Raw genomic sequence first — 115,343 nt, 5'->3', positions numbered from 1 at the left:
CCCCAATTTGTGTTATTTAAAAAAGGAGAACCTACTATTTTTGTCTTGGTAAAGGCGAGTAATAATATTCAAAATCCGAATGAATATGATACCATTTGGATGGAGACTTTTAAAAATCACGCTAAAAAACAAAATGCCAAAGTTTGGTTTGCCGGCGTAGGAATTGCCAACGCAGAAAGTGTTGAAAGTCCTATTTTTAAAGACCAACCTTATTATGAGGCTTTTGATGATTTTATTAAGATTTTGGAGTAGGTTAGTTTAACTATATTGATATCGAACGTTTTAATGTTTTATATCAGAAGTTAGCTGATTTTTTTGAGAAAGTCAAATTTGCTTATACATAAAAAACCACCTCAAAAGAGATGGTTTTTATATTGTTATTGTGTTTATAGTGAGAAAAGTCTATTTATGGATTTGTAGACCATAAAGAAGCTCCTTTAAGCATGGCTCTTCTTGGTAATTTTAATCCAGCTACAATTAACTCAGCAAAATCTTCTGGTTGTAAAACAGAATCTTCAGAATCTTTGTTTGCAATACCTAATTCTACAGACATATCAGATGCAATTGTACTTGGTGTTAACGTACAAACTCTAATGTTGTTTTTACGTACTTCTTTCATTAAAGATTCCGACATACCAATAACCGCAAATTTAGAAGCAGAATAGGCAGATGTAGTTGCATTTCCGTTTAATCCTGCAGTAGAAGCAACATTAAAAATATCACCCTCATTTTTATCAATTAAATAAGGTAAAACCTCTTTTGTTACATGATACATACCCATAACATTGGTTTGTATAATTTGGGTCCATTTGCTAACCTCCATGTCGTTTAAAGAACCAAAAGCTGCTATTCCGGCATTGTTTACTAGAATATCAACCGTACCTAAAGAGTTTACAATGTTCTTGATTCCTGTTTTAACTTCTTCGTAAACACCAACATCAAAAACTTCGTAAATCGCTTTAATGCCAAATACTTCTAGTTCTGCAACTGTTTCTTTTAAAACGGCTTCAGTTCTACCAGTTATAGCTACGTCAATTCCTTCTTTTGCAAAGGCTATTGCGGTTGCTTTTCCTAAACCTCTTCCGCCACCTGTAATAATTGCTTTTTTGTTTTTTAAATTTTCCATTTTTAAATTTTTAAAGTATGACTATTTTCTAAACAAAAAACCATCTGAATTTCAGATGGTTTTAAATTTTTATTCAATAAAGATTATTTATTAGCATCTTGCTCTAACAAATCAAAGAATTGATCTAATTTAGGCATGATGATAATTTTTGTTCTTCTGTTTATTGCTTTATTAGCAGCAGTATTATTGTCTACTAAAGGAACATATTGACTTCTACCAGCTGCAATTAATCTTCCTGGTTTAACTCCGAATTTATATTGTAAAATTCTTGTTATAGAAGTTGCTCTTAAAGCAGATAAATCCCAGTTGTCTTGAATAACAGTTCTCTTAATTGGTGTAGAATCTGTATGACCTTCAATCATAACTTCCATTTCTGGTTGGTCTTTAATTACTTTAGATATTTTTTCTAAAACAGTGTATGCTTTGTCAGTTACATTATAACTACCGCTTTTAAATAATAATTTGTCTGAAATAGAGATAAATACTACAGTCTTTTCTACATTAACCTGTATGTCTTCATCTTGAATTCCGTCAGTTAAGTTTTTAGTTAAGTGGTATTTAATTGCAAGGTTTAATGAATCCTTTTGAGTCATTGCTGCTCTAATACCGTTTATGAATTTATCTTTTTCACTTAACTGTGTAATAACGTTTTTAATATTATCTGAAGAAGATTGTGTTAAAACCGTTAAGTTTTCAACTTGCTTTAAAGCACCTTTTTTATCCTCTTTTAAAGAGTTAATTTGCTCTGTAAGTGTTGCTACATCTTTTTCGCTTTCAATTAAACACTTCTGTAAAGTTGCTTTTACATCTACTAATTCTGTTGTAGTTTGATCATGTTCGTCCTGTAAAGTAACAAACTTCTTTTTAGAAACACAAGAACTAACTATAACTGCAGTCAATAATAAGATTGATATTTTTTTCATTGGTAATAATATTTAATTAAGTCAACAAATTTAACGAATTGTTGTTACAAAAAATACTATAAATGATATTTTATGAAAACTTTATGCTCTATTTTTGTAAAATATTTTAAATTTTATGATTCTAAAAAATAAAGTTATAGTTACTATCGTTTTACTAGTGTTTCTTTCTTGTTCTAAAGAAAAAATAAAAGACTATACCTTAACAGGGCGCGTATTTGGTACCACTTATAAGATTGTTTATTTAGATGGTGCTAAGGACTATCAAACCTCTTTAGATAGTCTGTTTTTTTTAATGAACAAATCCTTATCAACCTATATTCCTAGTTCAGATATTTCTAGAATTAATAAAGGAGATTCTACTGTTATTGTTGATGATTTATTTTTAGAGGTTTTTAAAAAATCGAAAAGAATTTATACAGAAACCAATGGTTATTTTGACCCAACTGTGGGGAATTTAGTAAATGCTTGGGGTTTTGGACCAAAGAATGAAAGGGTCAATTTAAACGAAGATCAAGTAACGCAACAAATGCAGTATGTTGGTTTAGATAAAGTAACTTTTGTTGATGGTAAAATTAGAAAACAAGATCCTAAAATTTATTTAGATTTTAACTCTATCGCTAAAGGGTTCGGAATTGACGTGGTGGCTCGTTTTTTAGATAGTAAAAATATCTCGAATTACTTAATTGAAATTGGAGGAGAAATTAGAGCTAAAGGGATAAAAAAAGAAAAGCATCCTTGGGTTATAAAATTAGTAAATCCTATAAAAAAGGACAGTACTAAAGGATATCGAAAAATAAATTTGTCTAATAAATCGATGGCTACCTCTGGTAATTATAGGAAATTTAGAATTACAAAAGACGGACACAAATACGTACATACAGTAAATCCTAAAACGGGGTATGCCGTAGAAAGTAATTTACTAAGTGCTTCTGTTATAGCTGATTTAGACTGTGCTGATACAGATGCATATGCAACTGCTTTTATGGCAATGGGACTAGAGAAAGCGAAAGAGTTTTTAGATACTCATAAAAATATTGATGCTATTCTATTATTTAATAACGAGAACGGAGATTTAGAAGAATACACAACAAATGCCTTTAAGTAGTTCACTATTTACGCTGTGTTTTTGTTATCTTGCATTGTAGATAAATAAAGATAAATAATAGGTATTACTATGATGAAATTACTTCTAACACTTTTATGCATAATTTCTTTTACATTTACAAATGCTCAGTCTAACACAGACATTGCTAATGTGTATTTAAAGAGAGCAAAAGAAGCGGTAGAAAACAATGTGAATTACAAAGAAGCATTAGTGCATTTTGAAAAAGCATTGAAGTATCTTGATTCAATTTCAGACAAAAATTTAGCAACTTTAGCTTCCTCGATTTATTTTGAAAATTATCAATTTCAAACTACTGATATAGAAAAAATAGCATTTCTAAAAAACTCGGAAATTTATAGTAGACGATACTTTGTTTTAGAACAAGATAATACTACCGAAGGGTATACAAAAAATTTAGAAAGTCTTATTTTAATTCAGGAAACTATAGAAGCTTTAGAAACTAAGTTAAAGAGGGAGGAAGAAGAGCGTATTAAAAAAGAGAAAGCATCTAAGAAAATAGATTCGCTAAAAAGTATTTGGAATCAAAAATCTGAATCTCTGTTTATAAAGGTAGATAGTATTTACAATTTTAATGCAAACAATTTAGCTCTTTTTAAAAAGGATGGAAGTTTTGGAATTATAGATGATAGAGGTATAATTATATTAGCAGCCACCGATTATAAAGACGCCATATCTTCTGAAGGTTTTATTTTATTAAAAAATAAAAAAGAGCAACCCAATAAAATTTATTGCTTTAACACAAATAACAAAAAGGGATTTATTTTACCAAGTGTTAATAGATTTAATTCTTTAGCTACACATTATGGACAGGTAATGTTACCAAGAGGAAATGGACGATTGGTAACATATCCAGATAATTCTTTTGAGCCATTGGTTTATGACTTAAATGTTAAAAAACAGGTTAGAATTACCAATAAATCAGAATTATTGAAATCTCTAAAAAAGGAAGATCTAATTGATAGATATAATAAAGATGGTGAGGTTAAAATAAATAAAGAATGGTATCTATTTGAAGGACATTTAGGTGGAGGAATGTATTCATTATATTTTGAGGATAGTTACAAAGTACACTCTTTTTTAAGTGCTACGACTAAAAAAATATTAAGTGCAGATGCTGGATTTGAATATATAGGAGCTTATTATAAGGGTAGATTTCAAGCAATTAAGAAAGGGGAGGTTATTTGGATTAATGAAGAAGGAGCAAAGGTAAGTGAAGTTAAAGATGAGTCTAAAAAATATTTAGGAGACTCTAAAGTAGTTAAATTAGCGTCGGGGACATATCAAATTGTAAAAAATAATGTAATTGTATTGGGTGATCAAGAATTAGAAAAATTAAGTGTGTTTTTAGGAAAACATAAAAAGAACTAATCCTTATAACAGACAGGAAGAATTTCATGTTTCATTAAACAAAATCGTTCTAGTTTCTCTGGACCGATTTTTTTTGTATAATCTACTTCATCCACCTTAAAGCCGATAGAACGTAGTTTATCGAAATAATCTCTACCGTACACTCTTACGTGATCATATTGTCCAAAAATCTCTGCACGCTTTTTTTTGTCTGTAATTGTATCGTCTTCAAACGTCTTTTCTCTAGATAAATCTTGCGGAATTTGAAAAACACCAAATCCGCCTTTTTTAAGCACTCTAAACAGCTCTTGCATCGCTTTAGTATCGTCTGTAATATGTTCTAACACATGATTACAGAAAATAACATCAAAAGAGTTGTCATCAAAAGGCAAGTCGCAGATATCGGCTTTTACATCTGCAATTGGAGATTCTAAATCTGAAGTAATATAGTCTAAGTTTTTTTGTTTTCTAAAAATGTCTAAAAAACATTGTTCTGGAGCAATGTGTAAAGTTTTAAGTTTTTCTGTTGATGTAAAAAAAGGAGTTTCATCTCTTAAAAATAACCACATTAAACGATGTCTTTCCAAAGATAGGGTAGAAGGAGAAAGTGCATTTTCTCGTTGTTTGCCATATCCGTAAGGTAAAAATTTTCTAAAACTCTTGCCGTCTATTGGATCTGTAAATGTATCGCCCTTTAAAGAAAAAGCAATAATTGGTCTTACTAGATAACTAGCTTTTATTAACCAAGGTCTTGGGATGGTATTTAGAATGGATTTAAAAATAGACACGAATTACACGGATTACACAAAATGAGAGTTATAAAATTACTCTTTTGTAGGTTAAACTATCTTCACCAAAATTAACTAATAAGCCTAGTTTTATTTTTGATGCAGCTAAATAATTTAGAGTTTGTTTTATATGGCTGTTTGTTAAACATTCAATTGCTTTAATTTCAAGTATTATTTTATTATCGATAACAAAATCAGCAAAATAATAATGAGACAATTTTTCTCCTTTATATAATATTTGAAATTTTACTTCCCTTTCATATAAAATTCCACGTCTTTTAAATTCAATTTCTAAAGCATCACCATAAATAATTTCACTAAAACCTTTTCCTAACTCTTTATGAACTTCCATGCAGGAACCAATAATGTTATATGATTCCTGTTTATGTAGAAGTTCTGATTTCAATTTTTTTAGTGAAATTATAAAGTTTATTTTTTAGTGACAATTAGTGAAATTAGTGTCCTTTTTACTGTCTGAATGCATCCTCCTCATCGGTAACAATCCCCAATGCATCATGTACATATTTAAAAGTAGAAAGTAATTCTGGTTTACCGTTTACAATAGCAACATCATGCTCAAAATGGGCAGAAGGTTTGTTGTCTAAAGTAGTAATTGTCCAACCGTCAGAATGTTGTTTAATTTTGTGAGTTCCTAAGTTTGTCATTGGTTCTATGGCAACTACCATACCTTCTACAAACTTTTTACCACGACCTCTTTTTCCGTAGTTTGGCATTTCTGGATCTTCGTGCATATCTCTTCCTAATCCATGACCAACCAATTCTCTTACAACACCATAACCATGGTCTTCAGAAAATTTCTGAATAGCATAACCAACATCACCAACTCTATTTCCAGCTTTAAATTCTTTGATACCAACGTATAAACTAGCTCTAGTTACATCTAGTAATTTTCTAGTTGCTGGTTCAATCTCTCCAACAGCAAAAGTGTAGGCGTGATCTCCGTGAAAACCATTTTTATATGCACCACAATCTATAGAAATAATATCGCCTTCTACTAATGGGTTTTTATTTGGAATACCGTGTACAACTTGGTTATTTGGACTCATACAAAGTGAGTTTGGGAAATCGTATAACCCTAAGAAACCAGGTACAGCACCTTCAGATCTAATAAAATCTTCGGCAAGTTTATCTAAATACAAAGTAGAAACTCCTGGTTTTACTTCTTTAGCAAGCATACCTAACGTTTTAGAAACGATTAGGGCGCTTTCTCTCATCAACTCTATCTCTTCTCTTGTTTTTATCTTAATCATGTTAAAAAAATTGAATGGCAAAGTTACTATAATTTAGGTAGAATGAAGTAAGGTTTGTCTATTTGAAAAAAGAGAAAAACCCTTTTTTCTTTTTTTTAGGTGGCTCGTAATTAAAAATAGCTTTGTGTATTTCTGTCCAACCTAAAAAGCCACCTACATTTCTGTCGTCTATAAATAAATCTGCATGTATTTTACGACTGTGTTTTTTACCGAATTCCTCTTCAGGAAAATTTTTGTTTACTGCATAAAATTCAATGTTGTTTTCTTTGCAGAAAGCAACTGCTTCATCTAGTCTTTTTCCGTGTCTATAAGTCCACAGAATTAATCGATGCCCTTGAGATTGTAATCTTTTTAAGGTATCGAAAGCAAAAATTATTTCTTCACCTATTTTTGGATAGGCATCTTCTACAATGGTACCATCAAAATCTACGGCAATAATTAGCGGGTTATTAGGTATCATTAATTGTCGTAAGAATGTTTATAAGCCTCTCCAGAAACAATTTTTAGCATGTCTTTCTCTAAGGATTCACGGGCATATTCTACATATCGACCAATTTCTTTTCCATCTCTATAAAAGATAAAAGTTGGTACTCTTTTTATGTCAAAGCCTTCTTGTAAATTATCAGGAGTTTTTTTACTGACGTCAACAGTAATAAGCTCAAAATTATTTAAGTTAAAATCAGTTTGTTCTAAAATTTTGTATAAATGTGGAGTTTCTCTTTTGCTATCTCCACACCAAGTACCCATAAAACCTTTAATTGTAATACCTTTTAACTCCTTTTTAAGAGCGGTAATTGTTGCTGGGTCTGGAGTATAACTCTCTAATTTCTGATTAAACCAAGAACTATAGGGGATTTGTTGAAAAGAGGCTTTGTTAGCCACTCCAATCAAATCCCCGCTTTGATTTTTTTCTGCAGTTACTTTTTGAGTTTCAGTTACTTTTTGTTGGCCAATGCAAGATGCAAATACCATAATACAAGCCAATAAAAAGACTTTTTTCATAAGTTGAGTTGTTTTAATTATAATAAAGAATGTTGTGTCATTTCTTTTGGTTGTTCTAGATTCATTAAATCTAAAATTGTAGGAGCAATATCACCTAAAACACCACTGTTTATCGATTTAATTTCTTTATCAATTAGAATAAAAGGAACAGGGTTTGTAGTGTGTGCTGTATGAGGAGATCCATCAGGATTCATCATTGTTTCACAGTTACCATGATCTGCAATTAATAAAATAGAATATCCATTATCTAAACCAGTTTCTATAACTTCTTTAGCACAAATATCTACAGCCTCACAAGCTTTAATAGCAGCATCCATCATTCCTGTATGACCAACCATATCTCCATTTGCAAAGTTTAAGCAAACAAAATCAGCTTCACCTTTCTTTAAATCTTCACACAAAGCATCTTTTAACTCGTATGCAGACATTTCTGGTTTTAAATCGTAAGTAGCCACTTTTGGCGAGTTTCTTAAAATTCTAGATTCCCCTTCAAACGGAGTTTCTTGTCCACCAGAAAAGAAAAATGTAACGTGCGGATACTTTTCTGTCTCTGCAATTCTAATTTGTTTTTTACCCGCTTTAGATAAAACTTCTCCTAAAGTATTTTTAATGTTATCAGTATTATAGATCACGTTAATTCCTTTAAAACTTGCATCATATAAAGTGATGGTTGTAAAATAAAGGTCTAATTTTTTCATTCCAAATTCAGGGAAATCATTTTGAGACAACGCATTTGTCAATTCTCTACCTCTATCTGTTCTGTAGTTAAAGAAAAGTACAACATCACCTTCTTTAATTTGAGCCTTTGGAGAACCATCTTCATTAGTTACAATGATTGGTTTGTGAAATTCATCGGTAATACCAGCTTCGTAATTCGTTTTTATAGTATCAATAATATCAGTTGTTTTTGTACCAACTCCATTAACAACACCATCATACGCTTCCTTTACACGTTCCCAACGGTTATCTCTATCCATAGCATAATAACGACCTGTTACGGTTGCTACTTCACCAGTACTTTTATCCATGTGTTCTTGAACCTCATTTAAGAAATAAGGAGCAGATTTTGGATCACAATCTCTACCGTCTGTAAATGCGTGTAAATACACATTATCTACATTGTTTTCTTTAGCAACATCTAATAATCCTTTTAAGTGATTAATGTGTGCATGAATTCCTCCATTAGAAACTAGTCCTAATAAATGAACGTCTTTGTTATTCTCTTTTGCGTATTTAAAAGTATCTAATAATACTTTTTCTTGCCCTAAAGTATTTTCTTTAACAGCTTTATTAATACGAGCTAGATTCTGATATACAATTCTACCAGCACCTAAATTCATGTGTCCAACTTCAGAATTTCCCATTTGTCCTTCTGGCAAACCAACATGTTCTCCGTCTGTCCTTAATTGAGCATTAGGGTATTTGTCGTATAAACCGTTTATAAAAGGAGTTTTTGCATTGTAAATAGCAGATACCTTAGGGTCTTGTGTAATTCCCCAACCATCTAAAATCATTAGTATAACTTTCTTGTCCATTGTCTTAAAATTGAACAGTAAAATTAAGAAATATTTTACCGTTTATATTGATTTTATCAAATTTTTACGAAACCGATAACGTAAAGTAACATTGTAAAAAGGACTGTATAAATGAAGCTAGATTTATTTAATGATTGATTCGTTTTTTTTCTTATCAAAATAAAGATGATTTGTTAAAACCTTGTTAATAGAAGGTTTTTTTGAAACAATTTAAATAATTATAAGTCTATATAAAAAGAACAAACACTTATAAAATTAACTTAAAACCTATAGTCATGAAAAAAATAATATTACCATTATTACTTTGTCTTTTTGCATTTGGATCTATAAATGCAACGACTCCAGAAACCTTGAGTCTTAAGAAAGTAGTAACGATTAAACCGCATTATAATGTTAGTGCTTTTTTAAAGCTGATACGAATGGGGAATTATGAAGCCGTAAAAGCTTTAATAGAAAGAGGAGAAAATATAAACAAAAAATCAAATGGTTTAACACCATTAATGTATGCTGCAAGGTATAATAAAGCTGAAATTGTAAAACTTTTAATTGATAATGGCGCTAAATTAAGAGTAAAATCTACCAGAGGAAATATGACTGCCTTAGATATGGCAAAAAGATCTAAAGCTTTTGATGCCGTTAAAGTTATAAAAGAATCACTTTAGTATTATTATTTGAATTAATTAATCTAAAGCAAACAGACTATCTTTTAAGGTAGTCTGTTTTTTTTGTTATAAAGAATATCCTATATAATTTAAAGCGATTAAAATAACAATAATTAATAGCATTAGGATAGCTACTTTTCTTTTAAAAGCAATTTCATTTTCTTTGATAATTTCTTCTTTGATTTTTTTTAATTGAGATGGGCTTGCTTTTTTATCAAAATGAAGTTCACTCTTTTCGCTTTTTTTATGGCTTTTGATTTTATCAAAAGTAGAAATATGAGATCGTTTATTAGTACTTAGACTTGCAATCATGTGTGCTATAAAACCTCCTCCTGCCATAATTAATAATTTAGTATTTAATTATAAGTAGTAAAAAAGTGTAAAATGTTACACTTAAAAGATTCTTACTTTGCGATTAGTGTGTGTAAAAATGATTTTAACATGTTTTAAATAAATAATCATTATTTTAAAGCGTATTATTGTAAGAATAATTCAATACTTTTTTAATGAGCCTCCATTTCGAATTAAACGAAGTCACTAAAAAATTACCCAAGCATCTACACAAGTTTGTGGTACAACAGCCGTATGAAGAATATACAGCGCAAAACCAAGCTGTTTGGCGTTATGTAATGAGAATGAATGTAGATTACTTAAGTAAAGTAGCGCATAAATCTTATATGACAGGTTTAGAGAAAACGGGTATTTCTGTAGAAAACATTCCTTATATGGAAGGTATGAATAGGATTTTAAAAGAAATTGGTTGGGCTGCGGTTTCGGTTGATGGTTTTATTCCGCCCAATGCATTTATGGAATTTCAGGCTTATAATGTCTTGGTGATTGCATCCGATATGCGAACCATAAATCATATCGAATATACACCAGCACCAGACATCATTCATGAAGCAGCAGGTCATGCGCCTATTATTTCGAATCCTGAATATGCAGAATATTTACGAAGGTTTGGGGAGATTGGTAGTAAAGCAATTTCATCTGCTAAAGATTATGAAATGTATGAAGCAATCAGGCTTTTATCCATCTTAAAAGAAAATCCAAATTCAACAGAAAGTGAAATAGATAATGCAGAACAAAAAGTAGCTTATCTACAAAATAACATGGGCGAATTGTCTGAAATGGCACAAATTAGAAATTTACATTGGTGGACAGTAGAATACGGGTTGATTGGTACTTTAGATAATCCTAAAATATACGGAGCAGGTTTACTTTCCTCTATTGGAGAGAGTGCTTGGTGTATGCAAGATGAAGTGAAAAAAGTTGCGTATTCTATTGATGCAGCAACTATAAATTTTGATATTACAAAACCGCAACCGCAATTATTTGTAACTCCAGATTTTGCTTATTTAAGCTTGGTGTTAGATGAATTTGCCAATACAATGGCGATAAGAACTGGCGGATTGAAAAGTATTCAGAAATTAATAAATTCTGATAATTTAGGAACCATAGAATTGACAACGGGAATTCAAATTTCTGGTGTTTTTACCAAAGTTATTCAGTTTAAAAATAATAAAGTAGCTTATTTTCAAACTACAGGTGCTACGGCGTTGTCTAATAGAGATAAAGAATTAATTGGGCATGGAATTACTAGTCATGCTAGTGGTTTTGGAAGTCCGGTTGGTAAATTAAAAGGAATTAATTTACCAATAGAAGACATGAGCCCGAGAGATTTAAAAGCGTACGGAATTTACGAAGGTGAATTTATGACTTTAGAATTTGAGAGTGGCGTTATTGTAAAAGGAAAAGCAATTACCGGAACTAGGGATTTAAGAGGCAAAATTTTAATTATTTCTTTTGATGATTGCACGGTTACTTATAAGGAGGAAGTTTTGTTTCAACCAGAATGGGGAATTTATGATATGGCAGTTGGTAAAGAGGTAGTTTCTGGCTATGCAGGTCCTGCAGATGTAGATTCTTTTTTAGGTTTAGGAAAAGTATCTGAAACTAAAACACATAAAATTAAATACTCAGAAAGTGAACAAGAATTGTATGCCTTGTATGATGAAGTTAGAGTTCTAAGAGAAGAAGAGTCTTCAACTAATAAAAAAATAACAGAAATATTTAATCAGTTAAATAGCAAATTTCAAGGAGATTGGTTGTTGCTTTTAGAATTATATGAATTAGCTTTGCAAAGTAATTTTTCTATTAAGAAGACCATTTTAGAGAGATTAGAAGTTTTAAAATGTAACAAAAGCTACACAAAGCTAATTGAAAATGGATTAATTTTGTGTCAAGTTTAATATTAAAATAAAAACAACATGGGTCTATTTGACATGTTTAAAAGAAAAGATATGAGTGCAGAAATTAAAGAATACTTAGAAAAAGGAGCTGTAATTTTAGATGTAAGAACACAAGAAGAGTGGGATGAAGGACATACAGAAGGAGCAGAACACATAGTTTTAACGGTTATTCCTTTAGAAGTTGAAAAAATTAAAGCTTGGAACAAACCTGTAATTGCTGTTTGTAGAAGTGGAGCAAGAAGCGGACAAGCAACTCAGTTTTTAGAAAAACATGGAGTAGATGTTATCAATGGAGGTCCTTGGCAAAACGTAGATCAACACGTTTCTTAAAAATAAACGTTTGTAAAACCTGTTTTTAATGAAGGGTTTTATTCATAGGATAAAAAAGATAGAATTTTAACTTCGTGTTAGAATTCTATTTTTTTTTGTTTAAAATTAAAAAGTTTATTTCTTAAAACCTTTTTGTTTGTGTCTTTGTAATCTGTTGTATTTTTTTATAGAATGTGTCGCTTTTCTAAAGAAAGCAAAGATTCCACCTAGCATTGCCCCTACAAAAGCTCCCATAGTTAATGGATCAAAATTATGACCAGTAATAAGGTATTTGGTATAGAAAATAATGATTCCTATAAAAATAGAAACAATAAATACTTTTATTTTAGATTTTGATATATGGGCGTAAATACCACAAATAAATCCTGTTATTATTGAGGTTGCCGTAATTTTTGTTAAAATGAGTTTTGATACATTAATTTCATCTGAAACAAAAATGGATGTTATGAACATGCCTAGTAACAGTCCTGAAATTATACCAATTAATATTTTCTTACTCATTTTTGGAGGTTAAAAGTTATAAGAAGGGAATTTACATAAAATTTTTAAGTAAATTAATTTTATTTTTTTGTGCTTTAAAAATTGATAAAAGGAAACTGAACTTTTAATTTGTCTTTTTTTACTTCTAAATTTTTTAAAAATTGCTGATGTTGTGCTGAGTTTTCGTTGAAAGGCCTATGAGAAAGTCCCTTTTGAATTACATCCACTTCTTTCATTGTTAAAGTAGTCTCTTCAGAAAACCAAGTGGCAACAAATTTTTCCCAAATATAATTAATGGCAGTTTTATTGGGATGCACCATATCTTCTGCATAAAAACGATAATCCCTTAATTCATCCATCATAATTTCATAACTAGGGAAATAATGTGTCTTTTCTCTATGGTTTACAACATTATGAACCGCAGCAATTAAATGAGATTTGCTTTGCGTGTTTTCTATAAAGCCATCTTTTAAATGACGAACCGGAGAAACCGTAAAAAGTATGTGTATGTCTTTATTGATAGATTTTAAAAGCACAATTATGGCTTCTAAGCTTTCTGAAATCTTATCTACAGTAAGTAATTCTTTTATGAATTTTTTCTGCGGAATTTTATGGCAATTGGCAACAATTTTATCGTCTTCTATAAATCGATACACCCAAGAAGTTCCTAAAGTAATAATAAGGTGAGAAGCTTCTTTTAAGTTTTTATTTGTTGATGAAATTGCTGAATTTAGATTATTTAAAAGCTCATTTTTATCAGCAGCACTTAGGTAAGAATGCGCATCAAAACAATGCCAACGTTCATTTTGGAAGATTAAATCTGTTGCTGTATATTCTTTTTCATTTATAGCATTTGTAATTAAATTTTCAATTGCTTTTGGGTGAAAAAGAATTCCGAATGGATTTTGGTTAGATTGAAACTTAAAATAATTGAGCTTATCTCCAATGTTTTCTGAAAAACAAGATCCTAATAATAGCACCTTAGAATTGTAATTTATTGGGTTTCTAGTTTCTTGCTCTAAAGGAATTTGAGTTTGGAGTTTCATCTTGCAAAGGTGTGGATTTTTTTGTTTCTCGAAAAAGCTTATATATTGTTGTGTCTTCTCGCACAAAAGCGCAAAAGTTTTATGAGTTGTTTGGTGTTTTTTTTCTCTCGCAGAGACGCTAAGACGCAAAGTTTTTTTACAAGTTGTGTGTTCTTAGTTGTATGTTTAATTTATATGATAAACATAATAATACACCACCTTTGTATCTCTGTGCCTTTGCGAGAAACTTTTTATACCAAATAATCTACTGCTTTCTCTAAAGCTTTCGGAATTCCTCCTGGGTTTTTACCACCTGCAGTTGCAAAGAAATTTTGTCCACCACCACCACCGTGTATTAGTTTTCCTAATTCTCTTACTACTTTTCCAGCATCGTAACCACGTTCATTTGCCAATTCTTTTGAAATATAACAAGTTAACATCGCTTTGTCTTTTGCAGCAGAAGAAGCAAATAATAAGAATAAATTCTGATGTTCTTTTCCTAAAGAAAAAGCTAAGTTTTTAATTCCGTTTTGGTCTAAATCTACTTTTGTAGCTAAAAACTGAACGCCATTAATTTCTTGTAATTGGTTTTTTAATTCACCAGATAAATTCTGAGCTTTATCTTTTAATAATTGTTCTATTTGTTTCTGTAAAGAAGTATTTTCATCTTGTAACTTCTGTACTGCTTTTACAGGTTCTTTTGTGTTGTTTAATAAATCTTTAATTTCGAATAAAGCCTTATTGTTTTCAGAATAAAAATCTTTTACAGCGTCATTTGTAATCGCTTCTATCCTTCTAATTCCAGAAGCTACAGCTCCTTCAGATTTAATTTTGAAATGCCAAATATCACTGGTGTTTTTTACGTGTGTTCCACCGCAAAGTTCTATAGATTTTCCAAATTTTATAGCTCTTACAGTATCACCGTATTTTTCACCAAATAAAGCCATTGCACCATCTGCAATTGCTTTTTCCATTGTAATATTTCTGCTTTCTTCTAATGGAAGTTTACCTGCAATTCTTCTGTTTACAAAGTTTTCTACCTCACGTAATTCATCCACAGTTAATTTAGAAAAGTGAGAAAAATCGAAACGTAAATATTTAGAATGCACAGCAGAACCTTTTTGCTCTACATGTGTTCCTAAAACTTCTCTTAACGCTTGGTGCAATAAATGCGTAGCTGTATGGTTACACTCTGTTTTAGAACGTTGTTTTTGATCTACAACCGCTTTAAAATTTTCGTTAATATTTTTTGGAAGATTCTTAGTGAAGTGAATAATAACATTATTCTCTTTTTTAGTGTCTAAAATATAAACAACATCTCCTTGTGTGGTTTCTAAATACCCTTTGTCTCCAACTTGTCCACCACCTTCTGGGTAAAAAGGAGTTAAATTGAAAACCAATTGAAACATTTCACCATCTTTTTTAGAGGTTACTTTTCTGTATCGTGTAATTTTTACGTTTGCTTCTAAAGCATCGTAACCAATAAACTCTTCTATAGGGTCATCAACTAAAACAGTCCAGTCTTCGGTAGACATTTCACTTGCAGCTCTAGATCTGTTTTTTTGTTTTTGTAGTTCTTCTTCAAATCCTTTTTCATCTAATGTCAATCCTTTTTCAGAAAGAATTAAAGAAGTTAAATCGATAGGAAAACCGTAAGTGTCATATAATTCAAAAGCTTTATCACCAGAAACTTCCTTACCAGAAGTACTTTCTATAATTCTGTCTAATAATAATAAGCCTTGATCTAATGTTCTTAAAAAAGAAGTTTCTTCTTCCTTAATCACATTTTCTATTAATTGTTTTTGTGCTTTTAATTCAGGGAAAGCTTCTCCCATTTTATTGCTTAAAACATCTACTAATCTATAGATAAAAGGCTGTTTTTTGTCTAAGAATGTAAAACCGTAACGAACAGCACGTCTTAAAATTCTTCTAATAACGTAGCCAGCACCTGTATTACTTGGTAATTGCCCATCTGCAATAGAGAAAGCAACGGCTCTTACGTGGTCTGAAATAACTCTAATAGCAATATCTTGCTCTAGGTTTTTGCCATATTTTACATCAGTAATTGTTTCAATTTCTCTAATAATTGGTGTAAAAACATCTGTATCGTAATTAGATTTTACGTCTTGCATTACCATACACAAACGTTCAAATCCCATACCAGTATCAATATGTTTGTTTGGTAAATCAACTAAAGTTCCGTTTGCTTTTCTGTTGAACTGCATAAAAACTAAGTTCCATATTTCTACTACTTGTGGATGATCTTCATTAATTAAAGTTCGTCCATCTACTTTTGCTTTTTCTTCCGCAGAGCGGATATCAACATGAATTTCAGAACACGGTCCGCAAGGTCCTTGCTCACCCATTTCCCAGAAATTATCTTTTTTGTTACCTTTTAAGATTCTATCTTCAGCAATAAATTGTTTCCAGATATCAAAAGCTTCGGTATCCATTTTTAAATTATCTGCATCATCAGAACCTTCAAAAACAGTAACATATAAAATGTCTTTATCAATTTTATAAACTTCAGTTAATAACTCCCAAGCCCAAGCAATTGCTTCTTTTTTAAAGTAATCGCCAAAAGACCAGTTCCCTAACATTTCAAATAATGTATGATGATAGGTATCGTATCCTACTTCCTCTAAATCGTTGTGTTTACCAGAAACACGTAAACATTTTTGAGAATCTGACATCCTGCTGTTTTTTGGCACTCCATTACCTAAAAAATACTCTTTAAAAGGTGCCATTCCAGAATTTACAAACATTAATGTAGGGTCGTCCTTAGTTACCATTGGTGCAGAAGGAACAATTAAGTGTGCTTTTTCTTTGAAAAAATTTAAAAAAGTAGCGCGGATATCTTGTGATTTCATAAAAAAGAAGTTTCCAACAAGTTGGATTATGTTAAATTAGTTTAAAAAATACTGCGAATAAAAAGCAGTTGTAAAACATTTTGTAAATTTGTGAGTTATTAAAAATGAAACTCAATATAAAAGCACAAAAATAGTCTATTTAGCAATATGGCAAAAGTAAAATATTATTACGATGCGGACACACTTTCTTACAGGAAAATTGCTGTAAAAAAGGGTGAATATTATAAGAAAACTGTTATTGGAGTTTTAGCTTTAGTATTATCTGCATTTATTGGTTTTATTGTGTTTAGCCAGTTTATAATGTCTCCAAGAGAGCGAGCTCAAAAAAGAGAACTAGAAAATTTAAAGTTACATTACGAGTTGCTTTCTAAAAAAATGCAAGAAAGTTCGTCTATTTTGGCGCAATTACAAGAAAGAGATAACAATATTTATAGAACTTATTTTGAAGCAAATCCTATATCAGATGAGCAAAGAAAAGCTGGTTTTGGAGGGGTAAATAGATACAAATATTTAGATGGTTTCGATAATTCTACGATGATTGCAAAAGTAACTAAAGACATAGATATACTTTCTAAACAATTGGTTGTGCAGTCTAAATCTTTAGATGAAATTGTAAATTTGGCAAAAGAAAAGGAGAAAATGTTAGCTTCAATTCCTGCTATTTTGCCCGTAAAACTTGCAGATTTAACAAGAATGGCTTCAGGCTATAAATGGAGATATCATCCAATATTAAAAATTAGAAAATTCCATAAAGGAATGGATTTTACAGCCCCTGTAGGAACGCCTATTTTTGCTTCTGGTAATGGAGATGTAATAAGAGCACAAAGAAGTGCCACTTTTGGAAACGTGGTTTATATAGATCATGGATATGGATATAAAACTATTTATGCCCATATGAGTAAAATAAAAGCGAAAAAAGGTGACAAGGTAAAACGTGGGGACTTAATTGGATATGTTGGTAATACTGGTAGATCGGTATCGGCACATTTACATTATGAAGTTCATAAAAACGATGTAGCTGTAAATCCTATTAATTTTTATTATGGAGATTTAACTCCAGAAGAGTTTGCAGCAATGCAAAAAGCTGCAGAAGAAGAAGGGCAGTCTTACGATTAATTTTTTGTTTCAATTTAGGAACAAGATTATTGATATAAGAGATAAGTCAAAAAAAGAATATTAAAAATTACTATTCTAAAAATACTTTTTTAATCTTCAAATACTTAATACTGAAAAAGATGCACGTAGATTTACCCGAGAAAAGATATTATAAAATAGGTGAAGTTGCCAAAGCGTTTGACGTAAATACTTCATTAGTTCGTTTTTGGGAAAAAGAGTTTGATATTATTAAGCCTAAAAAAAATGCTAAAGGAAATCGTTTATTTACACAAGAAGATATTAAAAACTTTAAGTTAATATTTAACCTTGTAAAAGAGCGAGGTTTTACCTTAGATGGAGCTAAACAGAAACTTAAGAAAAATCCAGAAGGAATAGTTCACAACCTTGAAATTATTACTAGATTAGAAGGGGTGAAAGCAGAATTGATTAAAATTAAAAATCAATTGTAACATTTCTTTAGTTTAGATGTCTAACTTAATAGGATAGAAGCTAATATTCTTTTACAACCCGAAGAATATTAAGTAGTTTTGTAGTACAAAAATCAATCAATCAAAAAATTAAAAATTAGAAATTATGAAAAAATGGTTAATACCAGTAATAGTAATCCTTGTTGTTGTTTTCGGAGTATACAATTGGGGTAAAAACTTTAATAATGAAGCTGTTGTTTTACAAGAAGATGCAAAAACAACTTGGTCTAATGTAGAGAGCTCTTACCAACGTAGAAATGATTTAATTGGTAATCTTATTAAAACAGTACAAGGAGCAGCAGATTTTGAAAGAACTACTTTAACAGAAGTGATTGAAGCAAGAGCAAAAGCTACCTCTGTAAATATAAATGCAGGAGATTTAACAGCAGATAATATGGCGCAATTTCAACAAGCGCAATCTGGCTTAACAGGTGCGTTATCAAAATTATTAGTTTCAGTAGAGCGTTATCCAGAATTAAAAGCGAATCAAAACTTTTTAGAATTACAAAGTCAATTAGAAGGTACAGAGAACAGAATTAATGTTGCTAGAGATCGTTTTAATGAAGGTGTAAATAATTATAACAAACACATCAAAGTATTTCCAAATTCTGTGTTAGCAGGAATGTTTAATTTTGATGAAATGGATCGTTATAAAGCAGATGCAGGATCTGAAAATGCACCAGATGTAAACTTTGATTTTAATAATAAAAAAGAATAATATGTCTAAAGTAGAAGCGTTTCTGTCTCCAGAAGAAGAACAAGAAATTATTTCTGCTATAAGAGTTGCAGAGAAAGAAACTTCTGGCGAAATACGAGTGCATATTGAGGCTACCACAGAGAAGAATCATGATGAACGAGCGTTAGAAGTTTTTCATTTGCTAAAAATGAACAACACTAAAGATGATAATGCAGTGTTGATCTACGTTGCTGTAAAAGACAAGAAATTTGTTATTTATGGTGATAAAGGAATTAACAAAGTAGTACCAAAAGATTTTTGGGATACGACTAAAGATGTAATGCAAAATCATTTTAAACAAGGTGCTTTTAAACAAGGAATTGTAGACGGAATTTTAAAGGCAGGAAAAGAATTGCAATCACACTTTCCTTGGCAAATTGATGATGTAGATGAACTTTCTAATGAGATTTCTAAAGGATGATATACAGTAAACAGTATTCAGTAAGTAGTATTCAGTTAGCAGTATTTTTTAGAAAAATTACTTTTTTTATTGCGTTTTTATTCACGTTAAGTGTTTTTTCTCAAGGGTATCAAATCCCAGAAATTCCAGAGTTTCAAACCAGTGTATATGATTATACTAGTTTATTAACTGAGAGTCAAAAAACAAGTTTAGAAAGTAAATTGGTTCGTTATTCAGATACCACTTCTACTCAAATTGTAGTAGCTATTATTCCATCCACCGAAGGTGAAAATATTAATTATTTAGCAGCTAATTGGGGAGAGAAATGGGGAATAGGTGATGCAAAAAAAGACAATGGTGTTTTAATGTTGTTGGCATTAAACGACAGAAGAATTGCTATTCAAGCTGGTAAAGGTACAGAGCATCTTTTAACCGATTTTCAGGCAAAGAGAATTATTGAAAGAGTTATTATTCCCGAGTTTAAAAGAGGAGATTATTATAGCGGTTTAGACAAAGGGTCTGATTATATTTTTAGAACCTTAAACGGAGAGTTTAAAGGAAGTAGGCAAAAAGATGCAGAAGGTTTTGATCCTGGGATTATTATTTTTATCATTATAGTATTCATCATTTTTATTTTAATTTCTAGAGGAAATAAAAATAATGGTAGTGGTGGTAGAGGTTTTAGAAGCGGATCTATTGCAGGCGCTATTTTAGAAACTATTATTTTAAGTAACGCCGGTAGAGGTAGCGGAAGTTTTGGCGGTGGTTTTGGAAGTTCATCTGGAGGCGGAAGCTTCGGTGGAGGAGGCTTTGGAGGCGGTTTCGGCGGAGGTAGTTTTGGTGGAGGTGGCGCTTCTGGTGGCTGGTAAATTCCATTTTAATCTTTCTTGTCGGAAGAAAACCTAATAAAAAACAAATAACAAACCCTTCAGAATAAAAAAACTGAAGGGTTTTAATATTAAAATAAATTGAATTGTTGATGAAAGTAATAACTGTAATTTTTAGTTTTTTGTCTTTAGTTAGTTGTCAAAATTTTGGTAGTTTAAAACTTATATCAGAATTATCAAAAGACTTAGAAGAGGTTTCTGGAGCAGAAGTAGTTGCCAATTCAGATTTAATTTGGATGCTAAACGATAGTGGAAATAAACCTAAAATTTACGGTGTTTCTGCTACCGGAAATATTGTTGAAGAGCTTACCATAAAAGAAAAAAACCACGATTGGGAAGACCTTGCATCCGACGAAGAAGGAAACCTTTATATTGGTGATTTTGGAAATAATGATAGTGAAAGAGAAAACCTTGTTATTTTAAAAGTAAAACATGGTGATTTAACAAGTTCTAAAAAAATAAAAGTAGAAAAAATTAAGTTTTCTTATCCGGAACAAAAGAAGTTTCCACCTAAAAAGAAAAAACTGTTTTTTGATGCAGAATCTTTTTTCTATTATAATAATTCATTTTATGTGTTTACTAAAAGTAGGGTAGAAGAAAAGTATGGTAAAACCTCTTTATACAAGGTTCCTGCTAAAGAAGGGAAACATGAAGCAGTATTTATTTCTGAATTTAATAATTGTAACGACAAGGAATGTTGGATTACTTCTGCAGATATTTCTGACGATGGTAGCAAAGTAGCATTGTTGTCACCTGCTGCTGTTTTAATTTTTACGGATTATAAAAACGATGATTTTTTATCAGGAAAATTAACCAAAATTCCATTAAATTCTTATTCTCAAAAAGAAGGAATTACTTTTAAAGACAATAATACTTTATATATTACCGATGAAAAAGCCGATGGTGTTGGCGGTAATTTTTATGAGTTGAAGTTTTAGTTTGTTGCCCCATTAAAACTAATTTATTCCCATGAAAAAGAGCTAGGTTATTATAAATTATCTCCAGTTGTCTTTTATTGAATAGCAAACTTATAAATTAACAACCCCCAACCTAACACTAAACATAGTCCTCCTAACGGTGTAATTGGTCCTAAAAATTTTAGTTTTTTATTATTGGCAGAAGAAATTACTAAACCATAAATAGAAAATGAAAATAAAATGATTCCGATAATAAATGAATAAACAATGTAATTGTCAATGGTAATTTTGTGGTTTAACTGAAAACCTAAAACAAGTAATACAATGGCATGATACATTTGGTATTTAACACCCGTTTCAAAACTTTGTAATTGGTCTGTGTTTAGTTTTTTCTTTAAAAGGTGCGCACCAAAAGCACCAAAAATTACGGCTGACATTCCAAAAAATGCTCCAGAAATTAATGCTATTTTATCCATAATTATTAAAAATTGAATCCTAAATTAACAGTTGCTCTTACTCCATCATCTCCATTAAATACAGCCACATTTGCAACTAACATATTTGCTGCGTTAAAGAAAATACCTCCTCCAGCAGAAGTGTTAAATTTAGTATTGTTAAAGGTGGTGTTTTGTTGTCCCCAAACAGTTCCGTAATCAAAACCTCCATAAATACCAATGTTTAGAGGCACAATACTTGTTTTAACTTTACTTAAAAGTAAACGAAGATCTGTAGATTGATACACTGAATTTTTTCCTGTAAAACGTTCGTTTCTATAGGCTCTTAAACCATCATTACCACCAATACTTGCTGCTTGATATAACTCATAAGAATCTCCAAAATTATAATGTCCTTTTACTTTGGTTGCAAGCACTAGTTTTCCGCTAGAAATCAATTTATAATCAAAAGAAATAGCAGGAATTAAATATCCAAAATTGTTACTGTTTTTAAGGTTAGAAGTATATCCTACTTTTAAGGATGTTTTCATTCCCATTGTTGGAAAAGCAGTATTATCTGCATTTTCAAACTGATAACCAGCTTCTGTATTTATAAATTGTTGATTGTTAAAAATGGCATTATTTGATGAGAAAGTATCACTTATAAACCTGTTAGGTGTTTGTTCTACTTTAAAGTTTTGAAAATTTACACCTACTTTTATTGTTCCATCTAAATCTCCTTTCCACTGTATAAAAGTACCAGCACTCAATTCTTTTATTTTAAGCCTGTTGTATTCTTCGTATTTAATTTCATGAGGAGCATTTAGGTTTTTAGAGTTATTCCCTAAACCAAAATAATTCATAGCAAAATTAGGACTTGTAAAACGTGCTTTTACGCCTAGATTCCAATTTTTTATAACGTTTGCAAACTCGCTAGAATAATCAAATTCAAAACCACTAGTTGCAAAATAGTAGGCAGCATTTAAGGTATGTTGAGAAGTAAATGGGTTTCTCTCAAAGCCAAAAGAAGTATATACATTAGAAACACCCAATTTTACACCGTCGTCTGCATTAAAACCAATGGTTGGAGATATAATAAACTGATTGTTTTTAAGCTTCGTGTAATCGTACACGTTCGTTTCGTAATTATCTGTTAACTTTTTACTGCCTTTGTTTGTTATAAAAGTGTTTTTCTTAGATTTAAAATCATAAATTTTTACTTTTTTACCATTTAAAATATTATAAACATCGTTGTTTTGACCGCCAATAATTCTAACTTTTATTAAGTTTTTAGCTTCGCCTTTTATTACAAAAGTGTCATCATCATCTAAACCATAAATCCAGATTTCTTTGGTGTCAGATTTCTTGTAAGTTCGTTCATGAAAAATGGTTCCTTTTTCGCCTTTTATAATTCGGTATCCAGTTATTTTTGTACCTCCATTAGGGACTCTTTCAATATCAAACCAATCATCTTTATGAGTACCTTTTATAACCTGAAATTTATTTAGATGTTGAAAATATGCATCAGAAATTTTTTGTAAATTCTTTCTTCTGACTTGTAATTTAGTTTTTATTTCTAAAACAGTATGGTCTCTTACTTCGTTAGGGAAATTAGTAAAAGCATCTTCTATAACTGCATCTGTAAGGTTGGTGGTTATTAACTTTACTTGTGCATCCCAATCGTTTTTAGTTGCTGTTGTAATTAATGCCATGTCTAAAGGATACGGAGATAAATTAAACCATTTTGGGCTGCCAATATCTTCTTTATACGATTGCATTGCACGCAATGCAGGTATTAATTTTGTGGTAATATTTAATAAAAAACCGTCACCAAAGACAGCAAAAGCTTGGTCTCTATCTCTAGGAACCGGTCTGTAAATTGTCTGTTCACCTTCTTTAAAAATAGCCCATCTCCATTGGTCTTGGTGTCTGTCCCAATCTCCAATTAACATGTCGAATAAACGTGCTTTTATGTATGCTTTTTCGTCTAAAATATGATGTTCATTTTTACTTAATTTCTTTAATAAATCATCTGTACTAATTATTTCATCTGCAAACCCAAAACTTTCTTTGTCTCCGTGGCCAGAAGCAGCTCTTTCTTCAATCATGTATAATTCACCACCAAATTCATCATTAAAATTCCCTAAACTATTTTGTTTAGGAATGTAATATAAAACAGGATTTGTATGATAAACACCAACTGCATCAGCTAATTTACCAATAGTAAAAGGTGCATATGGATGAGAACCTGTAAAAACATCATTTAACAAGCCTTCTGTAGCAGTGTTGTTAAATTGGCCTTCTATATATTGGTCTTTAAAAGCAACTGCCTGTAAATACTGAACAGCATTTTTACGTAAGGCACGCATTACATATTCTCTACCTTCTGAGTCTTCAAGTCTTAATGATTTAGATTGATGTCCGCCACCTTTTCTAACAGGCTTTAATCCGCCAAAAAGAGTGTCTAAATCTACCGTAGGTGCATTTATTTCTGTACCAAAATATTTTCTATAACGTTCTCCCCATAAAAAACGATAAATACCACTTTTTTCAACTTCCTCTTTGGTGTAAATAGATGCTTTTTTTGCTGTTATATTAGTATTAGTAAACGGAGCAAAGTTGGTGTTTTCATTGGCAGGTAAAACTTCTGTGGCGTATACAATTTTATCATCTTTTACGGTATAAAAAGCAACGTTAGACGAACCATCTTCATAAATATCTAACTTGGCAAAACCTTGCGCTCCATAAGTAAATTTTGCATTTCCTGTTAATTTGGTCGCCATTGTTTTAGAACCAGAACCACTTATTATTTGAGGTAAATTATCTTCTACAATATATTGTAGGTTATGGTCGTGACCAGAAACAAAAATCGTTTTATCATTTTCTTGAGAGAGTGTGATAATACGCTTTCTTAGTTCGTTATATTTTTTATTCTGAATATCGGTATTTGAAAGTCCAGAGGTTTCTCTAATTAAATTTTTAAGAGAACCTAAAACAGGTAGTGGACTCATGTGGCTTTTAAAAGAATATTGTCCGCCATGAGAACCGTTTGTAAACATTGGGTGGTGTAAAGCCACAATCGTTGTTTTTCCCCTTGCTTTTTTGATGAGTCCTTCAAATTCATCAAAGAATTTTTCTCTTGTTTTAATTTCACATTCATCATTTATTGTGGGCTGATTGTCCCAGTTTGTTACATACCAATGTGTATCAACAATAATTAAAACAATGTCTTCAGAAATTTTAACTTTTTCTAACGGACAACCATTATTCGGTAAAAAAGCTGATTTTCCTAATGCTTTTTCAACTAGTTTTTCTTCTCTTTTTAAGCCATCTAGACCATGATACCAATCGTGATTTCCTGGAATAAATATAGATTTTCCTTTAAATTGTTTCGCAACATTTGTTTGCGCTTCAATTCTTCTTTTTGCCAAAGGATATTTTTTAGAATCTTTATCAGGTATACCCGTTTCATAGACATTATCACCTAAAAAAAGTAAAGTAGATTCTTCTGATGCACTTTTAATGTGCTTTTTTAAATATTTTAAAGCAGGTGAATCTTCTTCTAATGTTGAGTTTCCTGCGTCTCCAATTAAATAAAAAGTATGTTCAATTTTAGAACTATCCTTTTTAATCACGCTAGGTTGGTTGTCTGCAATTTGTTTTTTTATGGTTGCGCAGGCAGAAATGCATAAAAAAAGTAAAAAGAATATGGAATATCTAAGTAGTTTCATAAGTGCTAAAATAACTATTTTAAAATTGAGTTTTTATATCGTTGCAAATCTTCTCTGGTATCTATGTCTAAGAAGTTTGTTGGTATTGTAGAACAAATAATTTCGTTTTTCTTTTTGTTGATGAATTCGTTTGCGCCTTTGTCTCCTTTTATAAGAAATATATCAGAAAAATATTTTTTAGGAAAAATTGCAGGAACACCTAATTTTTCACCATAGTTAGATGCTATAATTTTATCTTTATGTTGTTCAAATAAATGAAGCATATCTTCAATATAAGCAACATCAATAGCTGGTTGATCTGCTAATAAGATAAAAATGCCTTCAAAATTGAAATTATTTTGTTTAAAGTACTGAATGCCAGAAACGATGCTAGAGCTTAATCCATCTTCGAAATTAGTATTTTCAATAAATTGAACGTTTCTAGTGCTTACTTCTGATTTAATTTTATCAGCATTTGCGCCTAAAATACAAAATATAGTGGAAGCATAAATATGTTGTATTTTCTCTAAAGTATGTTCTAAAAGTGTTTTATTATTTACTTTTTCTAACTGTTTTATGCTATTCATTCTAGATGATTTGCCTGCAGCCAAAACTAAAACAGCAATGTTTTTCATAAATTTATGTGTTAATTTTCCCTGTTAATTTTCTTAAAGAAAAAGGCTCTTTTTTTCTAATTACAGATAGAATTTCCGCGACAATAGAAACGGCAATTTCTTCTGGGGTTTCTGCACCAATATGTAAACCTGCAGGTGTATAAATAGTTTCTAAAAATTCATCAGAAATATCTGGTACAAATTCAAAAAGCTCGTTAAACAATCGTTCCCTTCTGTTTGGAGCGCCTAAAATACCAATATATTTTGGTGTATATTCAGACAGCTTTATAACATATTTTAAATCTTGTACGTAACTATGATTCATAATTACAATAGCCGTATTTTCTTCAATATTTGTAAATTGAATAGTTTCTGTAGAATCACCATTTACCGAATTTGCTCCCGGAAAATCTTTTAATTCTTTAGAATCCTTAATACAGGTTATCACATCAATTTCCCAACCTAATGTTGCGGCTACTTTACAAAGTTTAACAGCATCGTGTTCGCCTCCAATTATAATCAACCTAAAACTAGGTTGTACTATTTGAGAGAAGATTATAACGTCTTTTTTATACTGATGATTAAATCCTTCAGAAAACGTAAATTGTTTTTTATTATGAAAAGTAATTACAGAACCAAAATTTCCAAAAGCTTCATTTTCATTGGTAAAGTAACTTGCAATATGTATGGTTTCTCTAACTGAATTTGCTTTCGAAAAATGAGTGAGAAATACATCCGTAATAAAAAAAGGTTCTATTAAAACATATAAAATACCTTCGCAGCCTAACTTATACCTACCATCGTATGTAATTACTTTTGGTTTGTTATCAGAAAAAACACTTTTAGATCTGTGTTTAATTTCCTTTTCTACACAACCACCACTCACGGCTCCAACAGAACTTAAATCTTCAGAAATTAACATGCGTACACCTGGTTTTCTATAAGAAGAACCTTCTAAATGTACTACGGTTGCCAATACATTTTTCAACCCTTTTTGTTGGTTGATGACCGCCTGATTTATAATTTCTTTAAGTTCGTGATTCATTAATAAATACTATAATTTAGGTTTAAATATAAAACTTTTGTTACTTCTTTTTTAAGTATACTAAAAATAGGGAACATTTTTGTCTTTGTAAAAAACAAGATCAACTTAAAAAGAATAACCAATAGCAAAGTTAAATACAGGTTCGTCTGCTCTAAAATCCCAACGTTTTCCTTCTTCTAAGGAAGGGTCATGAAAAGGCGCTGCCAAATCAAAACGGATTACAAACCCCTGTACATCTACTCGCAAACCAAAACCTGCTCCCATACCTAATTCATTTATAAAGTTTGACGTAAACTTATCTCTAACATTACCATCCGTATCATTAAAATCTGAATTTGAAACGGTATTCCAAACATTACCTGCATCTGCAAACACCGCTCCTTTTAAAATAGAGTAAATAGGAAAACGATATTCTAAATTTGCTTCTAAACGAACATTTCCTGTTTTATCAAAGAAAGAGCTTGTACTTTCTGAAGTTTCATCATTATAAGTTCCAGGTCCTAAAGATCTAATATTAAAAGCTCTTACACTATAAGGTCCACCTGCATAATATTGTTTTACAAATGGTATTACATCAGAATTTCCGTAAGCATAGCCATATCCAGCAAAGAATCGTGTGGCAATTGTTTGCTCTTTTTTAGAACCAAAATTATAATGATACCTTAAATCAATATCTGCTTTTGCATATTGTGCGTATTCCAAGCCTAAAAAAGTATTTGTTTCAGCTGTTTTTTTATCAAATAGACTAATAGAATTACCAGCAACATCTAGTGTAGTCTGTAAGAAAAATTGATGTTTTTTTGATGCGTTTAACATTTCATTATAAATAAATGAAAAAGTAAGTCCGCTTATAAATTGCTGATCAAAACTACTTTGTAAAAATGAATTATTATCTAAAATTTCTTGAAATTCGTCTGTAGTATTCGATAAGCGTGTATAATTTATAGAAATAGGATTAAATTCATACGTAATATATTTATTTGCATTCCATGTGTACCCAAAAATACCAGTACCAGATAAAAGTGTATACAGTTGACTTCTATTTAAATAGGTTGCGCTTAGACTGGTTTTAGTTTTGGGAGTAGAGTAGTCAAAATAATCTTTATTAATATTAAATGGAGTAATAACTCTCGGGAAAATAAGTTCACTTTTTAGGCCTAATTCTAAACTACTTAAACCAGAAGTACCACTAGTAATTTGTGTTTCGTACCCAATATTTGTACTAATGTTTAATGTTTCACCTCCTTTAAATAAGTTTCTATTGCTATAGGTTAAAGACAATTCTGGCCCCGCAAAATTATTAGATTTTGTAACGGCTTGCAGTTCTGCACGTATGGCGCGTTTTGTTAATGGTGATAAAAAAATATTGGCCTCTAAACTACCAATTGTGTCTGTTATAGAGTCTTTTAATTCTTTATATTGAATGTTTACAAACTTATAGACACCAATAGAAGAAAGTCTTCTAGCAGTATTTTTAGAGGTTGATGGGTTAAAACGTTCTCCTTCTTTTAAAGTGATAAATTCATCTAAATATTTTGGTTTAAAATAAACAGAGTCTTGGTGATAGTTTTTCCCCTGGAAACGTATGCTTTTTACAGCTGTAGAATCATTTAAATTATAATTAGGAAAAACATTGATGTTAGTGATTTGATACGGAACAGTAGATTTTTTTGGAACTTTTGCTTTCAACTTTAAAAACAAATCGAATTTTTTACTATTGCTTTTATATTGATTGGTATCTGCTTCAAAGAGTAAAAAATCTGGATTAAAATTATAATATCCGTTATTTTTTAATTCTGTATCTAAACGCAGCCTTTCTAACTTTAAACTCCCTAAATCGAAACGTTTATTTTTCTGAAATGGAGATTTTGTGGTCAATCTTTTTATCTCGTTATAAATTGGCGAAACCATACTATCTATTTTGTAGGTAGCCATTTTATAAGGAGCAGGAACTTTTAAATTATAGACAATAGCTGCTTCTTTTTTCTTTTCTTTAAAATTAGGAGCAATGGTGCTATAGAAAAACCCATAATTTTCTAGTTTGTTTCGTAAAAGGTTTTCATTTTCTAAAACGTTTATGTCTGATTGATAGACTGGTTTTTGTCCGATTTTTTTATACAACCACCTACTTAAAAAACCAGGGTTTTCTTGCTGATTTTTATAGTAATAATACAGCCCTAGATGCATTCCTAGTAGCCTTGTATTGGGTTTTGGACTTAATACAGTAACCAAATCGTCTTGTAGTTCTTTTACTTTTTCTAAGGTAGAATCGGCTTTAATAACAATGCTAGCGCCCGTATACAAACGCTTGCCTTCTGGAATGTGTTTTTTTATACCACAACCGTAAATAAAAACGAATAGTACTATTAAAAAGAGCTGTTTTGTATAGGGTGTTTTCAAAATTTATTTACTTTTTATTTTCTGAATTTTTAGTCTTATTTGTTGTTTTTAGATCATCCGTTTCCTTTGTGGTTTCACTATCTTTATTAGCACTCAAAATAGAATCCCAAAGTTGATGAAACTCATTAAACTCTTTGGTGAAAATTAATGCAATTCCACTTACAATGGTTTGTCCGTCTATCACATTTTCAAATTCACTTTTTCTAAAACCTCTAACACGGTATCTGCCATCTTCTGTAATTTTATATTCTAAACTCACATTACCAATTAAAGGCGATTTTTCTTCCGTAGAACTGCTACCTTGTATGTCTACTTCGCTACCAACTCTTACGGTTAAACGATCGTTAAATAATTTCTTCTGAGCAGCAACATCCAATTGTGTTCTATCGGTTGGTGCGTCTCCTTGGTAATCTGTAAAACTATTTAAACCAAAATCTAATTCAATACCAGAACCTCCAAGAATTTTATCAGAAAAAGAATTTAATTGTCCAGAAACAGCATCATTTAAATTGTTTTTAGCAATTGTTGCAAAACCACCAGAACTACCATCGCTACCAGCATCTGGATAAAACCTATTTAAAACTAATAAAGAAAAAACTTGCCTGTTTAATTCGTCTTCTTGTTGGTTTACTTGTTGCACACGTTCATACACCTGACCGCTAATGGCGCCTTGTTGGTCTTCTGGCATGTCTAAATTAAAAGATATTTTTGGCTGTAACAATTCTCCATCAATATTTAAATACACATTAAATGGCAATACTTGTTTGTATTTATTTTTGGTTGCTGAATCTTCTCCTGAAATTTGAGAAGCCATTAAGGTAGAGGCAGAGGTTTTTAAGGTGTAACTTGTACGGATGTCTAATTTAGCATCTAACGGGTCTCCTGCCCAAGAAATTCTACTTCCAGGAACTAAAACAAATTTTCTATCTACAACATTGTATAAGTTAAGTTCGTAATGTCCGCTAGCAACTTCATAAGCACCTGTTAAAGTTAAACGACCATTAGGATCCATTAATAAAACAAAATCACCATCACCAGAAATCTTAAAATTGTCGCCAGTTTCTTTATCTATGATAACTTTTACGGCAGCTTCTTTATCAATTTTTAAGAGCGCTTTTAAATCAAAGCCTGTAATTATAGCAATTTGTTCTTCATTTTGAGTTAAAATTGCATCCGGATTTTCTCTATTAACAAAAGCAACAACTCCTTCTCTTTCTTCTATATTTGCATAACTAGAAGGTAACACATAGGTAACATCTGTGTCTGAACCCACCACTAATTTTGCATTTAATTTAGGAACCTGTAAATTTCCAGTTAGTTTTGCATCTACATTAAAAGAGACTTTTCCGTAAAGCGATTCATTGTCTTCTTTTGTAGCGTTTAGCACTCTAAATTTATTGGCTTTAATGTCTAAATTAAAGGTAGGATTTATAAAACTCTTGGTTTTAACGGTTCCTGAAACAACTAAAGCATTTTTTTCGCCATCTAAAATGGTGAAGTTAGAGAGAGATAAACCGCTGTTATCTACACTTAAAGTTTCGTTCTGTAAGTTAAATTTTGCGTTTAGTTTGGTCACTTTAAAAGCTGCATTTGTAAAATCTAAGTTCCCTTTATATTTTGGATCTGATGTTGTGCCTGTTACTTTAAAATTTCCTGAGAGACTACCAGAAGTTTCTTTAATTTCCCCCAAAGACAGTGTGTTTAAAGCTTGCATTTTAAAGTTGTTAATGAGTAAATCTAAATTTAAGTTAGCATCATTATTATCTACAAAATAATCTCCTTTTAAATCTAAGTCTATGGCCCCTTCTTTTAAGCTAGCATTAAAATCATATTTACCATTTTCTAAAGATTTGGCATCTAAACTTAAGGTACCAAAAGCTGTTTTTAATACTTGTAATTCATTAATACTTAAATTTGCAATAATACCTGTATCACCAAAAGGTTGCTCTAAAATAAAATCACCATTTAAAGTTCCTGCTGCAATCTCTTTTTCTGGACTTAAATAATTAAAAACTTCATTTATTTCAAAATTTTTATAATTTAAGCCGATGTGATCTCCTGCTATACGGGATATTTTATCTGTAATTTCTATAGATTGATTGTTTTTACTGATTTTAAAATCAGAGAATGTGAGTTTATTATTTTCAAATACAACGGCATTTGTTTTCGGAATTTTCCATTTATTACTATTCAATAACAAACTATCTTGATCTATGGTAAACTTTAATTTATCGCTGTTTCCAGTAATTTTTGAGTTTACATTCATTAATTTCTCTCCGTCATAGAAACCTAAAAAATTAAGGGACAATTCGTTGTTTTGTTGAATTCCTGTAATAACAGTTTTTGGTACATTTAAAGGTCCTGCTTTAATTTCTTTAAAACCTAAATTAAAATTGAAATCTTCATTATCTGTAAGCATAGAAAAAGATAAACTGTCTAATTCATTATCGCTAAAATTAATGTGAGGAGCCGTAATATTGGCAGTTAGTTTTCGTTTCTTCTCTTTAAAATCGACATCAATATTTATAGTGTCTAAATCTTTTAAATTAACCAAGAAGACATCTCTTAAAAGTGGCGTTTGAGAAATTTTAGCTTTTAATTTTAAATTTACTGGACTTTTAACGGTGTCGGAAACCGTAACATCTCTATAAAAATAACTAGCAACATGACGTTGCAAAGCGTTACTAAAAGTTTGTGGATCTGTGTTTGATTCTAAATTTAAATCAATCATTTTATTTTTGATAGAAACAGCCGTTGTGTCTTTATCTACAAAGGCATTAACAGCAAAGTCTCCTACTAAAAACGTTCTGTTATTATAGACGGCTACACCATTTTTTATGTTACTTTTTAAAGTGTATTTTTTAGGGTTTCCTTTAAAGTTTAAAGAAAGTTCCATACCCGTTTTTACCTTACGCTGCATAATACTAAGTGCTTCTAAATCTGCACCAATTAGATTTAAATTAACAGTTGCTTTGGTGTTTATAGAGTCTAACGCTACATTAGCTAATAAATCTAAGTTTACATTTTTATCTTTATATGTTGAGGTAATTTTTCCGATACTATTTTTAAAATCTCCTTCTATTTGTAAGTCTCTTATTTCATACTTTTCTAACTGAAATTTAGAAATGGTAGTTTGTAGCGTGGCATCTAAATCCTGAATACTTTTACCGCTTCCTTCCGATTTTAATTGAACACTTAATTCACCAAAATTAGGATTCATTAAAAGGGTACCAACATTATAGTTTTCAATTTTTATATCCGTATTGTAGCTAATTTTTGCTTCGTTTTTAAAGTTTCCTTTAATTGTTGCAATACCTTGTGATGTATTTATTTTAGTATTTGTAACGATGTTGCTTAAAGTACCTTTTGCATTACTCGTTATTAAAATATCTTCCGGCAAATGAATCCCTAATGCTTTTTCGTCTACAATTTGTAAAAGATCATTTCGTTTTGTCTTTGCTTCAAAATTAGGAATGTTTAGTTGTAACTTATCTGGGTTTGTACTGTTTTTGATGTTTCCATCTAAAGATATTTTAGTGTAATTACCCCAATTAAGGTTGGTGTTGGCAATATTTAAATCAGCTAAAACTCCATTTATATTTACTTCACCAAAAAGTTCTTTTTTACTTAATTTGGTTACATATTCATTTTGTTTTAAACTCGGTTGAAACGTAAAAAGTTCATCTAAAAAGAGTGAGAATGACGGAATGCCTATGTTAATTTTTGTGTTTTCTGGTGATGAAATGAATTGAGAAAGTGATTTATAATTCGCATTTGCAAAACCAGCAATCATACTTTTTTTGAATGAGATTTTAAGGTCTGAAACTTTTAATTCTGTATCTGTTATTTCCGCATTTAGTGCGAGTTCCCTCAATCTAAATCCAGATTTTTCTTTAAAATTTAAAGCACTTAATTTCAAATTTGCTTTTTGGTCTTTTAATAAAATATCAGATGCTTTTAAGGTTACATCTTCTAAAACAAGTGCATTCGGATTGAACACATTTTGAACCACTTTTTCATTATTTACAAAATACTGAATCTTATTGTTTTCTAAATTGATATCATTTACTTGTACTTCAAAATCTGGCCAGTTAAATGCGATATCACTGTTTGATGTTTCTTTAACGGTTGCAGTATTTGTTGAAATTGTTTTTAAGAGAACATCAGAACTTTTAAGTTGAAGTGTGGTAAGATTTATTTTGTTTGTAGATAAATTAATTTCAGGGATTTCTGTATAAAAATCAGCAACCCTTACATCAGCAATTAATTGATCTTGTGGGTTTTCAAAATAAGCTTCAACCTTTTTAAGAGAAAGCTTATTTACAGATAAAGTGGGTAAAATACTTTCTGTAGTTGGCGTATTTGAAATTACAGGCTTTTGAATAAGTTTAATATTTGTATCAGAAAGAGAAATTTCATCAGCATTAAAAATCATTTTTTGCAAATCAACTTTATCCATATTGGCAGTTAGATTTCCAATTTTAAAATGACTGTCAATTCCTATTACATCATCTTTAAAAACAACATTAATATTTGATAAATCAATATTTCCAAGAATAATATCTACTGGCTCAGAGGTTGTTTCTTCAACAACAGGAGTTGGTTCTTCTGATGCAAATGCATCTATTAAAAACTGAAAGTTATACCCAGAAAGACTGTCTTTTCTTATAATATTGGCACGTAAACCATTCCATTCTAAATTGTCTACACCAACGGCACCTCCTTTAATCATTCCCCAAAGAGGTAGGTTTGCTTCTAACGATTTAGAGTATACCAACGTGTCTCCTTTGGTGTCTTCCACATACAAGCCTTCTAATTGCAAACCACCTTTAAAGGTTAAAAATAGCTTGTCTACAGTAATTTTAGTGTTTGTTTTATCGGTAACATAGTTTACTGCCTTATCAACAATAACACTTTGTCCCCAAGGGCTTCTAATAAAAAGTATTAAAAAACTAACAAGAATGATTAGTCCTAAAAAAACTCGTAAGAATCTTCTTAAAAATCGATATTTTTTATTCTTTATTTTTTTAGACACTATAACTGACAATTTTAGTTATGCAAATGTAACTTGCTAATTTTATTCAAATTGTCCTAATATCATAAATTTTTGACTCTTTTGCTAAAACTGAACGATTTCATGTTTTAATAAACCTGATTTAAAAAAAGTTTTTTCTGTATTTAAGTAAGATTGATGTTCTAAGCGTTTAAATTAGACGATTTCTGTTTCTATAATAATGTCACTTTGTAACGTTTTGTGAACAGGACATTTTGCTGCAATTTCTTTTAAACGTTGCGTTTGTTTTTCGTCTAGATTGCCAACAAACTTTAATTTCTTCTTTAAATGATCAAAACGAGTTGGTTTATCTACAGCAATCTCTAAATCGTCACTATGTTTTTTAGAATAGGTAATATATACAAAGACTTCTTGTAAATCCCACTTTTTACGCTCTGCATACATTTTTAAAGTCATTACAGTACAAGCAGCCAAACCTGCACTTAAAAAATCATAGGGAGAAGGACCAAAATCATCACCACCAATATTTGCAGGTTCATCAGCAATAAAAGCATGTTTTTTAGTCTGAATAGAAGTTGTAAAATTGTCTTCTAATAAGTTTAAATGTCCAACCAACTGTTCACCTTCGGTAGAAATCATATTGTTCTCTTCAGACTCAAAATAACGTTCTACCCAAGTACCAATCATATTACCAACATAAATGCTATCTTTTGATTTTGATAATAAATGATCTGCACCATCTAAACTTACAAAACTTTTTGGATGCATTGCATTGTGATAAATTTTCTCAGCATTTTCTATACCAACCACGGTATCAAAAGGAGCGTGCATTACCAAGATTGGTTTGCGTAAATTTTTAATAATTTTAGGTAAATCTGTTTTACTAAAATCGTTTACAAAATCTTGGTTTATTTTAAAAGGACGACCTCCAATTTTTACTTCTATATCTCCTTTTTCTGGAATTTCTGCTGTTCCATGAGAAAATAAGTGAGTTACATGTCCAACAGTTGCAGGGGCGCCAACAGTGGCAACCGCTTTTATGTTTTCTAATTTTGATGCTGCAACAATAACTGCAGCTCCTCCTAAAGAATGACCAACTAATAATGACGGTGCTTTGTAGTTTTTTTCTAAAAAAGCATTAACCGCTAATAAATCTTCTACGTTGGCAGAAAAATGACTTTCTGCAAATTCACCTTCACTTCTTCCTAAACCTGTAAAATCGAAACGTAAAACCCCAAAACCGTGATTAGATAAAGAACGACTGATGTTTTTTACAGCATTAAAATTACTATTACAAGAAAAACAATGTGCAAAAATGGCAAATTGATTCGGTTTTTCATTTGCAGGTAATTCTAAATAGGCTTGTAATTTTAAGCCTTTTTTATTTTCAATTTCTAATCTAACGGTATTCATTTTTTTTGTTTTTTAGGTAGTCGGAATAAGGTGAGCAACTTTACGTTTGTCTATCTTTTCCGAGAATTGTTGTAATAAAAATATCAATTTAGGGTTGATGTAATTTTGACAAAAAGGTTTATCAGGATTTGATTGATAATAATTCTGAAATTCTTCTGTATTCGGTTTAAACTCTTTAAATGTTAATGCTTTTGTAATAATTCTATCTTTAAAATTGACTTGTAATTCTTCAATTATTTTTAAGCTATCTTCTTTTTGTTGACTAGAAAAATAATAAATAGCAGAACGATATTTCGTTCTCATAGAATGATTACTTGTGCTTTTATGCGTTAATAAATGAATTTCAATCAATGTTTTTAAATTGATTTTATCAGTATTAAAATGAACGATTACTGCCTCTGAAAAACTATTATTTGTTTCTGTTGATGCAACCCAACCTTGTTCCACTTTTTCTACACCAATTAGAGTTTGAAAAACGGCTTCTGTACACCAATGACAACCACCACCAAAAGCAATTTTGGTTAATTCCATTGTAATTGCTTTCTTTCTGTCCAGTATGCATCAGGAGAAACTTTTAAAGAATTTAAAGTTTCAATTTCATCAGCAGATAAGGTGAAAGAATTCATTTCTAAATTCTGTTTCAATTGATCAATAGAACTTGCCCCACTTAAAACAATACTTCCTGGAATTGTTTGCTCGCAATATTTTAGAGAAATAGCATCTACACCAACGGTATGTTTTTTAGCTAAGTTTTCCAAAGTAGTATACATTTTAGCATAATGAGGATAGCTTTCATTCTTAAAAACTCTTCCATTTGCCAAAGCTTCTTTAATTACAATCGATTTATTTTGACGAACTAATTCCCCTGAAATTTCTATTAAACTTTGATCTAAAAAATTATAGGTAACCTGAAATAAATCAAAAACGGGTTCTCCATCAACTAAAACTTCTAACGCTTTTTTTATTACTTCAACTTGGTTGGTTCCCGTTGTGGTCAATCCTATTTTTAGGTTGTGTTCCTTTTTTAAGAAAGCCAATTGTTTTAAAACTTCTACATTTTCTAAAACACCTGTTTCTAAAGTTGCAGAATGAATTTGGTACACTTTTAAATAGGGCAGCAGCTGTTTAGAGAAATTCCATTGCTCATTTAATTTAGACAAACTATGTTCTTTTACTTCATGCACCGTAGCGTTAGCATCAAAATTTGCGGTGTAGGTATACCCCCATTTTGTGGTAATTTCAATAGTGTTGTCGTTTTTAGTCTGAACCCATTCTAAGACTAATTCTTCTGCCAAACCATAACCAGGAGCAGTATCAAAATAACGAATTCCTAAATTATATGCTTTTTCTAAAACGTTAAAACTTTGTTTTCTAAATTCCGCTAAGTTGGAGTTGTCACAGTTTTCTGTACGAACATTAATGTATTGTGGTCTTCCTAAAGCGGCTGTTCCTAATCCTAATTGCATTTTTTTAATTTTTTTAGATCCTTCAGGTTTTAGAAAACTGAAGGGCCTTTTATTAGATAATTTTTTTATGAACTACAAGATAACATAGAACAACCTACTTTATTTCTTGCCCATTCTGGTCTTTTTGCAAACCATTTTTCGTTCTCTGGTTGTTCTGCGTATGGATTTTTCAAGAGTTGAAATAATTCATCAATTAAAGCGTAATTTCCGTTATCTGCTTCATCAATTGCTAGTTGAGACATATAATTTCTAAGCACATATTTAGGATTTACCAAATCCATTTGTTCTTTTCTTTCTTCGGATGAAATTCGTTCTATAGCAAGTCTATCCGCATATTTTTTAAACCAAGTATTCCATCTGTTCTCTACTTCTTTAGAAATGTTTTCTAAATCGTAAAAAGCATTTTCTACCAATTTGAAACCTGATTTTTCCTCCGTAAAATTACTTAAATTTCTAAAGAAAATAGTCATGTCTGTTTCTACCAATTGTAAATTATCTTCTAATTCTTGTATCAATTTTAAATCGTCTTCATCCGAAGAAACCAAGCCTAACTTCGATTTCATCATCTGTAAAGATTGTATTTCAAAATCGATTTTATATTGCTCTAAAATAGCATTTAAAGGGTCTACTTCTTCAATTATTGGATATAAAGCATTTGCTAGTTGATACAAATTCCACAAACCAATATTTGGTTGATTTCCGTATCTATATCGTTTATGCTGACTGTCGGTTGTGTTCGGAGTCCAGCCAAAATCGAAGCCTTCTAGCCAACCATAAGGTCCAAAATCTATGGTTAAACCAAGAATCGACATGTTATCAGTATTCATTACTCCGTGTACAAAACCAACACGTTGCCAATGAATAATCATGGCTAAAGTACGTTCTGAAACTTCCTTAAAAAACTGAATATAACTTTCTTTAGATGGTTTTCCTAAATGCGCAAAATGATGTTTAATGGTATAATCCATTAAACTTTTTAAGTTTTTAAGGTCTTTTCTAGCAGCAAAAATTTCGAAACTACCAAAACGTAAAAACGAAGGAGAAATTCTAGAAACAATGGCACCTTTTTCATAAGCCGGATTTCCATCATATAAAACATCTCGCATTACTGAATCGCCAGACAAACTTAAAGACAAAGATCTTGTGGTTGGCACGTTTAAATGAAACATTGCCTCGGCACACAAATATTCTCTAACGGATGAACGTAAAACCGCCAAACCATCTGCAGTTCTAGAATACGGCGTTTCGCCAGCTCCTTTTAATTGTACTTTCCAGTTTTTAGTATTGTGTTCAACTTCAAACAAATTAATAGCTCTTCCGTCGCCTAATTGTCCTGCCCAATTACCAAATTGATGTCCTGCATAACACATAGCATACGGTCTTGTATTTGGATAAATTTCGTTACCGGTTACAATATTTTTAAAAAACTCTGATTTTACATCTTCTTCAGAAATACCTAATTCAGTAACCATTTCTTGTGAAACGTGTAATACTTCTGGTTTTGCAGTTTTCTTTGGATTTGTATAAGAAAAAGCAGCATTTTCTACTTGTCTTCTTGAGTTTTCCAAGTTAACATCCGAAGGTAATTCTGCCGTAAAAGTGTCTTTTATGTTTAGGTTCATCATATTGTATCTATCCATTTTAGAAGGTCTTTATCAGAAGGATTTCTTAACTTTTTATTGTTAATCGTAATTGTAGGAAAATTTAGTTTTCTATTTTCATACAAGTTACGTAATTCCTCTGCATTTTCTGCAGACTTTTCTATATCTAAAAACGCGTAATCTAAATTACGCGTTTCTAAAAATGTTTTATAATATTGAGTTTTATGGCATCTTTCTGTGCCAAATAATTTAATCATCTTATTTTAAAAAACTTCTAATTCCGTAACTAGCTAAAACGCCTTCACCAGTTGCTGCTGCTACTTGTGCAATTGCGCCTTCTCTACAATCTCCAGCAGCAAAAATTCCATCAACAGAAGTTTGTGCCAATGCTGTAGTTTGTATAAAACCTCTTTTGTCTAAAGCTACAATTCCTTTAAAAGATTGTGTGTTTGGTATTAATCCGATAAAAATAAAGACACCATCTGCTTCTAATAAAGACTCTTCGTTTGTATCATTGTCTTTTACTTTTAATGCTTTAAATAATTCTTTTTCATCAGAAATAAATTCTAAAGATGTTTTATTCATATACGTAGAAATATTATCGATACTTGCCAATTTCTCTACATAGGTTTCAGATGCAGAAAAGTTTTCTGAACGATGTACTATTTTTACACTTTTACAAAAACCAGCTAAAAAGATACCTTCTTCTAAGGCAGAATTTCCACCACCAATTACAATAATATCTTTATCTCTATAAAAAGCACCGTCGCAGGTTGCACAAAAATGGATACCAGAACCAATTAATTCCTCTTCATTAGGGATGCCTAATTTTCTGTACGTAGAACCTGTTGATAAGACAACAGACTTTCCTAAATAGGTAGTTCCTTTTGTTTCTATTGAAAATAAATTATCCTTTTTTTCAATACCAACAACTTCTTCTCCCGTTTTAATAATAGCTCCGTAGGTTTTGGCTTGATCTTCCATCTTTTCCATTAATTTTGGACCAGAAATAGAGGTAAAACCAGGGTAGTTTTCAATTTTTTCTGTTAAAAAGGCGTTTCCACCAATGGTGGATTTTTCTAAAATTAACGTATCAAAACGATCTCTTTGCGCATAAATAGATGTTGTTAAACCAGCAGCACCACCACCAATAATAATGGTGTCAAAAACTTTATGTTCTTTTTCTACATTGATAGAAAGAAGTTCTGTTAATTTTACATTATCTGGGTTTGTGTATGGTACATCATCAATTAAAACCGTAGGAATAATACGTTTTCCGTTGTTAATTTCTTCTACTTTTTTTGTTGCCCAATCGTATTGATCTACATCAACAAAATCGAAATTGATACCATTATCGGTTAAAAAGCTTTTTGCTCTTCTACAATCTGGACACCAATCTGCACCAAATAACTGAACGTTACCAACTTCGTTGATTCCTAAAACTGAAGCTAATTCTACGTTGTTAGGGTTTGTGTATGATTTTTCTCTAATTATAAGTGTAGGAATAATACGTTTACCGTTGTTAATAGCTTCTACTTTTGCAGTTGCTTCCTTATCTAAATCTACATCCACAAAAGTAAAATCTATGTTGTTTTCTTTTAAATACGTTTTTGCTCTTCTGCAATCTGGACACCAATCTGCGCCGTATAGTAAAATTTCAGTCATTTTTTTATTGATTATAAATAGGCTTTAGATTAACTACTATCTAAAAGCTATTTTATTAGTTTAATTTATCTGCATGTAATTTTCTCAATTTAGCTAATTTTGGCTCAATAACAAAACTACAATACCCTTGTTGTGTATTTTCTCTATAATAATTTTGATGTTCTTCCGTTGCTTTATAAAAAATAGGTAAAGCACTTAACTCAGTTACTATCTTGTCATTATAATAATCTTGAATCTGTTTTAAAACTTCCGAAGCTATTTTTTGTTGATTTTCATCATGATAAAAAACCACAGATCTATATTGAGTTCCTCTATCTGCTCCTTGTTGATTTAAGGTTGTAGGATCGTGCGTTGTCATAAAAATAACTAAAATATCTTCATACGAAATTACATTTGCATCATACGTTATTTGAATTACTTCTGCATGACCTGTTAAGCCAGAGCAAATTTCTCTGTAGGTTGGTTCTCCAGGAACGTTACCACCTGCATAACCAGAAACTACTTTTTCTACACCTTTTACTTCTTGAAACACAGCTTCTGTACACCAAAAACAGCCACCTCCTAAAGTAGCAACTTGTAAATTTATATTCATTTATATTTTCTTTGTCATTAAGAGGAAAAATGAAGAAGTAATCTCTAAAAAATAATAAGATTTTCTCCTCGTTCCTCGTTCGGAATGACATTTGACTTTTTTTTAATTAAATTATTTTTTATCAATAACCATCGATTCAGAGTTTATACAATAACGTAATCCGCTTGGTTCTGGTCCATCAGGAAAAACGTGTCCTAAATGTCCATCGCAAGTATTGCACATCACTTCAACCCGAACCATACCAAAAGAAACATCTTTATGATATTTTATGGCATTTTCTTTAATAGGTTGCGTAAAACTTGGCCATCCAGAACTAGAATCGAATTTTATGGTAGAGTCGAATAACGGCGTGTTACAACAAACACAGTTGTACTGGCCTTCATCATAAATACTACACAAATCGCCTGTATGTGGTCTTTCTGTACCTTTTTGTCTTGTAATTCTAAATTGTTCTGCAGTTAATTGAGCTCTCCATTCTTTTTCGGATTTCTCTACTCTTTTATCTGGAGTCGGATTTCCTTTTACACTAAAGTTGATAATTTCTTTCCAAGTAAGCATATTTGTTTCTTTTCTTTTTAAATTAGTACTATAATGTTAATAGTTTTTTTAGACGTAAAAACACTTGTTACATTACAAATAATTGTTAATTTGTAAGCTGTTGAAAGCAAAACATAAATTTACGACCAATATTAATAAAGTGGTAGAGCAAATGATCATTTCTTCCTATTTATTTATAAAATAATTTTACAATGAACACATTAGTTTTAGATGCAGAAAAATATGTTTTTAATTTATTAAATAAGGAGTTAGATGCTGTTTATGTATATCATAATATAACACATACACAAGATGTGGTTGCTTATGCTACAGAACTTGCAGAAAACTTAAATATAGATGCAATTTCTAAAGAAAATTTACAGCTCGCAGCCTTGTTTCATGACACCGGATTTATAGAAGATGCAAAAAATCATGAATCTGAAAGTGTAAAAATAGCTAACAATTTTTTAAATGAAAATAATGTTGATGCTGGAAGAATAGCGGTAATCTCTAAATTGATTTTAGCGACTAAAATGGGAAATCAATCTGATAATGAATTAGAGCAGATTATAATGGATGCAGATTGTGCGCATTTAGGAAGTAAAAACTTTGAGAACAAGTTAGAATTATTAAGAAAAGAATGGGAAAGTACAGAGAATAAAAAGTTTTCTGATACAGAATGGATTGAGATTAATATAGAGTTTTTAACTAAAGGTCATAATTATTATACTGCTTATGCTTTAAAAAAATGGAGCAAAGGAAAAGACAAGAATATCTCTAAATTATTGAAAAATCAACATAAAATAAAAGAAAATTTAGCAAAGTTTAAGCAGAAAGAAGAAGCTCTAGAAATTAAACAAAATAAAAGTGAAGTTCCAGAAAGAGGCGTAGAAACCATGTTTAGGGTTGCTTTAAAAAATCACATGACGTTAAGTAATATTGCAGATACAAAAGCCAATATTTTACTTTCTGTAAATGCTATTATCGTTTCTTTAGCAATGTCTAATTTAATACCAAAATTAGACAAACCATCTAATAGTTTCTTAATAATACCTACTGTAATATTTGTTGTTTTTACAGTTGCTTCTATCATATTATCCATTTTAGCGACAAGACCAAATGTTACCGAAGGAAAATTCACAAAGGTAGATGTTGCTAATAAAAAAGTGAATTTATTATTTTTTGGAAATTTTCATCAAATGAAATTACCAGATTTTGAATGGGGAATTCAAGAGATGATGCAAGATAGAGATTATTTGTATGGTTCTTTAACCAAAGATCTGTATTTTTTAGGCTTGGTTTTAAATAGAAAATATAAAATATTAAGAATTACGTATACCGTTTTTATGATTGGTATTATTGTAAGTGTATTGGCTTTTGCAATTTCTTTTTATAGTTTAGAAATAGCTGTTTAAGCTTCAATTTCTTTTATCAAATCATTAAAAGTAATTGTTTTGTTTTCATCAAAACTTGTTTGATATATAACTTCTACACGCAATGCTTTTAAACCAGATGCGCCTTGTAAATCTTCTAATTCTAAAAATTCAATTTTTCCTAATTGATTTTTAGATTGTAAATAGTTAATATATTTAATGTATTCTAGAGCATCTTTGTCTTGAGAGTATACAATGGCAATTTTACCAGGAACTGTTAATCGTTCATCAGTTCCTTTTATGTTTGCTTTATCAATTCTCTTTTTTATAATTTCGTACCTAATATTGTAAGCACCGTCTACATCAAACTGCTTTTCATCCATTCTAAATTTAATAGCCATTGCATTGCTATGAACTAGAATTAAGGAAGCAACTTGTAAATCATGTTGCATGTTTTTACGCTCATAAAATGCTAAGTTTTCCATTTCATAAGTGGTTTGTAGTTGCCATAAACGAAGGTTGTACAAATACAGATCATCAAACTTTTTCTTTTTTGTAATAGCCTGTCCAATGTACATGTTGTATTCTACACCATCTGTTTTGTATCGCTCAAAATAATGAGGAAACATTTCTTGCGCTTGCTTTTGTTTGTTGTCTAAGAACTGTGCCAGTTTATCATTTAAAAGTGTAACACTATTCTCGTATTCTTTCCTTTTTTCATACACTACATTTAGATTTTTATCTAAACGTTTCATATAAACACTCACTTTCTGAGAAAGTTCTGTGCTAATTTTGTTAATATGATTAAAAACAGGATAAATTTCTCTATTTAAAAAGTCTAAAATATTTATTTCATCACCTGCATTTAACCCTTCTTTTACATCATTTAAATAAGAAGTAACCCTAAACATTAACTCATTATAAATAGGGAGTTTTTCTGTTTTACAAGCATCTTTTAATACTGTAATTGCTAAGGTTAATTGTGTGGTTAAATCTTCTTGAATTGCCTTATTTCTAGCAACAGAAGATCCTTTTATGTCACTTTGTCCAAACAATGGATACACATCATTAAATACAATTTCATCTAATTTTGCGTTGGTATTGGTTTGACGAGTTGTATGGTATTTTTCTGCAGCTTCATAAAAACGCCATTTTACAGAACTATGTATGGATGTGTAATTTTCTTGAATGGTAGCTTCTAAGATGTTTTGACGCTCTTCTGAAGTTCTTTTAACAGCGGCTTCAAAAACAGGAATAATATCTTTTAATTTATTGATGTTTACAGAGTTTAAATCATAAGCTCTTGGTGAAGCAATTTCTAATAAAGCTAAATCTCCATTATTTGTTGCTTTAATAGGAATTAATATGATACTCTGAATGTTATTTTCTTGAAGATTTTTAGAAAAAAGATTATTACCTGTTTTTACTCCATAATCTGCTACATCAGAAATAATAAAAGTTTCATGATCTTTAAATACTTTTTGCATAATGGTGTTGCAAAAGTAGCTAGAGTCGCAATTTATTTCTATTCCATGGTTTAAAATTAGGCTATTGGATTTATTTACCTGCGTTTCACAAATTTTGGTATTTACGTTATCAAAAATAGAATACCCTAATTTTAAATCTCTAATGCTGTAAAAATCTCTTAAGTTACTTTGAAGCTTCGGTATTAAATTTTGTCCGCCTTTTAGTAGGTTTGCTTTAATAGAAGACAACATTTCTTCTGAAGTAACATCAAATAAACTAATAAGTCCGAATCCTCTAAAAATATAACTATTTGGAGGGAATTTCTCTTTCCATAAGGCTATATTATCGAAGTTGTTCAGTAATTCTTTAAAGTCTTTTTCTGTTAATTTAGGTGCATTTTCTGTAGCTGTAATATCAGAAAAATCTCCATTAAAGGTGGTCCTATAATATTTCATTGTTCCAGTTGTATTATCTGGAATATCAAAATAGAAGGGTCTTTTTAAATCAACATTAAAACCATGTACGAAACTTAAAATAAATGTACATGCCATAATGTACATACTATCTTCTTCAAAATTACGAACATTTAATTCGTAGTTTTCACCTGCATTTTTTAATATGTTTTCAAAACGATTTGTAAATTTAAAAGAAGTAAAAGAGAAAGGGATACTTGCTGCTTTTATTTCGTTTAATAATAAAGGTTCTGGAAATAAAGGGTTTAGTAATAGATCTATCTGTTCTTTATATTTATCTAATAAAGAATAATCAGAAAAACCATCATTTAATTCTGGATGCTTGTTAATTAATTGTACCATTTTTTTAGCAGAACTATGGTATGGATGTTTTGCATACTCCATATCCGCATACTTTTTAAACAAGTCAAAAACCTTGTTAAAAGATACGTTTAGTTGTAATGGTAAATCCGTTTCAGCTACTAACTTCGATTCAATAATTTTCATGCCTTATAGATAGAATATATAATTACAATATTACTATTGTCTTAGACGTATAAAAGTAACAAAAGTTACAGAATAGGTTTATTTCTGTCTAAAATAAATAGTAATTGGTACTCCAGAAAAATCGTAAATATCTCTTAATTTGTTTTCAAGAAAACGTCTGTAAGAATCTCTAACGTATTGTGGTAAGTTACAGAAAAATACAAATTGTGGTGTTTGTGTAGGCAATTGCATACAGTATTTTATTTTTACAAACTTTCCTTTTATTGCAGGAGGCGGAGAAGTTTTAATGATATCTAACATGGTTTCATTAAACTTACTCGTTTGTATTTTGGTTTTTCTCTTCTGAAAAACTTCTACTGCAGTTTCAATGGCTTTAAACAAACGTTGTTTAGTTAAAGCAGAAATAAATACAATTGGCACATCTGTAAAAGGTTCAATTTGTTTTCTAACCATTGCTTCAAAATCTCGCATGGTATTGGTTTCCTTCTCTATTAAATCCCATTTGTTAATTAAGATTACAACACCTTTTCTGTTTTTTTCTGCCAACCAAAATATATTTTGATCCTGACCTTCAAAACCACGAGTTGCATCTACCACTAAAACAATAACATCAGAATATTCAATAGTACGTACAGCGCGCATTACAGAATAAAATTCTAAATCTTCTTTAACACGAGATTTTTTACGAATCCCAGCAGTATCTACTAAGTTAAAATCGAAACCAAAACGATTGTATTTGGTGTCAATAGAATCTCTAGTGGTACCCGCAATATTGGTTACAATATTTCTATCTTGCCCAATTAAAGCGTTTATAAATGATGATTTACCTGCATTTGGTCTTCCAACTACAGCAAATCTTGGTAATGCTTCTTCTTCTAAATCTACTGCTTCTGGTTCTGGCATTTTTTCTGCTAATGCATCTAATAATTCTCCAGTTCCACTTCCGTTAATAGAAGCAATTGTAAAGTATTCTCCTAAGCCTAAGTTGTAAAACTCTATAGCGTCAGGTTCACGCATTGCGTTATCTACTTTATTAACTACCGTAAAAATTGGTTTTTTAACCTTGCGTAAAAGTTTAGCAACCTCCGCATCCATAGGTGTAATTCCGTCTTCTACGTTTACTACAAAAACAATTAAATCTGCTTCATCAATGGCAAGATTTACTTGTTTTCTAATTTCACCTTCAAAGATATCATCAGAACCAGTAATGTATCCACCAGTATCAATTACTGAAAATTCTTTACCATTCCAGTCAGATTTTCCATAATGTCTATCTCTTGTAACTCCGCTTACAGAATCTACAATGGCTTCTCTTCTTTGTACCAGTCTATTAAAAAGCGTTGACTTTCCTACATTTGGTCTTCCTACAATGGCAACAATACTGTTCATCTCTATTGAAAATTTTTGCAAAGATACAATTTAAGCTTGTAAGAAAGATGTAAAAAATAAAGTCTTTAAAATACTGAAAAAATCTAAGGAAGTTTGTGTGGTTTTTTTACTGATTTTTGCTTGAATTGCAATCAAAATAGAATTTTTAATTACATTTAAAAAATAATATCAGTTTAATGAGTATTCAAGAAAAAAGGAATAGCGATTTTTTTTTAAGACCTAGGTTTTCTATTGATTTAAAAGAGAATCCTGAATCATTGCTAGAAAGAATTACAACGTATCTAAAAAGTGATGCTTGTATATATAGAAGTAATGTTGCAGATAAACATGTGTTTATTGATATTCCTGTGAAAAAAAATCATTTTTGGTCGCCACAATTACATTTTGAAATTGTAAAAGTAGATGAGAACTCTTCTATTTTAAAAGGTCTTTTTGGACCAAAACCACAAGTTTGGACACTTTTTGTGTTCGTCCACTTTGTGGTAGCTACCTTATTTTTAGGGGTAGGAGTGTTCGCTTACGTACAATATCGTTTAGGGGAAAGCTTGGTGTTTCCTATTGCTATTTTGGTTGCGTTGCCTTTAATTTGGTTATTATTATACTTTTTAGGAAGTATAGGTAAGGAGACCGGAAAAAATCAGATGAAAGAATTACACAATTTGTTAATCACTATTATTGAGCAATAGATATTAACTTTATTCCCGTTTTATCTGTTGCAAGCAACATTAACGGGAATGATATTTTAAAAATAGGTTTAAAAGAGTTCTTTCTTATTAACCTTGATTATAACCAAAGCGTTTAAGTTGTGTTTTATCGCTACGCCAGTTTTTATTAACCTTTACATACAGTTCTATAAAAACTTTTTTCTCGAAGAATTTTTCTAAATCTTTTCTTGCTTCTGCACCAACACGTTTTAGGGCAGATCCTTTATGACCAATTATGATTCCTTTTTGGGTCTCTCTTTCTACCATAATAATAGAACGAATTCTCACAATATTTTCTTCCTCTATAAATTCCTCTGTTTCTACTTCTACAGAATACGGAATTTCTTTTTTGTAATGCATTAGAATCTTTTCTCTAATTTTTTCATTTACAAAAAAACGTTCTGGTTTGTCTGTTAATTGATCCTTCGGATAAAAAGCAGGACCTTCTGGTAATAATTCTTTTATTTTATCGAAAACTGCAGGAACATTAAATTTCTCTAAGGCAGAAATTACAAACACTTCTGCATTAGGAACTTTATTCTTCCAGTATTCTATTTTTTCTTCCACTTCTTCCTGAGAAGACTTATCTATTTTATTCAATAATAGAATAACAGGAATTTCACTATGGATGATTCTTTTAAAGAAAGCTTCATTTTTTAATTCTTTTTCACCAACTTCTACCATATAGATAAGAACATCTGCATCTTCAAAGGCAGATTTTACAAAATCCATCATAGAAGACTGCAACTCGTAGGCAGGTTTTAGAATACCCGGAGTGTCGGAAAAGACAATCTGAAAGTCGTCTTCATTTACAATTCCTAAGATTCTATGCCTTGTTGTTTGTGCCTTCGCTGTTATGATAGACAGCTTTTCACCTACTAGGGCATTCATTAATGTTGATTTACCTACGTTAGGATTTCCTATAATATTTACAAAACCTGCTTTATGCGTCATAGTGCAAAGATAATTCCTTTTTATATTTGATTAGAATTTAGTGTATTAAAAAATGTTTTAAAAAAATAAAAAAAAGTTTGGTCAGTTATTTAATAATGATGTATATTTGCAGTCGGAAATAACAGTCGATTTTATGATTCGAAAGTTGAAAGCTAAGTTGATGTTTCTGAAACAATATCGCGGGATAGAGCAGTAGGTAGCTCGTCGGGCTCATAACCCGAAGGTCACTGGTTCGAGTCCAGTTCCCGCTACAAGGTTTAAAGCCAATAAAATCAACGGTTCGTGTTACACGAACCGTTTTTTTTATGTCTTTAAATTTCTTACTTTTACGTACCGTACACGAAAACGTACACGCTTTACCTATGAAACTGAATTATTCTGAGCCAAAAATCTACACAGGTGGAGTTGATATTTCTAGTTGGTCTAAACTTAATTTGAAAGAAAAAAAAGCTGCTTTGGATAAACCTTGGTATGTTTATTTCTCCTTTAGAAACCCTCAAACAAATAAATTAAAAAGGCAGCCGAATATAAAGGCAGGTGTAAATAAGTTGAAAACTAAAAGAGAGCGGTATGCTTTTTTAAGAACGATGCAAGAAGGGCTGTTGCAATTGTTAGATTATGGTTTTAATCCTTATGAAGATAATTCTGATTTAGAAAGTACTTTTTTGGGACAAGAAACAAAAGTAGTAACCGATAAAAAGGAGAATGTATCGATTTCTACTAAGGTAGAAAATCAAATAATTCCAAAAACACCACTAGAAACAGAAATTATAAAATCAGTAATTGCAGTTGAAAAAGTTGAAGAGACTGGTACTTCTATTGCGGACTGTTTAAAGTTAACTTTAGAGTTGAAAGTGAATATGATGAATAAGAATTCATATGTTCAATATAAAAGTAGAATAGGGCTTTTTGAAAAATGGTTGAAAGAGAGAGACTATTATAAGAACCCAATTACGTTTATTACTAAAAAAGTAGTGACTCAATATTTGAATGAAGTTTTAAAAAGGACTAGTGCGAGAAATCGTAATAATTCAAGAACAGACATTGCTTCTATGTTTCAAATTTTAGAAGACAATGAAATGGTCGCTCATAATTTTGTTAGGAAAATTCATGTGCTAAAATCTGTTCCCAAAAGAAATAAAACATATACACCACAACAAGAAAAGGAAATCTACAAGCATTTACAAGAAGTAGATGCCCATTTATTGCTTTTTGTAAAGTTTATATCTTATAGTATTTTAAGACCTATTGAAATTTGTAGGTTAAAAATTGAAGATGTAGACGTACAAGATAAAAAGTTGTACATCAAAGCGAAGAATAAGCCTGTACAGATAAAAATAATTCCAGAAATTTTATTAAACGATTTACCTGATTTATCTAATAAAGATCCCAAAGCATTTTTATTTGGTAGGTATGAAATTGGAGCAGAATGGAATGCACAAGAAACGAATAAGAGAAACGAGTTTACCGCTCGATTCAAAAAAATAAAAGACCATTTTAATTTAGGTGAAGAATACGGAATGTATGGTTTTAAGCATACTTTTATTACTAAATTATATCGAAAATTTAGAGAAAACATGTCTCAACATGAAGCGAAAAGTAATTTGATGCCAATCTCTGGACATGCAACAATGGTTGCATTGGAAAAATATTTACGTGATATTGATGCTGAATTACCAGAAGATTACTCTAAATTTTTAGCTTAGTGTTGGCTGTTAAAAAAAACAATCAGATTTTCTTTTAAAATAGGTGTCAAAAGCCGTTCAAAGCCAATAAAAGCTATTCAAAGGCATTCAAAGCCGAACAACTTAATTTTATAAAGATTCATTTTTGTGTTCTAATATGAATGCAGAAATCGTTTATCAAGTAGCAAAAGCACTTCCGAAAGAAGAGCAAAGATTGCTGTTTGATAAATTAAAGAAAGATTTTGCGATTGTATCTAAGCCTAAAAAACACAAACATAAGCCACTTTTAAGTACAGAAGATGCTTTAGAATATTTATTGAAGAATGTGTTTTCTAGGAAGCAATGAATCAAAAAAAATATATAAAAATCGCGATTTACCTTAAATCGTATGTAAGCTTAAGTCAAAATGGAATCAAGAAACTATATCTGTAATTATTGTAGAAAGGAATATATACCTAAAAGAAGAGGTGTGCAAAAGTTTTGTAGTAATAGTTGTAGAGTAGGTTCTCATAACCTAGAGAAAAAGAAATCAAAAACAGGATTGGTTCCTGCACCACAAACAGTAAAATCAGAAATGTATTATACTGATATAGGTTGACCTTTTTTGGTCTAACTTATACCTTTTAAATTATTTATATTCTATATAACTAGTTCAGTCAAATTTACATTATTTCTTCGATATGATTTGTATTTGATGTTTGGATTTAAATGTACTTCTGCTGGTTTTCTTAATTCTAAGCTAAAATGGGTTCTTAAATTGTTGTAAATATATACAGCTTGTTTTGTTACTTCTTGAGCAATGGCAGTATTTTTAATGCAATTTCTAAGTCCATATTCATATTTTAAAGTTCTATTAATTCGCTCTGCAATTGCGTTTTCATAAGGATCATATTGTTCTGTCATGCTCATCATTATGCCATTTTCTTCTGCAAATGCTGTGTAAAGTAATGGCAATCCTTTTGTATTACATTTGCAATCCTTTTCGTTTTTGTAATGCAATTATTTATTTTGATGAGAATTTGTGTCGTCTTTGTGAATTTGTAGCAATTGTTTTTACTTTATGATAAACATTGCAGTGTAAGGTAGTAGCAATTCTTTTGTATTACAGTTGCAATCTTTTTTGTTTTTGTAATACAATAATTTATTTTGATATGGCTTTGTGTTGTTTTTGTGAATTTGTAGCAATTGTTTTTACTTTATGATAAACATTGCAGTGTAAGGTAGTGGCAATTCTTTTGTATTACAGTTGCAATCTTTTTTGTTTTTGTAATACAATAATTTATTTTGATATGGCTTTGTGTTGTTTTTGTGAATTTATAGCAATTGTTTTTACTTTGTGATAAAATTGCAGTGTAAAGTAATGGCAATCCTTTTGTATTACATTTGCAATCCTTTTTGTTTTTGTAATGCAATTATTTATTTTGATGAGAATTTGTATTGTCTTTGTGAATTTGTAGCAATTGTTTTTACTTTATGATAAACATTGGAGTGTAGGGTAGTAGCAATTCTTTTGTATTACAGTTGCAATCCTTTTATATTATACTGATATAGGTTGACCTTTTTTTAGGTTAATTTATACCGTTCCTCATTTGATTGTCGAGTTTATATCCCGTAATTTGCTTAGAATATGCATGAGTAACGATTGCTAAGTAGTTGTGTCCATTCTGAATTTGGTCAACGACGAATAATTTGAGCTCTAAAGGTGCTTTTTCGTACGTTTTTTTTGCCAGGGTTGTTTTGAGTTTTCATAAGTGACTATAATTAAGTGTTTAATTTTTAGTCAACCTATTTCAGGAAAGTACATTTCCTAAATATTGTACAACGTTGTTTTGTATGGAAAGTTGCGATTTTGTGAACGAGGAATTTCCAGCGGAAATTCAGAAGTTTGCAAAGAAGCAACAAGTTTTAGTTTAAACCAAATATAGCAATTTTTTATAGAAGGTGTTGGCAAACGTTTTTTATTTTTCCAACCATTTATTAATTTCTTCAATTATTATTATATAATCATCATATTTTGATTCATTATAATCATAATCTTCTTTCAAGTTTTCTTTTAGAACTTCTCCGTTTCCTATTGCTTCTGAAAAGAATTTTTGTTGTTTATAAAATTCATCTATGAAATCATCATCTACATAATTAGGAATTCCCCACGCTTCATAATGTCTTTTTAACGGTAAATAAAATACAAATCCTGTAAATATATCTTTATACTTATAATTATGTTTGATAAAAGGAAAAAGGTCAAATAATTCATTTCCAAAAGGACTATTTTTAAAATCAAAACCTAAACTTTCTTTGTTTATAATTTTAAATGATGCATCCCATTTTCCATTCTGTATAGGCCTTTGTACATAGTCTTTATATGTCTCATTTTTATCTGATTCAACGACTTTTAACGTTGGAGCTAACCCATTTAAATATACATTTGAAACATCATTTTTGTAAGTCTCAATTAATTTATGTCCAACATTTTTGTCATCGTTTTCAAAAAAAGTTTTTGAAAAAGCATGTCTTGAATTCATAATTACTAAACTTTTTTTTCGTGAAGAGTTTAGCTTTATACTATCATAAACATGAATAATGTTTTCTGCCATTGCGCTATCTCGATGTTTGTAAATTCCATTAAAATACGTTAAAAAATTTTCTTTACTGGAAAGGTTTTCTTTGGAAGGGTCTTTAACGTCTGAAACAAATAAGTTTATTTTTTGATCTGCTGGTAATGAAAAATTAAGTGTATTTATTTTGTCTATAAAATAATAGAAATTAGCAGCACTCCAACCATTCCATTGAATTTTTCTGTAAAGATTTAGAAGTTGTTTTTCTTTTTCTTTAGAATCTGTAAAATCAGTTTTAGTAAAATCTAACACAGCTTTTTGATTACTTATTGAACCTATTTCTGTAAAAATATTTCCGACATTTTTTTTGAAATAATCGGAACTTACAATGTCATATATCAATTTATATTGAGTCATTTCTCCATGATTTCTTTCACATAAAATAACGATGTCATGTTTTTTCCACAAGTTAATTATATAATCTTTTGCACTTGTGTTTTGTGTTTCTAGAAAAGAAACATATTTTGCTAATTCAGGATTTGTGTCTTGACAAAAAGCAAAAGCATTTGTCAAAACAAGGACGAATATTAATAATTGTTTTTTCATTTTAATGTTTGCCAACGTTGTTGTGTGGTTAAGCAACTAAGTTAGCAAACTTTTACGAACCCGTGAATATTCCGCAGGAATATTCGCAAGTAGGGAAGAACCTAGCAATTAATTATACACGTCTTAAGTTAGCATTTTATAATAAAAGACTAAATTTAAGCATATAAATCAGAAAGCACAAAAGAGAGGAGTAAGGTTATTATATACGGAGAGACTTTAGATCTCGTCAACATTGAAAATCCCCTCTCTTTTCTACACAGATTTCGTACAGTTCTATGAGGCTTTTAGACCTCGATTTTAAGTCGTTGAAACTCGCGTAGTATGTCCTTTCAAAAAACATTTTCTTATGAATAAAGATATAAAATATTTTGGACTTGACATCAGTCATTTATTTTTTGATGTTACCGATTCTTTAGGTAATTATTACCAATTTAAAAATAGCATTTCAGGCTTTAAAAAGTTCGTAAAACTACTAGATGTAAATAGTCATTGTGTGATGGAGGCTACGGGCTATTATCACTACCAGTTAGCCTATTATTTGCAAGAACAAGGTGTTAAAGTTTCCGTAGAGAATCCTTTATCTGTAAAGCGGTTTATTCAGATGAAACTGTCTAAAATAAAGACAGATAAAAGCGATTCTAAGTTAATTTGTGAGTATGCTAAACAAGTTGAGTTAAAGTTATGGAAAGGTAATTCAAAACATCAATTAGAATGCCTTCAAATGATTAGACTCCTTTCTACGTATACAAAACAAAGCACTATGCTTAAGAATAAAATACATGGAGAAACTGTTTTAGGGATTCCTAGTAAATCTGTTGTGAGGTCTTTAAAACGAATTTTAAAAGAACTCCAGAAAGATATGAAAACGATAGAAGATAAATTGTTGTTTTTAGTAAAAGAAGTACACCAGAAACTTTTAACAGATTTAAAAAGCATTCCAGGAATAGGTCCTAAAACCTCTCTAATGCTAGTTGTTCTAACGGATGGTTTTGATCGCTTTACAAGTGGAAGTGAACTTTGTAGTTATGCAGGTTTAACTCCCTTAATACGACAAAGTGGAAGGACGTCCTCGAATTAGTAAAATAGGAAATCAAAAACTTCGGAATTTACTATTTATGTGCAGTTTTAATGCCTGTAAATATAACCATGCTTGCAAAGCAATTTATGATAGAATAGTCGCTAAAGGAAAGAGCAAAAAACTAGCCTTAATAGCGGTTTGTAATAAGCTACTAAAACAGGCTTTTGCTATTGCTAAATCCGGACTAACTTATGATAATAATTATAGAAGTGTTTTAGTGAAAAATTAATGAGTTTTTACTTGTTTTTTACCACAGTACTTTGTTGTAAGCAGGCTTTTTTAGTCTACAAATTCTTTTATTTTATCTAACCAAGTTTTAATTTCATTGTAACCACCACGTTCAGTTAGCCTTTCAATTGTCATTTTAGTTATTGCATTTGTGTTTAATTGACGTTTGGCACTTGATATTTTTTTCTTTTGTTTCAATTCGGTCTTTAATGGGTCAGGATTAATTGTGTCCCAATTAGTATCACTTGTTGCACTATGAACTGCTCTTGCAACTTTTTCAGGAACATCATCTGTGTCTATTATTTCTGTTAAGTTAATCGTGATATTTAAATCTTGATAACATTCGTTAATGGCTTCGTGATGTAAATAGTTTTCGAATTCTAATTTACTAGTATTATAACCAATTTTTTTGTCATTATTTTCAGCATTTAGGTTGGCGACACTTTGTAAGTACGCAGGAATATCGGAATCATAAATATGCACTTGGGATTGAAGAAGTCCATCTAAATATTTTTTTTCTATATAATACTTTAATTGAGAACCTCCAGTTGGAATAAAAGCAACAGATTCGTTCTTTTCTAGATTAATGATTGAGTCATCATTTGAATTTAAAAGTTTACTTATACCAATTAAACCATTTATGTCATTTTCACCTTCTACAAATATTAATACTTTAACTTTATTTTTAGGGTCGGGTAATGCTCCTAAAGTGGCTATTATTTTATCGATTATTTCTGTATTATCAGTTCCATCTAAATTTATACCGCTTTCGACATTGGTATTACCATTGTCTGAATAAACATACCTTAATGATTTTTTGGGAATCTCTTTTGCAAGGTTAGAATTATGTGTTGTAAAAAATACTTGTGCATTATCTGTCTCTGATAATTCTCTTAGAGCATTTACAATCATTAATTGAAAATCTGGGTGTTGAGATGTTTCAGGTTCTTCTAATGCGTAAATAATGTTTGGTGCATTGGCAGTTCTTCTATTCTCAACTTGTGCTCTAAAAAAGCTTAACAAGACCAAACGTCTCATTCCGCTACCTCTTTTGTTTAATGGAACACCTCTGTTATCTTCTAATGTTAATTTAAAGATAGAAGTCCAAGTTGGTTCTTTTGGAAAGTTAGAACGTAAAGTTTCGGCTAAATCTGAATCTAATTCATTTAATTTATTTATTGTGTCATCAGCTAGAGACGTTGAAGCATTTTGAACAGCTTCTTTTAATTGAATTAATAAAGGTGTGATGTTGTCTCTTTTAAGGACTTCCTTTATTATTTCTCTCATTGGGTCTTGAATATCTGAATCTTGGTCAGTCAATGGTTTGTCTACGAAAAAAAGAGAATATATTGGTAGATATTTTTTTAAACCAGTCCATATTTTTTTCCTATTATCTTCATTGTCTAGTTTTCCATCAATTTTTATCTCAGTAGTTATTTTCGTTATGTTTTCATCAGGATAAAAATGATTTCTTATTGTATTTCTTAATTCTTTGCTTTTAGTTTTATTAACTCCTTCTGAATTAATATTTAGTTCTTCAAATTGATTTTTTAGTGTTGTCCTTTTTTTTGAAAGTAAATCTGTTAGGTTTTCATTGTCAGGATATTCACAAATAATAACTGATTCCTCAGAAACACTGCCAGATGCAGAAATTGGAAACTTCTTTTTAATTTCAAGTTTATTATTTACGTTTAGTAGAAATTCGTCTTTTAAACTAGTTTTTATTGTGTCGTCAAGGATTAAGGTTTCCGGTAAGTCATCAAACACACAAGTTATTTCTATTTGTGAATTATCATTTGAAATACATAAATCATATTTGTCTGGCTTTCCATTAAAAAAAATATCTAATGCTTCCAAAATTGTTGACTTTCCAACATCATTTTTACCAATTATAACGTTCAAGTCTGAGATGTTGATTTCTGTTTCTTGAGAGTAACTTCTGAAGTTTTTTAATTTTAATTGGTTTAGTTTCATAGTTTCATAGTTTGTCGGTTCGGTCAGCTTGCTTACAACGGTCTAGTATAAGAATAGTAGCGGATTTAGACGTACTAACTTTTCGGTTAAATACAGACCTTTTTTATACTTACTTGCTTTCGTTTTAGCGATTAAACCGCTATTATTTTTATACATTGTTGGCAATAGTACTATTTTATTTTAAGTGAGATTTTATAAATTTTACTTAAGCCATTGTTACTTTCATTAATATATTTTTTAAAATCTGAAATAGTTTCGAAATTTCTTGGATAAATATTATTTCTTTTGCTTGTGAAATATAATATTTGGTTTTGCTCATCATAAAATGGGCAATATTCCATATATTTTGTATTTACAGGAATTCCTAGGTTTATGGCCTTTTTCCAGTTTCCATTTGTATCCTTTTTCGAGATATATAAATCCCCACTTCCTTGACCATCTTTTTCATTATATTTCGAATAAATTATAAAATCTTCATTTTCAGAAATAAAAGCATTAAACTCATAGCCGGCACTGTTTATATTTTCATCTAATAAAACAGGGTTTAAATACTTATCACCTTTCAATTCACAATAATAAATATCATCTTTTCCAAAACCATCAGGTGATACCATTGTAAAATATATGTTCCCATTTTTACTGACAGTAGGATAAAACTCATCTAATTCTGAATTAATTGGTTTCCCGACGTTTTTGGGTTTTGACCACACTTCATTATTGTTACCTCTTTCAACATACCAAATATCAAAACCCTTTTTTTCATTAATAGAATCATTTAATGGTCTATTAGAGACAAAAAATAGTCGATTATTATCAAAAGATAAAAAAGGCTCTAAATACATATATGAATCACAAAAAGGCAATAATTCTGGTTGAGACCATCCTGTTTTATTCTTTTTAATATAAGCAAGTTGTGAAATTTCCTGATTAGGGCTTTGTACAGTAAAGAATGCTTCTTTTCCATCTTTTGAAATACAAAAATCTCTTACATTAAGAAATTGATTTAGTGCTTTATCAAATTGAGTAATATCAGATTCACTCTGAGCTGATAATAAATTTGAAATAAGAATTAACGAAATTACTAATCTGATTTTTTTCATTATTGAATGGAGGTTTTTTTTGTATTATACTGATATAGGTTGACCTTTTTTTAGGTTAATTTATACCGTTCAAAAGATTTTTTTAGCCGTTTAGAAGGCAAAAAATATTTTGAACTAGTTTTGTTTTCAAATTGTTAGTTCAGTCAAATTTACATTATTTCTTCGATATGATTTGTATTTGATGTTTGGATTTAAATGTACTTCAGCTGGTTTTCTTAATTCTAAGCTAAAATGGGTTCTTAAATTGTTGTAAATATATACTGCTTGTTTTGTTACTTCTTGAGCAATGGCAGTGTTTTTAATGCAATTTCTAAGTCCATATTCATATTTTAAAGTTCTATTAATTCGCTCTGCAATTGCGTTTTCATAAGGATCATATTGTTCTGTCATGCTCATCATTATGCCATTTTCTTCTGCAAATGCTGTGTATTTGGGGTTACAGTATTGAAAACCTCTGTCAGAATGATGTATTAATTTTTTATCAGGGTATTTTCTATTTTTAATAGCCATTTCTAGCGCTTCTGAACAAAGTGATGTCTTCATGTTGTTATCTAATTTATAGCCCATAATTTGCTTAGAATATGCATCTGTAACGATTGCTAGGTAATTGTGTCCATTGTCTGTTTTAATGTATGTTATATCGCTTACCCATAGTTGTTCTGGTCGAGTAGGAACTTGGTCTTTAATTAGGTTTTTATATTTTCTAAATTGATGATTAGAGTTTGTTGTTGTTACATAGTTTTTAAGCCTAGGAACAAGTAAATTATGAAGCCTTAACACATCGTACAACTTGTCTCTACCGATTTTAATACCTTGTTTTATAAAGTCTTGTTTAAGTTCATCATATAACTTAATTCCGCCAGTTCTCATACCAACTAATTTTCGATATTCTTGTATCATTACGATGACTTTTTCATCGTTTAGTCGTTTGTTTTTTTGGGTTTTGAGTCTTTTGTAGAAGGCTTGTTTACTAATCCCAAAACACTCATAGAACCATTTTCTTTTAAACGGTTTTTCTTTTTTAGTTCTATCTCTTTCGCTAATGTTTTGGGCAACGACTTTTTTGACAAATCGACTCCAGTAATGATTTCCATGTCAGCAATAATATCTTGTTGAAATTCCTTTACAAACTCCAATTCTTCAATACGTTCCTTTAGTTTTTTAATCTCATCTAATTTACTCATACCTGTATTTTGTTGGACTAAAGTACTATATTTTTTGATCCAATACCCAATTGTAGTTCTAGGAACATCATATTTTTTGGAAGCAAAGTTTGTGGAAATCTGTCCATTCTGAATTTGGTCAACGACGAATAATTTGAGTTCTAAAGTTGCTTTTTCGTACGTTTTTTTTCGCCAAGGTTGTTTTTGTGTTTTCATAAGTGACTATAATTAAGTGTTTAATTTTTAGTCAACCTATTTCAGGAAAGTACATTTTTAAAATGACACCTAACGGTCTTGTATATGAAAAGTAGCGTTTAGGTATTCAATACTTTTCTCTTTGCCTAAAGATATTAAAAAAGCGCAAACCATTATGATTTGCGCTTAATTAGCTATTTTTTATATACGTTGTTAGCAAACGTTTTATTCTATTTAGTTTGTAGCGAAATTAGCTATACTAGTTCCGCCATTTGTTACTGTATTGTCAGCATATTTTACGTATGGCCTAAAATAGTATTGAGTTCCTGACATTAGAGGTTCTGCTACAGCAGAATAACTAGTAATTACAATAGTACCTTCGTTATGTATACCATCAAAATTCTCAATTGCATTTATACTACTGCTAGTGAAATCGCTATTTACACTATATTCAACACCAAATTCTATAGGCATTTCTTTAACAACATTATTAATATTTAATGTTACTGTGATAAAGTCTGTCTGAATTAAAAACGCGTCTGATTCTATATCTAAAGTAACATTTCTACTAGTACTCGCATCAACATCAGTACTTGCTTGTATCTCGTTTCCATAGAAATGAGTGCCATCACTGTATTCAAAATAACCTCTTATAAAATAAGTTTGACCACTTGTTAAATTTTCTATATAACCTGTTGCATCAGAATTATTACCAGATATACCTGAAGTATTATTAGCACCAACTTCAGGGTTAGATGAAGTACCATAAACAAAACCTCTGTCTGTTACTGTCCCAAAACCACTATCTTCTTGAAAAGTTCCCGAAACTATTAGATTTACAGTCCCATCAAAATTTATAAAAAAATCTGTGTTGGAATTAGTTGTAAAGTTACTATTAACTGTTGGTGGATTCATAGAATCATCATCGCTAGAACAACTAAATGTTAAGCTTAAAGTTAATAAGCAAATTACTGTTTTAAATAAATTTTTAATTTTCATTTTTTTTAATTTTTAGCGCACTTTTGCGCAATTATTTATTTTGTTATTTTGGTTTTACTAAATACTTTAATTAATGTATAAATTGTAATAAACTGAAGTAGTGGAAAAATAATAAGTAGGTCTACCCTAAATGCATCTTTGTTTTTTATAAGACTCCATTCTGTTACAAGTAATTCCCAAGAAATGAAAAGAATCCAGATAAAGATTATTACCATCAAAGTCAGTTTATTAGTCTTCATAATTCTAATTCTTGATTTGCTGGTGCAAAGATACGGCCAAGGACTATTTTTTAAGTCTTAAAAAAGGCTTGTTGAGTCTAGAAAACCGTTTTCTAGACTTATTACATAATTATAGACTCGTGTAGTTTTGTGGTAATATGTTGTTTTTAAACAATGTAGGTGTAAGGGAAGTGTGTTTTTTAAAAACACTATAAAATGTTGCTTTTGAGCTAAATCCTGAGTCAAAAGCTATTCCTAACATATTTAAATGATTGTTTGAAGTATCTAATAATAACTTTTTTGCTTCTTCTACTCGATAATGATTTACAAATTGATTAAAGTTTTTGTCAGACTCGTCTCGTATGAGTTCCGATAAATTCCGTTGCGTTATTTTAAGTTTTAAAGACACATCTGCTAAAGATAAATTGGACTCTAAAAATAATTTTTCATCATCCATTAATGCAATTAACTTTTCATAATGATCTTTATTATTAGTTTTTAATCTATTATTGGTTTCATTAACATCACTTTGTTGATGGTCTATCTTTTTAATACTAGCGATTTTAGTAACAAAAAGCTTAGACTGCTTTATACCGGAAATCCCTATCCAGAAAATAAAAACGACATTAATTATTGAAATGGCTGGATAGATGTAATCATCATAAAATATTCCTTCTAAAAAAAGTGAAGACAATATAATAATCAGAAAGGTAAACAGAAACATAAGAACACCCTTTGCCCAAGTGAGTAATTTTCCTTCTGTATTTGAGTAAAATTCTTCAACTTTTGTTTTTTGCTTATTAATGAATTTAATAGTTAGAAAGATATAATATATTGAATAAGCAAATGATAATATTTCAATCAGAGACAATACATTAGAAAAACTTTCTGAATTATGCAATTTTGCTTTTGTACCCACACTTAGCATAAAAAGTACTGTATAACTTATAAATTCTAGTATTCCAGGCAAAAGGATGAGTACAATTTTCTTTTTAGTTAAATTAATATTAGAAATTTCTTTAACATATATATAGAATAAAGGAAGTATTAAATAAAAAAAGTTAAATGGTAAAAACAGCAACCAAGGTTCAGATTCAAGAATGTTTAAATCGTGAAGTATTGAGTTTAAGAGTTCTGCGCAATACGCAATTAAAAATAAGCCTAAAAAAAGCTTGGGTTTTATGCGTCTGCCCTCAATTATTAATACCAAGCCTAAAAACACACCTTGAACTAATCCGAGTATATCGATTAAACTGACAATGTTATAGTTAATTTCCATTTACGTAATTATGAATAGAATTCTAGGAATGAATAATGTTGATGTATTATACTGATATAGGTTGACCTTTTTTTAGGTTAATTTATACCGTTCAAAAGATTTTTTTAGCCGTTTAGAAGGCAAAAAATATTTTGAACTAGTTTTGTTTTCAAATTGTTAGTTCAGTCAAATTTACATTATTTCTTCGATATGATTTGTATTTGATGTTTGGATTTAAATGTACTTCAGCTGGTTTTCTTAATTCTAAGCTAAAATGGGTTCTTAAATTGTTGTAAATATATACTGCTTGTTTTGTTACTTCTTGAGCAATGGCAGTGTTTTTAATGCAATTTCTAAGTCCATATTCATATTTTAAAGTTCTATTAATTCGCTCTGCAATTGCGTTTTCATAAGGATCATATTGTTCTGTCATGCTCATCATTATGCCATTTTCTTCTGCAAATGCTGTGTATTTGGGGTTACAGTATTGAAAACCTCTGTCAGAATGATGTATTAATTTTTTATCAGGGTATTTTCTATTTTTAATAGCCATTTCTAGCGCTTCTGAACAAAGTGATGTCTTCATGTTGTTATCTAATTTATAGCCCATAATTTGCTTAGAATATGCATCTGTAACGATTGCTAGGTAATTGTGTCCATTGTCTGTTTTAATGTATGTTATATCGCTTACCCATAGTTGTTCTGGTCGAGTAGGAACTTGGTCTTTAATTAGGTTTTTATATTTTCTAAATTGATGATTAGAGTTTGTTGTTGTTACATAGTTTTTAAGCCTAGGAACAAGTAAATTATGAAGCCTTAACACATCGTACAACTTGTCTCTACCGATTTTAATACCTTGTTTTATAAAGTCTTGTTTAAGTTCATCATATAACTTAATTCCGCCAGTTCTCATACCAACTAATTTTCGATATTCTTGTATCATTACGATGACTTTTTCATCGTTTAGTCGTTTGTTTTTTTGGGTTTTGAGTCTTTTGTAGAAGGCTTGTTTACTAATCCCAAAACACTCATAGAACCATTTTCTTTTAAACGGTTTTTCTTTTTTAGTTCTATCTCTTTCGCTAATGTTTTGGGCAACGACTTTTTTGACAAATCGACTCCAGTAATGATTTCCATGTCAGCAATAATATCTTGTTGAAATTCCTTTACAAACTCCAATTCTTCAATACGTTCCTTTAGTTTTTTAATCTCATCTAATTTACTCATACCTGTATTTTGTTGGACTAAAGTACTATATTTTTTGATCCAATACCCAATTGTAGTTCTAGGAACATCATATTTTTTGGAAGCAAAGTTTGTGGAAATCTGTCCATTCTGAATTTGGTCAACGACGAATAATTTGAGTTCTAAAGTTGCTTTTTCGTACGTTTTTTTTCGCCAAGGTTGTTTTTGTGTTTTCATAAGTGACTATAATTAAGTGTTTAATTTTTAGTCAACCTATTTCAGGAAAGTACATGATTCTAATGTTTGCTAACGTTGTTGTATATGATTTGTTGCGTGTTTTAAGCAACTAATTTAATAAATAATTACTGACCAAGAAAGTGCGCGAGGACTTTCGCAAATAGGTAAGAAGCCAGCAATAAATTATATACGGTGTTGGCAATAGTTTTTTACTTAAGTGTTTTTCGGTTCAGTAGGATAAAATTCATGTTTTTCATCAAAAAAAACAACATAAAAGATATTTTCCTCCATGAATCCAATTACTCTAACAAGTTGCATTACCACAATTTTACACCAAATGATATCTTTATGACCAAGATGTTTTGGATATTTCCAATTAGACTTTTTTGGCATATTATGTACATCTAAAACATCTCTATCATCGTATTTAACGATTACCCTTGATAAAAGGGCTTGTTGAACTGTTAGTGTGTTTAGATGTTGTATCATATTTCCCCACCTTAACAGTCTACCTTCTTTTTTGTCCCAAATTTCTAATGTTTGACCTTGTGCACGATCCATATGTAAATAGCTCAAAATAATTTTTTTGGATTCTACTTTTTTACCTTTTTCTGGTTGGGATCCTTGTTTTCTTTTAAATCTATTTATAGCCAATTTAAATTTCTTTAGAGATGTTAATAAATTCTTGAGTTAACTCAATGCTTTCAGCAGCTCCAAAATCGCTATTTAAATATTTCTTTCTAAAATCCGACATACTTCTTAATCCATCAGTTGCTTTAAAATTTGACATTGGGTAAAGTTCGGATGAACCGAATTGATTTCTATCTACAAACCAAAATTGATCTCGTCTATAAACATCTTTGTCTAATAATGTTGGGTCATGAACTGTAATTATAAATTGTGCACCATTATTATTATACTTATGAAATAATTCGATAATTTTTAGTGAAAGATTTGGATGTAACTTAGAGTTGAATTCATCAATAACGAATACGCTTCCATGTTTTAACGTATGATAGATAGCTCCAAGAAGATAAATTAATTTTTTAGTTCCGTCACTTTCATTTCGTTCCACACTAAAATCGGTAAATCCAGTTAATAAATTATTTTCATCATAAACAGGGTGTTTTGAAAGTAATTCCTTTTCATCTGGACTAACATGAACTGAGCTTATTTCTAAAAATTGAAGGGCTATTGATAACCATTTCTTAAATTTCTCATCGTCTTTTAACAACTTCCTGGTTACATGGCTAATGTGATCATCACTTAAAGCATTTACTATGTTTAATTTTTTGAAAAAATTAAACACTTTCCCTGATTCTCCTGAGTTATACTGTGCTAAAAAACTTATAAATAATACATTTTGGTTTACTTCTTTATATCTTTTTCCTTCTTCAAACCTTGTTTCATTTATTTTAAAATCATTTCCCTTTCTACTGAAAAGTAGAGTTTCTCGTTTCTCTGTTTTATATAACCATTCACTAATAACTTCCCAATTATACATTTCAAATCCATAGCGATAGATATCTTCACCTACAAAAAATGAAACTTCAAACATTGATGGTTTTCCTATTGTATCATTACATAATTTAAAATCTCCAGTCCAATCACCTCGTTCTTCATCTTTATTCAATGAGTCTCTAAATGAATAATGAATTAAATTATCCATTAATGTAATTGCTCTTGATAAATTAGATTTTCCTCCTCCATTACTTCCGTAAAGAGCAATTGATTTTAATAAATTTAATTTATTCGTTTTTAATATATGAGTATCTTTATGTTCTGTATAAGTATCAACTGTAGATAAGTTTAAACAAATTTCATCTTTGAATGAAAGAAAATTTCTGCATTTAAATTCGATTAACATTTTGTCTTTTTTATTTTAAGCAAATATATGTATTATTTACAAAACGTGCATGTTTTTTGCATTAATTAACATTAATCAATTTTCTCTTAAATTATTGCCAACGTTGTTGTATATGGTTTGTTGCGTGTTTCAAGCAACTAATTTAGTAAATAATTACGGACAAAGAAAGTCCGCGAGGACTTTCGCAAGTAGGCAAGAAGCCAGCAATAAATTATATACGGTGTTGGCAACTGGCTTTTGTTCATTCGTCTTTAATTTCTCAAATTCCTAACGTAATTAATTCCTTCACGTTGTGATAAGTCAAAGAAGCTTTTATACATTCTTTTAATTCCATTTCTGGAACTTTTTGGTTTAATTTAAACACAATTGCTCGTTTTCCCTCATATTCAAATTTGTGGTCAAAAACCAATCTAAACGTATTTACTAATCTGCTTGTACATTGAAAATACATAGCGTATTGGTCTGGTGATTTTTCTTTCCAATCCATTCGCAATGTACTACCGTTTTTAGTTACAAAACTCGGTTCTCCCCATTTTAGAGTTTCTTCCAATCTGGTAATTCCTTCGGTTTCTTCCGCTGTTTCAATTACCAATTCACGTAGGAATTGCATTTTATCCCGAACAAAGTCGGGATAATTTGCAAAAACCTCATTTACTCTTTCGTCTGTTTTTATTTCAAACTTTTTTATTCGCATATTTTTGTTAGCCTTTAATGCCTACATAAAACTCGACTTCTGCATCTGTTGGATTTTGAGCCTTTTCTCCAAAAATTTCAAAGTCGGCATCATAGGTTCTGTCCAATTCCATTTCAAATATTTTCGACCATTGGTTTACGACCAAACCTTGCATTAAATCTCCTTTTGATGTCGTTTTGGAATAAGTTCCTCCATTAAATGATTTTCCAACCATTCCATTTGGCACACCATCTAAATTTTCAACTTTACAGCCAAGAATTGCTGTGTAAGGTTTTGTGTGGTCGCTTTCGTATTCCGTGTATAATGAATAAACGGAATTGTCTATTTTGTTCGGAATTTTAGAAATTACGTTTTCGGACATAAATCGTTGCCATAAATCGGCAATTTCTTGAGAGGCTTGTCCGTTTTCATTTGTTGTTCTTATCGAAATTCCGATAATTTTAAAAGGTTCAATTTTTACTATTTGCATCTTATTTATATTTTTTGATTTAATGCAAATTTAGATTGACCTTGTGACAAAGGTGTGTCAGGGGTGTTTTTATATTTTGAGCTACAATTTTCAAGATATCCTTGCAACGTCATTTTATGAGGTTTAAAATTCTTCTCCAAGATTTCTAATTTTTGGATGCAGTCAAGTCTAAAGGCTCTGAAGTCCTTTTTTTCTTTGCAAAAAGCAATAAGCACCCAATTTTCTTGTGTCGTGTAAAGTGCAAATGGTTCTATTTCTCTTTGACTTTTATTATCTGCCAATGACAGATAATCCATTTTTACCACTTGATAATTTGAAATAGTAGATTGAAGTTTTATGAGGTAATTACTTGTTTTTTCATTTTCCCGATTGTTGCGAACTTGAATTCTGTTTGTCAATAATTCTGTTTTTTCTTTTTGGTTGTATTTTAAAACAGATTTGATTTTGTTTATTGCACTTTCATATTGTTCGGTCAAAGATTGGTCTTTGTTTTTGCTAATCAATTGTTCAGCCGTTATAAGAGCATTCGCCTCATCTTGAGTAAACATTACAGGTGGAATTTTATAACCTTCCATTACTGAATAGCCTTTTCCTTCTTCCGTTACAATTGGAATTCCCGATTTTTCAAGTGTTCGGATGTCTCGATAAACCGTTCTGATACTTACATTATGTTTTTCGGCAATGTCTTTTGCAGTTACAATTCGTTTCGATTGTAATTGAGTCAAAATTGCTGTCAATCTTGCAAGTCTCGGTTTTTCTTTGTCCATTCAGATTGGTTTGTATTATACTGATATAGGTTGACCTTTTTTTAGCCGTTTAGAAGGCAAAAAATATTTTGAACTAGTTTTGTTTTCAAATTGTTAGTTCAGTCAAATTTACATTATTTCTTCGATATGATTTGTATTTGATGTTTGGATTTAAATGTACTTCAGCTGGTTTTCTTAATTCTAAGCTAAAATGGGTTCTTAAATTGTTGTAAATATATACTGCTTGTTTTGTTACTTCTTGAGCAATGGCAGTGTTTTTAATGCAATTTCTAAGTCCATATTCATATTTTAAAGTTCTATTAATTCGCTCTGCAATTGCGTTTTCATAAGGATCATATTGTTCTGTCATGCTCATCATTATGCCATTTTCTTCTGCAAATGCTGTGTATTTGGGGTTACAGTATTGAAAACCTCTGTCAGAATGATGTATTAATTTTTTATCAGGGTATTTTCTATTTTTAATAGCCATTTCTAGCGCTTCTGAACAAAGTGATGTCTTCATGTTGTTATCTAATTTATAGCCCATAATTTGCTTAGAATATGCATCTGTAACGATTGCTAGGTAATTGTGTCCATTGTCTGTTTTAATGTATGTTATATCGCTTACCCATAGTTGTTCTGGTCGAGTAGGAACTTGGTCTTTAATTAGGTTTTTATATTTTCTAAATTGATGATTAGAGTTTGTTGTTGTTACATAGTTTTTAAGCCTAGGAACAAGTAAATTATGAAGCCTTAACACATCGTACAACTTGTCTCTACCGATTTTAATACCTTGTTTTATAAAGTCTTGTTTAAGTTCATCATATAACTTAATTCCGCCAGTTCTCATACCAACTAATTTTCGATATTCTTGTATCATTACGATGACTTTTTCATCGTTTAGTCGTTTGTTTTTTTGGGTTTTGAGTCTTTTGTAGAAGGCTTGTTTACTAATCCCAAAACACTCATAGAACCATTTTCTTTTAAACGGTTTTTCTTTTTTAGTTCTATCTCTTTCGCTAATGTTTTGGGCAACGACTTTTTTGACAAATCGACTCCAGTAATGATTTCCATGTCAGCAATAATATCTTGTTGAAATTCCTTTACAAACTCCAATTCTTCAATACGTTCCTTTAGTTTTTTAATCTCATCTAATTTACTCATACCTGTATTTTGTTGGACTAAAGTACTATATTTTTTGATCCAATACCCAATTGTAGTTCTAGGAACATCATATTTTTTGGAAGCAAAGTTTGTGGAAATCTGTCCATTCTGAATTTGGTCAACGACGAATAATTTGAGTTCTAAAGTTGCTTTTTCGTACGTTTTTTTTCGCCAAGGTTGTTTTTGTGTTTTCATAAGTGACTATAATTAAGTGTTTAATTTTTAGTCAACCTATTTCAGGAAAGTACAGTTTTTAGCTTGTTGCCAACGTTGTTGTGTATGATTAGTTGCGTGTTTTAAGCATTAAAGTTAGCAAATAAAACACATATAGAAAGTGAAGTGCACCCAAATGTTTAGACAAATTTATAATTAATTTTGATAATAATTAGCTCGATATTCAATCGGTCTCATTCCCTTTAAATTTTGTTTAATTCTCTCATTATTATAATATTTTATATACACTTTAATCTCTTTTTTTAATTGAGATATCGACTTGTATTTATTTATATAAAACAATTCAGATTTTAGAATACCGAAGAAATTTTCTATCACAGCGTTATCTAAACAATTTCCTTTACGAGACATACTCTGAGTAATTCCTTTTTCTGTTAATAATCTTCGATACTGTTTCATTTGATATTGCCATCCTTGATCTGAATGTAATATTAAATTTGTTTGATCAGGTATTTTCTTAAAAGACTTTTTCAGCATAATAGCTACTTGTTTAAAATCAGGTTTTTCAGATAATTGATAATTTATTATTTCTCTATTAAAGAGATCAATTATTGGAGATAGATATAGTTTTTTTCCTAAAACTTTAAATTCTGTAATATCGGTAGCCCATTTTTTATTTGGCCTAATAGCTTTAAAATTTCGTTGTAATATATTAGGAGCTGTTTCCCCTATTTGCCCTTTATAAGACTTGTATCTTTTAGCTCTGACTAAACTTTTTAAACCTAATTCACGCATTAACTTGAGTACTGTTTTATGATTTATTAGAGTTCCTGTTTTGTTGATTTCTAAAGAGATTCTTCTATAACCATATCTTCCTTTGTGACGATGATATATTTGATGAATCAATAGTTTTATCTCTTTATATTTATCAACTATAAGACTTCTTTTATGATGATAATAATAACTACTTCTTGCCATGTTCATATGATATAATAAAATATCTAAATCATACTTATGCCTTAATTCTGTTATGGCTTTTGCTTTTTGTTTTGCTCTTGTTGAATTAAGGCCTGTAACTTTTTTAGCAAGTCCAGTTCTGCACGTAATGATTCATTTTCTAATAAAAGTTCCTCTTCTCTTGTTAAAGGTTTATTAGACTTTTTTTTAGCCCTCTTAAATTGCATAGATTTTGGTTTACCTCTAGGTTTAATGTTTAAGCCTATAATACCCTCTTTTTTATAATTACGTTGCCACTTCATAATTACAGATTTTGTAGGAATATTAAATTCTAAACAAGCTTGACTGAAAGATAATGAATCTTTGTCAATAGCTTTTAAAACTTTAAGTTTAAAAGGAATGCTATACACTTTTGTTTTTCTTGGTAATAGTGCTTTTTTACCATATTTTTCATAAAATCGAATCCAATCATGAAGGGTTGTATGATGACAACCATATAACTTAGACACATCTTCAACTGTTTGGTTATTTTTTAAAACTTGCTTTACACATCGAAGTTTAAATGCGTAATCATACTTGACTTTTCTTCCCATAATAATACCCTCAAATAGTGTCTAACTTTTTGGGAGCAGTTCAAAGTCTGCGAGGACTTTCGTAAATTGGCTTTTACCAGCAATTTTTTTTACACGGTGTAGTAACACGTTATTGCATTCTATACACTCTCAAATAATGTTCTTTAGAGTCAATTCCTTTTAGGTAAACATCTTTTGTATTATACTGATATAGGTTGACCTTTTTTGGTCTAATTTATACCTTTTAAATTATTTATATTCTATATAACTAGTTCAGTCAAATTTACATTATTTCTTCGATATGATTTGTATTTGATGTTTGGATTTAAATGTACTTCTGCTGGTTTTCTTAATTCTAAGCTAAAATGGGTTCTTAAATTGTTGTAAATATATACAGCTTGTTTTGTTACTTCTTGAGCAATGGCAGTATTTTTAATGCAATTTCTAAGTCCATATTCATATTTTAAAGTTCTATTAATTCGCTCTGCAATTGCGTTTTCATAAGGATCATATTGTTCTGTCATGCTCATCATTATGCCATTTTCTTCTGCAAATGCTGTGTAAAGTAATGGCAATCCTTTTGTATTACATTTGCAATCCTTTTCGTTTTTGTAATGCAATTATTTATTTTGATGAGAATTTGTGTCGTCTTTGTGAATTTGTAGCAATTGTTTTTACTTTATGATAAACATTGCAGTGTAAGGTAGTAGCAATTCTTTTGTATTACAGTTGCAATCTTTTTTGTTTTTGTAATACAATAATTTATTTTGATATGGCTTTGTGTTGTTTTTGTGAATTTATAGCAATTGTTTTTACTTTGTGATAAAATTGCAATGTAAAGTAATGGCAATCCTTTTGTATTACATTTGCAATCCTTTTTGTTTTTGTAATGCAATTATTTATTTTGATGAGAATTTGTATCGTCTTTGTGAATTTGTAGCAATTGTTTTTACTTTATGATAAACATTGCAGTGTAGGGTAGTAGCAATTCTTTTGTATTACAGTTGCAATCCTTTTATATTATACTGATATAGGTTGACCTTTTTTTAGGTTAATTTATACCGTTCCTCATTTGATTGTCGAGTTTACATCCCGTAATTTGCTTAGAATATGCATGAGTAACGATTGCTAAGTAGTTGTGTCCATTCTGAATTTGGTCAACGACAAATAATTTGAGCTCTAAAGGTGCTTTTTCGTACGTTTTTTTTGCCAGGGTTGTTTTGAGTTTTCATAAGTGACTATAATTAAGTGTTTAATTTTTAGTCAACCTATTTCAGTAAAGTACATTTTTTATATGTTTGGCAACGTTGATGTATATGGTTTGTTGCGTGTTTTAAGCAACTAATTTAGTAAATAATTACGGACAAAGAAAGTCCGCGAGGACTTTCGCAAGTAGGCAAGAAGCCAGCAATAAATTATATACGGTGTTAACTACAGGCTTTTTTATTTTCATAACATTCGTTCTTGTATTCGGTCAAGTCTTCAACAAACTTTGCAACAATTTCAACAAGTCTCTTTTTCTCGGAAACAGATATAAAATTCAAGTTGCTATTAGAAATCTTAAAATCTGATGAGATATAAATACTGTTTGGACTAGCTGAAATTTGAAATCCACTATAGTTATATTTTTCTTTAAAACTATTAAAATTCTCGAACTCTAATCCTGAAATTATTCCTGCTATATTAATCAAATTACTTCCTTTGTCTATGTCAAAAAAATATTGATTATTTACATTGAATTCAATAGTACCATTTCTCCATCTTGTATTTACACTTCTATTGAACTTATTTGATAAAAAATTAGAAAGAATTATAGTAAATTTTTCTTTAGCTAAATATAAATCTTCTTCATTCGGTTTTGCCAATGTAATGTTTGGTTCCAAGTATTTTTTTACAAAACTTTTCAGTTCAGATAATTCTTGTTCTGTATGATAAATTGAACCAAATTCTATTGCGTTTAAGTTAGAACTCGTTAGTAAGTTCATAGAAGTTACTATACCAGACTTTTCATTAAAATATAATTTTGCGTGTAGATTTTTAATCAGTTTTGGTTTTATACCCAGATTTTCGATTTGTTCCCAGCTCTTAAAGTTTTCGTTGTCCAATCGTGCATAAAATTCTATTCTAACTCCTCTTTTTATAGCGTTCAAAATATCAACTTTTATTCTGTCCCAATTATTGAAATTTACATACGGAGAAACTAAAACAATATATTTTTCAGATTCATTTATTAGATTGAGGATTTCACTTGTAATTTGATATGGTGGGATAATTTTCATTTAAGTCTCGATTTTCAGCTTGTAGTTAACGTTGTTGTATATTGAAAGTTGCGTTTAAAGTGAACGGCTATTTTCCGCAGGAAAATGGACGTTTACAAAAATTCGACTAGTTTTGTAAAGCACTAATTTAGCTATTTTTACTATACGGTGTTGGCGCAAGTAGTTTATTCAGATTCTTTATTGGATTTTTAATGTATCTAATATTTTTTTCATTTTTTTTTCAGTCTTTGTATTTTTATTGGAATTTAATTCAGTTTTTAAACTGTTCATTTCAGAGTTACAAGATTCAAGTTCAGATTTTAAAGTTGAAGAATAATTCCATTGAATTAAATTAATAATTATTGGCAAAGTAATTAATAATAATGACCATTTTTCAAACTTAGTCATTGACCTTTTTTTTGATTTATTTTCAAACTTATTAAAACCTAATTTAGATTTTTTTAATTCTTTTCCTTTTTCTGTTAATAAATACCAATCTCCATCTCCATTCTTTTCAAATAAGTCGTTATTTTTCCCAAATAACTTAACTTTTTTTACAGTTAAAAATAATTTTTCTTTCTCTTCTTTAGTTTCGTGTTTTAAAACTTTTGCAATAGAATTATTTATAGAAACTAAATTAAAATTAGTAATATCTTTAAAAACTATATCAAGGTATTTAATAATTTCCTTTTCAGTCATTCTTCAGAGTGTGATTGGTTTATTTGTGCCAACGGTCTTGTATATGAAAAGTAGCGGATTTTATGCACTAATTTTTTAATTTTACAAAGACCTCTAATTTATTCATTTTGTTTCGTTTAAGCGATTAAACCGCTATTTTTTATATACGTTGTTGGCAGCAGTTTTTTGTATTCTAGCTAGTTTAGTTTTAATTATTTTAAGATTTATTTTATTAGTTTCTCTATTTAATATTTCTCTATAAGCTTTTTCAATAATATCTTCTTGACCATTATCTAACATATTAATGGCTTTATATACTTTTCTGCGACTTGTAGCTAACCTTTCATAACAAAAAGAAATCAACTGATGAGTTACCATGTCAGGATACTTACTTCCAACACAGCCAAGAAGTTTTATTTTTAAGTTAAAATCTTTTGGATTATTATAATCTAATGAATCAATAATAGGTCTTATTTTTAACCTGATTCGGTAAGAAAAATGTTCAATAAGTTTATCAACAGAGTTACTGATATCTCTATTTTTCATAAAATATTCTATTAAGACTAAAATTTCTTTGTCTTTCATAAATGCTTTCGAAGCAACAAAACTTCTAAAATATCTGTTTCCCTTTTTGGTCTTATCCATTAAAGAAAGTATTTTTTCTAAAGCTTGTTTTTTATTTTTACGAATTAGACTTAGCCATATTATTTCAAGAAAGTTACTTGCTACATTTTTAGTGTCAATCATAAGAAGTAAATCTTGAACCTCAAGCTCTTCTATAATTTTATATGCAAGGGATCTATTTATAGACCTCTTTTCATTTTTAGGTAAGTTTAAAATCAGGTTTAGAATTAATTCAGTAATTTTTTGATGATTATTTTGTAAAAAATAATTCACAATTGCTTCTTTAAAAGAAGGGTGTTTTAATCTGACTGTTAACTTATCTGAATATACTAATCGTTCATTTTCTATAAGACTAGTTTCAATTGTTGAAGAGTCATAATTCCACTGGGTTTCACATATCTTTTTAAGAATATCCTTAGTTTGAATTTTACCAATTGCTAGAGAAAGTAGAACGTTTTTATTTATTTGTGATTGTTGACTTAACCAAGTAAGTACAATACTTTCAATCTGTTTTGCATTTGAAATTTTATCTTCTAATAATTTCTTGGTAATAATTGTGTTATCAATTATAGTCGTAAATAGCTGTATGTTATGAGGAAATCGCAGTTGGCGAACAATTCCTAACCTATTTCGAATAATAAACTCATAAGCTTTTTCATTATCTGATGATTTAACAAAGTTTATATTAATGTGATTTAAAAGTATTTCTTCTAGTTGAGTATCAGAGTATGCTCCTTCTTGGTTTATAGTAAAACTATGACCGTCTAAAAGTTCTTTGTTTTTAACTGCTTCTTGAAAAATGTAATCTCTTGATGTTACTATTAAGTAATTATTTTTAGCTAAGCTAGATACTATCTTTGTTTGCCTACCTATGCTGTCGTAGTTTAAGTCACCATATAAATCATCTAAAATTATTACGCAATTTGTGATTTTTGGAATGGATTGAAGGTTATCAATAATTGGTATTAATACTATTTCATTTAAATTTTGTGAATTAAAAATATCTTGAGCTATGTACATTGATAAAAATGATTTACCGACGTGTGGTTGACCAATAATGTTTATGTATTTTTTTTGTAAAAGCTCCTTTACTAATGTGTCGTAGAGGTTTGGTTTTACGAAAGTTATGTTTATTTCATTGTAAAATTTTTCTTCTAGTATTTCTATTCCAGGGTTAGGGAAGAATGTTTCTCGAACAGTAGGATTAGTATTCAAAAAACCTATAACTTTTTCTCCATCCCAGTAATCAAAATTTTCAACTTTATAGTTTTTTATTTTTTTTTGAGCGTAATCATGTAAACCTTTATCTGCTTGTCCACTAAAAGGTACATTCGTGATATAAATATAATTGTCACATTTATTATCTTCAAAGTATCCGTATTCTTCAAGTTTTTTTAATTCTCCATTTATACTATACTTGATTTGGTTTCTTGCTTTGTCTATGCCAAATGCAATGTTCGAATATTTTACTTGAAAAATCCAATGTCCTTTCCAATTGTTTGCTTTTGATGGATAGTTAGCTTTTCCTTTAAATGTAGCTTCTCTAGCGCCATCTTTTCCTTGACTAAAAGGTGTTACACCGTTTCCTATAATTGAAATTAATAGTGTTTTAACAAGCTTTTCAAATTGCTTGTCATTGAGTTTGTTTAAATCTTCATGTGATACTATCATATTTGGATAAGTTCCCGTGTAATTGCTGCCAACGTTGTTGTATAAGGAAAGTTGCGGTTTTGTCAGCGAGGAATTTCCGAAGGAAATTCAGAAGTTGATAAAAATGTAACTGCCTTTATTTAAGCACTAATTTAGCAATTTTTTTTATACGGTGTTAGGTGCAGTACTTATATTAGATTTATATATGCTCTAATATTTCTTCCGTCATATTTTTCAATGTAGACAGGGAATATTCCATCTCCAAATGCTGTATTTAAAGATACTCCTGCGCAGTCTCCCCCTTTAGAGTATTGAATTTCACCATATCCATTTTCGTTCATAGTTGCATAGCAAGAACCTGCAAAAGAATAATTTAAATCTCTTTCTATTTTTACTGGAACAAATCTCTTAGATTCTACTAATTGATTTACAGTTTTATCAAACCCAGTAATTATATTTTCAAAATTATTGAAATCTTTTTGATATTGATATACGTGTTGTGTTTCTATATCTTTATATATTCTTAAATCTTCAAATTCCTCTTTTTGCCAATCTCGGTCAATGAATATTGGGTCAGTTATTAATAATTGTCCACTTGCAACATTGACATAACCAGCTTTTTCTACTTCCATTTTGCCATCACGTTCAAAAAGGTATTCTTCGAAATCTTCTCCAATGAAAGACAACGAAGTTTGCATTTCTTTTGCTTTTTCTAACTCGGATTTAAGGATTTCTAATTCCGCACTTTTTCGTGAATGCTCATCTTCGTGATAATCTTTATCAGAACTCAACCTTTCAATTTCGTCTTCTCGAATTTTTATTCTTTGATTCAAAGCATTTTCCATAAACTCAGGCGTTTTTCTCTCCAATTCGGATACTCGGTCTTTCCAAAGATTAAGGTTTTTTTCAACTATTTTAACTTGCTCATCTTTTGCTGAAATACTCGCTTTTAAATTTAAAATATATGCTCTATAAATCCAACCTGCTGCTCCAAGAGCAAAAGCATTAATTATTAATTGAATCCATTTAATATAATCTTCTGGGTTCATAGTTCATTCGTTTTTTTGTATTGCACCTAACGTGTTTGTGTTATGAAAAGTTGCGTTTTTGGCAACGAGGAATTTCCAACGGAAATTCTGAAGTTGGCAAACAAGCAACAACTTTTGATAAAACCAAAAATAGCAATTTTTTATACACGGTGTTGTAACACGTTTTTTTATACTTTCAAAATATTCTATTTATTTTCAATTCTTCTGTAATTCTCCTCAATTGAAAAAAGTTCACTCCTAATGACTAATAAATTTTTGGAGATTTTCAAAATAGTATAATTTGAAGTTCCCATTGTTAAAATACTATCTTTTAGTTTGTATTTTGCTTTTTCTCCAAAACTATTTACAGTATATTCCATTTGATTATTTTGATAAAATTTCAAAACTACAGTCATTATTTCTTTCTTATAATTAGATTCGTTCTTTTCAGTAATAGGAATATTTTTTTGATTTTTATTTCTTACAGTATCAGTCTCAAATGATTCCCAAGCTCCAATAATTTGTTCAACTTTAAATTGAGTGTACAAATTTTGAAATGAAAAAAGAATAATAAAATTTATAAGGATTTTCGTTTTCATAAATGTGTTACAACGTGTTTGTATATGGTTTGTTGCGTGTTTCAAGCAACTAATTTTGTAAATAATTACCGACCAAGAAAGTCCGAGAGGACTTTCCCAAGTGAGCTAAAACCAGCAATAAATTATATACGGTGTTGGCAACTGGGCGTTTTTTAATCATTATCCTTAATTCTTAATTCAGTCCAAAATTCGCTATAAAAATTTGTAGTTTCCATTAATTTCTGATGTGTTCCAAAATTAGAAATTTCTCCATCTTCCAATACATAAATTTTGTCAGCTATTTGAGGTAGAGAATGCAACCTATGAGAAATGAAAATAATAGTCAATTCAGATTTTAATTTCTTTAGTAAGTTTAAAACAAATTTTTCTGTTTTTCTGTCCATTGCTGATGTAAATTCATCTAAAAGTACTAATTGAGGTTTCTTATATAAAACTCGCATTAAGGCAATAATTTGTTTTTGACCACCTGATAAATTTATACCTTCTTCTCCTAAAATTGTAGTAAAGCCTTGAGGTAAACTGTTTATAAATTCAGTAAATCCGTATTCCTTACAAAAAAACTGAATGTTTTCAGGTGTATCTTCTTTACCTAATAAAATATTAGATACTACATTGCCACTAAATATGGTAATATCTTGTGGAATAATACCTATAATATTACGCCAATCTTCTGTATTTACTTTAGGTAAATTATACTCATTATTTACAATTATTTCTCCATTTTCAAAAGGATAGAATTTTTGTAGTACTTGCCCTATTGTACTTTTACCACTTCCGCTTTCTCCAACAATTGCAATACATTCATTTTTATAAACGGATATATTAATATTTTTAAAGAGTTCTTTTCTACCAGCAAAACGAAACGAAAGGTTTTTAATTTCTAAAGAATTGAATTTTGATAGGGCTATGCTCCCTTTATTTTCTTCTTCTATGGAAGTAAATTCATACATTCTATTAAATGCTACTTTGGCTTCATTAATTGGAATTGTGATTAATGCTAAACTAGCAACAGAAGGCATTAAAGAACCTGCAATGCCTAATACTGCCATTAATTCTCCTAATTGCATTGTTTCATTATATACTTGCACAGATGTATAAATTAAAATGCTTATTAAAAATAATACGCTAAATACACCTGAAAATATTGACAAGCGAACATTTATTTTACCAAGACTAAAAACTTTTTCTTGAAAGTTACCGTAAATTAGTTGATTGATTTTTTGAAAAATAGATTGTCTATTGTTATTTTTTATAGTGGCAACACCTTGTATAGAGCTTATATAATTACTCTCACTAAATGCGTACCCTTGCATTACTTCTTTTTGTGCATTGATAATACGTTTATTAAAACTATAAATTAATAAAAAGTAAAAAGGCAAACTAACAGAAGCAATTAAACCTGTTTGCCAAGAATAGAAAAATAAGAAACCTAAAGAAACAATTGTAACTAATAGGTTTATGGCAACATTACCAATAATTTGACTTATTACACGTTGAACACGTTGTGTGTCATTTAACCTTGCAACTAATTCTCCAATTTTACGAGTATCGAAAAAAGGTTTTGGCAAGTGTAATAAAGAAGTATAAAAGCTGTCTATTATTCTATTATTAAAGTCTTTTGATTGACGAATTAAAAAGAAATCGCTTAAAGCTGTAAATAGCACTCTTATTAATAAAAGAAATGCAACTAAAATAATACCTGTGATTAGTTTGTTAAAATCTTTTGAAGGTAAAATATCATCTATTAGTTTTTGAGAAAATATTGCCATTGCCATACTTAAAATAGCAATGCCTAAACCTAATATAATACTAAAACTGATTAATTTAGAATCTTCTTTTACTAATTTTATAAACCAATCTTTTTTGTTTTTAGTTTTTGTTTTGGATTTTATAAAATTATTATTTGGTGTTAATGTTAAACACGTTTTAGAAGTCCAAATTTTTTCTAATTCTTCTTTTGTGTATTTTACTATTCCTTTGGCAGGGTCTCCAATAATAAATTTATTATTTTCATAACCGTAACAGATAACATAATGTTGTAAACGTTTTTCAATTACTACGTGAAGTATTAATGGTTCTTTGTGGTCTATGATTGCTTGTATATCTGCCTCATTGCCTTCTGAAGTAAAACCTAATTGATTAGATGCTTGATATAAGCCTAACAAGGTTGTACCTTGTTTTGTTGTACCACTTAATTCTCTTAATTTTTCTAAAGAATTAGAACCCTCGTAATATTGAATGATTGATAATAAACAGGCTACACCACAATCTGATTGGTCGTGTTGTAATGTGAAAGTTTGTTGTAGTTTTTTTTGAGATAGATTTGTTAGTTTAGTCATTTTGATTTAATACTCTTAAAATTCCGTTTGCGTTTAGTTGCCCTTTGTGTTTTTTTATTAAGTTGTTATTTTTATCGTAGATTAAAATATACGGAATAGAATTAGCATTAAATAGAATAGAGAACTCTGCTTTTTTATCTTCTAAAAAAATAATATTTTCTTGATTATCTAATTTATACAATTCTGCAAATTTTTTGATTGCTTCTGTTTCTTCGAAAGAAACAAAAATAAATTGAACACCCTTAAAATTATTTAAGTTTTGACTGATATTTTCTGCTTCGTGATGACAGAAATCACAATCGCTATTGAAATAAATGAAAATTGTATTTAGATTTGGTTTTAAATTTTGATTTGTAAAAGAAACATTATCTAATGTTTTTAATTCAAATTTTGGTATGGTTTGTATTTGTTTGGCAATTTTATTTTTTTCTTTTGTTTTTGTAATAATACTGTAACCTAAATAAGAAATTAGACTAATAATACTAATAATACTAATAATGATAATTATTTTCTTATTTCTCATAATTAGCTTATGTTTAGGGTTAAGAACATAATAGCTACTATCCAAATTAATAAACCTGTACCATAACTCACTGCTACAATTTCAAAACTTTTTAAAAATTTATTTTTTAATAATTTATGCAAACCATATACTAATACAAAAAAATAACCAATTTCAAATAGATTAATCGTTTGTAAGGGATATACGAGCCAAGGTTCAATTTTTTCTAAACTCAAAAGGTTTGTGTAACTTAAAGGGTAAAATTGCTGAAATTCTTGTAAAGTAAATTTTCGTACTATAAAATAGAAAAAGATAAATTTAAAATAACCAACAGATAGTATTATATATTCTCCTATTAGAGTGATTTTAAGTAATTGATTAAATTTAACTTTGTTTTCTAAATCATAAAAAAATATACCAATACTTAAACAAAATGCAACTAAATTAGCTCTTAAAAAGATTAGTAAAGGAATTATTAGATAAATAACCCAATTCCAGTTTTGTTGATTTTTTAATAGTTTTTCTATTTGTTTTTGAGACAATTGCTCCGCATAAAAACTATATGTCAATTCTTGGAAATTTAAAAATTTATTTGAAATTAAGGTCAAGATTATGGTCAAGATAACGAGAATTAAAAAAATATTTAAATTTCGTTTTTTTTTTAGTTCTAACAATTTTTTTAAATTGGTTTTGAGGTTTTATTTTAATAGGTGTTATAATTAAAAGTCTACAAAGAATTTTATAGACTTTTAATCAAAAAAATTATATATGCTTTTGTTTTTTTAATAATAACCTATTCTTTTTAAACATTAAAATATAAATAAAATAGGTTAGTATTAAAAAAAATAGAATTAAGACTAAAGAGTTTTTACTAAAAATAGCAGATATTGCTAATAAATTAATTAATATCCCAAAAAAGATAAATGTTTTATTCTCTAAATTAAATTGAATTGTAAAAGAAGTTATATTATTCAGTAATTCTACTTGTTTTATTTCAGTAGATAACCAGTAATATTTAATTTTTAAATCTAATTTGTCTTTATCATAAAAAAAAGATTTTACTTCACCATTTTTTAAAATTCCTACAAACTCTCCTTCAACAAAAATTTTTAAACTGCTAATACCACTAACTAACTGTTTTTCTCTTTTAATTTTTAATTCTTTCATAATATTTTTAGTTTTAACAGCTTGCACCTTTTATAGAGGCTGCTACACTAACTAAAAACATTCCAACACCACCTATAGGTCCAAATACAGCAGTTGCATACCAAGAAGCACCTCCTGCTGCAATACTTGCAGCCGTCCAAAATTCACTACAGGTCATATCGCCATAATCAACTTTTCCTGCAATGCAAACTTCCATTTGATTTAATTCTAACTTTTTCATAATAAAATAATTTAAGTTATGTCATTCAATATTTAGTTAAACTTTAGAAACTGTGAATGACGTTAGTCAATTTCTAAAATATTTAATATATGGTTTTTGTAAAATTGCAATTTTTAACATCATAAACATATAAAATAATTTTTAAATAATCAAATACTTTTATATTTTTATTTCAGCCGTTTGATTGGGAAGCCTTGTTGCCAACGTTGATGTATAAGAATGGTTGCGGGTTTGTATGCGAGGATTTTCCGAAGGAAAATCAGACGTTACAAACACGCAACGACCTTTGATTAAGCACTAAATCGCAATTATTTTTATACGGTGTTGTGTGTAGTTATTAAACTAGATTATTTTCTAATGCATACGATTTTCCTTTATCCGTAAGTAGAATATCTTTGCTGTCATTCTGAAGAACATATTCCAATTCTATTGCTTGTTTAAGCAAAACTTCCATATAAATTTTCGACATGGTCATAGTTCTATATAAATCTTCAAATTCTACCCAATCATAAATGGTTTTTTCATATGCACTAACTATTGAATCCATTAATTCTAAAATACCATCATTATTTTTAAGCTCTTTTAACTCAAAATTTTCCTCTTTAAAAGGATTATTACCTATTTCAGGTTCCTTAAATAATGGGCTTTGATGAATAGTTCTTATTAATTCATCAAAACCATATTCGAAATCACTTGAATCCGAAAGGTTTATATAAAGTTTTGACTTTAAAAATGTAGGTACAGATTGTGTTCCACTCTGTCTAATTATTGGAATGATTTTATTTTCATCTATTTTTTCCAACAGTTGAGAAGTTATAATCATTTTTTCATAACCAACTCCTCCTTTACCTGAATTTGCCTTTTCAACGTATTTTGTAGAACAAAGCATGATAGTGTAGTCCGAACTTGCAAGATTCGTTTCCATAAAATGAGGCAAATCATCTCCTGGATTTAATTTCCATTGATCTAAAATTGCATCAATTCCATTATTTCTCATTCTTATTGCTAATTCTAAAACCCATTTTTTATGTTCCATAGAATCATGGGAATATGAAATAAACACTTTTGGTATACTCATTTTATCTTTTTTCGTTAATTACACACAACGGTTTTGTATATGGTTTGTTGCGTGTTTAAACACCTAATTTAGCAAATAAAAACCGAATAGAAAATCCGTGAGGATTTTCGTAAGTAGGCAAGAACTAGCAATAAATTATATACGGTGTTACCAAAAGTTATTTTTTTACTTTTTTAAATCTGTCCCAAATGTTTGTTCCAGTTTTAAATTCATTTTCATTCACTTTTTCCCATTTCCAAGAAATTTCTTTATCTGAAATGACCTTTGCTTGAGCAGGAAATAAATCAATTTCAATTATTTTATCAGTACTGTTGTCAATTTCCAATTCAAGGGTTTCATAACCAATAAATTCAATTCGGTAGCTTGCTTTCGGACTATTTTTATCGACTATAAAAACTTTGTTTAATTCGTCAAAGAAGAAGTGTTTTCGGTCAAATGTTCGTATAACATTAGCTGGAATTTCAATTCCATTTTCGTCTTTAACTTTAAACTCAAGTTTAACTTCTTTATTAGATTCCGTTTTAGATTCCCTTATTTTAATTTCACTTTTTGAAATCTGTTCAGCTTTGTCAAAAATCAAGTTTAGTTTTTCCTTTTTCAATTCAAATTTTCCACTACCAATTGCCGAAACTCCTAAACATCCAGAAACGAAATAATTAAATTGATTATTTTCTTTGAAATCAATACACGTTACATCTGATTCACCAAGTGGAATCGAACAATATTTTCCGATTAATTTTTCTTGCGAAAAAGTTGTAATCGAAATCAGAAGCATTATCGTTTGCAGTATGATTTTCATAATTTTTGGTAACTGGTTATATGCAAACAAATATATTGTTTATCCGTTTATATATTCCGGATAATAAAAGTTTTTACTTTTTATTATCACGCTTGTTTAGAATTAATATTTAAAAAAAATGATTCTGAAGTTTTATAGAAAACAGGACTTTCTTAAGTAAGATATTCATTCTTTATTTTAAAATTTAAATTTAATGAAAAAAATGTTAGGAATTAAAGGCTTAGATTTTTTTTATTGTTGACAGACTGTTTCATTTTTGTTGCTCTTTTTTTTATTTTTTTATTTTTTAAAACGAGTAGTATTATTTTAATATAATAGAGGAGAGTTTACAACTTTAAAAAGTCTTTAGTTTTTATTCTTGTGTCACTCAAATTTGTTTATTATTTTTACTTAAATTAATTATTAATCAACGTACACGAAAACGTACACGATTTTATATAAATTAGATCAAAATAGGATGGTTTATGGGGTTTTTGTCAAACTCATAACCCGAAGGTCACTGGTTCGAGTCCAGTTCCCGCTACTACTTTAAATCAGTATAAAACAACAGTTTAGTTCGCTAAACTGTTTTTTTATGCAATCAATTCTCGAATTCATTACCTTTACTTCCAAAATTGAACACGATTTGGAACACGATTCAAAAGTTTTACCACTTTTTTCACCCCCAAAAATTTATACTGCAAATGGAAACCTCTCCAAGCGTTGGTATGTGTATTTTTCATTTAAAGATCCAGAAACAGGAAAAATGAAACGTATGGGGAATATTTACGGAAAAGTGAACAATTACAAAACCAAAGAAGCACGGTTGACTATTTTAACTTCATACAGAAAAAATTTACTTTTTTTATTGAAGAAAGGATTTAATCCGTTTGAAGATAATACTATTTTACATCAAAAATTGAAAGATCCTTTTTTGAAAGAAGCACCGAAGAAAAAAGCTAAAGAAGAAGTTTTAAAAGAAGAGGGAGTCCCAAGTTATTTAAATGATGCTATAAAGTCTGCAGTAAAAGAAGCTATAGACGAACATGCAATTGTTTTAGGAGTAGAAAGTGGCGGCGGTAAAACGAAAAGCATTGCTAAGGAAGAGAAAAGCATTACAAATGACGATAAAACAATTGCTGATGATAATAAAACAATTGCAAATGATAATAAAACAATTGCAAAAGTTAAAAATGATGTAATTTCTATTACAAAAGCTTTTGATCTTGCCTTAGAATTAAAAGAAAAGGAAGTAAGTGAAAGGACGATTAGTGACTATAGAAGAAAGAGTAATAAGTTTATTGCGTGGATGGAGGTAAATTATCCTGATAAGAAGCATGTAAAAAGTATTGATAGAAAAGATATAATAGAGTATTTAAATACCATTCTTTTAAGAACAAGTGCAAGAAGTAGAAATAATTATAGAACAGAGTTAGGGAGTTTGTTTCAGGTATTAAAAGACAATGAATTGGTGGATGAAAACTATATTCAATCCATACCAATTTTAGCATCAAAACCTAAAAGACATAAAACATACTCTTTAGAAGAACAAAAAAAGATATTTAAATATTTAGAAAAAGAAGATCCTCATTTATTGTTATTTATAAAGTTTGTGTCTTATTGTTTTATAAGACCTATTGAAGTTTGTAGAATAAAAATAAAAGACATTAATATTGAGGAAAGAAGGATTCAGTATAAAGCAAAAACGAGTGCTAAGAAAACAAAAATAATTCCTGATATCTTATGGGAAGTATTACCAGATTTATCAGAATTAGATAAAGAATCATATTTGTTTACCCCTAAAACAATAGGTGCTTTTTGGGATGCGAAAGAGATTAATAGAAGAGATCATTTTTCTAAACGCTTTTCAAGTGTTGTAAAAGAGCAATTTGGTTTGACAGAAGATCATGGGATTTATAGTTTTAGACATACATTTATTTCTAAATTGTATCGAAAATTAAGAGAAAAAGCAACTCCTTTTGAAGCGAAAAGTAGTTTGATGTTAATTACAGGGCATACTTCTATGGTTTCGTTAGAAAAGTATTTACGAGATATTGATGCGGAATTACCAGAAGATTACTCTAAATTATTTGAATAAATGTCAGAAAAACAACCAAAGCAACACGAAATTTATAACGAGTTAAGGGATAGGGCTTCTTACCCTCTTTTATTGTATGTTTCTAAAAGTTTAGTAGAGGACGAAGTTGATGACGAGCAAAAGAAAAACACCGAATGGTTGTTTGATCGGTTAATTGTTGCCAAAGCTAAAGAGGTTGTTAGTTATGTCGATGTGCAGGATGATACCATGGAGATGTTGAGAAAAGGTGGTGAGTTAAGAGCGAATCTTTTTGATTTAGTAGATTATTATGCAACATTAAAGGAGGCGCAGTTTAATTTTTTATACAATAATTATCTAAACCATTTACTTGGAATGAAGTGTTGGTGTGATGAGATGGTTAAAGAGGTAGAAAATGGAACGAATGAATTTTATAAAAAATACATTACCTATTTTAAATTGCAGGCAGATCTATACGAACAGCATCAAAAAGATCTTGCAGAAACTTTTCCTGATGAAAATGGTGAGATAAAAATAGAAGTTAATATCCGTTCTTTTGTTGTTGATAATTTTTCGATGATCAAAAAAGAAATCAATACAATTGAAAAGGAATCTACAAAAAAGAAATATTTAATTACAGATGAAGAGTCTCGTAATTATTTATTGGAAAAAGTTTTTGGTGTTGATTTGTAGGTAAATCACCTTGAAAAAATAGAATAGAAACCATTTTGCGTTAATTATACGTATGATTAACGCATAATTGAGTCTAATTTAAAATGCTTTCATAAAATTAATAATTTATCACCTAATTATTTGGGAGATTTCTTTATTTCGATTTGATTTTGGGGGTTGTGGTGTAATTTAAAACAAGTTATTATCTAGAGGGCTTTTTATGATAGAATTACGGAAATCCATAATACTATTCCAATTCATTTGGCTATTTTTAAAGTTCAAAAAAGAAAAAGTAGTTATGAGGTTAAAGTCGAACTTTAGGTTTCTCCAAGAAAGCTCAAAAAAAGGTGATTTAATTCGTTTTTTAGTATAAAATAAATTTTATAAGGCTCTTCACTACAAAATAAGAGGGACTTGGAATTCTTTATTAAATCAATTGGGAATAATAAAAATAAAATTGAATGGCAAATAGCAAACATGCACATCTAAGATATAATATTCTAGACTATTGCTTGCGTAACAAATCATTTACTTTCAATGAGTTGTTAGAGTATGTAAATTATAAAATAGCAGATTTATATCCTGGAGAAGATATTTCGATAAGAACTTTAAGAGACGATATCAAAGTTTTTAGAGATAAAAAAAATGGTTTTGGAGCACCACTTCCAGATAAAATTAGAATTCTTCAATATACAAATCCAAATTTTTCAATTGCACAAAAACCATTATTAGAGTACGAGCAATATTTAATTGATGCTGCTCAGCAATTATTAGAAAGATTTGAGAACCATCCAAAGTACAATAAACTTTCAGAAGCTTTAATAAAATTTCAAGATGGTGAAGATGAATTAAGTGATACTTCAAAAATATTATTTTACGATATAAATGAAGAGTATAAAGGAATTAGCTTTTTAAAGCCATTATACCTTGCCATTAAGAAAAAACAAGTATTACAAATAACTTTTCAGGGTTTTCAAGATACAGTGACTTCAACTTTTGAATTTCATCCACATATTATAAAGCAGTACAATAATAGGTGGTTTGTTTTTGGTTTAAATAATACCAGCGTAATTAAAGAATGGAGCATCCCTTTAGATGATAGATTAATCAAATTTGATGTTCTTGAAGATGCTATTTATGTAGAGACAGACGTTGACTGGGAAACCTTTTTTAGAACGATGGTAGGTGTAGTAAGACCTAAAGATGCTGAAATCGTAAAAGTAGTGTTACGTTTTTATAATGGACGAGAAAACTATTTTAAGACAAAACCATTTCAATCAGATTTTGAAGAGTTTTTTGAAGAAAATAAACAAGACCAAGTTTGGTTTGAAACAATAATAAATAAAGAGTTGGTGCAGCAAATTTTATCATTCGGTCATGATGTAGAAGTAATTGAACCCAAAAGTTTAAAAAAAGAAATGAAAGAACATGTAGAATCAATGAAAGAATATTACACTTGATAAACTATGCTGTTATATCGCATAGTTAGAATTTAACTTTGTCGTATCTAACATTCTAAAAAAACCGCTATGAACTTTTTCCCTACATTACTTCAAAATCGAAATTTAAAAAAACATGATGGCAGACCATTCTGGAAGTACCTTCTTACTAGTGAAGAATTAATTGAATTAAAAAAGACGTTTCAATATACTTCTAGATATAATCTAGATCCAAGAGATGTTGCGCTCTACTATGCACAATGGTGGAAAAGAAATTATAATGGAGGTATACCAAGTAAACAAGAAGTTTTTGAATCGCTCGAAGGTAATATTAGAGTTTATTTTACCCCACAAGAATTCTACAAAACAGCAAGAAAAGGAGCTGAATTACTTGGAGTGAAATGGATTAAAAAACAAAACACTTTATATTTTAAATCCTTATTACTTCAGGGAGGATTGCCATTAACTCATATCTCTAAAAATCATGGGGCATATAAAAACTTTCTCTTAGCGGTACTTGAAGAGCAACCTGAAACTGTTGATGATATTGTCTATATGCCACATATTATCAAATATCTTCCGAAATCTAGCCAGAACGATATTATTTATGAAAACTGTTTTGAAATTGTAAAATCTATTCTAGATAATGACGATACCTATGATGAGTTATTAGGAACTAGTGAATCTTTAAAAGAAATTTCAAGGGCCTTAAAGATTAGATCTAATTCTCTTATAAAAAAAGAAAGAATCTCAAAGCCAAAGAACTATTGGCTCCTACGTTTTAAAAATGATACAATAGAAATAAACCTAAGAGTTGGGTTGCTACCAAAATATACCTCTACTGCACTCGCAAACATATTGGGCTTTGAAAAACTCAACTCAAGAAAATATGAATTGTTTATAAATGACGAACTAATTTGTGTTTTTCAAAAACTCAGTAATGGTTACTATAAAACAGATTGGTTCCAACAACAAGATCAAAAATGGGACTTCGAAAGTAATTTACCGCATACCTACATAATAGAAGAGGATGGACATAAAGTAGAAGTAAACGATTTCATTCAAATCGTACCTAATAGACATCAACCAAGTCTTTGGTCTCGATATTCAGCCAATGAATGGAGGTTGATAAAAGGAAATGGAACTTCTAACAATGAAGCAGCCGTTTTATTTCCAGAAGATTGGAATAGCGACATAAAACCACAAACTATTAATTTTTATGACAATACAATGTCTTGGCTCGAGTTTGAGGGTAAAGTGGAACTTAGCAATACATTGGAAACTAGAAGATATTTAAGTGATGTTTCATCTTTTGACTGGACAGTAATTAGTCAAAAACCAAACTGGATACTAAAGGCTAATATGCCAATAGTAAACAAAAAGCCAAAAGTTATTGTTTATGATGAAAACAATAATATTCTTGAGGCAAGAAAATATAAAGTTTCAATAAAAAAACATAAATCCTATAAAGGATGGCAAGAACTGAACACTGCAAGAATTCTTGAAGAAGGTTGTATTGACTTAAAAATTGAAAGAAATGGCCTTGTGGCATATGATACAATATATAACTTAGGCAATCTTAGATTTAGATATACTTCAAAATCCATTTCAAAATCAAATATTATTGTTGAAAACAAAGGGTCTTTTGAAATTGAATTGAAAGAAGATGATATCTTGAAAATTGAAAAAAATCAATTGGGGTTTGCTTTAAATGTGAATACAAAGTTTTCCAAAGTACCAAAAGGAGTTTATGGTTCATTGAGGTATGAAAATGAAAAGAGACTTTTCTTTGAATTAGCATCTCCATTGGAAGGTATTGCATTGCTTGATAAGGAAGGTGGAATTATTTCTACAGATGCCAAATTAACTATTTCCGATCTATATGGATTAAGAATTCTTTCCGCAGCCAATTCTGAGACTATTCTTAAAATTAAGAACAAATTCAAAGAAGATGTAATTATAACGAAAGAAATCAAATCTTCTTCGCAACCATTAATTACATTTATTAATGAAATCAAAAGATTGTATTATCTAGAAGATGCAATGAACCATCACAATAAAGTGAGAATAGAATTAATCGAAGGTAGAACTTCTAGAATATATGAGGTTTCAGGTTTTAGTTATAATCTAAATGTTGATGAACAATTTGACCGCAAGGTCACGGTAGAACCATCAATCCATGCTCCAGATTTGTTTGCAATTCCACTTAATGATAATTCTTTGGACATGGAATTGATCCCTTTGGTTAAAAACGAATCTAACTATGAACTTCCCGCTACTGAAGAAGCGAAACAATTTATAGTCATTTCTTCTAAAAGTGAATTAAAACGATTGATGCCAAGATATGTAAATACAGATGAAAATTTTGAAGGATTGGATAAACTTGAGCGAATTGAACTTTATTCAAATAGACTTTTAGAATCTGGTTTCACAAATAGTTTATGGACACAATTAGTCTCCTGTTTCAAAATTTGTATAGATCATGAAATCCCTTTTTCAACATTTGATCAATTAAGAGCTATTTCCAGAAACTCTGAAGTAGCGGCAAAAGCCTTTTTCTTGATTGGAAGAAATCAATTTGATACAGATGAGTATATTCAAAAATCGATTCCAGAAATGGAAAAGGATCTTGGGTTTTGCTTTCATTGGATACAAAAAGAGCATTGGGATTCAGCACTTAATGTTTTAAATGAAGAATTTGGTATAGAACATTATATACGTAATTTGGGTTTGCTAAAATCATATATGGAATTCAATGATTTACAAGAAGTACTAAACTACGTTACTGGTAATAATATTAATCCTAAAAAAATTACATACAGTCAAATAATGAATCTTAGAGCAAGTTTAGGTGTAAGGGTATTACGAGAACTTCCATATGGTAGCCCTAAAATAAATAGCCAAAGAAATATTCCAATTAATGAACATAAACCCATAAAACTTTTATTAAATGCTCCCATTGCCGTTGCTGAATCAATCAATAACCTTCAGGATAAAACCTCTATTTGGGGAGGAGATGAATTTAGAGAGATGATACGTAGAAATATTCAGTATAGTCAATACATAAATCAAACTTTTTACAACAAACTACTAGCCTACGCTTTAAAAAATAGCTAAGAATATGAATTTTCAAGAATTTTACACAAAAACAGAAAATAGATTAACAGATGCTATAATTTCTCTATGGGCAACTGGAAATAAGGAAATGCAAGATTATTTTAAATACTTGTTTACGCAAGAACCTATTATTGCAGAAACAATTTTCCAAAACACATTTCCATGGGAACAAGGAAACCTTTCTTTTGGAGAAACTTCCAATGTTTTTCAAAAAGAATTTATAAATGCTTTGGCAACAATCAAAGACAAAGAATTTCAATTTCCAATTGATAGAAAACCTTATAAGCACCAATTAAAAAGTTGGGAAATACTCCTAAATCAAAAAAAATCAATTGCTGTTACTACTGGTACTGGTTCTGGTAAAACAGAGTGTTTTATGTTACCTGTTTTACATGATATTCATGAAAACTGTAAAAATAAAGAAGGAATCAATGCTATTTTCTTGTACCCTTTAAATGCCTTAATAGGTAGTCAAAGAAAGAGGATGCACGCTTGGTGCTCTGCCTTGGATGGAGTAAAATATGCCTTGTTAACAGGAGATACTTTGCGCACATCAAAGCACACAGAAAACCAGAAAGCTTTTCCTGAGCTAATTTCTAGAGAGCAAATAAGAAAATCTCCACCGCAAATATTGTTCACAAATCCTACAATGTTAGAATACATGCTCGTAAGAAATGCAGATGTACCAATACTTGAAAAGTCTGAAGGAACATTGCGCTGGATCTTATTAGATGAAGCGCATACTCTAACTGGTTCTAAGGCCACTGAGATAGCTCTTCTCATTCGAAGAGTTGTTAACGCTTTTTCTGTGAACATAAACGATATACGTTTTGCCATTACATCTGCAACTGTTGGTAATGGGAATACAGATATCCTTAAAGCATTTATGGCCGATTTATGTGGAATACAGCAAAGTCAGATAGTCGTAATTCAAGGAGATAGAGTCATTGATCAGATTGAAGATGAAAATATCACTGATTTATCTAATGTTTTAACTAAAGAAAACATTACAAGTTTAAGGTCAAGCTTATTAAATACCGCAGCTATAAGTCAATCAGAAATAGGACAAAAACTTGGAATTTCTGATAAGTATGAGCAATTAGCAGCAATGGATACACTTGCAGAACAAAAAATTAATGGTCATAATCTTTTGCCTTTAAGAGGTCATTTTTTTACAAGAGGAATAGGAGGTGTTTATGCTTGCTCAAATTCACTATGTGATAAGCACAAAGAACAAAAACCATCAAAGGTAATTGGTTCTTTGGTCACCGTCGCTGGCAAAAAATGCACCTGTGGTCATCCGTTGTTAGAATTAATATCCTGTAGGAGTTGTGGAACAATGATGTTAGAAGGAGAACTTCATAAAGAGAAAATTAATGAAAAAAATGTACGTAAAGTATATCAAAAAACGAGTATTGGTTATGAGGCTTTTCATATTGAGAATGACGAGGAAGGAAATGACGAGAACAAAATAAGTGTAAATGATACTGCAGTACGATTTCTAAAAAACAACCCTAACCAAGTATTCAAAGATGCAGATTTAGAGCCTTGTAGTATTTCAAAAGACAATGAAATAATTTCAGGGAAGGATTTACTAATGCTTGAAGACACACAATGTCCTTCTTGTGGTAACAATAATAAAAATCCAATTCATTATAGAATTTCTTCTGCATTTACAAACCGAATCCTGTCTGATGTCGTTTTAGATCAAACACAGGACGCAAAAAAAATCACAAATAAGACACTCTATAAAGGGAAAAAGTATATTTCATTTACGGATAGTAGACAAGGGACGGCAAAGATATCTGCATTGATTAATATTGACAGTGAAAGAAATTGGTTTCGTTATCAATCTTATCATCTACTATTAAAAAAATTAAATGAGAATCAAGAATCTTTGAGTATCGAAGAACTTTTACAAAGGAGAGCATATGAGGTATCACTGCTAGAAAACGCTCCGCCATTCGCTATAGAAGACATTCAGAAAAAAATTAATGTACTCAATGATAAGATAGATCAAGAAGGAGGTCTGTCTCTCTCTTCAAGTAGAACTAAATGGAAAGAAATTGTAAATAGTATAACCACTAAGGAAGAATTTAAAACACTTTTTAAAAAAGCCGCTAAAGGTGAAAATTTTATTATTCATGGAGAGACCTATGCCAAATCACTCATTTTTGATCAATTTTCAAGGAGATTACAAAGAGAAAGATCTTTAGAGAATTTAGGTCTTCTAAACATTGTTTACCCGGATCTCGAAAATCAAGTTCTACCTACAATAGCTAAAACTTTAAAAATTAATAAAGAAGAATGGTCTGATTTATTAAAGATTGCAGCAGATTATATCGTGCGCAAGAATATCCATATTTTCTTTGATGATAAAATGAGAGTGTTTTCCTCAAAATTTTACCACCCTCAATCAATATTTCCTTCAAATACAGAAATAGAAAATGTCTCCAAATGGCCAGTATATAACCCCAATGGAATTACTCAGCCACGCTTGATTTTACTTTTATGTGCTGGACTAGGATGGGACTCAAAAGAAGACATATCGCCAACTAATGAAGATCAATTAAACGATTTGTTAGAAACTATTTGGCGCGTTTTAAGGAGTAAGATTCTTACTCAGGACAAGGATGGGTTTAAACTAAATTTTGAAGAAAAAACTGCCTTAGAAATTGGAGGAAGTCAGTTTTTATGCCCTGTCTCAAATAGATTAATTGATAAATGCTTTAGGGGTTATTCACCTTGGATAAAAGGGAATCTTACTGCTGAGAATCTCTCAATTTATAAAATTTTAGAGAAGAAGAATCATCAATTTAAAACTTTCGATTATCCATTTCATTTAAATTCAGAAAATGAGAAAGTGGAAAAAGAAACGGTTGAGGAGTGGTTAGTTGAAAATAGTAATGTAGCCAAAGAAAAAGGTTTATGGAATAATCTTTATGAGAAAGTATTTGATTTTGACAAACTGTATTTGGCAGGAGAGCATTCTGCCCAACAAAATAAAAAACGATTAAAACAATTAGAGGAACAGTTCGAAAACGGTGAAATAAATATATTAAGTTGCTCTACAACCATGGAAATGGGTGTAGATATTGGAGGTATTTCTGCAGTTGTAATGAGCAATGTGCCTCCTATGCCAGCAAATTATTTACAAAGAGCTGGTCGTGCAGGAAGGCGTTCTGAAAACAAATCTTTAGCCTTAACTTTTTGCTCTCCAAATCCAGTTGGACTTCGTACAATGAATAACCCTAAATGGGCATTGGAGCATGAAATAGCACCCCCTAACTTATCCTTTGATAGTAAAACAATTGTGGAACGACATATAAATTCACTATTGTTTGGGCTATACATTAGAGAGGAGGTTAACGATTTTAAAGGTCTTAACATCAAAGAAAATATTGAAACTTTCTTTTTTGATGGAAAACCCACAATTGGTGAGAATTTCTTAAGTTGGTTAGAAAATACTGAGGTTTCTGAATTTGAAGATGCTTTTCGTACTTTGATTCAAGGAACTCCTTTAAAATCAACCCCATATGATCAACTTGTTTTAGGTGTTATCGACAATTTTAGAGCAATTGTGTTAAACATTAGGTTACAGGTAGATGGATATAATAAAAAAATGGCTGAACTTGCTAAAGGGCTGGGTGAAAACAGTCCAGCATACAAAACAATAAAATATCGTAAAGGGCAACTTCTTCAGAAATTTGTATTAAGTCATTTGGCTGAAGAAAACTTTTTACCCAATGCGGGATTGCCAACGGGAATTGTAGATTTTGAAAAAATATCCATCAAAGAGTTAAATGTTAAAAATCCAAACAGATTTACAGAAAACCCTAGTTATCCAATTACAAGGGCATTAACCGAATTCTCTCCAGGAAACAATATTTTAATCGATGGGTTAAATTATCAGTCTGCTGGAATTGTTATGAAGAACAATCACGGAGATTCTGGCCAAAAAAATGCAATTCAATCCTGTACTTCATGTGGGTATCAAAGACTTTTAGAGAGTTGCGATAAGGTTACTGACGACTGTCCTAAATGCAATTCGCAACAGTCTTTTGTAGGAATTGATTTGGGAACTACAACGAGTAAGTTTACAGAACTTATTGAACCAGTAGGATTCGCTGTAGATCTATACAGAGAGCCAACAAGAGTTGTTTCTGAAAAATCGAAGCCACAATACTTAGAACCTCTACTATTAAATATAGATCCTTGGAATCCAAATCAAACAGGTTATTTAGATTTTAGAACTAGTGAAAGAGAAAAGCAGGCTCAAATTTTATTTTACAATACTGGTAATGGAGAAGGTTATAGTTTGTGTTTAGATTGCGGAAGAGTTGAGACCGACCATGATAGATTATTAGGACACAGAAGGCTACGTGGTGGGAAAAATGATGATGGAGAAAATCTATGCTCGGCAAAGCATGTGCACCCTAATATTATTTTAGGAAGTAGGTTTAAAACTGATTTTACTGAAATTCGCTTAACAAATACAGACGGATCTTTTATTAATGATAAAAAACTAGCCTATACTTTGGGGGTTATTTTTACTAAGTCTCTCTCTGAGTATCTAGCCATTGAGGAGTCTGAACTTGGTTTTGGAATAAAAAAGTATAAAGGTTACCTAACCATATTTATATATGATAGTGCAAAAGGTGGAGCGGGTTATGCCTCACAATTCAATTTATTTACAAAGAAAATACTTGAAAACTCTTATAATGTATTAAACAATTGTAGTTGTAATCAGACAGGATGTACCAAATGTTTAGTAGATAGAACTACACAATGGCATATTGAAGATTTAGATAGCGCAGCAGCGGTATTATGGTTGCAAAAAGCAAAAACAAATCAGCTTCCCGAAATACTAAAAGACAATGAATTATCTATAAATTCGATATTTGGTACTCTCCATGATGAAATGAAAAGTCAAAATTACCATTACGGCATAAAAGAAGTAAACATTCATATTCACTCAGTCTGCAGTGAATGGGAATGGGGAAATTTAGAAAGTTTTGACTTGTTAAAAAGAGATAACTGTAAGATTAATTTTATTGTCGAAGGAAACCTAAAGTACGACAATAATCAAGATAAGTTAACGGTAATATTATTATCTCATAATTATAGAATTAAAAAAGGGAAAAATAGAAGTATAGATCAATATGCTATTCATCTATCTTTGCTATTAGAAAATGGCAAACGGATATGTTATGTGTCAAAAGAGCCATATATGAACTTGGAGAATGATTGGTCTAAAAATGTAATCGAAAACTTTTTTAAGGTAGAGGGATTTAAGGAACTGGAATACCTTTCATTACCATTGCCAGAATTAGCTTCAGGTAATTTTTATGAATCTAGAATTAAAGGCAGTATCCCAAGAAGTAGTATGAGTAATGATTTGGTGAAATTAATGACGTCGAACTTAAAAGACGATAAAGAATTACTTTCAAAAATAGCAAGTCAAACTTATAAAGTATCATATTTCGATAAGTACAACCAATCTGAATTTTCGTTGAGGTTAATGCTACAATTTATAAACCAAATAAAAGAGCTGTGGCCAATTGATATCTCAGAATTAACCGTCCATTTATCTAAATCAGATTTTAGGAGTTTTAAATATCCAGAACATATTGTTCACAATTATAAAGACTTGGATGATTATGTGTATGACTTAAAAGAAATTTCATCCAACTTTGAATTTAGTGTTAATTATAAACAAGAATATAAATTACCACATTATAGATATTTTGAGTTTATATCAAACAATAGTTCCTTTAATATAAGAATAGACGGTGGTATTGCTCATGGTTTTAAACCAAAAGAATGGTTAAAATCTGTAGACATGAAAATGGAAAATCAGGTATTTGAAATTAGAAAAGATGCAGACCATGATATTATTTATAATATAAGTATTGAAGATTAATTAAACTATGCAGATACTTTGCGCACTTAAATTGTAGTATTGCAGAGTCAAATTTATAGAGGTTTATGGAAGAAGATAATTTTAAAGAAAATGAAGATGTGATAATGATTACCAAACACTTTTGGAAGTCAATAAATATTTTGCGTGGTGTTTTACCTGTTGAGGAACACCATTTATACCTTTTTCTATTATCAGCCTATTATGATGGTTTAATTGGAAAAGAGTTTATAAGAAGAGAGGTTAATTACGAAGAGTTTTTCTACGCTTTAGAGAATGATTATAGATATTATGAGCTTTTAAATATATATAAGCCATTAATAAAAAGTATTCCAGAATGGCCTTTAGAACAAATAATTGAAGAGTTTACAAAAATAGATATTGATATACCAGAGTTCGTATTTAATAAAGTTTTTGAAAACTTACTGTTTAAGCTAGCGAATAATCAAGGTAAATTTTCTGGAGAATTTTTACTTCCAAACGAGGTAAGTAGATTAGTTTTAGAATTAGTTGATATTCCAAGTAGAGCAAAAGTTTTTAATCCATTTGCTGGTTTAGCTTCTTTCGCAACGCATCTTAATAATGCGAAAAGTTATTACGGCCAAGAGATTAATAAATCTACCTGGGCATTAGGAAAGTTGAGGTTGCTTAGGTTAGAAAAATTAAATAAGATTAATATAGATTACAGAGTTGAAGATTCTATAAATAATTGGCCAGAATTCACCAATTTCGATTTAGTAATATCTAATCCACCATTTAATTTTAAAATTGATGCTAATATAGCACATCAATTTGGCTGGGGAAGGATGAATGCTGAAACCTATGTTATAAGTAAAGGTTTAGAGTCTATAAATTATGATGGTAAAGTTGCTTGTGTAATTTCTCAAGGACTACTTTTTAGAGGTGGTGATGAACTAAAATTAAGAAAATATTTAGTTGAAGAAGGTTTAATTGAAACTATAGTTTCTTTACCGAGTGGAATTTTAAAACATACTGGAGTTCCAGTATGTATAATGATTTTAACAAGAAAGAGAAATTCTGATAGTATTATTAAAATGATTGATACTTCCTCTTTTGTTGATGACAAAAATAAACGAGAGAAACGTCTTAAAGTAGACGAATTACTTAATCACTTATCCAATTATCTTCATTCTAAGGTTGTGATAGAAGTTGGAATTGAAGAGGTAAGGAAAAATCATTACAATCTAAATATTCAAAGATATTTTGGAGATGATTATAAAGGCACTCCACTTTTAGAACTCGTAAAGGCTTATAGAGGCGAACGAGTTGTTAGAGAAAGCTTAACAACGGGGAAATTTGTTAGTACTAGTATTCTAAAAGACAATGATGTTTCTTATCAATTAGATATAAATGAAATAAAGAATAGAAAACTTCCTTTTTATTCTAATAGGATAGAAAGTGATTGTATTCTTATTTCTACAAGATGGAAATCTCTAAAACCGACCTTATTTGAGTATACAGGTGAGCCAATTTTTATTGGAATAGACTTACTTGCTATTAAAGTACATTCAACTAATTTTGAGGTTGATCCACATTACTTGATAAATGAATTAAGATCCACTAAAGTTTTAAAACAAGTAGCAGCATTTCAAAATCCAGGTGCAAAAACGTCATTAAATAGAGCGGATTTTTTTGAAATAAAGATTGAAGTACCAACAATAGAAGAGCAACGAGCTAAGGTTAAAGGTATATTAGAACTTTCTGAAAAATTTAAACTGCTTCAAATAGAAAGAAATGCTTTAGCACAGGGATACCAAGTTGCTACTTTTGATGAGTTTGCTTCATTAAAACACTCATTAGGTACTCCAAGACAAAACATTTTATCAAATGCAAAAAGTTTAATTCGTTTTTTTGAGAATAATAACTCAGAAGCGTTTATTGAAGTAAAAGAATTATACAATAAACGATATGATACGAGTTTAGTGGGGGATTTAATTCAGATAAAAGATGATGTTAACCATATTTCTACCATTCTTGAAAAAGGTGAAAATGGCTTAGTTGTAGAGAACTTTGAGCTTAAGCCTATTTCTATAAAGGAGATTGATAAAGTATTAAAAGGTACAAGAAAAAACCGAGGGAATTACAAACCTCAATATAAAGAGCTTTCTAGTACTGAGATTTCAGGAAAGGCCATAAAAGCAAATATTACTTTGTTTAAGGTTTTGATTGATAATGTTTTATCCAATGCAGATAAATATGCATTCAATTCAAAAGACAGCGAAAATCAGTTTATTTTTGAATTAAAAGTTATAGAAGATATTTTAGAATTAAAAATTAGAAATAATGGAGTACCATTCCCAAGTAATTTTAACATAGATAAATTTATAGCAAAATTTTCTACAACCAGCGTTGATAATGGTTCTGGCTTAGGGGGGTATGATATTAATAGAATTGCTAAATATTTTAAAAACCCAGATTGGGAATTACAACTAAAAAATGAGGATATATTTCCTGTTCTGTTTAGATTTAGTTTTCCAATAATACCTATGATAAATGAGTAAAAAATATAATGTGCTTTGGATAGATGATCAGCACGAATCGATGAAAGCTTTGCATAAGACGGCAATAGATTTTGATGTTAAATTTTTTCCGTTTAAATCTATGAATGGTGGTTGTTCGGAATTTAAGAATAACTCAACAAAATATGATGCTGTTCTTTTTGATGCGAAATTTTTTGAAAATGAAACAGATCAACCAGGTTCTGAGGACACAAAATGGGTTCATCAAGCAAAGGATACAATAAGAGATACGGATAAGTCTATAGCTTTCTTTGTTCTTACTGGTCAAGCAGAAGCATATAATTCTAAAGAATTTAAAAATGCTTTCCCAAAAGTATTTAACAAAGGTGTTGATAAAGATGAAGATGATCTTTTTATAATGCTTGTGGATGCTTGCAAAAACAGAGAGTTAACAAAGTTAAAACATAAGTATTTCAATCCTTTTGAGATGTGTACTGATAGGTATTTAGGTCAAAAGCATTTCGACAGGTTACACAATTTAGTTTTAGATATTGAAAATCCAAGTCAAATTAAAATTGCCCAAGATTCTCTAACAGGAATAAGAAAAATTGTAGAAGCAATATTTTCTAAACTAAATGATATTGGATGTATTCCAAATGATATTATTCAAGGCAAAGGTTCTATTAATGGATCTGGTTTATTCTTATCAGGAAGACATCGGGATTATACTCATAAACAAGAAATCATACATCCAGTTATTGCGTTTAATATCTTTAAAATATTAAATGTTACACAAGATGGTTCGCATAATGAAGGAAGTATTTTAGGTGTAGATGCATATATGGATTCAAATACTAATACATTTTTATATCAAAGCACTGTGTTACTACTTCTAGATACTTTAGATAATCTCAAGGCATTTATAGATAGTAATAATGTTAAAGCAACTAACTTAGCTAAATGGTGTAAAGTAGAAGTAATAAACGGTCAAGTCATTAAAATTGCAGAGAATGGCTGGGGTACTTTTAAGCAAGCAGAAAGTAATATAGAAATAAGTATTCCTCCTGGAATGATTAGTGCCAGTAAACTAACATTAAATCAAAGTATAGAAGTAACAACGAAGCTAAGTCCTGATAAAACAAAAACATTTATTAAAGAGATTATAGGTGTATAAAGAAAGCAACACTATTAAGATAACTTATTAGTGAGATTTTTCTATAAGTGATGTCAGCTGTTAAGTAGTGATATTGTTTTTTATATGTACTTTAAGTATTAAAATAAACAGTTTTGAATAAGGAATTATTAGCTCAATAAAAGATTAAAAAATCAATTTGTAACCCTATAATCAATAAAGTTCAATTAATCGGAAAAACAATGTTTATCATAAATCACATCATATTTTTTAAGTACTTTTAATATCGTTTGCTAAGAATAAATTCTCAGGATTCTTGTAAAACGAAAAATACTAGAGAAAATTGCTGTAAATATCTTAATAACAGGTGTTTTGTTACATATGATTGAACTATAAATTACATTTATAGAGTAGCTTTAGCTATTTATTGAATAATAAAAAAATATACAGAAAATAAAAGAATGATAAATAAAAATAGATTAGAAAACTTAACCAATGAAGTTTGGAAAGGAGCCATTAAATTAAGAGGTAAGTTTAAAGCTAAAGATTATCCTTCTGTAATTCTACCAATGATTATGATTCGTAGAATTGAATGTGTGCTAGAAGAAAATAGAGCTAAATTTAAAGCTGATATTATAGCAAAAGATAATAGTTTCTCTGATGAAAATATAAAAGCACTCTTTAAAGAAGACAAAGAAAAAGGAACTGCAAAAAGTGGAGTCTTAACAAAAAAAATAAAACAATTAGAAAAAGCAAAATTAGATTTCTTCAATACAACAGACTTAACACTAAAAAGCATCCTGTCGGATAGTAGTACGTTGGTAGAAACTAATTTTAGAAATTTCTTAAATGGTTTTAGTGCAAATATTGAAGAAATAGTAGATAAGTTTGAGTACCGTCAAGTAGTTACCAAAATGGTAAAAGAAAAACGACTATCTGAAATTATTCAAATGGTTGCTGAAGAAGATTTTAGCCCTACACGCCTTTCAAATATAGAAATGGGGTATGTATATGAAAACCTATTACAACGTTTCTCTCAAGACGATGCTAAAGATACAGGAGAACACTTTACACCTAGAGAAATCATTCGTATAATGGTAGATCTAATGGAAATCGATTTCAACCCTGAAACGGCTACAAAAGCAATTTCATTATACGATCCTGCTTGTGGTACTGGAGGTATGCTTTCTGTTGCTAAAGAACATTTAATTGATAAAGCAACAACTAAAGAAGGTATTGAAAATACAGAAGATTTAGTGATGCTAAACGGACAAGAATTACTATCTCAAAATTATGCGGTTTGTAAAGCAGATATGTTATTAAAAGGGGAAGTTAGAAGTAATATCACAAACGGAAACTCACTAATTCCTCATATTGAAAGTATTGAAGATGATGGGGACCAACACACTGGTAAAACCTTTGATTATATGATTTCCAATCCTCCATTTGGAGTGGATTGGTCACCGTATAAAGACCACGTTTTAAAACTAAAAGGATCTAGGTATGCTGCAGGTATGTCACCAAGTAATGATGGTGCATTGCTGTTTCTATCTACTATGATAGAAAAAATGAAACCTAAAAAAAGGGGAGGTTCTAAAATTGCTATATTGTTTAATGGTTCTCCATTAAGTAATGGTGATGCCACTTCTGGGGAAAGTGAAATAAGACGTTATATTTTAGAAAACGACTTGCTAGATTCTATTGTTATGGTACCCGATCAAATGTTTTACAACACAGGTATTTACACCTACATTTGGGTATTAAATAACAACAAGCCTAAGCATAAAAAAGAACACGCTTTAATTATAAATGCACGTGAACATTTTGAAAAAGAACCAAAATCATTTGGGAATAAGCGAAACAGGATTACAGATACAGACCGTACTTGGATACACGACCAATTTGAAGCTTGGGAAAGTAATGAAAACTGTAAAAAATTCCATTATTCAGATTTTGCTTTCCACAAAGTAAAAGTAACTTTTTGGCAAGAAAATGAAAACGGAAAACCAATGTGGATTGAGGAAGATTTTACCAAACAATTAAACAATGCTAATGTAAAAAAAGCATTCGATTTGTATGGAGATTTCACAATGAAAGTAACGATTAATGATTTAGAATTAGAGTTGAACATTGATGGTAAAATAGCGTTTGAAACTTTGGTAGTAAATCAACTAAAATTAAAAGTTGCAGACCTAAAAGAAAAGAAAGTAAACGATATAAAAGCCTGGTTTAAAGGGCAAGAAAAAACGGCAACCTACAACCATAGACATTATATTACAGATAACGAATACATACCTTTTGACAAAACAGCAAAAAATAAAGAAAGCTACATAAATGCATTTTTAGCCAAAGAAATTGATTACGAAATTATTGACTGGGCGGCATATGAAAACCTAGGCTACGAAATTTTACCAAACAAATATTTTTACAAATACCAAGAGCCTGAAAGTAGCGATGTGTTAATAGATCAGTTTTGGGAATTAGAAGATGAAGCTAAAAAATTATTGAAACAAATACGTACGCTATAATATGGAAAAGTATATCTATAAAAATAGTGGTATTGAATGGTTAGGAGAAATTCCTGAGCATTGGAAAGTTGGTAAAGTTAAAAGAGGCTGTCAAGAGATTGATACAGGAAAAACACCTTCGACCTCTGAGCCTAAATATTTTATTGACGGCACGGTAGAGTGGTATGCTCCAGAATGTTTTAACGAGACTCTTTGGATTGATGACCCCAAGAAATTAATTAATCAAACAGCAGTTGATGATGGTCAAATTAAAGTTTATCCTGCAAATAGTGTGTATTTTGTTGCAGTAGGTGCAACAGCTGGGAAAGTAGGTATTATATCAAAACCAGCTTCTTGCAACCAACAAATTAATATTTTACAGACTAATTATAAATTATTGCCTGAATATCTTACTTATCAATTTAAACTACTTGAAACAGAGATAATAAAATTTGCTCAATATACTACACTACCTATTTTAAATCAAGCCAAGACAGGTAACTTAATAATGTCATTCCCTCCCCTCCAAGAACAAAAAAACATTGCCAATTATTTAGATAAAGCCACTGAAAAAATTGATCGAGTAATTGCTATAAAACAAGAGCAGTTGGTGAAGATGGAGAATTACTATACTAATACAATAACTAGGTTTTTGACAATAGGAATTGAAAATTCTAAAACAGAAAGAACTAATTGTTTTTGGTTACCAAAAATAAAAAAAGGATGGAAGATCAAACCTTTAAAAAGGCTTTTGAAATCTAAATTAAAATATGGAGCTAATGAATCTGCAGAAAATGAAAATTTAGATGAGCCAAGGTATATTAGAATTACTGATTTTGGGTATGACGGTAAATTAAGAGAAAACACATATAAGTCCTTACCTATGGATAAGGCAGCCAATTTTCTTTTAAAAGAAAATGATGTTTTATTTGCAAGGAGTGGTGCTACTGTTGGGAAGACATTTATTTTTAAAGGTTATGAAGGTATTGCTTGTTTTGCAGGATATTTAATTAAAGCAGAATGCGATAAAAGTAAATTACTACCTGAATTCTTGTATTATTATACTAAATCAAATAATTATGAAGAATGGAAAAATTTAATTTTCACGCAAGCAACAATTCAAAATATAGGTGCTGATAAATATCAATATCTTAATATTCCTGTACCACCTATTAATGAACAAAAAATTATAGTAGAAAAAATTAATGATTTAAATCTGAAAATTGAAGTCACTAAAAATAATATTAACTCTCAAATTAAAACTCTACAAGCGTATCGAAAAAGTTTAATACACGAATGCGTAACAGGCAAAAAACAAGTGACAGGAAAATAAATTAAAAAAAAATGCAAAAGAAAATATGGCTACATTAGAAACAGGAGACAAACAATACAGCACCATCCTAAACGAAATAGAAACGGGGCAAATTAAAATACCTCAATTTCAACGTCAATTTGTTTGGGATATAGCATCATCAGCTAAATTATTAGATAGTATTTTAAAAGGATATCCAATTGGTACTTTTATTTATTGGCGTACAAATGAGCGTTTACGCTCGGTTCGTAATATTGGAAATATCAATTTACAAGAACCTAAAGAAGGTGAGTTTGTAAACTATGTGCTAGATGGGCAACAACGTATTACATCTTTATTTGCAGCCTTAAAAGGAGAAATGATTGAGCGTGAGAATGGTAAAAAAGAAGACTTTTCCCAAATTTACATCAACTTAAATGCAAAAGATGATGAGCCTATTGTAATTGTAGATATTTCTCAAAAAAAAGAAAATGATGTTATTAAACTAACCTCATTAATGTTTGAAAAGGGAAAGGTTATTTATAATACATATGATGAAAAGTACCACGACCTTATTGATGATTATAAAATCTATATGAATAGTTGTCTTTTTAGAGGAATCAATTTAAAAGATGCACAAATAGATGAAGCAACGGAAGTGTTTACACGCTTAAATGTTGGAGGTAAAGATTTATCATTGTTTGAAATAATGGTAGCTAAAACCTATGATCCTTCAAAAGATTTCGATTTATACGAGAAATTTCAACAATTAAAGCAAGAGCTGCAACCTTCAAAATACGATACCATCTCTTCAGCTACAGTATTACAATTATTAGCAATGTTGGTGGAAGGTGAATGTACAAGAAAAACAATTTTGCGAATAGATAAAGAGAAGTTTATCAATGCTTGGGATGAAACCGTAAGTTGTTTAAAAAGTGCAATAGACTTTTTTAGAAGCTATGGTATTCCGGTATCTCGTTTATTGCCATACAATGCTTTATTAGTGCCCTTTGGTTACTTTTTTAGCAAACATAAATCTAACCCAACCGGAATTGTAAAAGAACGTTTAGAAGATTTTTTCTGGAGAGCTTCTTTAGGCTTACGTTACTCTTCTGCAGTTGAAGGGAAGTTTGTACAAGATTTAGATAAAATAGATAAAATTATTGCTGGTGAATTACCAAAATATGAATGGAGTGTAGATACATCAACCGATGCTATTATTAAAAATGGATTTTTTAGTACAAGTAAATCGTATGTAAAAGCAATACTATGTTTATATGCAATGCAAAAACCAAAATCATTCGATAACAATTTAGATGTAAATATTGATAACAGTTGGTTAAAAATTGGGACTAGTAAAAATTACCATCATTTCTTCCCAAAATCATATATGAAGAAAAACCATCCTCAATTTGAGTACTGGCAAGTAAATCATATTTTAAACATTACAATTGTTGACGGTTATTTAAATAAAAACAGAATACGAGCAAAAGCACCAGCTATTTATATGGATAAATTTAAAGGTGAAAATGCAGTTTTAAGTGAAACTATGAAATCTCATTTAATTAATAATCTAGATGCTTTCGGAATATGGGAAAACAATTTTCATTCCTTTTTTCAAGAAAGAGCAAAGGTTGTTAGTAAAGAGTTATCAAACCGAATTATTCCGCAGGAAATTGCAGGAGATCTTGAACAATATGAAGAATTTGTAGAAGAAGAGGGATTAGTAGATTAAAAATCTATTTAGAAATAATAAATGAAGATTTTTTAATTTAAAAACAGTTAAAATGCCAAGTAATAAAGAAACTTTATTCCAAGATCATTTATGTAACTTTTTAAAAGCAGAGCATAATTATCAAGAACTAAGTAAAGACGTTGAGAATGAATATCATTTTATTCAAAGTGATATCATTCAATTTATACAAACTACACAGCCGGATAAGTATAAGGATCTTAAAGAGAATTTTGGAGCAGATGCTGATAATGAAATTCTAAAGGCTTTAAAATATCAAGTTTCTAAAAAAGCATTATGGTTAATAGTGCGTGAGGGGTTAACCGTTAAAGGAACTAAAATAAAGTTATATGAACAAAAACCAAGAAATGCTACCAATATTACGCAACTAGATAACTATTATAAAAACACATTTACCTATAAAAAAGAATATTATTACAATCCAAATACAAAAGAAAGAATTGATATTGTTATTTGGTTAAATGGTCTACCTGTTATTGTATTAGAATTAAAACACGAAGATGAAGGACAAGATGTAAATGATGCAATTCACGATAGTTTTTTAAATAGAGATTTAAAAAATAACCTATACAAATTGCCTTTTTTATATGTTGCTTTAAGCAATACGGAAGCTAAAATAGCAACTAACCCAAGTTCTGAGAGTTTTTTCAGATGGTTCAATGCAAGTTTAACTAATAAAGCTGAAATGGTAGGTGAATATCCAGTGGAGCACGTATACCGTTATGCGTTATCACCAGAAAATATTACCCATTATTTAGAACATTACTTAGTATTTGTTCCTGTTAAAGAAGAAGAGGTAAATGGTGAATGGCAAAAAACAGACTCCTTTACTATTTTTCCACGTTACCATCAATTTAGAGCAAGTAAAGGGTTAGCAGTTGATGTTCAAAAATTTTGCGAAGGAAATCAGAGTTTAGGAAAAAAATACCTCATCAACCATTCTGCAGGTTCTGGAAAAACATTAACCATTGCTTGGATGGCAGACCGTTTAGACAGTTTATATACCAATGATGGAAAAAAAGTATTTGATAATATTATTATTCTTACAGACCGGAAAGCTTTAGATAAAAATGTGAAAGATGATTTAGAGTTATTCAGTCATTTAGGCACAAAAATTAATTTTGCTAAAAAGTCTAAAAAATTAGCTGAATATCTTGAAAAGGATAGAGATATTATTGTTACTACAATTCATAAGTTTAGCCATATTCAAGAAAAACTTCAAAAGGATGATTTATTAAAAAACAGAAATGTTGCTTTTTTAATAGATGAAGCACACCGTTCACAAGATGGTAAAATGGCCTTAACAATGCATAAGTTTTTTAATGAAGATAGTAATGAAGAAATAGAAAATCAAGATGAAGATGAAAACATTAAGGAGCTTGAAAAGTTAAATATAAGTAATCAGGTGTTTGTGGCCTTTACAGCAACTACAACGCCAAAAACAGTCGCTTTTTTTGGCGAACCATTTGATGTATATAGTGAAGCTGAAGCAATTGCAGAAGGATATATCTTAGATGTGGCATTGAATATAATTTCTTATGAAACACTTTATAATTTAAAATTAAAGGAAGCCATTCCTGAAAAAGATTTTCCTACTGGTATTGTAAGTAAATTATTGAAAAATATAGCCTATGAAGATGATGGGGTTATTCAATACAAAGCAGAGGTAATTGTAAAACTATTTGAAGAAAAGGTGGTTCCATCAATTAAAGGTCAAGGTAAAGCAATGGTTGTAACATCATCACGAGTTGCAGGATTAAAATACTTCAATACTTTAAAAACTATTTTAGAAGAAACAAACTCAGAATGGAAAGTTTTATATGCCTTTAGTGATTTTACACATCCTGAAACTAAGGAATCAATTGAAGAAGATAAAGTTAATAATCTGAAAGGTAAATTGATAGAAGATGTTTTTGCTAGTGAAGGAAATAGAATATTAGTAGTAGCTAATAAATTTCAAACTGGTTTCGACCAACCTTTGCTGTCTACTATGTTTTTAGACAAGTCAATCAACGGAGTAAATGCGGTTCAAACAGTTTCTAGGTTAAATAGAAAGCATAAGGATAAAGAGCAAGATGATATTCTTGTAGTAGATTTCACTAACAATGCTCAAAATATCTTCGATGCATTCAATCACCATAGAGAAGGGTCACCATACAAAGACCAGCAACCTAAAAAAGAAGTATTGGTTGAATTATTCAATGAAATAGCCAAATTTAAAGTTTTTACTGAAGAAGAAATTGAATTGTATTGTAACGCATTCATTGATGCTGAAATTGCAGCAAAAAAAGAAAGAAATGCAACTCCTGATGCTATTTTAAGTAATCTAACACAAGATTACCGTGATATATTTAAAGCTAAAATAGGATCTTTAGAAGGACAGAAAAGGTATGTTTCATTGTTAAGACGTTATGCCAAACTGTACTATTTTATTGCACAGTTTTTCGAATTGGATAAACAATTAGATGAGTTTATAATATTTGCTGAAGTAATGGGAGGACTATTGATTCGTAAAGGAAAAACATCCGATATGAAAGAGTTCCTGGAAAAAGTGGAATTAAGTAAAGGAGCTGTTAAATATCTCGGAACAAAAACAAATTTAAAAGTGGTTGCTGATCCAAAACCTAAAACAGGATTTAAAACTGGTAAAGGTGGTAGCGAAATACCAAGAACGACAATTGAAATGGCTTTGGAAGATTTAAAATCTAAATATCAAATTTCCGATGAAGATGTAATAGTAATTAAAGAGATATGTGAAAATGTTTCAGAAAACACATCAGCTAAAGAAAAGGTAATAGCCAATAAAAACAATCCAGTGTATTTAAAAATCAGTGCTGAACCTAAAGTGAGATCAGAAGTAATAGATGAATATATTAATAGGCAGCTTTTAGATAAACTAGATGATCCAATATATAGCCAAAAAGGTGGAATAATTAGCCTTATAGGGAAAACTGTAATACAAAATATAATAAAAGCAGTTAGTTAAAATAAGATAGGTTTTTTATATGAAAAACAGTTCAGAAGCAAATATTGGAAAATTAGTAGTATTATATATTAGTAGGAGGAAATAGTTCCTTTTTTATAATATGAAACATATAAATTATGAGTGATTTTCAAGAGGTAAGTTCTTCAATTGGTTCAATTGCAACAGCAGTGGGTTTGTTATATTTATTCTATAAAGATTATAACAAAAATAATAGAATTTCAAATTTAGAAAAAGTAGCAAAAACCTTAGAGAAAGATTTAAAATTAAAATATCAACCTCATTTATGGTTGAATGGTCTACGAATGAGACAACAGGAGAATGAATTATGGTTTGACCTTAATAATAAAAGAGAATGGTGTAAACTACTTGAATTTAATGTAATCTCTGGTGATTTAATTATAGATGAAGTTAATAAACACCTTCCTTGCGAACTTGAACCAAAGTTTAATGAAGGTATAGTGTCAGATACTACAAGGAGATGGATTTACACAATTAATAGTTCAGGTAAAAGGCTTGATGATGTTGAATATGAAATAGAAATAATATACGAGGATAGGTTAAATAATAAATATTTTACAAAAATAAAAGGAAAAGGAGAAAAGTTTAAGTTAACTGCTCCCAAATATCTGTAGTAATTAAGAATAGAATCAATGTGGTTGATTTTTACTAAAAAAAATCTGTTTTATGAAATGGGAAAATAGTTATCTTACTGAAATAGAGTGGTTAATTTTTGAAGGGGCAAGAAAAGCCTATTTAGAAAATACAGCATTAAATTTTCAAGAATCTGATTTTCAAATTAGAATGATTGAATATTTAATAAATGTTAATGTTGCAAAAAGTCTTTATGTCTGGGCAGCAATAAAAAATATAAACATTCATTTTGAGTATCCATTAAAGGGTTTTTTCTTAAACGCATTTGATGAGGATAATTGGAAACAAAATTTATCTAGGAATGATAAGGATTCGAAATTTGATGATAAAAGAATTTTGGATATTGCCTTAACAGGGAGTCAAAATAACAATAGCAATGCATCCTTAATAGGTTTGGAAATAAAATCAATTAACAAATCAGAAAGTAAAATAAAAGAGGATGTTGATAAACTTTCTGATGCATTAAGCATAAAAGATAAAGTTAGTGAGAACTCAATAAAGGCTGGATACTCACTATTTTTAGAGGATTTGAACGAAGGTTCAGGTGAGAAAAATAATGCAGAATTAGAAAAAAAAAAAGAAAATTTATTACACAATTGGGAATTGAGGTTGGAGAAATATAGAGATCAATATCCATTATTAAATTATAAGATTTTAACAAATGATATTGTGAAATTTTCAAATGAAGATTTACCTGAAGTTGCAAAAGAGATACTTCCAGCTTTATTTGATGTTAATGAGGTTGAACTTGCGGAAATTATAATTGATCATATGGAAAGTTTATGCGAAGTTGAGCCAGTATATTTTGGAAGGGTTGTAAGTATTATTATTAAAATTACAAATAAGAACAGTAAATGAGATGTATGCTAATCCCGATTGGATGAAATATTATAAAGGAAACAATGAGTTAAGTTTTAATAAGAATTAGAAACGCTAGATAGAAAAATGAAACAATTTATAGCTGGAAATATAATTGATAATTTCTTTGATGTTTTTGAAAATGGTTCTTCAAAAAAAAATTCTGCTAAAAATTTAGCTAAATGGTTGTCATATTTCCAATTAAAAAGTAAAAGTGGTTTTGAGGAAAATAAGGTAGAACATTCATCTACAATTGCTGTTATTTTAAATATTCTTCAAAAAGGATTACCAACTAAGCTAAATAAATATGCGCTTGACAAAATAATAGAAAATTCTACTTTATTTAATTTTAACAATGAAAATGAAAGTTCTATAGCAATAGAGGTTAATGATGCAGAAAATAACTTAGAAGATCTTTTTTTTAAATCTTTACATATAATAGATCCCCGAATAAACCGTGATAATTTAAAAGAAGATTATCTAAATAGTTATGAAGATCTTGGTAGTGAGTTTGAAGAAAGATTTTTATTTTCAGATTTACCAAGTGCTTTCGGGCAAAATAATGATTTTTTATTACAGTTAATAGCAACACAAAGAACGATAAGTAATATTGTAAAAGGTAAAATTGACACCTCAAATATTCTAGAAAGAGTTCGAGATAATTTTGAAGAACAGAGAACAGACTTTTCAATAGAATTTCCATATGATACTGAAACCAAACCAAAAGGAATAGTAATTGAAATTGATGGTTCTCAACATCAAACTCCACAACAAACTTATTTAGATACCGAAAGAGATAAGGCTATTGCATTTTGTAATTGGAACAATACTTTACGCATAAAAACATCAGATTTTGGAACGAATCAATTTAATAGTAAAATTGAAAACATACTTAAGCCAGCTATAAATAATGAATACATAAATACCTGTTCTGAAAATTACTTAAATCCTATTTGGAATACAGATATAGGGAAAGAGGTTATGCAAGTAAGCTTAATACCTTTTGGTATTGCTCGTATTCAAAGAGCATTATTAGAAGCTATATCACAGGGTATCTTATCACAGCAAAATCAAAATTGGAAAATAGCAATAATAGAAAGAGATCTTCCATGCGCTTCTCTAGCAATCCAGGATTTACAAAAACTAATAGATACAATTAATGTAATCACAGCTGAACCTCTGATACTTCCTGAAATTGAACTTGTTATATTTTCAACCAAAGAATTCTTGGATAGCAATTTTCAAAACTCGAAAGCAAAATCATTAGAATCGTTCAATGAAAATGAATTCTATGATTTAGTGATAGATGTTGCTATTCTTGATAGAAATATAAATGCTAGTTTTATAGCAGCAAATACTCCTGAAGTAATTAACATCCGTTCAATAAACTACATTGATACAAAAAGAGTTATTGCAACGACTGATATAATTGAATACAACCCAATTTGTGTCAATGCTAATGAGAATGGATTATGGTCTATAATTAATGAAGATATAAGAAGTAGTTTAGAATATATATTACAATCAATATTTAGAAAAAAAGAATTCAGACAAGGGCAACTACCCATAATACATAATGCATTACAATGTAAAAGTGTAATTGGATTGTTACCAACAGGTGGAGGTAAATCTTTAACGTATCAACTGTCAGCTTTTCTTCAACCTGGCATATGTTTAGTAATTGACCCTATAAGGTCTTTAATGAAAGATCAAGTTGATGGTTTACTTAGAAATAATATTGATTCATGTGTATATATCAATTCAACACTTCAAGGTGAAGAGAAGAAAAAAGCAATGAAGAAATTGGAAGATGGTGAAGTTCAATTTGTATTTGTTTCACCTGAAAGACTTCAAATGGAGGAATTTAGAATTCTTTTAGAGGATATGCAAGCTAATAATATTTATTTCAGTTATTGTGTTATTGATGAAGCGCATTGCGTATCTGAATGGGGACACGATTTTAGAACAGCATATCTAAAACTAGGTGAAAATGCACTTAAATATTGTAAAACTAAAAATCTACAATACCTTCCATTATTTGGCTTAACAGCTACAGCTTCTTATGATGTACTGGCAGATGTACAACGTGAACTATCAGGAAATGATGAAGCTCGAAGAATTACTGAAGAAGCAATTATTCGGTCAGAATACACTAAAAGAAATGAACTTCAATACATTGTTGAGGAAGTTTCTTTTCCTGTAGTTGGCCTTAATACAATTTGGGATTTAAAGAACGAATTAAGTACAAAAAAACAAGAACGAGTTGAACAGTTATTAGGCTCTATTCCTTATAAAATAAATGAATTCCTATCAAATCCAATAATGGTCTTTAGTGAAGATGATTTGAAATTAAATAAAAATGAAGAGATAAATACTTTTGAGAAAATGGGAATTGAAAATTATTCCCCTGTAAATTTTTATGAAAGCAATAAGAACGCTGGTTTAATATTCTGTCCTCATACAAAAGGATCATTCGGTGTTACTGATAAATTTAAAACGAATAACGCTGGTTTACCTGCTCCTAGGAAAGGTTATTATGATATACTTTCAACATATGATAACATTAGAGCGGGTTACTTTATGGGCTCTGGAAACGATAATGATGATACCGTAAAAGTAATTCAAGAAGAATCATTTGAAAATCAAGATAAGTTTATTAACAACGAGTTGAATTTAATGGTAGCCACCAAAGCTTTTGGAATGGGTATCGATAAAGAAAGTATACGTTATACCATTCACGTAAACTATCCAAGTTCAATTGAAAGCTATGTCCAAGAAGCAGGTCGTGCAGGTAGGGATCGCAAAATGGCTTTATCATACATTTTATTTAACGAGCAACAAGTTACTCTTCCAAATGAAGATGAGCCAATAGATCACGATCTTGATATAAATATGTACTTCCATAAAAATTCTTTTAAAGGTGTGGAGAAAGAATTGGCAGTATTAGATGAATTATTAACAGAAATCTATTTTCCAGATAGAACATTCGAATTGGAAAATCTTATAAATAATGAGTTTAATCTCGATATCAAATGTAACTATTGGGAAGGTGGGAATACGAGGAATCTTTATATTAGTCGTAGTTTTAATGAACCATTAGGTTATTTTAACTTAAACAACCTTGTTGGTTACACTCAATTTAATAGGCGAGGTCAAATAGTACGAAGTATTCTTCCAGAAATATCAGATAAAATATGGGTTTTACTAAAAAAATATATAGAAAACTTAAACCTAAATGAACCTGTTTACGTTTGGATACAGCGCAGCGACAAGCAAATAGGGATAGAACGATTATTATATGGCTTAAATAATAAAGATTCATTTTCGTTAACAGTTGGTTTTTACAATGATACTGCCAATAGAGTAAAGACAATTACTAAATGGCTGCAAGTGGTAGTTCATCAAAGTTTTACAGAACAAATTGTTAAACGTATGCGAGCAAATTGTACCGAATCTGAAGCATTTATTGAGGAGGTTTGCGATAAATATCAAAATTTCACAGGTGGTCAAGAGTTAAATTTTGAAGCACTTTGTAACAGCAGGGATACTAATAAAAATAACCCGGTAGGTTTTGCGTATAAAATGTTTATGTCCCTATACAATGGGTACCGTGATAAAATGGATACTGAAAAAGCGATTTACCGTCTTTCAACTTTAGGTATTATTGATGATTACACCGTTAATTTTTCATCAAACACATTCACCTTATTTGGCACTAAAAAAATGGATAATAATTATAGAAATAACCTTAAAGGGTTTCTTTTAAAATATTATTCGAATAAAACTACAACAGCTAGATTAAGAACTCTTAATAAAATTAATGAGCCTACCCTAATAAGGAAATCATTATTTTTTCTAGTAAATTTTGTTTACAAAGAAATACAAAAAAAGAGACAATTAGCTATGCACGATATGAAGAATGCTTGTAGGCTAGGTATTGAAAAAGGAAGCGTTGAACTTAAGGATTATATTGATTTATATTTCAACTCTAAATATGCAAGAACAGGATATTCTTATATTAATGAAAAAAATATAGAGGTTAATGCATCAATACCAGATTTAACAGACAATGCTAAAGATGAAGATATAGAGTTAGTGTGGTTATTTATGGAAATTGTTGAAGAAGACCCAAAAGCTGGTCAGATTGATAACATAAAACACCTACGAGGTGCGTGTACTCGAATGCTAAATAATCAACCTGACAGCTATACATTGCTATTATTAAATGCTTTCGCTTTATACATGCTTGAATATAAAAATCCACGGTACTTAAAAGAAGCTGAAGGTTTAATTCTTAATGCTTTTTCAAATATTCAGGAAAAAGAACCTAATTGGAGTGATAAAAAATTAGAGGTGATTTTTAACAAATTCACATCGATAATTCTAGATAAAAATACTGAATTAAAAAGGTATATGGTTCAAAATAATTTGTCTTTTAACTTTAATTCAATAATGATAAAAAGATTATTAAAACCATTACAAAAAGCCAATAGCACATTACATTCTCTAAACAAAATATTAAATTGATATGGCAAATCCAATAGTAGAACAAATTAATGAAGAGCTAAAAACTTTACAAGATGAGTTAACACAGTTTAAGTCTAATGTAGATTATCTAAACAATGCTAAAACACTTGTAAAAGAAGCCATTGCATCCGTTAATTATTCTGAGGTAAATTTTGATAAAAAAATTTCAGAATTAAAAAGAACATATAATTCTTTTATAAATCTTTCAGATAAAGTTACTTCAGTAGTTTTAAAACTTGACACAATCAATTTTCCTGAAAGATTAGATGGTATAGAGATATCTGTAAAAGAAACAATAACAAATCTAAATGAGATAAAAAAAGCAACGTTAGATGAGTTAAAGAAAGCTTCTGAAATAATAACAAAAGCCGATTTTGATGGTAAATTTAAAAACCTGCAAACAACCGTTGATTCTTCTGTAAAGTCAAATAAAGAATTGTTAGAAACTTTTGAGAAACAGAGAATAGGTGAGAAAATTGAGTGTTTTGAAAAGTCAATTTCAAAAAGAATTCACGAATCATATAAGGAGGTTACAAATAAAACCAATCAAATATCAACTGTAACAGCTAAATCAATACACGATTTAAATTTAACAATTCGCATTGATAAACTAGATGTTAACATTGCCGGAATCCTGTCTTCAGTTCAAAACGTTTCTAGCAGAATCGATATAGTAGAAAGAAATATAGGTGATAAGCTTAAGGAAACAGCAGATAAGCAATTAAACCTAATTTCCTTGCTGGATAAAAAATTAGAATCTATAGAAAAAAAACAAAAAATAAATACTTATATAACTTGGGTTATAATAATTATAGTCGGTGTAATTATAAAAGTTCTATAAATAATAAAGAAGAATTAAAAAATGCTAGAAAAATTTATTGCACGGATACCATAAGAATTAAAAGAAAAATCTGGATCAGTTTTTTCTCTGGTAAAAATGTATTCAAAAGATAAAAAGAGTTAGCCATTTTAGACTTAAATCCTGGTGGTTCAGAAGTTTTATAGAAAACGGTAACAATTTCTTGGTAACCCGCTTGCGCAGTTTTAGAATCCGTGCCCATTTCAATGATGAAATTTCAAACTATTTTCATAATCTTTTTTTAGAGATTACATTTGCAGCTTTCCTGTGTCGATACACTATGCTTACACGATTTGCAAATCCGCGTTAAAGTTGTCTAAAGAAACATATCCGTGTGATCTGGGATAATCTAAATATTAAATACTCTTTGTAAGCCACAAAACACAAAATTAAATTTAGTACAAAAGCAATTAACTTCTGTGGTTTATATAAATCCATGCTTCCTCTGCATAG

At 29.8% G+C, this 115,343-nt stretch carries 93 protein-coding genes, 1 tRNA gene and 1 pseudogene (1 of these 95 running past the window's edge); 34 read left to right on the top strand and 61 right to left on the bottom strand.

Annotated elements, in window-relative coordinates:
* A protein-coding gene (locus H0I27_RS16015) for a Na(+)-translocating NADH-quinone reductase subunit F (protein ID WP_218731646.1) crosses the window boundary here: on the top strand, positions 1-252 show its 3' portion. The gene continues 114 nt to the left of window position 1, outside the view; the window shows 252 of its 366 coding nt (coding positions 115-366); the start codon falls outside the window, past its left edge; its stop codon occupies positions 250-252.
* A gap of 154 nt (positions 253-406) precedes the next feature.
* Here H0I27_RS16015 and H0I27_RS16010 read toward each other — a convergent pair whose 3' ends face one another.
* Complete coding sequence (locus H0I27_RS16010; protein ID WP_218731645.1) at positions 407-1,126, bottom strand: 3-ketoacyl-ACP reductase; 720 nt, start codon at positions 1,124-1,126, stop codon at positions 407-409.
* 83 nt (positions 1,127-1,209) lie between these two features.
* Positions 1,210-2,049 (bottom strand): OmpA family protein, encoded by an 840-nt coding sequence (locus tag H0I27_RS16005; protein ID WP_218731644.1) that lies wholly within the window; start codon positions 2,047-2,049, stop codon positions 1,210-1,212.
* A gap of 115 nt (positions 2,050-2,164) precedes the next feature.
* Here H0I27_RS16005 and H0I27_RS16000 point away from each other — a divergent pair, with 115 nt between their 5' ends.
* Both H0I27_RS16000 and H0I27_RS15995 read left to right on the top strand, forming a co-directional pair.
* A complete protein-coding gene (locus tag H0I27_RS16000) occupies positions 2,165-3,154 on the top strand; it encodes an FAD:protein FMN transferase (protein ID WP_218731643.1) in 990 nt (329 codons plus the stop codon).
* Positions 3,155-3,223: 69 nt separating this feature from the next.
* Positions 3,224-4,543, top strand: coding sequence for a hypothetical protein (locus H0I27_RS15995; protein ID WP_218731642.1), 1,320 nt, complete (start codon positions 3,224-3,226; stop codon positions 4,541-4,543).
* On the opposite strand, the gene H0I27_RS15990 is transcribed toward H0I27_RS15995, so the two are convergent.
* The 6 genes from H0I27_RS15990 to gpmI all read right to left on the bottom strand — a co-directional run bounded on the left by H0I27_RS15990 (position 4,540) and on the right by gpmI (position 9,118).
* Positions 4,540-5,310: a class I SAM-dependent methyltransferase gene (locus H0I27_RS15990; RefSeq protein WP_218731641.1), complete on the bottom strand. Its 771-nt coding sequence runs from the start codon at positions 5,308-5,310 to the stop codon at positions 4,540-4,542. The two genes, H0I27_RS15995 and H0I27_RS15990, sit on opposite strands and share 4 nt — an antisense overlap.
* A 28-nt stretch (positions 5,311-5,338) precedes the next feature.
* Positions 5,339-5,662, bottom strand: coding sequence for a GxxExxY protein (locus tag H0I27_RS15985; protein ID WP_218731640.1), 324 nt, complete (start codon positions 5,660-5,662; stop codon positions 5,339-5,341).
* 115 nt (positions 5,663-5,777) lie between these two features.
* Positions 5,778-6,581 (bottom strand): type I methionyl aminopeptidase, encoded by an 804-nt coding sequence (map, locus tag H0I27_RS15980; protein ID WP_218731639.1) that lies wholly within the window; start codon positions 6,579-6,581, stop codon positions 5,778-5,780.
* A gap of 58 nt (positions 6,582-6,639) precedes the next feature.
* The gene (locus H0I27_RS15975; RefSeq protein ID WP_218731638.1) at positions 6,640-7,041 is read right to left on the bottom strand and encodes a BT0820 family HAD-type phosphatase; all 402 of its coding nucleotides are present in this window, start codon (positions 7,039-7,041) and stop codon (positions 6,640-6,642) included.
* Complete coding sequence (locus H0I27_RS15970) at positions 7,041-7,583, bottom strand: thioredoxin family protein (RefSeq protein WP_218731637.1); 543 nt, start codon at positions 7,581-7,583, stop codon at positions 7,041-7,043. Before H0I27_RS15970 ends, H0I27_RS15975 begins: the two co-directional genes overlap by 1 nt.
* 17 nt (positions 7,584-7,600) lie before the next feature.
* Positions 7,601-9,118, bottom strand: a complete 1,518-nt coding sequence (gene gpmI, locus H0I27_RS15965; RefSeq protein WP_218731636.1) for a 2,3-bisphosphoglycerate-independent phosphoglycerate mutase — start codon at positions 9,116-9,118, stop codon at positions 7,601-7,603.
* Positions 9,119-9,393: 275 nt separating this feature from the next.
* Between gpmI and H0I27_RS15960 the strand changes: the two genes are divergently transcribed.
* Positions 9,394-9,780 carry an ankyrin repeat domain-containing protein gene (locus H0I27_RS15960; RefSeq protein WP_218731635.1) on the top strand — a complete coding sequence of 129 codons (387 nt, stop codon included), beginning with the start codon at positions 9,394-9,396 and terminating at the stop codon, positions 9,778-9,780.
* Between the two features lie 66 nt (positions 9,781-9,846).
* On the opposite strand, the gene H0I27_RS15955 is transcribed toward H0I27_RS15960, so the two are convergent.
* A complete protein-coding gene (locus H0I27_RS15955; protein ID WP_218731634.1) occupies positions 9,847-10,119 on the bottom strand; it encodes a hypothetical protein in 273 nt (90 codons plus the stop codon).
* Positions 10,120-10,286: 167 nt separating this feature from the next.
* Between H0I27_RS15955 and H0I27_RS15950 the strand changes: the two genes are divergently transcribed.
* Together H0I27_RS15950 and H0I27_RS15945 are read left to right on the top strand one after the other, a co-directional pair.
* Positions 10,287-12,032, top strand: coding sequence for an aromatic amino acid hydroxylase (locus tag H0I27_RS15950; protein WP_218731633.1), 1,746 nt, complete (start codon positions 10,287-10,289; stop codon positions 12,030-12,032).
* A 51-nt stretch (positions 12,033-12,083) separates the two neighbouring features.
* Positions 12,084-12,362 (top strand): rhodanese-like domain-containing protein, encoded by a 279-nt coding sequence (locus tag H0I27_RS15945; RefSeq protein WP_218731632.1) that lies wholly within the window; start codon positions 12,084-12,086, stop codon positions 12,360-12,362.
* Positions 12,363-12,476: 114 nt separating this feature from the next.
* Here H0I27_RS15945 and H0I27_RS15940 read toward each other — a convergent pair whose 3' ends face one another.
* The 3 genes from H0I27_RS15940 to alaS form a co-directional block, all read right to left on the bottom strand.
* Positions 12,477-12,863, bottom strand: a complete 387-nt coding sequence (locus H0I27_RS15940) for a hypothetical protein (protein ID WP_218731631.1) — start codon at positions 12,861-12,863, stop codon at positions 12,477-12,479.
* 74 nt (positions 12,864-12,937) lie between these two features.
* Complete coding sequence (locus tag H0I27_RS15935; RefSeq protein ID WP_218731630.1) at positions 12,938-13,888, bottom strand: GSCFA domain-containing protein; 951 nt, start codon at positions 13,886-13,888, stop codon at positions 12,938-12,940.
* Positions 13,889-14,118: 230 nt separating this feature from the next.
* Positions 14,119-16,737 carry an alanine--tRNA ligase gene (alaS, locus tag H0I27_RS15930; protein ID WP_218731629.1) on the bottom strand — a complete coding sequence of 873 codons (2,619 nt, stop codon included), beginning with the start codon at positions 16,735-16,737 and terminating at the stop codon, positions 14,119-14,121.
* Positions 16,738-16,884: 147 nt separating this feature from the next.
* Between alaS and H0I27_RS15925 the strand changes: the two genes are divergently transcribed.
* The 6 genes from H0I27_RS15925 to H0I27_RS15900 all read left to right on the top strand — a co-directional run bounded on the left by H0I27_RS15925 (position 16,885) and on the right by H0I27_RS15900 (position 21,281).
* Entirely contained in the window at positions 16,885-17,853 is a 969-nt protein-coding gene (locus tag H0I27_RS15925) for a M23 family metallopeptidase (protein ID WP_165731855.1), read from the top strand.
* A gap of 119 nt (positions 17,854-17,972) precedes the next feature.
* Complete coding sequence (locus tag H0I27_RS15920) at positions 17,973-18,302, top strand: MerR family transcriptional regulator (protein WP_165732026.1); 330 nt, start codon at positions 17,973-17,975, stop codon at positions 18,300-18,302.
* A 124-nt stretch (positions 18,303-18,426) separates the two neighbouring features.
* Positions 18,427-19,038 carry a LemA family protein gene (locus H0I27_RS15915; RefSeq protein ID WP_218731628.1) on the top strand — a complete coding sequence of 204 codons (612 nt, stop codon included), beginning with the start codon at positions 18,427-18,429 and terminating at the stop codon, positions 19,036-19,038.
* 1 nt (position 19,039) lies between these two features.
* Positions 19,040-19,477, top strand: a complete 438-nt coding sequence (locus H0I27_RS15910; RefSeq protein WP_218731627.1) for a TPM domain-containing protein — start codon at positions 19,040-19,042, stop codon at positions 19,475-19,477.
* Positions 19,474-20,325, top strand: coding sequence for a YgcG family protein (locus H0I27_RS15905; RefSeq protein ID WP_218731626.1), 852 nt, complete (start codon positions 19,474-19,476; stop codon positions 20,323-20,325). The genes H0I27_RS15910 and H0I27_RS15905 overlap by 4 nt, the downstream gene beginning before the upstream one ends.
* Before the next feature lie 110 nt (positions 20,326-20,435).
* On the top strand, positions 20,436-21,281 hold the full coding sequence (locus tag H0I27_RS15900; RefSeq protein WP_254712696.1) for a hypothetical protein: 846 nt from the start codon (positions 20,436-20,438) through the stop codon (positions 21,279-21,281).
* A 74-nt stretch (positions 21,282-21,355) separates the two neighbouring features.
* On the opposite strand, the gene H0I27_RS15895 is transcribed toward H0I27_RS15900, so the two are convergent.
* The 14 genes from H0I27_RS15895 to msrB form a co-directional block, all read right to left on the bottom strand.
* Positions 21,356-21,736, bottom strand: a complete 381-nt coding sequence (locus H0I27_RS15895) for a DUF423 domain-containing protein (RefSeq protein WP_218731625.1) — start codon at positions 21,734-21,736, stop codon at positions 21,356-21,358.
* Positions 21,737-21,741: 5 nt separating this feature from the next.
* A complete protein-coding gene (locus H0I27_RS15890; protein ID WP_218731624.1) occupies positions 21,742-25,425 on the bottom strand; it encodes a metallophosphoesterase in 3,684 nt (1,227 codons plus the stop codon).
* A gap of 14 nt (positions 25,426-25,439) precedes the next feature.
* Positions 25,440-26,039 carry an NTP transferase domain-containing protein gene (locus H0I27_RS15885; RefSeq protein WP_218731623.1) on the bottom strand — a complete coding sequence of 200 codons (600 nt, stop codon included), beginning with the start codon at positions 26,037-26,039 and terminating at the stop codon, positions 25,440-25,442.
* A 4-nt stretch (positions 26,040-26,043) separates the two neighbouring features.
* A complete protein-coding gene (locus H0I27_RS15880) occupies positions 26,044-27,063 on the bottom strand; it encodes an XdhC family protein (protein ID WP_218731622.1) in 1,020 nt (339 codons plus the stop codon).
* Between the two features lie 105 nt (positions 27,064-27,168).
* Positions 27,169-29,463, bottom strand: coding sequence for a BamA/TamA family outer membrane protein (locus tag H0I27_RS15875; RefSeq protein ID WP_218731621.1), 2,295 nt, complete (start codon positions 29,461-29,463; stop codon positions 27,169-27,171).
* Positions 29,464-29,470: 7 nt separating this feature from the next.
* Complete coding sequence (locus H0I27_RS15870) at positions 29,471-34,498, bottom strand: translocation/assembly module TamB domain-containing protein (protein WP_254713103.1); 5,028 nt, start codon at positions 34,496-34,498, stop codon at positions 29,471-29,473.
* A gap of 174 nt (positions 34,499-34,672) precedes the next feature.
* Complete coding sequence (locus H0I27_RS15865; RefSeq protein WP_218731620.1) at positions 34,673-35,890, bottom strand: bifunctional alpha/beta hydrolase/OsmC family protein; 1,218 nt, start codon at positions 35,888-35,890, stop codon at positions 34,673-34,675.
* 12 nt (positions 35,891-35,902) lie between these two features.
* Positions 35,903-36,421 carry a peptide-methionine (S)-S-oxide reductase gene (locus H0I27_RS15860; RefSeq protein WP_218731619.1) on the bottom strand — a complete coding sequence of 173 codons (519 nt, stop codon included), beginning with the start codon at positions 36,419-36,421 and terminating at the stop codon, positions 35,903-35,905.
* Positions 36,412-37,356: an aldo/keto reductase gene (locus tag H0I27_RS15855; RefSeq protein ID WP_218731618.1), complete on the bottom strand. Its 945-nt coding sequence runs from the start codon at positions 37,354-37,356 to the stop codon at positions 36,412-36,414. The genes H0I27_RS15860 and H0I27_RS15855 overlap by 10 nt, the downstream gene beginning before the upstream one ends.
* Before the next feature lie 65 nt (positions 37,357-37,421).
* Positions 37,422-38,978, bottom strand: coding sequence for a YdiU family protein (locus H0I27_RS15850; RefSeq protein WP_218733932.1), 1,557 nt, complete (start codon positions 38,976-38,978; stop codon positions 37,422-37,424).
* Complete coding sequence (locus tag H0I27_RS15845) at positions 38,978-39,214, bottom strand: glutaredoxin domain-containing protein (RefSeq protein ID WP_218731617.1); 237 nt, start codon at positions 39,212-39,214, stop codon at positions 38,978-38,980. Before H0I27_RS15845 ends, H0I27_RS15850 begins: the two co-directional genes overlap by 1 nt.
* Before the next feature lies 1 nt (position 39,215).
* The gene (locus H0I27_RS15840; protein ID WP_218731616.1) at positions 39,216-40,622 is read right to left on the bottom strand and encodes an FAD-dependent oxidoreductase; all 1,407 of its coding nucleotides are present in this window, start codon (positions 40,620-40,622) and stop codon (positions 39,216-39,218) included.
* A 55-nt stretch (positions 40,623-40,677) separates the two neighbouring features.
* A complete protein-coding gene (gene msrA, locus H0I27_RS15835) occupies positions 40,678-41,214 on the bottom strand; it encodes a peptide-methionine (S)-S-oxide reductase MsrA (protein ID WP_218731615.1) in 537 nt (178 codons plus the stop codon).
* Between the two features lie 111 nt (positions 41,215-41,325).
* Complete coding sequence (gene msrB / locus H0I27_RS15830) at positions 41,326-41,772, bottom strand: peptide-methionine (R)-S-oxide reductase MsrB (RefSeq protein WP_218731614.1); 447 nt, start codon at positions 41,770-41,772, stop codon at positions 41,326-41,328.
* 191 nt (positions 41,773-41,963) lie between these two features.
* On the opposite strand from msrB, the gene H0I27_RS15825 reads away from it, so the two are divergent.
* Positions 41,964-43,166: a Pycsar system effector family protein gene (locus H0I27_RS15825; RefSeq protein ID WP_218731613.1), complete on the top strand. Its 1,203-nt coding sequence runs from the start codon at positions 41,964-41,966 to the stop codon at positions 43,164-43,166.
* Here H0I27_RS15825 and H0I27_RS15820 read toward each other — a convergent pair.
* Positions 43,163-45,550, bottom strand: coding sequence for a GAF domain-containing protein (locus tag H0I27_RS15820; protein ID WP_218731612.1), 2,388 nt, complete (start codon positions 45,548-45,550; stop codon positions 43,163-43,165). The genes H0I27_RS15825 and H0I27_RS15820 overlap by 4 nt on opposite strands.
* A 78-nt stretch (positions 45,551-45,628) precedes the next feature.
* The gene (gene der, locus H0I27_RS15815; RefSeq protein ID WP_218733930.1) at positions 45,629-46,939 is read right to left on the bottom strand and encodes a ribosome biogenesis GTPase Der; all 1,311 of its coding nucleotides are present in this window, start codon (positions 46,937-46,939) and stop codon (positions 45,629-45,631) included.
* A 176-nt stretch (positions 46,940-47,115) separates the two neighbouring features.
* On the opposite strand from der, the gene H0I27_RS15810 reads away from it, so the two are divergent.
* Positions 47,116-47,625 (top strand): GTP-binding protein, encoded by a 510-nt coding sequence (locus H0I27_RS15810; RefSeq protein ID WP_218731611.1) that lies wholly within the window; start codon positions 47,116-47,118, stop codon positions 47,623-47,625.
* Between the two features lie 87 nt (positions 47,626-47,712).
* On the opposite strand, the gene era is transcribed toward H0I27_RS15810, so the two are convergent.
* Entirely contained in the window at positions 47,713-48,597 is an 885-nt protein-coding gene (gene era, locus H0I27_RS15805; RefSeq protein ID WP_165731878.1) for a GTPase Era, read from the bottom strand.
* Between the two features lie 178 nt (positions 48,598-48,775).
* On the opposite strand from era, the gene H0I27_RS15800 reads away from it, so the two are divergent.
* The 4 genes from H0I27_RS15800 (at position 48,776) to H0I27_RS15785 (ending at position 50,880) form a co-directional block, all read left to right on the top strand.
* Positions 48,776-48,848 (top strand) — tRNA-Met (locus H0I27_RS15800).
* 54 nt (positions 48,849-48,902) lie between these two features.
* Positions 48,903-50,303 (top strand): tyrosine-type recombinase/integrase, encoded by a 1,401-nt coding sequence (locus tag H0I27_RS15795; protein WP_218731610.1) that lies wholly within the window; start codon positions 48,903-48,905, stop codon positions 50,301-50,303.
* Between the two features lie 136 nt (positions 50,304-50,439).
* On the top strand, positions 50,440-50,628 hold the full coding sequence (locus H0I27_RS15790; protein WP_218731530.1) for a hypothetical protein: 189 nt from the start codon (positions 50,440-50,442) through the stop codon (positions 50,626-50,628).
* Between the two features lie 60 nt (positions 50,629-50,688).
* On the top strand, positions 50,689-50,880 hold the full coding sequence (locus H0I27_RS15785) for a hypothetical protein (RefSeq protein ID WP_218731528.1): 192 nt from the start codon (positions 50,689-50,691) through the stop codon (positions 50,878-50,880).
* Between the two features lie 41 nt (positions 50,881-50,921).
* Here the strand turns inward: H0I27_RS15785 and H0I27_RS15780 are convergent, their stop codons facing one another.
* A complete protein-coding gene (locus H0I27_RS15780) occupies positions 50,922-51,281 on the bottom strand; it encodes an integrase core domain-containing protein (RefSeq protein ID WP_218731049.1) in 360 nt (119 codons plus the stop codon).
* Between the two features lie 959 nt (positions 51,282-52,240).
* Complete coding sequence (locus H0I27_RS15775) at positions 52,241-53,443, bottom strand: hypothetical protein (RefSeq protein ID WP_218731609.1); 1,203 nt, start codon at positions 53,441-53,443, stop codon at positions 52,241-52,243.
* Between the two features lie 346 nt (positions 53,444-53,789).
* Here H0I27_RS15775 and H0I27_RS15770 point away from each other — a divergent pair.
* Positions 53,790-54,750, top strand: a pseudogene (locus H0I27_RS15770) (IS110 family transposase).
* 50 nt (positions 54,751-54,800) lie between these two features.
* Here the strand turns inward: H0I27_RS15770 and H0I27_RS15765 are convergent.
* From H0I27_RS15765 to H0I27_RS15620, 30 genes are all read right to left on the bottom strand, one after another.
* Complete coding sequence (locus H0I27_RS15765; RefSeq protein ID WP_218731608.1) at positions 54,801-56,723, bottom strand: ATP-binding protein; 1,923 nt, start codon at positions 56,721-56,723, stop codon at positions 54,801-54,803.
* A gap of 170 nt (positions 56,724-56,893) precedes the next feature.
* Positions 56,894-57,823 carry a BNR repeat-containing protein gene (locus tag H0I27_RS15760; RefSeq protein ID WP_218731607.1) on the bottom strand — a complete coding sequence of 310 codons (930 nt, stop codon included), beginning with the start codon at positions 57,821-57,823 and terminating at the stop codon, positions 56,894-56,896.
* A gap of 126 nt (positions 57,824-57,949) precedes the next feature.
* Positions 57,950-58,798 carry an IS3 family transposase gene (locus H0I27_RS15755; RefSeq protein ID WP_254713174.1) on the bottom strand — a complete coding sequence of 283 codons (849 nt, stop codon included), beginning with the start codon at positions 58,796-58,798 and terminating at the stop codon, positions 57,950-57,952.
* Positions 58,744-59,202, bottom strand: a complete 459-nt coding sequence (locus tag H0I27_RS15750) for a helix-turn-helix domain-containing protein (RefSeq protein WP_218754484.1) — start codon at positions 59,200-59,202, stop codon at positions 58,744-58,746. The genes H0I27_RS15755 and H0I27_RS15750 overlap by 55 nt, the downstream gene beginning before the upstream one ends.
* A gap of 213 nt (positions 59,203-59,415) precedes the next feature.
* On the bottom strand, positions 59,416-60,180 hold the full coding sequence (locus H0I27_RS15745; protein ID WP_179318813.1) for a hypothetical protein: 765 nt from the start codon (positions 60,178-60,180) through the stop codon (positions 59,416-59,418).
* Between the two features lie 348 nt (positions 60,181-60,528).
* Positions 60,529-61,677, bottom strand: coding sequence for an AraC family transcriptional regulator (locus tag H0I27_RS15740; RefSeq protein ID WP_218731606.1), 1,149 nt, complete (start codon positions 61,675-61,677; stop codon positions 60,529-60,531).
* A gap of 148 nt (positions 61,678-61,825) precedes the next feature.
* Positions 61,826-62,674, bottom strand: a complete 849-nt coding sequence (locus H0I27_RS15735; protein WP_254713174.1) for an IS3 family transposase — start codon at positions 62,672-62,674, stop codon at positions 61,826-61,828.
* Positions 62,620-63,078, bottom strand: coding sequence for a helix-turn-helix domain-containing protein (locus H0I27_RS15730; protein WP_218754484.1), 459 nt, complete (start codon positions 63,076-63,078; stop codon positions 62,620-62,622). The genes H0I27_RS15735 and H0I27_RS15730 overlap by 55 nt, the downstream gene beginning before the upstream one ends.
* A gap of 213 nt (positions 63,079-63,291) precedes the next feature.
* Positions 63,292-63,654, bottom strand: coding sequence for a hypothetical protein (locus H0I27_RS15725; protein WP_218731605.1), 363 nt, complete (start codon positions 63,652-63,654; stop codon positions 63,292-63,294).
* A gap of 79 nt (positions 63,655-63,733) precedes the next feature.
* On the bottom strand, positions 63,734-64,945 hold the full coding sequence (locus tag H0I27_RS15720) for an ATP/GTP-binding protein (RefSeq protein WP_218731604.1): 1,212 nt from the start codon (positions 64,943-64,945) through the stop codon (positions 63,734-63,736).
* Between the two features lie 259 nt (positions 64,946-65,204).
* Complete coding sequence (locus tag H0I27_RS15715) at positions 65,205-65,639, bottom strand: DUF1801 domain-containing protein (RefSeq protein ID WP_217363330.1); 435 nt, start codon at positions 65,637-65,639, stop codon at positions 65,205-65,207.
* A gap of 7 nt (positions 65,640-65,646) precedes the next feature.
* Positions 65,647-66,108 carry a GyrI-like domain-containing protein gene (locus tag H0I27_RS15710; protein ID WP_179336298.1) on the bottom strand — a complete coding sequence of 154 codons (462 nt, stop codon included), beginning with the start codon at positions 66,106-66,108 and terminating at the stop codon, positions 65,647-65,649.
* A 5-nt stretch (positions 66,109-66,113) separates the two neighbouring features.
* The gene (locus tag H0I27_RS15705) at positions 66,114-66,875 is read right to left on the bottom strand and encodes a YafY family protein (protein ID WP_179336299.1); all 762 of its coding nucleotides are present in this window, start codon (positions 66,873-66,875) and stop codon (positions 66,114-66,116) included.
* Positions 66,876-66,960: 85 nt separating this feature from the next.
* Positions 66,961-67,809: an IS3 family transposase gene (locus H0I27_RS15700; RefSeq protein ID WP_254713174.1), complete on the bottom strand. Its 849-nt coding sequence runs from the start codon at positions 67,807-67,809 to the stop codon at positions 66,961-66,963.
* Complete coding sequence (locus tag H0I27_RS15695) at positions 67,755-68,213, bottom strand: helix-turn-helix domain-containing protein (RefSeq protein ID WP_218754484.1); 459 nt, start codon at positions 68,211-68,213, stop codon at positions 67,755-67,757. Before H0I27_RS15695 ends, H0I27_RS15700 begins: the two co-directional genes overlap by 55 nt.
* Positions 68,214-68,387: 174 nt before the next feature.
* Entirely contained in the window at positions 68,388-69,224 is an 837-nt protein-coding gene (locus tag H0I27_RS15690) for an IS3 family transposase (protein WP_254713173.1), read from the bottom strand.
* Complete coding sequence (locus H0I27_RS15685; RefSeq protein ID WP_025562376.1) at positions 69,221-69,742, bottom strand: helix-turn-helix domain-containing protein; 522 nt, start codon at positions 69,740-69,742, stop codon at positions 69,221-69,223. Before H0I27_RS15685 ends, H0I27_RS15690 begins: the two co-directional genes overlap by 4 nt.
* Before the next feature lie 239 nt (positions 69,743-69,981).
* A complete protein-coding gene (locus H0I27_RS15680) occupies positions 69,982-70,341 on the bottom strand; it encodes an integrase core domain-containing protein (protein ID WP_218731049.1) in 360 nt (119 codons plus the stop codon).
* An 807-nt stretch (positions 70,342-71,148) separates the two neighbouring features.
* Positions 71,149-72,000 (bottom strand): hypothetical protein, encoded by an 852-nt coding sequence (locus H0I27_RS15675; RefSeq protein WP_218731603.1) that lies wholly within the window; start codon positions 71,998-72,000, stop codon positions 71,149-71,151.
* Positions 72,001-72,177: 177 nt separating this feature from the next.
* A complete protein-coding gene (locus H0I27_RS15670) occupies positions 72,178-72,678 on the bottom strand; it encodes a hypothetical protein (protein WP_218731602.1) in 501 nt (166 codons plus the stop codon).
* Positions 72,679-72,810: 132 nt separating this feature from the next.
* Positions 72,811-74,952 carry a hypothetical protein gene (locus H0I27_RS15665; RefSeq protein WP_218731601.1) on the bottom strand — a complete coding sequence of 714 codons (2,142 nt, stop codon included), beginning with the start codon at positions 74,950-74,952 and terminating at the stop codon, positions 72,811-72,813.
* A gap of 167 nt (positions 74,953-75,119) precedes the next feature.
* Entirely contained in the window at positions 75,120-75,980 is an 861-nt protein-coding gene (locus H0I27_RS15660) for a hypothetical protein (RefSeq protein ID WP_218731600.1), read from the bottom strand.
* Positions 75,981-76,165: 185 nt separating this feature from the next.
* Positions 76,166-76,558 carry a hypothetical protein gene (locus tag H0I27_RS15655; protein ID WP_218731599.1) on the bottom strand — a complete coding sequence of 131 codons (393 nt, stop codon included), beginning with the start codon at positions 76,556-76,558 and terminating at the stop codon, positions 76,166-76,168.
* Positions 76,559-76,710: 152 nt separating this feature from the next.
* On the bottom strand, positions 76,711-78,897 hold the full coding sequence (locus tag H0I27_RS15650; RefSeq protein ID WP_218731598.1) for a peptidase domain-containing ABC transporter: 2,187 nt from the start codon (positions 78,895-78,897) through the stop codon (positions 76,711-76,713).
* Positions 78,890-79,420 (bottom strand): redoxin domain-containing protein, encoded by a 531-nt coding sequence (locus tag H0I27_RS15645; protein WP_218731597.1) that lies wholly within the window; start codon positions 79,418-79,420, stop codon positions 78,890-78,892. Before H0I27_RS15645 ends, H0I27_RS15650 begins: the two co-directional genes overlap by 8 nt.
* Positions 79,421-79,422: 2 nt before the next feature.
* Positions 79,423-80,073, bottom strand: coding sequence for a hypothetical protein (locus H0I27_RS15640; protein ID WP_218731596.1), 651 nt, complete (start codon positions 80,071-80,073; stop codon positions 79,423-79,425).
* Between the two features lie 88 nt (positions 80,074-80,161).
* Positions 80,162-80,566 (bottom strand): hypothetical protein, encoded by a 405-nt coding sequence (locus H0I27_RS15635; protein WP_218731595.1) that lies wholly within the window; start codon positions 80,564-80,566, stop codon positions 80,162-80,164.
* 13 nt (positions 80,567-80,579) lie between these two features.
* The gene (locus tag H0I27_RS15630) at positions 80,580-80,786 is read right to left on the bottom strand and encodes a hypothetical protein (RefSeq protein WP_218731594.1); all 207 of its coding nucleotides are present in this window, start codon (positions 80,784-80,786) and stop codon (positions 80,580-80,582) included.
* Between the two features lie 337 nt (positions 80,787-81,123).
* Positions 81,124-81,864 (bottom strand): toll/interleukin-1 receptor domain-containing protein, encoded by a 741-nt coding sequence (locus tag H0I27_RS15625; RefSeq protein WP_218731593.1) that lies wholly within the window; start codon positions 81,862-81,864, stop codon positions 81,124-81,126.
* 157 nt (positions 81,865-82,021) lie between these two features.
* Positions 82,022-82,663, bottom strand: a complete 642-nt coding sequence (locus H0I27_RS15620; RefSeq protein ID WP_218731592.1) for a hypothetical protein — start codon at positions 82,661-82,663, stop codon at positions 82,022-82,024.
* Between the two features lie 574 nt (positions 82,664-83,237).
* On the opposite strand from H0I27_RS15620, the gene H0I27_RS15615 reads away from it, so the two are divergent.
* The 15 genes from H0I27_RS15615 to H0I27_RS15545 all read left to right on the top strand — a co-directional run bounded on the left by H0I27_RS15615 (position 83,238) and on the right by H0I27_RS15545 (position 114,872).
* Positions 83,238-84,740 carry a tyrosine-type recombinase/integrase gene (locus H0I27_RS15615; protein ID WP_218731591.1) on the top strand — a complete coding sequence of 501 codons (1,503 nt, stop codon included), beginning with the start codon at positions 83,238-83,240 and terminating at the stop codon, positions 84,738-84,740.
* The gene (locus tag H0I27_RS15610) at positions 84,741-85,391 is read left to right on the top strand and encodes a hypothetical protein (RefSeq protein WP_218731590.1); all 651 of its coding nucleotides are present in this window, start codon (positions 84,741-84,743) and stop codon (positions 85,389-85,391) included.
* A 440-nt stretch (positions 85,392-85,831) separates the two neighbouring features.
* Positions 85,832-86,830, top strand: coding sequence for a YafY family protein (locus tag H0I27_RS15605; protein WP_218731588.1), 999 nt, complete (start codon positions 85,832-85,834; stop codon positions 86,828-86,830).
* A 69-nt stretch (positions 86,831-86,899) separates the two neighbouring features.
* Positions 86,900-89,926 carry a hypothetical protein gene (locus H0I27_RS15600; protein WP_218731586.1) on the top strand — a complete coding sequence of 1,009 codons (3,027 nt, stop codon included), beginning with the start codon at positions 86,900-86,902 and terminating at the stop codon, positions 89,924-89,926.
* 4 nt (positions 89,927-89,930) lie between these two features.
* A complete protein-coding gene (locus H0I27_RS15595) occupies positions 89,931-95,849 on the top strand; it encodes a DEAD/DEAH box helicase (protein ID WP_218731585.1) in 5,919 nt (1,972 codons plus the stop codon).
* A 65-nt stretch (positions 95,850-95,914) separates the two neighbouring features.
* The gene (locus H0I27_RS15590; RefSeq protein ID WP_218731583.1) at positions 95,915-98,368 is read left to right on the top strand and encodes an N-6 DNA methylase; all 2,454 of its coding nucleotides are present in this window, start codon (positions 95,915-95,917) and stop codon (positions 98,366-98,368) included.
* Positions 98,361-99,500 (top strand): hypothetical protein, encoded by a 1,140-nt coding sequence (locus H0I27_RS15585; RefSeq protein ID WP_218731581.1) that lies wholly within the window; start codon positions 98,361-98,363, stop codon positions 99,498-99,500. Before H0I27_RS15590 ends, H0I27_RS15585 begins: the two co-directional genes overlap by 8 nt.
* Positions 99,501-99,919: 419 nt before the next feature.
* Positions 99,920-101,986 carry a class I SAM-dependent DNA methyltransferase gene (locus tag H0I27_RS15580; RefSeq protein WP_218731579.1) on the top strand — a complete coding sequence of 689 codons (2,067 nt, stop codon included), beginning with the start codon at positions 99,920-99,922 and terminating at the stop codon, positions 101,984-101,986.
* Between the two features lies 1 nt (position 101,987).
* Positions 101,988-103,298: a restriction endonuclease subunit S gene (locus H0I27_RS15575; protein WP_218731577.1), complete on the top strand. Its 1,311-nt coding sequence runs from the start codon at positions 101,988-101,990 to the stop codon at positions 103,296-103,298.
* A 25-nt stretch (positions 103,299-103,323) separates the two neighbouring features.
* Positions 103,324-104,991: a DUF262 domain-containing protein gene (locus H0I27_RS15570; protein ID WP_218731576.1), complete on the top strand. Its 1,668-nt coding sequence runs from the start codon at positions 103,324-103,326 to the stop codon at positions 104,989-104,991.
* Positions 104,992-105,043: 52 nt separating this feature from the next.
* A complete protein-coding gene (locus H0I27_RS15565; RefSeq protein WP_218731575.1) occupies positions 105,044-107,995 on the top strand; it encodes a DEAD/DEAH box helicase family protein in 2,952 nt (983 codons plus the stop codon).
* 116 nt (positions 107,996-108,111) lie between these two features.
* Complete coding sequence (locus H0I27_RS15560) at positions 108,112-108,627, top strand: hypothetical protein (RefSeq protein ID WP_218731573.1); 516 nt, start codon at positions 108,112-108,114, stop codon at positions 108,625-108,627.
* Positions 108,628-108,679: 52 nt separating this feature from the next.
* Complete coding sequence (locus H0I27_RS15555) at positions 108,680-109,504, top strand: hypothetical protein (protein WP_218731572.1); 825 nt, start codon at positions 108,680-108,682, stop codon at positions 109,502-109,504.
* Positions 109,505-109,591: 87 nt separating this feature from the next.
* The gene (locus H0I27_RS15550; protein ID WP_218731570.1) at positions 109,592-114,031 is read left to right on the top strand and encodes a DEAD/DEAH box helicase; all 4,440 of its coding nucleotides are present in this window, start codon (positions 109,592-109,594) and stop codon (positions 114,029-114,031) included.
* 1 nt (position 114,032) lies between these two features.
* Positions 114,033-114,872: a hypothetical protein gene (locus H0I27_RS15545; protein ID WP_218731569.1), complete on the top strand. Its 840-nt coding sequence runs from the start codon at positions 114,033-114,035 to the stop codon at positions 114,870-114,872.
* Positions 114,873-115,343 lie beyond the last annotated feature (471 nt).

The organism is Polaribacter sp. HaHaR_3_91, from assembly GCF_019278525.1.
In the GTDB taxonomy this organism is placed as follows: Bacteria; Bacteroidota; Bacteroidia; order Flavobacteriales; family Flavobacteriaceae; genus Polaribacter.
This window is presented reverse-complemented; position numbering and strand designations above follow the sequence as displayed.

Coding starts and splice junctions, on each gene's coding strand:
- H0I27_RS16010 (WP_218731645.1), bottom strand. CDS start 1,126: ATGGAAAATTTAAAAAACAAAAAAGCAATTATTACAGGTGGCGGAAGA.
- H0I27_RS16005 (WP_218731644.1), bottom strand. CDS start 2,049: ATGAAAAAAATATCAATCTTATTATTGACTGCAGTTATAGTTAGTTCT.
- H0I27_RS16000 (WP_218731643.1), top strand. CDS start 2,165: ATGATTCTAAAAAATAAAGTTATAGTTACTATCGTTTTACTAGTGTTT.
- H0I27_RS15995 (WP_218731642.1), top strand. CDS start 3,224: ATGATGAAATTACTTCTAACACTTTTATGCATAATTTCTTTTACATTT.
- H0I27_RS15985 (WP_218731640.1), bottom strand. CDS start 5,662: ATGGAAGTTCATAAAGAGTTAGGAAAAGGTTTTAGTGAAATTATTTAT.
- map (WP_218731639.1), bottom strand. CDS start 6,581: ATGATTAAGATAAAAACAAGAGAAGAGATAGAGTTGATGAGAGAAAGC.
- H0I27_RS15975 (WP_218731638.1), bottom strand. CDS start 7,041: ATGATACCTAATAACCCGCTAATTATTGCCGTAGATTTTGATGGTACC.
- H0I27_RS15970 (WP_218731637.1), bottom strand. CDS start 7,583: ATGAAAAAAGTCTTTTTATTGGCTTGTATTATGGTATTTGCATCTTGC.
- gpmI (WP_218731636.1), bottom strand. CDS start 9,118: ATGGACAAGAAAGTTATACTAATGATTTTAGATGGTTGGGGAATTACA.
- H0I27_RS15960 (WP_218731635.1), top strand. CDS start 9,394: ATGAAAAAAATAATATTACCATTATTACTTTGTCTTTTTGCATTTGGA.
- H0I27_RS15955 (WP_218731634.1), bottom strand. CDS start 10,119: ATGGCAGGAGGAGGTTTTATAGCACACATGATTGCAAGTCTAAGTACT.
- H0I27_RS15950 (WP_218731633.1), top strand. CDS start 10,287: ATGAGCCTCCATTTCGAATTAAACGAAGTCACTAAAAAATTACCCAAG.
- H0I27_RS15945 (WP_218731632.1), top strand. CDS start 12,084: ATGAGTGCAGAAATTAAAGAATACTTAGAAAAAGGAGCTGTAATTTTA.
- H0I27_RS15940 (WP_218731631.1), bottom strand. CDS start 12,863: ATGAGTAAGAAAATATTAATTGGTATAATTTCAGGACTGTTACTAGGC.
- H0I27_RS15935 (WP_218731630.1), bottom strand. CDS start 13,888: ATGAAACTCCAAACTCAAATTCCTTTAGAGCAAGAAACTAGAAACCCA.
- alaS (WP_218731629.1), bottom strand. CDS start 16,737: ATGAAATCACAAGATATCCGCGCTACTTTTTTAAATTTTTTCAAAGAA.
- H0I27_RS15925 (WP_165731855.1), top strand. CDS start 16,885: ATGGCAAAAGTAAAATATTATTACGATGCGGACACACTTTCTTACAGG.
- H0I27_RS15920 (WP_165732026.1), top strand. CDS start 17,973: ATGCACGTAGATTTACCCGAGAAAAGATATTATAAAATAGGTGAAGTT.
- H0I27_RS15915 (WP_218731628.1), top strand. CDS start 18,427: ATGAAAAAATGGTTAATACCAGTAATAGTAATCCTTGTTGTTGTTTTC.
- H0I27_RS15910 (WP_218731627.1), top strand. CDS start 19,040: ATGTCTAAAGTAGAAGCGTTTCTGTCTCCAGAAGAAGAACAAGAAATT.
- H0I27_RS15905 (WP_218731626.1), top strand. CDS start 19,474: ATGATATACAGTAAACAGTATTCAGTAAGTAGTATTCAGTTAGCAGTA.
- H0I27_RS15900 (WP_254712696.1), top strand. CDS start 20,436: ATGAAAGTAATAACTGTAATTTTTAGTTTTTTGTCTTTAGTTAGTTGT.
- H0I27_RS15895 (WP_218731625.1), bottom strand. CDS start 21,736: ATGGATAAAATAGCATTAATTTCTGGAGCATTTTTTGGAATGTCAGCC.
- H0I27_RS15890 (WP_218731624.1), bottom strand. CDS start 25,425: ATGAAACTACTTAGATATTCCATATTCTTTTTACTTTTTTTATGCATT.
- H0I27_RS15885 (WP_218731623.1), bottom strand. CDS start 26,039: ATGAAAAACATTGCTGTTTTAGTTTTGGCTGCAGGCAAATCATCTAGA.
- H0I27_RS15880 (WP_218731622.1), bottom strand. CDS start 27,063: ATGAATCACGAACTTAAAGAAATTATAAATCAGGCGGTCATCAACCAA.
- H0I27_RS15865 (WP_218731620.1), bottom strand. CDS start 35,890: ATGAATACCGTTAGATTAGAAATTGAAAATAAAAAAGGCTTAAAATTA.
- H0I27_RS15860 (WP_218731619.1), bottom strand. CDS start 36,421: ATGGAATTAACCAAAATTGCTTTTGGTGGTGGTTGTCATTGGTGTACA.
- H0I27_RS15855 (WP_218731618.1), bottom strand. CDS start 37,356: ATGCAATTAGGATTAGGAACAGCCGCTTTAGGAAGACCACAATACATT.
- H0I27_RS15850 (WP_218733932.1), bottom strand. CDS start 38,978: ATGAACCTAAACATAAAAGACACTTTTACGGCAGAATTACCTTCGGAT.
- H0I27_RS15845 (WP_218731617.1), bottom strand. CDS start 39,214: ATGATTAAATTATTTGGCACAGAAAGATGCCATAAAACTCAATATTAT.
- H0I27_RS15840 (WP_218731616.1), bottom strand. CDS start 40,622: ATGACTGAAATTTTACTATACGGCGCAGATTGGTGTCCAGATTGCAGA.
- msrA (WP_218731615.1), bottom strand. CDS start 41,214: ATGAATATAAATTTACAAGTTGCTACTTTAGGAGGTGGCTGTTTTTGG.
- msrB (WP_218731614.1), bottom strand. CDS start 41,772: ATGCTTACTTGGAAAGAAATTATCAACTTTAGTGTAAAAGGAAATCCG.
- H0I27_RS15825 (WP_218731613.1), top strand. CDS start 41,964: ATGAACACATTAGTTTTAGATGCAGAAAAATATGTTTTTAATTTATTA.
- H0I27_RS15820 (WP_218731612.1), bottom strand. CDS start 45,550: ATGAAAATTATTGAATCGAAGTTAGTAGCTGAAACGGATTTACCATTA.
- der (WP_218733930.1), bottom strand. CDS start 46,939: ATGAACAGTATTGTTGCCATTGTAGGAAGACCAAATGTAGGAAAGTCA.
- H0I27_RS15810 (WP_218731611.1), top strand. CDS start 47,116: ATGAGTATTCAAGAAAAAAGGAATAGCGATTTTTTTTTAAGACCTAGG.
- era (WP_165731878.1), bottom strand. CDS start 48,597: ATGACGCATAAAGCAGGTTTTGTAAATATTATAGGAAATCCTAACGTA.
- H0I27_RS15795 (WP_218731610.1), top strand. CDS start 48,903: ATGTCTTTAAATTTCTTACTTTTACGTACCGTACACGAAAACGTACAC.
- H0I27_RS15790 (WP_218731530.1), top strand. CDS start 50,440: ATGAATGCAGAAATCGTTTATCAAGTAGCAAAAGCACTTCCGAAAGAA.
- H0I27_RS15785 (WP_218731528.1), top strand. CDS start 50,689: ATGGAATCAAGAAACTATATCTGTAATTATTGTAGAAAGGAATATATA.
- H0I27_RS15775 (WP_218731609.1), bottom strand. CDS start 53,443: ATGAAAAAACAATTATTAATATTCGTCCTTGTTTTGACAAATGCTTTT.
- H0I27_RS15765 (WP_218731608.1), bottom strand. CDS start 56,723: ATGAAACTAAACCAATTAAAATTAAAAAACTTCAGAAGTTACTCTCAA.
- H0I27_RS15760 (WP_218731607.1), bottom strand. CDS start 57,823: ATGAAAAAAATCAGATTAGTAATTTCGTTAATTCTTATTTCAAATTTA.
- H0I27_RS15750 (WP_218754484.1), bottom strand. CDS start 59,202: ATGAAAACACAAAAACAACCTTGGCGAAAAAAAACGTACGAAAAAGCA.
- H0I27_RS15745 (WP_179318813.1), bottom strand. CDS start 60,180: ATGAAAATTAAAAATTTATTTAAAACAGTAATTTGCTTATTAACTTTA.
- H0I27_RS15740 (WP_218731606.1), bottom strand. CDS start 61,677: ATGGAAATTAACTATAACATTGTCAGTTTAATCGATATACTCGGATTA.
- H0I27_RS15730 (WP_218754484.1), bottom strand. CDS start 63,078: ATGAAAACACAAAAACAACCTTGGCGAAAAAAAACGTACGAAAAAGCA.
- H0I27_RS15720 (WP_218731604.1), bottom strand. CDS start 64,945: ATGTTAATCGAATTTAAATGCAGAAATTTTCTTTCATTCAAAGATGAA.
- H0I27_RS15715 (WP_217363330.1), bottom strand. CDS start 65,639: ATGCGAATAAAAAAGTTTGAAATAAAAACAGACGAAAGAGTAAATGAG.
- H0I27_RS15710 (WP_179336298.1), bottom strand. CDS start 66,108: ATGCAAATAGTAAAAATTGAACCTTTTAAAATTATCGGAATTTCGATA.
- H0I27_RS15705 (WP_179336299.1), bottom strand. CDS start 66,875: ATGGACAAAGAAAAACCGAGACTTGCAAGATTGACAGCAATTTTGACT.
- H0I27_RS15695 (WP_218754484.1), bottom strand. CDS start 68,213: ATGAAAACACAAAAACAACCTTGGCGAAAAAAAACGTACGAAAAAGCA.
- H0I27_RS15685 (WP_025562376.1), bottom strand. CDS start 69,742: ATGGGAAGAAAAGTCAAGTATGATTACGCATTTAAACTTCGATGTGTA.
- H0I27_RS15675 (WP_218731603.1), bottom strand. CDS start 72,000: ATGAAAATTATCCCACCATATCAAATTACAAGTGAAATCCTCAATCTA.
- H0I27_RS15670 (WP_218731602.1), bottom strand. CDS start 72,678: ATGACTGAAAAGGAAATTATTAAATACCTTGATATAGTTTTTAAAGAT.
- H0I27_RS15665 (WP_218731601.1), bottom strand. CDS start 74,952: ATGATAGTATCACATGAAGATTTAAACAAACTCAATGACAAGCAATTT.
- H0I27_RS15660 (WP_218731600.1), bottom strand. CDS start 75,980: ATGAACCCAGAAGATTATATTAAATGGATTCAATTAATAATTAATGCT.
- H0I27_RS15655 (WP_218731599.1), bottom strand. CDS start 76,558: ATGAAAACGAAAATCCTTATAAATTTTATTATTCTTTTTTCATTTCAA.
- H0I27_RS15650 (WP_218731598.1), bottom strand. CDS start 78,897: ATGACTAAACTAACAAATCTATCTCAAAAAAAACTACAACAAACTTTC.
- H0I27_RS15645 (WP_218731597.1), bottom strand. CDS start 79,420: ATGAGAAATAAGAAAATAATTATCATTATTAGTATTATTAGTATTATT.
- H0I27_RS15635 (WP_218731595.1), bottom strand. CDS start 80,566: ATGAAAGAATTAAAAATTAAAAGAGAAAAACAGTTAGTTAGTGGTATT.
- H0I27_RS15630 (WP_218731594.1), bottom strand. CDS start 80,786: ATGAAAAAGTTAGAATTAAATCAAATGGAAGTTTGCATTGCAGGAAAA.
- H0I27_RS15625 (WP_218731593.1), bottom strand. CDS start 81,864: ATGAGTATACCAAAAGTGTTTATTTCATATTCCCATGATTCTATGGAA.
- H0I27_RS15620 (WP_218731592.1), bottom strand. CDS start 82,663: ATGAAAATCATACTGCAAACGATAATGCTTCTGATTTCGATTACAACT.
- H0I27_RS15615 (WP_218731591.1), top strand. CDS start 83,238: ATGCAATCAATTCTCGAATTCATTACCTTTACTTCCAAAATTGAACAC.
- H0I27_RS15610 (WP_218731590.1), top strand. CDS start 84,741: ATGTCAGAAAAACAACCAAAGCAACACGAAATTTATAACGAGTTAAGG.
- H0I27_RS15605 (WP_218731588.1), top strand. CDS start 85,832: ATGGCAAATAGCAAACATGCACATCTAAGATATAATATTCTAGACTAT.
- H0I27_RS15600 (WP_218731586.1), top strand. CDS start 86,900: ATGAACTTTTTCCCTACATTACTTCAAAATCGAAATTTAAAAAAACAT.
- H0I27_RS15595 (WP_218731585.1), top strand. CDS start 89,931: ATGAATTTTCAAGAATTTTACACAAAAACAGAAAATAGATTAACAGAT.
- H0I27_RS15590 (WP_218731583.1), top strand. CDS start 95,915: ATGGAAGAAGATAATTTTAAAGAAAATGAAGATGTGATAATGATTACC.
- H0I27_RS15585 (WP_218731581.1), top strand. CDS start 98,361: ATGAGTAAAAAATATAATGTGCTTTGGATAGATGATCAGCACGAATCG.
- H0I27_RS15580 (WP_218731579.1), top strand. CDS start 99,920: ATGATAAATAAAAATAGATTAGAAAACTTAACCAATGAAGTTTGGAAA.
- H0I27_RS15575 (WP_218731577.1), top strand. CDS start 101,988: ATGGAAAAGTATATCTATAAAAATAGTGGTATTGAATGGTTAGGAGAA.
- H0I27_RS15570 (WP_218731576.1), top strand. CDS start 103,324: ATGGCTACATTAGAAACAGGAGACAAACAATACAGCACCATCCTAAAC.
- H0I27_RS15565 (WP_218731575.1), top strand. CDS start 105,044: ATGCCAAGTAATAAAGAAACTTTATTCCAAGATCATTTATGTAACTTT.
- H0I27_RS15560 (WP_218731573.1), top strand. CDS start 108,112: ATGAGTGATTTTCAAGAGGTAAGTTCTTCAATTGGTTCAATTGCAACA.
- H0I27_RS15555 (WP_218731572.1), top strand. CDS start 108,680: ATGAAATGGGAAAATAGTTATCTTACTGAAATAGAGTGGTTAATTTTT.
- H0I27_RS15550 (WP_218731570.1), top strand. CDS start 109,592: ATGAAACAATTTATAGCTGGAAATATAATTGATAATTTCTTTGATGTT.
- H0I27_RS15545 (WP_218731569.1), top strand. CDS start 114,033: ATGGCAAATCCAATAGTAGAACAAATTAATGAAGAGCTAAAAACTTTA.